Origin of the sequence: Alcanivorax sp. NBRC 102024 (genome assembly GCF_001602235.1) — a bacterium.
In the GTDB taxonomy this organism is placed as follows: Bacteria; Pseudomonadota; Gammaproteobacteria; order Pseudomonadales; family Alcanivoracaceae; genus Alcanivorax.
This window is the reverse complement of the sequence record NZ_BDAS01000002.1, coordinates 1-110897: the sequence shown is the minus strand read 5'-3', so window position 1 is coordinate 110897 and position 110897 is coordinate 1. Positions and strand designations below refer to the sequence as shown.

Below are 110897 nucleotides of genomic sequence, written 5' to 3'. Positions count from 1 at the left end.
GGCGGCGGCTGGCGATCCACGTCAGGGAGAAAAGGGAGAGGCGTCTCGCAACGTACCTGAGACAACGAGACACTACCGCCCGACACGCACTGGGCGCCTCATTGCCCAAGGCATGATGCGTGCCTGATCACTTGGTAAGAATAAGCCGGTTATTGGACGTGCGGCGAAGCAGGTAACGCTCGCCGGCATGCTCGATCCAGAGTTTGCCCTGGTGGTTGAGCAGCAGACTGCTGGCAACACTGCTTTCTGCATTGATAGAAACCCGGCGGGTGGTGGCGGTGACGTTCTTCTTGAGCTGAGTCATGCTGGCCTCCTTGTCTGTATATGAGAATCATTATCATTATTGATTGGACAGCCGTCAATCCTCATTTTCGTTTTTCTGACCGGGGTCACAAACCCGGTCAGACATCCCCGATCTATCCACGCCAAAACGCTTTTGACATGCCAAGCCCCCTTGCTGTTTTCCTCGCCGGGCAGGTTTTTACGTTCCCCTATCGAAAGCCCTGCACAACCGCGCTAGACTGAAATCATGAATACCGCGATGGCACACCCCATGACCGAATCCCCCCAGGAACGTCTGGCCGCTATCCTGGATAGCCACCAGCCTTCCTCCGTTGTTACCGTCAGCCTCAACCCCATCCCCGTCGTCAGCCAATGGTGCAAGGACCACGACTGCACGCTGGTGGAAATCCAGGAGCAGGACCCCTTTGCGGCACTGGAAGAGATCGAACGGGTGGATATGGCCATCGTGGCCGACCAGCTGGAATACATGAGTCAGCGTGATGGCGAAGCCCTGATGGGCTTGCTGCGCAACCTGCACACGGACTCCATGGTGGCGGTATATCAGCCCAACCTGGCGCCACAGAAATTGCGCTGGCCCAGCAACGGGTTTCTGGCACTGGGTTGCCGGGAGCAGGGACACTTTGCCCAGGAAGGTCGTGAGCTGAATATCTACAGCTACGATCTGGACAACTACAACTTTGAGCGCAAATGGAACAACCCGCGCTTCTGGGCCAACCCGGAAAACTGGGGCAAGTACTGGTGGTAAACACCCCACCGGTTATTCCGTAGGGTGCACTGAGCCTAAGGCGAACTGCACCCTACCTGCGGCCAACCCCATTACACGACCTTCCCATCGCAAGCCCGCAACGCCTATTCGCCCGCTTTCTCTGTGAACTGCGCGCCCGCTGTGGTGAAATAACGCCTTTCCCGCTGAACTTTCCAGCCCCAACTTTGCAACCGACATGATCAGCCAACGTTTTCGCGAAATTCTCTATTTCTGGTGGCGCAATCTCGGGCCCATTTTTCTGGTGACGGCCCCCTTTGCCCTGCTCACTGAAGCCAGCCAGTGGCTGTTTGGACCCAGCTTTGTGTTCCCGGAAGAGGCTGGCGGGGCGCTGCAGTTCAGCGGCATCAGCCTGGCCATCGTGCTGCTCAGTCGTCCGCTGGCAGAAGGGACACTGATTGCCCAGCTGGCTGCGGCGCGCTCGGGCAAACCGGCCGGCCTGCTTCATTGTCTGGCCGCTGCCGTGCTGGTCTACCCCATGTTGCTGGCCACCTATGCCATCATGGCTGTTGGCGTCTCGCTGGGCTGGCTGGCGTTTTTCTTCCCGGCCCTGTGGGTCTACACCCGCCTGTGTTTTGCCCCGTTTCTGGTGGTTCTGAAACGCCGCAATCCCATCGATGCCCTGCGCCAATCCTTCGCCATGACACAAGACCAGCAGTGGCCTCTGCTGCTGATTCTGGTGCTGGTTTTCCTTGCCTTTGTGTTGATGAGCAGCATCCTGGCATCGCTGGTCACTGCCGTCGTCAGTCAACCCCAGGCGGCGGCGCTGCTGGTGGGCCTGCCGGTGAGTCTGATCAGCGCTCTGGTCAATGTGGCGGTGTTCCGCTACTGGGAAATGGCCCAGGACAACGTGACCCATTAAAACCGCATCGGGTGGCGGTCCCGGTTTCAGGTTACCGCCACCCCTCCCGCACCCGCCGCAACAACTCCCGCAACCCTCGACACCCGCCACTGACGTTTTGTCACCGACTTCGACCAAAGCCCCCATGGCATGCGGGCGTTTTGATGGCATACTGCCCTGAAGAATAAACCAACCGGGGATATGTCGTGCCACAACACACTATGCATCTGAGCTGGAACGCCCATGGCGAGGATCACTACCTCTGGCACCTGGCCGATGGCAACGAAGTCCGTGTGGTGGATGGCCATCATGGCCAGCAGGAATTCATGGAGCCGGAGGAGGCCTTTATCGCCGCCCTGGCCAGCTGTCACCTGCTGTCATTTCTCACCGAAGCGGCCCGCGACGGCCTGTCCGTAACCAGCTACGACGATGATCCCCAGGCGACCCTGGGCCAGAACGACCAGGCAATGATCTACGTGCGGCAGGTATTGCTGCAGCCGCTGGTCACTTTCAGTGGAGAACAACCGGACGCCGCCAAGATCCAGGCCCTCCACCAGCGCGCCCACGAGAAATGCTTTATTGCCCAGTCAGTGAAGAGTGAAGTGTTGATCGAGCCGAGAGGATGAATTTGTAGGAGCACCGCTTGAGGTGCGAACCGAGCGCAGCGAGGCGGCAAAACTCAACGTCTGTCCGCCGTTCTTTCTTGAGGCGGCAGGGTTCTGAAATTCCTGATCGCCCTGCGGGCGATTTCCGCGCAACCGCGGTTCGTACCTCAAGAGGTGTTATTCGCTTCGCTCACCTTTCGGGCCGCACGGAACTACGTGCGTTACTCCGCTGCGCTACGTTCCTACAGAGGCTTCGTAGAAATGACGGGGCCCAGGAAATTTTTAGCCTTTCCCTATCCAGCCGAGCGTAGCTCGTCCCTATTTCCGCTCGTAAACCACGAAGGAATAATCGTAGGGATTCGGCCCTTCTGCGGGAAAATCTTCCCGGCCGATCTCTTTCCATTCGGAGGTGTCGTACTCCGGAAACCAGGTATCACCATCCACCTCGGCATGCACTTCGGTGAGATAGAGCCGGTCCGCTTGCGGCAGGGCCAGGGCATAGATCTCCGCCCCGCCCATCACCACGGCTTCGTCCTGCCCTTCGATGAAGGCCACGTTCTCCGCCAGGGTAACCGCCTCGTCCAGGGTCGCCACCACCTTGGCTCCCTCCGCCTGAAAATCCGCTTGGCGAGTAATCACGATATTGGTACGACCCGGGAGCGGCTTGCCCAGGGAATCCCAGGTCTTGCGGCCCATGATCACTGGCTTGCCAAAGGTGACCTGCTTGAAGTACTTGAGGTCGTTGGGCAGATACCAGGGCAGCTTGTTGTTACGCCCGATGACACGGTTACTGGCCTTGGCCACCATCAGGGAAAGTCGGATGGACATGAAAAAACTCTATAGTCTGACGCCGGACGTCTGAAGTCGGACGCAAGGATTTTAGTCGTCTGACGCCGGCCCTCCGACGTCAGACTCGTCTCAAATTGCCACCGGCGCCTTGATATGGGCGTGGGGCTCATAATCGCTCAGGGTGAAATCCTCGAAGGTGAAGGCAAACAGGTCCTTCACCGCCGGATTCAGGGTCATGGTGGGCAGCGAGCGCGGCTCCCGGGACAGCTGGGTATCCGCCTGCTCCAGGTGATTGGAATACAGATGCGCATCCCCCAGGGTGTGCACGAAATCACCGGGCTGCAGATCGCACACCTGCGCCATCATCAATGTCAGCAATGCATAGGAGGCAATGTTGAACGGCACGCCCAGGAAAATATCGCCGCTGCGCTGATACAGCTGACAGCTCAACTTGCCATCCGCCACATAGAACTGGAACAGACAGTGGCACGGCGGCAGTGCCTGCTTGCCGGCAGCCGCATTGTCCTTCGGGGAGGTGGACGGATCCGGCAGCACCGCCGGGTTCCAGGCACTGACCACCAGACGACGGGAATCCGGATTGCGTTTGATCTCCGCCAGCACCTCGCTGATCTGATCAATGACACGGCCATCCTGGGTTTTCCAGCTGCGCCATTGTTCGCCATACACCGGGCCCAGCTCGCCGTCAGGCGTCGCCCACTCATCCCAGATGGACACCCCGTTTTCCTTCAGATAACGGATATTGGTGTCGCCGGACAGAAACCACAGCAGCTCGTGAATGATCGAGCGCAGATGCAGCTTCTTGGTAGTGACCATGGGAAACCCTTCACCCAGATCAAACCGCATCTGATGCCCGAACACCGCATAGGTGCCGGTGCCGGTACGGTCTTCCTTGAAGGTGCCATGCTCACGCACATGGCGCAGCAGATCGAGATATTGCTTCATGAACGACTCCGGGAAGGGGTAACGGCGCGATCATCATGACGGTAGGCCCAGACCATCATGGCGGCACCGAGAAGTATCATCGGGATGCTCAGCAGCATTCCCATGGTCAGCCAGCCGCCGGCCAGATAACCCAGGTGGGCGTCCGGCTCACGGAAGAATTCCACGAAGGTACGGCCCAGGCCATAACCCACACCGAACAACCCGGTCACTGCCCCGGCGGGCCTTGGCTTGGCCGAATAGAACCACAGCACGATAAACAGCAGCACCCCTTCCAGCGCAAACTCATAGAGCTGGGAAGGATGGCGCGGCAGGCGGTCCGGATCCGTGGGGAACACCATGGCCCAGGGGGCATCGCTGGCGCGACCCCACAGCTCCGCATTGATAAAATTGCCCAGACGACCGGTGGCCAGACCGATCGGCACCATGGGTACCATGAAATCCGCCACCTGGAAAAACCGCTTGTTGGTCTTGCGGCCGAACAGCCAGAACGCTACCAGTACGCCGATGGCGCCACCGTGGAAGCTCATGCCGCCGTCCCACAGCTTGAACAGCCAGATCGGATCATCCAGGAACTTGCCGAAGTTATAGAACAGCACATAGCCCAGACGGCCACCCAGGATCACCCCCATGGCGCCGTAGAAGACCAGGTCTCCCACCTGGTCCTTGGTCCAGCCCGAGTTCGGCTGTTTGGCGCGATACACCCCCAGCAGCCAGGCGGCGGCAAAGCCGATCATGTACATCAGGCCGTACCAGTGCACCTTGAGGGGACCAATGGCAATCGCCACCGGATCAATCTGCGGAAATTCCATAATGCCTATCCCAAAACCAGCCTGAGGCCGATGATAAACAACACCACCGCGAACACCTTTTTCAGCATGGCTGAAGGCAGCCGGTGGCTGAGTCGCGCCGCCAGTCGGGCGAACGGAAAACTGGTGAGCACTATACCGGCTGTTGCCGGCAAAAACACATAGCCCAGCGCCCCTTCAGGGAGGCGGGTTTCCTGCCAGCCGGCCACCGCAAAACCCAGGGTGCCAGCGACGGCAATGGGCAGGCCACAGGCGGACGCGATGGCCACCGCTTCCTGCATTCTCAGACGGCACCAGCTCAGAAACGGCACCGTCAACGAGCCGCCGCCAATACCGAAAATGGCAGAGCCGGTACCAATCAGCACCCCGGCCACACCCAGCCCCGCAGCGCCGGGCACCCGCTCCGGCAGGTTGGCCTCCGGCACCTTGCGGCCCGTCAGCGCCATCTGCAAGGCAATTACCATGGCAAAGAGACCGAACAACCGGGTCAGCAGTTCCCCTTTCATGGCATCGGCGATAAAGGCCCCGGCGAAGGCCCCCAGCACAATCCCCACGCCCAGCCGCAACACCACCGGCCAGCGCACAAAGCCCGCCTTGTGATGGGTGCGCACCGCGCTGATGGAGGTAATCATGATGGTGCTCAGGGAGGTGGCCACCGCCATCTTCGCCACCAGATCAGCAGGAAAACCAAGCCCGTGAAACAGGAAAATCAGCGCCGGCACGATGACCACGCCACCGCCCAGACCCAGCGCCCCGGCCAGCAGACCGGCGCCCACACCGACTCCCAGACAAATCAGAAACAGTTCCCACATTGGCCAGCCCTTAGCGCCGGTTCATAATCTCTACGCAAGGCAGGTATGCTAGCACGCTACATGTGTCACACGCTGGCGGGATTACCCTTCCCGTTGGAGCCTGGCTCGCAAGGCGAAGGCACCAACCCATCCCCCTGATTGACGGGCAAGTTTCATGTGCATTGTGCTTTTCGACTGGCAACCGGATTCCCCGACTCCCCTGCGGATGGCCGCCAACCGTGACGAATTCCACGCCCGCCCCGCCGAACCCGCCCGCTGGCGCGGCGATATCTTCTGCGGCCTGGATCTGACCGCCGGCGGCACCTGGCTGGGCATCCACCGCAATGGTCGTATCGCCGTGGTCACCAACTACCGGGAACCCATTGCCGAACGGCAAACCGGCGAACGCTCACGGGGTCTGTTGCCGCTGACCTTCCTGGAAGGCAACGACTCCCCGGAACGGTTCTGTCAGGCGCTGGCCGAAGAGCAACATCACTACGGCGCCTTCAACCTGCTGGTGGGCACCCCGGAGAGCCTCTGGTACATCGGCAACCGGGGAGCCCCACCCCAGGCGGTCACACCGGGCGTTCACGGCCTGTGCAACGGTCTGCTGGACGACCCCTGGCCCAAGGTGCAGCGGGCCAAACAACGTCTGGCCAATGCTCTCACCGTCGATAGCAGCCCGGAACAGCTGATGGAGGTGGTCAACGATCACTACCAGCCACCGGACAGCGAACTGCCCGATACCGGCGTCGGCATGGAACTGGAACGTCTGGTGGCCCCGGTCTTTATCCAGTCCCCCGGCTACGGCACCCGAGCCAGCAGCGTCGTCGAACTGTCCCGCCACAGCGACCCGATCATGCTGGAACAGGGCTGGTTGCCGGACGGGACGGCGGACGGGTCGCTACGGCGCAGCCACCCCTGACCGGACCGGTTATCGACCCAGCATCAGCCCCGCATAAAACCGCACCATGTGCGGGTATTGCTCACGGGGAAGACGTTCGTTGTGGCCGTGAAAGCGGGCCAGATCGTCCTGCCCCAGGGACACCGGCATAAACCGGAACACCTGATCGGAGAGAGACTGATAGTGACGGGCATCGGTGCCGGCAATCAGCAGGTAGGGCGCGACCACCGGCTGTTCCGGTAACGCCCGCGCCAGCGCCGCCAGGCGATCAAAGGTGGCAGAGGGAATCCCGGTGACCGGGGAAGGGTCGGACAGGAAGGCCCCCCTGGACGTGACGCTGATACTGTCCGGTAATGCTTTTTCCAAATAGGCCCGCAGACTGTCCCGGGTTTCTCCCGGCGCCAGCCGGAAATTCAGGGTGGCGCTGGCGGTGGCCGGCAGCACATTTTCCTTTACCCCGGCACTCAGCAAGGTGGGTGCCATGGTGGTACGCAGCAACGCATTGGTTTCCGGCTTGCCTTCCAGCTGACGCACAATCAGCGGCTCGAACAACCACAGATTGGCCAGCACCAGTCGTTTGGCAAAGGGCTGGTGCGGCGCGACCTGCTCCAGCATTTTGCGCGTCGGGCCACTCAGAGACGCCGGACGGGGATGGGTCTGCAGGTGGTCGATGGCCGCCGCCAGGTCACCGATGGCGGTTGTCTGCGGGGGGCGTGACGAATGCCCGGGCTCGGCCTCTGCCTGCAATTCCACCGTCATGTAGCCCTTCTCGGCAATGCCCATCAGCGCCACCGGACGATCCAGGCCCAGGGTGCTGCCCGGCAGCATCATGCCCCCCTCATCCAGAATCAGGGCAAAGCGCAGGCCCTGCTGTTCCAGCCAGGCGGCCATCTTCATCGCCCCCTCGCGCCCGCCGATTTCCTCATCGTGACCAAACGCCAGATAAACATCGCAGGCGGGCGTCTGGCCAGTTTTCAGCAAGGCCTCCGTGGCTTCCAGAATCGCCATCAGGCTGCCCTTGTCATCCAGGGCGCCGCGACCCCAGACAAAGTCGTCATCCACCACACCGGCGAACGGCGGATGCTGCCATTTTTCCGGGGATGACACCGGCACCACATCCTGATGGGCCAGCAACAACTGGGGTGGACAGTCATTCTGGCTGTCCCAGTGATACAGCAGGCTATGGCCAAAGGGCTTCACAGAGAGGGTCTGGTGGGTCAACGGAAAACGGTCGCGGAGAAATCCATGGAACCCCACAAAGGCATCGGGCTGATCCGGCAGAGTCGGAAACCGCAGGGCCATTGCCAGCCGCTCCACCATGGCGTCCTCGTCCACGGCTTGCGTCAAATCGGGCAGTTCAGCAACCCGGCTGTCTGCCTGCGGCAATGTCAGGGTGTGATAGAGCAATACCGCGAGCAGGATAAGCACGGCCAGCGCCAGCAATTGCAGCAAGCGTTTCATGTACAGCCCTCATGTCTTGTTGTTATGGCTGGCGCGCTGTGTGGTCAGACCAGCGCCTTGCGATTACGCAGCAATTCGCCCAGCCCAGCCTTGTCCAGTTGCAGATCCACGTAGGCAGCGATGACCTCGCCGTTATCCATGGCCAGCACTTCGTTGAGCAGCTGACGGGTAAAGCTGGCTTTCACCTGGCGCACGGCGGCTTTCACCTTCAGCAGGTTGGAGGCATTCATGGACAACGCATTGACCCCCATGGCCATGAGCAACAATGCCGAGCCCACTTCCCCGGCCATTTCCCCGCAGACGGACACCGGCACTCCTTCCTCATGGGCCTGCTCAACCACATGCAAGATGGCGTGCAGCACCGCCGGGTGATAGGAGTTGTAAAGGGACGCCACCTGTCGGTTGTTGCGGTCCACCGCCAACAGGTACTGGGTCAGGTCGTTGGTGCCAATGGACAGGAAGTCCACCCGCTGGGCCAGCGCGCGGGCCTGGTAGACGGCAGCGGGCACTTCGATCATCACCCCCACCTGGGGCATGGGAATGTCCAGCCCTTCATCACGGACTTCCAGCCAGGCCCGGTGAATCAGGTGCTGCGCCTCTTCCGCTTCAATCACGCTGGTGACCATGGGCAGCATGATGCGCAGGTTGTCCAGGCCATCACTGGCCTTGAGCATGGCGCGCACCTGCACCATGAAAATTTCCGGATGATCCAGGGTGACACGGATCCCCCGCCAGCCCAGGAAGGGGTTTTCTTCCTCGATGGGGAAGTAGCTCAGTGACTTGTCGCCACCGATATCCAGGGTCCGCATGGTTACCGGATGCGGCGCGAAGGCAGCCAACTGCTCCCGGTAGATGACTCGCTGCTCTTCCTCGGAGGGAAAGCGATCGCGAACCATGAAGGGAATTTCCGTGCGGTACAGCCCGACGCCCTCAGCACCGCGCTCGATGGAGCGGTTGATGTCGGTCATCAGGCCGGTGTTCACCTGCAGGGGGATACGGACACCGTCCAGGGTTTCCGCCGGTTCATCGCGCAGCTTTTCCAGGCCCGCCTGAAGATTGGCTTCCTCGGCAATGATCTCTTCGAACTGTTCCTTGAGCTCCGGCGAGGCATTGGCCACCACCCGGCCACGGAAACCATCAACGATGATTTCCTTGTCGTCCATTTGTTTCAGCGGCAGGTTCTGGGCGCCCACCACGGTGGGGATGCCCATGGCCCGGGCGACGATGGCCATGTGCGAGTTGCGCGAGCCCCGGGTCGTCACGATGCCGCGAATTCGCTCACGGGGGACTTCCATCAGCATGGGCGCGGAAATATCTTCACCCAGCAAAATGCAGTCATCCGGAAACACGATATGCCGGCGATTCTGGCTCTGCAGCTGCGCCAGCACCCGCCGCCCCAGATCGCGCACATCCGCCGCCCGTTCGCGCAGATAGGGGTCATCCATCATCTCGAAGTTGCGCACATGGGCATCCACCACAGTACGCAAGGCCCCCTGGGCCCACTGGCCCTCACGAATATGCACGATCACTTCGGCGGGCAACGCATGCCGGTCCAGCATGCGCAGGTAGACATCAAACAGCGCCTGCTCTTCTGCACCCAGGCTTTTCGAGGCGCGCTCGGCCAGGTCCCGCACTTCCTGACGCACCCGCACCAGCGCATCATCCAGGCGAGCGATTTCCGCGCTGACATCCTCCACCTGACGATCCGGCACAGCCGACAGATCCGCCGCCGGGAACAGCAGAACCCCGAAACCGATGGCCGCACCCGGGCAGCCCGGTAGACCATCATAAAAACTGGGCAGGTCCACCCCGCCCGCATCCAGCTGATCGAACAGCACCCCGGAGGCATGGGCGTGGGCAATCACCGCCGACAGCTGGGCGGAGATGGTAACCAGAAAGGCTTCTTCACTCTGGTCGAAACGGCGCACATCCCGCTGCTGCACCACCATCACCCCCAGCACCTTGCCATGGTGCATCACCGGCACACCGAGAAAAGCATGGAACGGATCTTCGCCGGTTTCCGCCAGGTAATGGAATTTGGGATGACTGAAAGCGTCTTCCAGGTTCACCGGCTCTTCGCGCAGGCCAACCTGGCCCACCAGCCCCTCCGACAACCCCAGGCTCACGTGACCCACCGCTTCCTGCTTGAGCCCCTCGGAAGCCATCAAGACATAACGCTGCTCTTCTTCGTTACGCAGATAAATGGAGCACACTTCGGTGCCCATGGCATCGCGGACCCGCTTTGCCATCAGGTTGAGCGCGGAGGGAATATCCGCCGCATTGTTCACTTCCTGGACGATGCGGCGCAGGGTATCAAGCATTGGGGTTGTCTCCCGGTGACATCGGCTTTCTGTCCTGCTCCGCCCGCTCGCCCTTCAGCGCCGGGGCCAGTTCACGCAGGGCACGGGCATAAACGCCCCGTTTGAAATGCACCACCTTGCGAATCGGGTACCAGTAATTTACCCAACGCCAGGCCTTGAATTCCGGGCTCTCGCTGGCAAACAGATCAATCGCCTCATCTTCCGCCGTCAGGCGCAGCAAAAACCATTTCTGTCGCTGACCAATACAATGGGGGCGATTTCTCGGCCGACGCAGAAAGCGGCGCGGCAGACGATAGGTCAACCAGCCCTCCGTGCTGGCCACAATCTCAACGTGTTCAGGGCGGAGTCCGACCTCTTCTTCCAGCTCACGGAAAAGCGTTTCCTCCGGTGTTTCGCCGGGCATCATGCCCCCCTGGGGAAATTGCCAGGCATCGCGGTTACCCACCCGGCGACCCCAGAATACACGGCCATCCTGGCCGGCAATGATGATCCCGACGTTCAGCCGGAATCCCTTTTCATCAATAATGCCTGTCATGGTGTCTCTACGAGCCGACACACCATTGTCGACTCTGGCTCCTTGTTGACCCATTAAACCTTGCCGGGCAACCCGCAATCAATGCACAACCGTGCAACATCCGGTCCACAATCCACGATCCCCCTGCCGGCAAGGCCCCGAGCCATCCTGTCGCTCCCTATAACTTGTCATTCGCTTCGCATAAACTGTGCCGTTCACGTAAGGAGAGGCCATGACGCTCGCAATTTTCGACCTGGACAACACCCTGATCGCTGGCGATTCCGACCACCTGTGGGGGGACTGGCTGGTGGAAAAAGGCATTGTCGACCAGCAGCACTACAAGGAAACCAACGACCAGTTCTATGTGGATTACCAGAATGGTCGGCTGGACATCATGGCGTACCTGCGCTTTTCCCTGAAAGTGCTGGCCGAGCATGACATGGCCCAGCTTCACTTCTGGCGCGAGCAGTTTCTGGCGGAAACCCTGGATGCCATGTGGCTGCCCAAGGCAGAGGCCCTGCTGCAGAAGCACCGGGACCAGGGGCACACCCTGATGATCATTACCGCCACCAATGATTTCGTCACCGCACCGCTGGCGGACCGGCTGGGCGTGGACCACCTGATTGCCACCGTGGCGGAATGCAAGCGCGAACGCTACACCGGCAATGTGGCCGGCACTCCCAGCTATCGGGATGGCAAGGTGGAACGACTGGCGGAGTGGCTGCGCGCCAACGACGAAACGCTGACTGACAGCTGGTTCTATAGCGATTCCCACAACGACCTGCCGCTACTCAGAAAAGTCGACAACCCGGTGGCCGTGGATCCGGATGCCACCCTGGATCGGGAAGCACGTGAGCAGGGTTGGCCAATCATCAGCCTGCGCTGAGACTGATACCAAGGGGAAGGGGAACCATGCGTTATTTTTTCGCCGTATTACTGGCACTGGTGTTGGCCGCTTGCGACAGCAACACACCGGAACCGGCACCGAGCGAAGAGAGGGATACGTCCATCACCGAGGCGGAGATCCCAGCCAGTGACTGGCAGCAGAACGCCGATAAGGCCTTTCAGGACAGCGCCGCCGCGTGGCAGCAAGCCCTGCTTGATTTCACTGAGACCCGTGAACAGGCCCAGCTCGACGCGTTGCGCGATCGGCTTGAGGACTGGTATGCCGCCTTTGTGGATCACTACCTGCTTGCCGCCAGTCGCGCCTGCCAACTCAAGCAACAGGAATTGCTCAACCGCATGGACACCTGGCCCCTTTACCCCGGCTACCTGGATGCCCTGCCGGAATGGCCCGAGTCCGGCCTGATCAGTGATCCCTATCTGGAGATGACCCGAAAATCCCTGCGTGTCCAGCACGGCGCCACGGATGCCAGTGAAGCCAGCCTGGGCTTTGCGGCCCTGTTTGTGGCGCTCAATGGCACGGGAGAGACCGCCAAGGCATTACCCCTGCTGGCTGGCGATGACGAGATCGCCCTGCGCCGCCGCCAGTATCTGCAGCTGGCTGGCGAGCAACTACAGGCCGATGCCAAACTGCTGTCCGTGGACGCCCCCCTGGATTCACCCTCCCTGAAATGCGGGCTGGAACATACCCTGGCCCGTACCGCCCACAGAGACAGCACCGATCTGGAAGCGGAAGGCCTGTTTATTCCGGCAACCGTGCGCGAAGTGAATGCAAAACGGTTGATGGAGGGTGTGCGCAATATGGATCAGACCACTCTGGAAGCCTGGGCAGAAAAAGCACCGGGGATTGAAGAAGCCATCGCCGCATCGAAGAAAGCCGGCAGCGAGGCGCTGCAGGAGTGGCTGGATCAGCCCTGAGCGAATAAAGCCTTTGCAGGAGCGGCGCTCGAGCCGCGAAGAAAAACGTTTCGAGAAACGAGTCACGAGGAGCGAAAACCCGGTCTCTCCGTCTTTCAGGTTTTGGTTTTCGAAACTCGCTTCTCGCAACTCGATACCGTGATAATCGCGCCGCCAGCGACGCTCCTACAGCCAATCACAGCAATAGGCGGAGAGATTCTCACGTCGGCAAGAATCACTACCCACAAAAAAAGCCCGCCGGACTTTCACCCGGCGGGCTTTTTTTGTGCTGAACGCTACTTAGAAATTGTAGCGGCCAAACACACCGTAGGTATCACGGTCGCCACCCACAATAACGCGGGCGCCCAGATCCACCACCGGAGTCAGCTTGAACAGACCCTGGCCGTAAACCCCCAGATCATCATCGTACAGGTCCATATAGGTCAGGCCACCGGAGAGCTCCAACTGCTCGGTCGTCGCGTGACGCAGACCACCGCGCAATTCGAAACCGATTTCATCATCGGAATTGCCCGGATCAAAATCCCGGTCATCGTAAAGGATGTCGGCAGTGGTCACGAAGTCCAGACCCCGCTGCAGGGGGGTATGGAAACCGGCACCGGCGGAAAGGCGAGTGCCATCCACGTCGCCGTCAGGGAACGGGCCACGGTCATAATCACCGTCAAAGAAACCCAGGCTACCGCGCAGGAAAATATGCTCATCCAGAGCGAATGAACCCTCAGCGGTCAGCGCGTCCACATCCACATCGTTATCCAGATCCCAGCGATCATAGGCCAGCTGGCCGTAGGTGTAGGAAAAGCCGTTATCGCGAACCATGGACGTCCGCTGCTCCGCCATGGCCGGTGCAGCAACAGCCAGGGCAATCCCTGACACAAGCAAAGTTTTCTTAAACATAGAAAAGGTCCTCTCAATATTGATAAACGGCATCAATGTGCTCGCACTGTAGTGGCAATATGGAGTCTCAGGCGCGCGAGCAGTTCCGCCTTTTTGACAGTTTTATAAAAATTTTCAATGCCGGCACCGGGTTATAGCACGGGCTTGACCTTGGGGTTACCCTGAAGTTTGACAATCTGTGACAGCAGGCATGGTTCCATCCCCATCGCCCACGGAGACCCGGATGCAGACACAGAGGTTCGCGATTCAGGGCGCCAGCTGCCAGGGCTGCGTCCGCAAGATTCGCCAGTCGCTTGGCGCCCTCCCCGGCGTCGACGATGTGCAGGTGGATCTGGACACCCAGCTGGTGACCGTCACTGGCAACGCCGACAGCGCCGCCGTGCAGGCAGCCCTGTCCAGGGCCGGCTATGCTTCTGATACGCCGCCGCAGGAGGCTCCGCACTCCCCCGCCAGCCGCGACCATGAGCAGCAGCTGGCCATCACCGGCGCCACCTGTGCGGCCTGTGTACGCACCATCGAAAACGCCCTGCGCCACACACCCGGCGTCACCCGGGCCCAAATGAATTTTGCCGATCGCACTGCCAGAGTCAGCGGCACTGCGGATACCCAATCCCTGATTGATGCTGTGGAGCGGGCGGGCTATGGCGCCAGTCCCGTGAACGACAACGATGAGGATGGCGCCCGCGAGCAGCAGGAACAGCAGCACTATCGTCAGTTACTCCGCCATATGTGGCTGGGCCTGGGGCTGGGTGTCCCGTTAATGGCCTGGGGGCTGCTGGGTGGCGACATGATGGTTCGCCCCGGCCAGACCAGCCAGTGGGCCTGGCTGGGGATCGGCCTGATGACCCTGGCGGTGCTGGCGACCGCAGGCCGCCATTTCTTTGTCGGTGCCTGGAAAGCGTTTCGCAATCACAACGCCAACATGGATACCCTGATCACCCTGGGGACCGGCGCCGCCTGGGTCTATTCCATGGCCGTGGTATTGATCCCCACCGCCCTGCCGGAAGCCGCCCGCCACGTGTACTTCGAAGCCAGCGCCATGATCATCGGCCTGATCAACCTGGGCCAGGCACTGGAAGTCCGTGCCCGGGGCAAAACCAGCGCGGCGGTAAAACGCCTGCTGGATCTGGGCGCCAAAACCGCCCGGGTGGTCCGCGATGGCCCGAATCAGGAAAAACGGGAAGAGGATATTCCCGTGGAGCAAGTGCAGACCGACGACATCCTGCGCGTGCGCCCCGGAGAGAAAATTGCCGTGGACGGTATCGTCGAGGAAGGGGAAAGCCGGCTGGATGAATCCATGCTCACCGGCGAACCCATGCCGGTGCGCAAGGCCATCGGTGATACGGTCAGCGCCGGTACCCTCAATGAAGGCGGCACCCTGCTCTACCGGGCCACCGCCGTGGGCAAGGACACCGCCCTGTCGCGGATCGTGGCGCTGGTAAAGAAAGCCCAGGGCAGCAAGCCGCCTATTGGTCGTCTGGCCGACCACGTCTCCGCCGTCTTCGTGCCCGCCATCATGCTGATCGCCGTGGTCGCTGCCCTGGCCTGGTTCAACCTGGGGCCGGAACCGCGCATCACCCACATGCTGATCAGTGCCACCACGGTGCTGATCATTGCCTGCCCCTGCGCCCTGGGGCTGGCCACCCCCATGTCGGTCATGGTCGGCGTCGGCAAGGCCGCGGAACACGGCATTCTGATTCGTGAGGGGGACGCCCTGCAGACCAGCAGCAAGCTGGACACCATTGTGCTGGACAAGACCGGCACCATCACCGAAGGCAAACCGGCGCTCACCGAGATTCTCTGTGCCGAGGGCCAGCAGGAAGACACCCTGCTGCAACTGGCCGCCAGCCTGGAAAGCGGCTCCGAGCATCCATTGGCACGCGCCATCGCGGAAGCGGCAGCGCAGCGTGAAATCAGCCCGGACCGTGTCGACAATTTCCAGGCCCTCAACGGCAAGGGAGTCAGCGCCACCCTTAACGGCAAACACTACCGGCTCGGCAACCGCCGCTGGCTGGAACGCGAAGGCATCACCGTCAGCCTGAACAGCGACTCGCTCACCGAGCGTGGCGCCACCCCCCTGTTCCTGGCCGAAGACAACACCCTGCTCGGCATCCTCGGCGTGGCCGACCGTATCAAGGAAGATTCCCGGGAGGCCATTGCCCGTCTGAAAGATCAGGGGCTCACCGTGGTGATGATGACCGGTGACATCCAGGCCAGCGCCGACGCCATCGCCAAACAGGTGGGCGTGGATCAGGTGATGGCGGAAGTGCTGCCTGAGGACAAGGCGAAAAAAGTGCAGTCTCTGCAGGAAGAGGGACGCATCGTGGCCATGGTGGGCGACGGCATCAACGATGCCCCGGCGCTGGCCCAGGCGGATGTGGGCTTTGCCATCGGCACCGGCACCGACGTGGCCATCGAATCCGCCGCCATCACCCTGATGGGCGGCTCCCTGCACGGCGTCGCCGATGCCATGGCAATCTCCGCCGCCACAGTACGCAACATCAAGCAGAACCTGTTCGGCGCCTTTATCTACAACAGCCTGGGCGTGCCCGTTGCCGCCGGGGCGCTCTACCCGCTCACCGGCAGCCTGCTCAGCCCGGTGATTGCCGGCGCCGCCATGTCGCTCAGCTCGGTGACCGTGGTCAGCAATGCCAACCGGTTGCGGCTGTTCAACCCTCAGCGAGGCAAGTCATGACACTGCTGATCAATCTTGCCGGCCTGTTGCTGATGGCGGGGATCGTCTGGTGGTTCTGGCTGTCCAATTCCACTGGAAAAAGCCAGGCTGTCAGTGATCAAGACACCACCATTGTAGTCGCGGATGGCGTCTACAAGCCGGCCACCCTGCATGCCAGGGCCGGGGAGACACTGACCCTGCACTTCGACCGACGGGATCCTTCCCCCTGCGCCGAGCAGGTGGTGTTCCACGGGCTCGACGTGAGCGAATTTCTGGAAACGGGTAGCATCACCACCGTGATCCTGAACAACCCGCCCGCCGGCGAGTACCGTTTTACCTGTCAGATGCAGATGTATCAGGGCAGATTGATTGTCAGCCCCGCAACTGCCCCACGCATGAAAGAGGAAACATGATGAAAGTTTTTTCGGCTCTCCTGTTGGCTTTTCTGGTCACCGCCTGCGGTGATGACGGTCCGCCCGAGCCCCAGGCCACCGAAGCGGCTCCCGCCGCCGCTGAAGCAACAAAAACCGCCAGCACCGAGAAGGTCCTGGAAGTCTACAAATCTCCTACCTGTGGCTGCTGTGGTGCCTGGGTGGATCATATGAAAGACAATGGCTACCAGGTGGTGGTCCACGAACAGCAGAACCTGCAGTCCATCAAGGAAAAGGCCGGCATCCTCCCCGGACAGGGCTCCTGTCATACCGCCTTTATCGACGGCTATGCCATTGAAGGACATGTGCCGGCTGCCGATGTGGACCGGCTACTGGCCGAGCGCCCGGACGCCAGGGGACTCACCGTGCCCGGCATGCCAGTGGGTTCCCCGGGCATGGAAATGGGCGACCGCGTGGATGCCTATGACGTGCTGCTGTTCGATGAAAACAGCACCGAAGTCTTCAGCCACTATCCTGGGAACTGACCCTCCCCTGTAGGAGCACCTCTCGAGGTGCGAACCCGAGCTCAGGCGAGGGAAATCTATCCGGTAACGTCAAACCTGCTAACCGGTTCGCACCTCGAGAGGTGCTCCTACAGCGGCTTCGTGGACACGGCTGCAAATCCCTTGCCTGTCCTTCAACCTGTCACCGAAACCCGCTACAGTTTCCCCTTTTGCGTGTAACGAGACCCTGAATGCTTCCTCTCCATGACTGGCTGCTGCTGGCCAGCGTCTGCGCCCTGGGTGCCATGGCACCGGGCATCAGCCTGGCGGTGATCACCCGCCACACCCTGCATGGGGGAGCCCGGGCGGGCGCCCTTGCCGGCGCCACCCATGCCCTGGGAGTCGGCATCTGGGCTACCGCCACCGTCACCGGGTTGGCGGTGCTGTTCCACCGCTACCCGTCCCTGGAACTGGCGTTCAGTCTCACCGGCGCCCTGTTTCTGTTATGGATGGCCTGGAAAAGCTGGCAGGCGGGCAAACAGCCGTTGCCGGCTGCCGATGCCGACAGCCAGTTCAATGTCCTGCACGGGGCCGCCCGGGACGGTTTCCTGGTGGCCTTTCTGAACCCGAAGGTGGCACTGTTTTTCCTGGCCCTGTTCAGCCAGTTCCTGCAGGCAGACATGGCCCAGGCCGCCCGCATCCAGATGGTGCTCACGTCCATGTTCATTGATGGCGGCTGGTATGTGCTGGTGGCGGTATTGCTTGGCCGCAGCCGTTTCCTGCCCTGGCTGCGGGCCCATCATCACTGGGTGGAAAAAGGCACCGCCCTGTTACTGGTAGTGATTGCCGCCAGCGTGGTGTGGCAGGCGGCGTGACGCCAGGAAGCCAGATTCACCGCTCCGAAAGCGTCAAAAGGCTCCCGAAATCAATGCCCCCTTGCCCGCTTCTGCGAGGTACGAGGTACGAGTTTCGAAAGAAAAACCAAACCCGGCTTTCGCGACTCGTACCTCGCTTCTCGTCACTCGTCACACTCTGTCCGTCATCCCTTCCATCCCCCTTTGACCTTGGGGTAGCCCCGAGGTTAATAATGGTTTCATGAACCGATACCTGCGCCCCCATCACCGGCCCTTGCTGGCCGGCCTGCTTGCCATCCTGATGCTGGTGGTGACAAGCAGTTTGTCTGCGCAGGTTTCTGTCGGTCATCGGGATACCGCCCCCCAGACCCACTGCCATCACCATGCAGAGATGGCACAGCCAGATCCTGGCGACAGTCAGCACTGCCCCCAGGATGACGCCTGCCAGTGTCTGACCGTCTGCCAGATCAGTGCCACCACCGTGGCCCTGTTCAGCGGCCAGGCGGAGGTTCCCGATCGCCCGTGGCACCCCGGTCTGGAGAGCAGCCTGCACGACGGCATCCACCACCTGCCGTTACGGCCACCCTCCCTGATTGTTTGAGTTCGTTTTCACACTCAAACAATCAGGAGATACATCATGAAAACCGCAGATCCGTTTTCCCTGCCACGACGTCGTTTCGTGCAGGGTCTGGCGCTGGGCGCCACCGGCCTGGGACTGGGGCTGACACCCGGCCAGCTGCTGGCCCGCCAGGGTCATACCGGCGCCCCCACCCTCAGTGGTGACACCTTCCACCTGACCCTGGGCGGCGCCGACGTGAACATCACCGGCAAGACCCGACCGGCCACCACCATCAACGGCATCGTCCCCGGCCCCACCCTGCGCTGGCGCGAAGGCGACACCGTCACCCTCAAGGTCACCAACATGCTGCCGGAAACCAGCTCCATCCACTGGCATGGCCTGCTGCTGCCGTTTGAAATGGATGGCGTGCCCGGCCTGTCATTCGATGGCATCAAACCCGGTGAAACCTTCACCTACCGTTTTCCGGTCAAGCAGAGCGGTACTTACTGGTATCACAGCCATTCCGGTTTTCAGGAACAGACCGGCCTGTACGGTTCCATCATCATTGATCCGAAAAACCCTGAGCCGCATGCCGTGGACCGGGACCAGGTCATCGTGCTGTCAGACTGGAGTGACGAGGACCCGAAGCACATCTTCGCCACCCTGAAAAAACTCAGCCACTACTACAATTTCAATGAGCGCACCGTGTTCGACACCCTGCGCGATTTCCGCGACAAGGGCGTAATCCAGACCCTCAAGGATCGCCATATGTGGAACACCATGCGCATGAACGACCGGGACCTGGCCGACGTGACCGGTTACACCTACACCTACCTGATGAATGGCCAGAGCCCCAACGGCAACTGGACCTGCCAGTTCAATCCGGGTGAACGCCTCCGCCTGCGCTTTATCAACGCCAGCGCCATGACCTTCTTCGACATCCGCATTCCCGGCCTGGACATGACGGTGATTGAAATGGATGGTCAGCCGGTCAAACCGGTGCCTTTCCACGAGGTGCGCCTGGGTGTGGCAGAAACCCTGGATGTGATCGTGGAACCCAAAGCGGACCAGGCCTACACCCTGTTTGCCCAGAGTATCGACCGCAGTGGCTTTGCCCGTGGCACCCTGACCCCGAACCCGGCCATGTCAGCGCCAGTGCCGGAGATGGATCCGCCACCGTTGCTGGGCCATACCGAAATGGGCATGGGCGCCATGCAGCACGGCGACGGTCATGAAGGCATGGACCATGGGCAGATGAACCACAACATGGCAGGCATGAAGCACAGCGATCACGGCAACGCCGTCCCCTTTGCCATCGATCCCAACAACCCGGACCTGCCGCCCAGAAACAACGCCACCGACCATGCCGCCACGGAATATGGACCCGGTGTGGACATGCGCGCCATGGCCCCGGGTGAGATGCTTGCCGACCCGGGTATCGGCCTGCGCGACCGGGACTGGAAAGTGCTCACCTATGCGGACCTGGAAACCGCTGGCGGGCCACCGGACAGCCTGCACCCGGAACGGGAAATCGTGTTGCACCTGACCGGCAACATGAGCCGCTACATGTGGAGCTTCAACGGCATTCCCTTTGCGGATGCCGTTCCCCTGGAGCTTTACCACAACGAGCGGGTTCGCATTACCCTGGTCAACGACACCATGATGACCCACCCCATCCATCTGCATGGCCTGTGGAGCGATCTGGAAGTAGGCGGTGGCAAACTGCTTCGCAAGCACACCGTCACCGTGAAACCCGGCGAAAAACTCAGCTACCTGGTGCGCGCCGATACCCTTGGCCGCTGGGCCTATCACTGCCACCTGCTTTACCACATGGACGCGGGCATGTTCCGGGAAGTGCGTGTGGTCGAAGCGCCAGCGGATGGCAGCCACGCACACCATGGCGCTCACGGGGAGGACGCATGATGAAAACACCGCCCCTTCTGCTCAGCGCCCTGACCGCCATGACCGTCGCCATGCCGGCCTGGTCCATGAGCGAACACCCGCCCCGCTTCAGCAAAGTACTGGTCGACCAGCTTGAGCTGCGTGACAGCGACGAAGGGACGGTGCTGGGCTGGGATGCCAACGCCTGGTACGGCAGCGACCTGAACAAGCTGTACCTGTCCACGGAAGGCGAACGGCTCATGGCCCCGGAACACGGCGACGAAGACGCCGGCACGGAAAGCGCACAAACCCGCCTGGCCTGGAGTCACGCCTTCGCCCCCTACTGGGACTGGCAGCTGGGCTGGCGCCGCGACTGGCAACCCGACCATCCCAACCGGGACTGGGCCAGCCTGGGTATCCAGGGCCTGGCACCCTACTGGTTCGAGGTTGATGCCCAGCTGTTTCTGGGCGAAGACAGCCTCAGTGAACTGCGTCTGGAAGCGGAATACGAGCTGATGCTGACCCAGCGCCTGGCGCTGGTGCCGGAGGTGGAAGCCCGCTTTTACGGCAAGGACGATGACGACCTGGGGGTTGGCGATGGTCTGGTGGCCATCGAATCCGGCCTGCGACTACGCTACGAAATCCGCCGGGAGCTGGCGCCCTACATCGGCGTGCACTGGGAAAAGCAGTACGGCGACACCGCCGACAGCACGCGGGCGGCAGGCGGTGGTCCGGAGGAGGCATCGTTGGTGGCCGGGGTCTACTTCTGGTTCTGACGAACCCAATGAAATCTTGCGTAGGGTGCCACTGAGCCTGAGGCGAACTGCACCGTTGACCGAAGGTGGTTGGTGCAGTTCGCCTTAGGCTCAGTGCACCCTACGGGGATCCCTTCAGGGCCCTTATGCTGAGGAATTATCGTATTCCTCGTTTTCCAGCGTCCGCAGTTCCCGGTTGTTCTGAATCTGGATATCCAGATCCCGCAGGCGACCGTCGCCGATACCGTAAATCCAGCCATGGATGGTCAGTGGCTGATCCCGGCGCCAGGCTTCCTGAACCACCGTGGTGTTGGCCACATTGATGACCTGACGGGCCACGTTCAGTTCACACATGCGGTCCAGTTGGGCCTTTTCATCGGGCAGCTTGATCAGGTGTTTGCGGTTACGCAGATACAGCTCACGCACCTGCCGCAGCCAGTTGTCGATCAGACCATGGGGCACATCTTCCATGGAGGCTTTGACCCCGCCGCAACCATAGTGCCCCACCACCATGATGTGCTTCACCTTCAGCACATCCACGGCGAACTGCAGCACCGACAGCAGGTTCAGGTCGGTGTGATTCACCAGATTGGCCACGTTGCGGTGCACAAACAGCTCGCCGGGCATCAGCCCCACCACCTCGTTGGCCGGTACGCGAGAGTCCGCACAGCCAATCCACAGATACTGCGGACTCTGCTGTTCGCCCAGCGCCTTGAAGAAGCCCGGGTGCTCCTGCTCGATGTCGTGACGCCATTGCTCGTTGTTGCTGAAGAGTTCGGGAAGGGATTTCATGGTCTCTCGCTACATTCATGGACTGGACGCCAGGCAGGTCACCCGGGCGTTAACCACCGGTCATATTCATGAACCGTACCAGTTGCTCGCCCGGGGCCAGGTTAAAGTCGTGCCGTTCCGGTTTGATTGCCATGGCATCAATGATTGCCTGACGCAGGGGGGCATCATCCGTGGGGTGAGCCCGCAGTACCGCGCGCAGGTCCACACTGTGTTCGTGCCCCAGGCAAAGAAGCATACGGCCCTCGGCGGTAATCCGCACCCGATTACACAAATAGCAAAAATTTTGTGAGTGGGGAGAGATAAAGCCGATACGGCTGTCACTGCCCGGTACCTGCCAATAGCGGGACGGCCCGCCGGTCTTTTCCGCCATGGGCACCAGGGTCAGGCGCTCGCAGAGCTGATCCCGGAGTTCTTCGGAGGAGACAAACGCCTGCCCCCGGTCATGCTCACTGATCTCCCCCAGGGGCATTTCCTCGATAAAAGAGATATCCAGTCCTCTATCGAGGGCGAAATCCACCAGCGCTGGCACCTCGTCCTGGTTTCGACCACGCAGGATCACGCTATTGAGCTTGATACGGCGGAAGCCGGCCCGGCGGGCCGCCTCAATGCCCGCCAACACCTTGCCCAGGTCGCCAGTGCGCGTCAGGGCGCGGAAACGTTGCGGGTCCAGGGAATCCAGGCTGATATTGAGCCGATCCAGACCGCCAGCCTTCAGATCCCCCGCAAAACGGCCCAACCCGGCGCCGTTGGTGGTCATATTCAGTTCATCCAGCCCCGGAATCGCACCAAGATAGCGCACCAGATTTGTCACATCACGGCGCACCAGCGGCTCCCCCCCGGTCAACCGGATCCGCCGCACCCCCAGCGCCACCAGCACCCGGCCCAGCCGCCCCATCTCCTCCAGAGTCAGCACCTGGGCCCGGGGCACAAAGGTCATATCCTCCGCCATGCAGTACACACAGCGAAAATCGCAACGGTCCGTCACCGACAACCGCACATAGTCGATAGTGCGACCAAAGCGGTCCTGCAGTAGCGGATTGTCAGTGAAAGTATCAGCGGCCATGGCAGTACTGTAGCAAATGCGGGGCCAAGCCGGGGAACCGGCGCTTACTCGGGCAATAACCTCCCGGTTCCGCCCTCCTGTGGAGCCCTTCGTGGCTCCCCAGCCCCTGTTGGCTACCCCACGCCCGTCGGCCGGTACTGGCTCCGGTTGGTCAGGCCCTTGCCGGTCTTGTTAGAATGTTCGCCGACCTGAATGCGGGGCGCAGCCGGACCATGAAACGCCATGTCCGCCATACCCCTTATTCCGAATTCATCCACCCCAAAAGGGTTTCCATGCAAATTTCTGAAAACACCGTAGTGTCCATCCACTACACCCTCACCAACAACGCCGGCGAGACCATCGATTCCTCCATCCAGCGTGGCGAGCCCCTGGCCTACCTGCACGGCGCAGGCAATATCATTCCCGGTCTGGAAAAAGCCCTGGTGGGCAAGGCCGCCGGCGACAAGCTGGACGTGACCGTTAACCCGGAAGAAGGCTATGGCGAGCGTCACGAGCAGCTGATCCAGCAAGTGCCGAAAACCGCTTTCGAAGGCAACGAAGAGAACCTGCAGCCGGGCATGCAGTTCCAGGCCCAGACCGAAGCCGGTCCGCGTATCTTCACCATCACCGCTGTGGAAGGTGATGAAGTGACCGTTGATGGCAACCACCCGCTGGCAGGCGAAACCCTGAACTTCGCCGTGGAAGTCACCGAAGTGCGTGAAGCCTCCGACGAAGAGAAAGAGCACGGCCACGTACACGGCCCGGAAGGCCACGACCACTAAGGTCTGACCCTCCAGAAAAAAGGCGCCATTGGCGCCTTTTTTATTTACTCCCTTAACCCCCCACAAACCTGTACCACAGTGAATGCAGGGTGAATTCGGCACCGTTTTCTGCCTCCTTTCTTATCAAAATGACAGCGCTCCCCGGCTTGCTCCACTTTCTTGTTGTCGATTATGCAGACTTTTGTAAAGCCATATTGAATGTATCCTCAGCGGCCAAATAGGATCGATGCTCTTTGATTTTTCTGTTTTTACGGGAGAGCTTCATGCGCTACATAACGATATTAATTCTTTCCGCTTTGCTTTCGAGTATTTCCCTGTCTGCTCACGCACTGGAAAAACGAAAATTCTGTGTTTTCGACATCATTGGCGCTAACGGTGATATCTATAACATCATGAAGGATTACAAAACCGCCGCCGTTGCCTGGGGCGTGGATGTGGAACTCAAGCCCTTCACCGATGAAAAGATCGCCGCAGAAGATCTGAAAGCCGGCCAATGTGACGCCGCCGTCCTCACCGGTATTCGTGGCCGTCAATTCAACAGCTTCACCGGCAGCATGGATTCCATTGGCGCCATTCCCAGCTATGAAGCCATGAGAACCGTGATTTCTGTTATTGCCAGTGACACCCCCTCCATCAACAAGCAACTGGTATCCGGCCCCTACGAAGTTGGCGGCGTGGTTCCCATGGGCGCGGCATTTCTTTTCCTGAAGGATCAGGAACTGGATACCGTAGAAGAGTTGTCCGGGAAATCCATCGCCGTGCTTGAATACGACAGCGCCCAGGCGAACATGGCTTCCCGTGTTGGCATGTCACCGGTCATGTCCGACATCACCAACTTCTCTACCCGCTTCAACAACGGTTCCGTGGATATCTGCTTCGCTCCCATCATGGGCTTTTCTGCCCTGGAACTGTACAAGGGCATGGCACCGGATGGCGGCATCCTCGACTATGTACTGGGTCAGCTCAGCGCCCAGATCATTCTCAAGAAAGACCGCTTCCCCGCGGGCTATGCCCAGCAGTCCCGGGAATTCATGTATGGCCAGTTTGACCGTGCCATGCGCGTCATTGATAACGCCAGCAACGAAGTGGAAGACAAGTGGTGGATCCGTATCCCCGATAACGACAAGCTGCGTTACGACGAGATGATGCGCGAAGCGCGCGTGTCCCTGACCCAGGACGGGGTCTACGACAAATCCATGATGAGTCTTCTCAGAAAGGTCCGTTGCAAGCTGGAGCCGTCACGGGCGGAATGCGTTAACCCCATGGAATAATCTTTCGGGGCCGGGAATTTCCCGGCCCTTTTTTATTCTGCCCCCAAAGAAGATAACAGCCTCTCCGTATCAAGGTGCTCTTCGAGCATATCCGCCAGCCGGTCCAGATCCCGCTGCCGATGGTCATCGTAATCCACTGCCCGGTCACCGCGAAGCCCCGCCCACTGCAGTAGCGCGTTGCAGGCTACGGCATTATCGAACAGACCGTGCAGATAACATCCCATGATCTGACCATCGTCACTGATGGCGCCCTCGTCACGGTCACCCAGCCGCAGCATGGGCTTTAACAAAGCCGGCCCTTCGCTGATGCCATTGTGAATTTCGTAACCGTGGATGGCAGCTCCCGCTGGCAAGAAAACGCCCTGCACAGTGCGCAACTGCTTGCCGGAAATCAGTCGGGTGGTCATGGCCAGCCAGCCAAGCCCCGGGCTGCTGCCCGCATCGCTTTCCAGCCCGTCAGGATCCTCAATCCGCTCACCCAGCATCTGGAAGCCCCCGCAAATACCCAGCACCTTGCCACCATAACGCAGGTGTTTTTCGATCTGTTTGTCCCAAGCCTGCTCGCGCAGGAATGCCAGGTCAGCGCGGGTTGCCTTACTACCAGGGAGGATGACCAGATCCGCCGCCGGCCAGACCTCACCCATTTTCACAAAACGCAGCTCCACCTGAGGGTGCAGGCGCAGAGGATCAAAATCATTGTGGTTACTCATGCGCGGCAACACCGGTACCACCACCTTGAGGGCATCGTGCTCATGGTCACCGGGATCGGCCACCGCGTCCTCCGCATCCAGCGTCAGGCCATGCAGGTAGGGCAGCACACCGAACACCGGTTTGCCGGTGCGATCTTCCAGCCAGTCCAACCCGCCCTGCAACAGGGACAGGTCCCCACGAAACCGGTTGATGACAAAGCCCAGGGTGCGTTGCTGCTCGCTCTCTGAAAGCAGATCCAGCGTGCCGGTGAGATGGGCAAAGACCCCACCGCGATCAATGTCCGCCACCAGAATCACCGGGCAATCCACCATTTCGGCAAAGCCCATATTGGCAATATCGTTGTCACGCAGGTTGATTTCCGCCGGACTGCCTGCGCCTTCGGCGATAATCACATCATAACGGGAAGAGAGACCCTGCCAGGCCGCCAGCACTGCCTCACGGGCGGTGTTCTTATAGGCGTGATAATCCAGTGCCTGCATGTTGCCCAGCACCTGGCCACGGAGTATCACCTGGGCCCCCATATCGGTCTGCGGCTTGAGCAACACCGGATTCATGTCACTGTGCGGTTCAATCCCGCAGGCCAGGGCCTGTAGCGCCGTCGACCGTCCAATCTCCCCACCGTCCACGGTCACTGCACTGTTCAACGCCATATTCTGCGGCTTGAACGGCGCCACCGAATACCCCCGCTGAGCAAACCATCGACACAACGCCGCCACCACCGTGCTTTTCCCGGCATCCGACGTACAGCCCTGGACCATCAGAGTAGCCATCAGCAGCAAGCCTCAAGCTTCAAGCTGCAACACGGCGAAAGGCATGGTGTAAACGGCACCATTATCGCCGCGACGCAGAAACCAGGGTTTATTCGCGTCTTATAATTCTTACGCCCGTAATCGTTTTTCCGCGTTGTAGCTTGAAGCTTGTAGCTTGTAGCTTTCTTCAAAGTTCCACGCCCTTCTGCGCCCGCACCCCCTGATCCTTGAACGCATGCTTTACCACTTTCATTTCGGTGACAGTGTCGGCAAGTTCGATCAGCTGCTTTGGCGCATAGCGACCCGTGACAACGGCATGCTGCATGGCGGGACGGTTCTGCAGGTCATCGAGCACGGTATCCAGGTCCAGATACTCATAACGCAGCGCAATGTTCAGTTCGTCCAGCAACACCATGTGGTAGCTGTCGTCCTGAAGCATTTTTTTTGCGATATCCCAGGCAGCACTGGCAGCAGCCACATCCTTTTCCCGGTCCTGGGTATCCCAGGTATAACCCTCGCCCATGACGTGGTAATCCACATTGGGCAGATCGCGAAAAAAGGCTTCTTCACCGGTACTGAATGCGCCCTTGATAAACTGCACCACGCCCACCTTCATGCCATGCCCCAGGGCCCGGGCCAGCATGCCGAACCCGGAACTGCTCTTGCCTTTGCCGGGTCCGGTGAGCACCAGCAGGATGCCCTGATCCTTGTCCGCATTGGCAATCCGCTCACGCATGATTTGCTGTTTCTTTTCCATCCGCCAGGCATGGCGCTCAGGACTCTTCGGATCGGGTTTCATACTGTTTTCCATTTTTTGGTTCTTTTCTCAACGCTGTGGTTCACTCCGTAGGAGCTATGCTTGCATGGCGAACTGACGGGCGATCTGAGCAAGCCGGTTCGCCATGCAAGCATAGCTCCTACGGCCCATTAACCGTTTTCATGCCGGCACAAAAACCGGCGCACCATTGATGTTCCCCACACTGAGTTTCTGGTCATACAACCGCTCCAGCGCTGCCGGCACCAGCATGGTCTCGGCAGGGCCGAAGCACAGCTCGCCATCGGGATAGAGCAGCAACAGGTGATCACACCAACGGGCGGCCAGGTTGAGATCATGCAGACACATGAATACCGCCGCGCCCTCTTCCGCCTGGCGATGCAGCAGCTCCATCACCGCCACCTGATGATGCAGATCCAGATGATTGGTGGGCTCATCCGCCAGCCAGATGGCCGGCTGCTGGGTCAGTGCCGTGGCAATGGCCACCCGCTGGCGCTCCCCGCCGGAGAGGGTGTTGACCAGCCGATCACCGAGCAACCCCAGCGACAGGGCCTCCATGGCCTGATTGGCCAGACGCAGATCCCTGGCGGTTTCCCGCTGCCAGGGCGACAGAAAAGGGTGACGGCCAATCAGCACCGTTTCCCGGACCGTGGCCGGGAAACTGTCCTGACGTTCCTGAAAAACCACCGCCAGTTTTTGCGCCAATTGCCGACGGCGCAGTTGAGTCAGACAGTCACCGTCCAGCGACACCTGACCACTGCGTGGCGGCCTTAATCCGGCCAGGGTATGCAGCAGGGCGGACTTGCCCGCACCATTGGGGCCCAGCACCCCCCAGCGCTGTCCCGGCAAAATCCGCGCGGAAAATGGCTGCCCTGCCGCACGGCCGGGAATATCCACTACCAGATTGCTGGCTTCGAGGATCGCCATCACCGACTCCGGTACAACAGAAACAGAAAAGTGGGCACCCCGAGCAGCGCCGTAATCACCCCCACCGGCAACTGCTCCGGGGCCATCATGGTCCGCGCCAGGGTATCGGCGATGGTGAGCAAGGCACCACCCGCCATGACACTGGCCGGCAGAATCAGGCGCTGATCATTGCCCAGAACCAGTCGCAGCATGTGCGGCACTATCAGGCCAACAAAACCCACACTACCGGCCGTGGTCACGGCCACCGCCGTGAGCAGACTGGCCAACCCATAGACCAGCCAGGCAAGTGGCTTCACCGCCACCCCCAGGGCCGCGGCCTGCAATGGCCCCCGGGCCAACACATTGAGGCTGCGCCCCAGCGGCAGGGTCACGATCAGCACCGGGATCAACACCAGCCAGGCCAGCCACGGCGAGCGGGCATAACTCAGATCGCCCATCAGCCAGTAGAGCATGCCGGGCAAACGGTCCGCGGGACTCAGCGACAACATGAAGGTAATCACTGCCCCCCAGCCGGCCGCGATCACCACACCGGTGAGCAACAGGCGCGTCGGCGTCCAGCTGCCTCGTCCCTGGGCCAGACCGAACACCAGCAGGGTGGAAAGCAGTGCACCGGCAAAGGCGGAGCCGGACACCATGGCGGTACCCAGCCCCAACAACATGGACGCCAGCGCCCCCACCGCCGCACCACCGGAAATACCGAGCACGTAAGGATCCGCCAGCGGGTTACGCAACAACACCTGCATCAGGGCGCCGGCCAGGGCCAGCAAACCACCGGTGGCAAAGGCCGCCAGGGCACGGGGCAAGCGCAGGGAAAACACCAATTCACCGAACAGCGGATCTCCCCGACCAGCCACCGCCATCGACAACTCCGAGAGGCTCATGGACACACTGCCAACGGTCACCGCCAGCAATAGCGACAGCACACCCAGTGCCGCCAGCATCAGCAGGGAATAGATGGCTCGGCGACTAATCACGGGCGCGCACGGTGTCGAGATGGCTGCACAGGGTACGGGTGCCCGCCAGCATCTGTGGGGTGGGCCGCTGCAGGGTGGACGGAGCCACAAAGAACAGGTTGCCGGACTGCACCGCACGCAAGGAAGCAAACTGCTTCCAGGGCTCCAGCCAGGATGGATCATCCTCGCCCATGCCTCCAGCGATGATCACTTCCGGGTCCTTGGCCAGTACCGCCTCACGGCTGATTTTGGGTGCCAGCGCGGCCAGCTCACCGAACACATTGACGCCACCGCAAATCTCAATCGCCTCGCTGATCAGGTGCGCGTTATTCACGGTCATCAGGGGCTCTTCCCAGACCTGGTAGAACACTGTCACCGGTGCCGCCTCCGCATAGCGTTGGCGCAGGGAATCCATACCACTGCGCAGGGAATCTGCCGCCCCCTGCCCCACCGCTTCGGTCCCGGCCAGCACAGCCAGGCGTTCCAGAGTGGTGCTGATATCGTCAAAGCGACGCGGCTCGCTGTGGTACACCGGCACGCCCATGATCTGCAGGCGCTCCACCTGCTCCATGGGGTTCCCACTCTGCCAGGCAACGATCAGATCCGGCTTCAGGGCCAGTATCGCCTCCAGGTCCAGCCGATTGTAGCTACCCACCCGCGGCAGTTTTTTTGCCGCCGGCGGATAGTCACTGAAACTCACCGCCCCGACCAGTTGTTCACCGGCACCGGCGGCGAACACCAGTTCGGTGGCACCGGGAGACAGGGCAATAATGCGAGTGGCCGGCTGGTCCAGGCAGACCTGCCGATCCGTATCATCGGTGACACAGACCTGTGCCCGGGCCAGCCCGCTCCCCAGCCACAGCATGACGGCCAACAGGGGAAGACAACGGCATAACAGACGGGCTGGGGGCATGGCGGACTCCGGGTTTCAGTTACTGCACATCGTAACGCAGGCTTACCATTACGGAACGCCCGGCGTTCAGATAGTTCCAGCCGCTGAAGTTCCTGGCAGTGGCATACTCTTTATCGAGCACGTTTTTCAGCGTCAGGCGGGTGGACCAGTTCGGCGCGAACTGCCAGCCGGCACGCAGGTCCAGCAGACCGAATCCGGACAGACGCTGGGTGTTGGCGGCATCGTTGTAGCGATGCCCCTGAAAACTGGCAGTGCCCCCCAGGGTCACGGTGCCGATGCGTCGATCCACATCCACCCGACCCAACCGCTGGGCACGACGGGGAATGACGGTATCGGTATCCCGGTCTTCCGGCTTCAGGGCAGAGAACGCCACCCGTACCTGCCACTGTTGCCAGTCCATCCCCAGGGCCAGTTCCGCGCCTTCGATACGGGCCTTGTTCACATTGAACGAGGAGCCTCTGCTGCCGTCATAAACAATCAGATCATCAATGTTGGTACGGTACACTGCCGCATCCCAGAACCAGTGTTCATACTGGCCCCGCACACCCAGCTCACCGGTTTCCGAGGACTCCGGCTTCAGATTCGGGTTACTGAAAAAGAACGGCGGCGAATCCGGGAAATACAGATCGTTGAAGGTTGGCGCCTTGAACGCCGTGCCGTAACTGAGCCGCACCCGATGCGCAGTGTCCAGCTTGTAGCCCAGTGCTGCAGCCCCGGTCACTTTGCTGCCGTAGGCATCGTTGTCGTCGTGCCGCAGGCTGCCCTGCACATCCAGCGGGCCGAAGTGCAACAGCGCCTGGCCAAACGCCGCCTTGTTGTCCCGGTCGGTCACGTCATACTCGTTGCTGCTGGTGATCTCGTCACGCAGATACTCGCCGCCCAGCACAAACTGATGGGCACCGACCGCGAAAATATTCTGCCAATTGACAGTGCGGGTGCGGGTATCGAAGACACCATTGCTGACGTCATTGGCAAAGTCTTCGCTTTCGTCCTTGGCCTGGCTGATCAGCACCTTGGTCTGCCAGCTACCGGTGAGCATCACCTCGCCTTTCAGGCCAGCCACTTCCAGTGCGTAGTCGATATTTCTGTCGTCCGCCGGGGTGCTGCCTTCGAATTCGGTATTCCCCTGGGTATGAAAACCGAACACCCCGATTTCACCACGATCGCCAAAGCGATGGCTGATTTTGGCAATGCCGGCAGTGTTGTCGTAGCCGCGCTCCTCGCTGTTTTCGCGCAGCTCGATGCCATTGGTGCGGAAGCGATTGATGCCCAGGGTATATCGGGTACCGCCCTGTTCGCCGGACACCCCGGCACCCGCATTCATGGTGCCAAAACTGCCGGTGCCGAAATCCAGCCAGCTACCGTCGTCCCGGGTAAAGAGCTGCACCACGCCACCCACCGCATCGGCACCGTACAGGGAGCCCCGCGGCCCACGAACCACCTCGACCCGCTCCAGCATGGCCGGCGGTAGATATTGCCAGGCCGGACTGCCGACAGTGGCGGACCGCAAGCGCACCCCGTCCACCAACAGCAGGGTCGCATTACTGGACGTGCCCCGCATGAAGACACTGGCACTCTTGCCGAAAGAGCCATTACCGGTGGTATCCACACCGGGCTGGCCACGAAGAATATCGGCCATGTCCACCGGTTGCTGGTCGCGGAGTTGCTGCTCATCAATCACCGTGACCGAAGACAGTGACGCCTCGGTAGTACGGCTGACCAGCACGGGGGTGACCACCACCGGATTCAGCATGGCGATCTGTTGTGATGAGGCCGTATTCGCCTGCACCGCCGACGGCAAGACAGACAAGGACAGGGCGGCAGGTGCCACCAGTAAACGCAAAGACATGAAGGAGATCCCCTGTTGCCGTGCCCACCCGCACGGCCTGGATTCAGCCGCGGAGACACAACAGGGATAACCGGCACCGGACAGTACCGTGACACCCCGCCATCGCCCACCGCGACGCCAAGTTTCACCTTCTGGCCGGTCTCCGGGCTGATGAGCGAGAGGGAATCCCTCGGCGCGTTCGCCTTCCCATGCACCCTCTCGGGCTTTGGCACAGTGGCACTACGAAACGCGGTTAACTCAATCACCGTTGCGGGGGCAGCGTCGGACTGGCATTGCTGGGGCAGCAAAGCGCACCGACTTCCCGTTTAACCCGGCTGTGTGTGAACAGGCGGGCACCGGAAGGTGGCGCGAAATTACCAACGGCGGCAGCAATAAGCAAATGGATATGCCCTGCTTGAGGAAAATTCAGGGCCCGTTGAGATCTGCTAATACTCCCCCCTCCTCTGTTGGAGCCTTGCTCGCAAGGCGAAGGGCCGACGTCTACGATCATCGTTTTCAAGCACTTCGCCTTGCGAGCAAGGCTCCAACGGAAAGTCGGGAAGATCGTGGAAGGCCGTTACTTGACAGCGCTGGACCAGGGGCAGAGGATTTGCCGCTTTCCGGCCCCTGGCCTTTTCGGGAGTGTTCCGTGACCCACTCTGCCCATTGGCAAAAAGCGATTCCCTCGCCCAGTCAGCAACACCGTGAAACCGCCCTGGCCCGCCAGGGGCAGCTCACCAAACCCGCCGGCTCACTGGGTCGCCTGGAAACATTGGCCATTACCCTGGCAGCACTGCAACACACCGACACCCCCGCCGCCGACCGTATCAGCATCGCCGTCTTTGCCGCCGATCACGGCGTCTGTGCCGAAGGCATCTCCGCCTTTCCCCAGGCGGTCACCGGTCAGATGATTGCCAACTTCGTGGCCGGCGGGGCTGCCATCAGTGTTATGGCCCGGCACCTGCAGGCCGGGCTGGAAGTGATCAACCTGGGCACCGCCACGCCGCCCCCTGTCAGCGATGGCGTGATTAATGACAGCATCGCCGCCGGCACCGCCAATCTGGCCCGCCAGTCAGCCATGTCGACGATGCAGCTGGAGCAGGCCCTGGCCGCCGGTGACCGTGCCGCCCAGCGTGCCGCAGACCAGCAGGCCCAGCTGTTTATCGGTGGCGAAATGGGCATCGGTAACACCACCAGCGCCAGCGCCGTGGCCTGTGCTCTGCTGGCCGAACCGGCGGCGGCCCTGGCCGGGCCCGGTACCGGCCTGGATGCGGAGGGCGTCAGCCACAAGATCACCGTGATCGAGCGGGCCCTGGCCCGTCACGGCAACAACCGGGAACCGCTGGCGGTTCTCGCGTCGTTAGGCGGATTTGAAATAGCGGCGCTGGCCGGAGCCATGATCGGCTGTGCCGTCCGGGGCATTCCCGTGCTGGTGGATGGCTTTATTGTTACCGTGGCCGCCCTGGCCGCCGTGCGGCTGCGACCGGAACTGCGTGACTGGCTGTTGTTCGCGCACCATTCCCGGGAACCCGGCCACACCAGGCTGCTCAATGCCCTGGACGCGGAGCCGGTTCTCAACCTGTCCATGCGCCTGGGCGAAGGCAGCGGCGCGGCGGTGGCCGTGCCGGTGATTCGCAGCGCCTGCGCCCTGCATAACGGCATGGCCACCTTTGTCGATGCCGGCGTGGCCAGCTCGCAATAGACAGTAACTCGCTACTGAACCCAGCGACAAAAGAGCAAACAGTCAGTCGCCAAGTTTGGTAACAAGGATAACTATGACCACCACCCTGTTTGATCTGATTCGCCACGGCGAACCCGCCGGCGGTCACATGTATCGCGGCCACAAGGACGATCCGCTCAGCGAGCTGGGCTGGCAACAAATGCGCGATGCCATCCAGACGGACGATCAATGGGATCACATCCTCACCTCCCCGTTACTGCGCTGCCGGGAATTCGCCGCCGAATTGTCAGCACAGCAACATATACCCTTCACCGTGGCCCACGATTTCAAGGAAATCAGCTTCGGTGACTGGGAAGGAAAAACCCGGGAGCAGGTGGCAACGGAATACGGCGATCACCAGACCAACTTCTGGCGCGATGCGGAAAATCATCCCCCGGTGAATGGCGAAACCATCCAGGCGTTTCACCAGCGCATCGGCGATGCCTGGGCACTGTGGCAACAGGCCATGAAAGGGCAGCGGGTATTACTGGTCTGCCACGGCGGCGTGATCCGCATGGTATTGAGTCATGTCCTGGGCATGAGGCCGAGCCAGGCCATGGCAGGATTCCAGGTCCCCTTCGCCTGCCGCTCCCAGGTGCGCATTGATGACACCGAGCACGGCATCTTGCGGTGTCTGGTGAGGCACGGGTAGATAGCGAGCTCCACCGTAGGAGCGTCGCTCGCGGCGCGATTACCAACCTTGGATAAAAACATTTTCACCACAGAGGACACCGAGCACACAGAGAAAAAATATTCTTTTCCTCAGTGATCTCTGTGTCCTCTGTGGTAAATCGATCTTTAAAAGAGGGTCGGAATCGCGCCGCCAGCGACGCTCCTACGGCCAGGCCTACCCCTTCAACGTCAGCGCAATCCCCGCCACCGACATCACCACCCGATCACAGCGTTTTGCCAGTGCCTGATTCAACCAGCCCAGTTCATCGGCAAAGCGGCGGGTGAGCGGGTCCATGCCGATCGTACCGAGCCCGACTTCATTGCTGACGATCACCACCGAGCCCGGATAACCGGCCAAGGCCGTCAGGAAACTTTCCTTTTCCCGCACAAACAGGGCATCGCCGGCATGCAGCAGATTACTTACCCACAGGCTCATGCAATCAATCAATACACAGGGCGGTGGTGACAAGGTGGCCTGGCGGTTCAGGAGGCTGCCCAATTCCACCGGTTCTTCCACCAGCCCCCAGCTGGCAGGACGGCGACGCTGATGCCGACGGATGCGCTCGCTCATTTCGCCATCTCCGGCGGTGGCCGTGGCCACATACACCACCGGGTCAGGTTGCTCCGACACCAACCGTTCTGCCAGGGAACTCTTGCCGGAGCGGATACCACCGAGGATCAGGGAATGTGCCATCAATTCTTTTTCACAAACTGGGTGAGGATAACGATGCGCTGACCTTCCACACGACCTTCGATCTGTTCCGGGTTGTCCTGCACCAGCGAAATATTCCGCACCGGAGTACCGCGCTTGGCGGTGAAGTTGGCGCCCTTCACATTGAGATCCTTGATCAGGGTGACACTGTCACCGGCTTCCAGTACCGCACCATTACTGTCGCGGTGCTCGACCTGGTCTTCCTCGCTCTGCCCTTCCCCGGTGGACTGGGCCCAGGCCAGCGTCTCGTCATCCAGATAGAGCATGTCCAGCAAGTCCTGAGGCCAACCTTCCGCCCGCAGCCGGGTCAGCATCCGCCAGGCCAGCACCTGCACCGCCGGCTCCTGACTCCACATGCTGTCGTTCAGGCAACGCCAGTGGTTGATATCTTCATGGCCGGGATGGTCGATCTGAAAGCTGCAGGTTTCGCACAACAAGGCACTCTGGGCTGCCGTGCCATCCCCTTCCGGCGGCACCGCATACACCGCCAGCGCCTCACCGGCACCGCACAGTTCACAGGTCGAATCGGCTCGCGCCAGCAGGGTGGATTCCAGGGTCATTGCCTTTCTCCTTTACGGGGGCGGCAGTATACACGCCCGGAAGACGTTGGAGCTTTGCTCGCAAAGCGAAGACTTCAGAACACACTCACGTCAATTGAATCGCTTCGCCTTGCGAGCAAGGCTCCAACGGCAGTTTGTTGTCGCTCATCGTGAATCAGCGAGGAAGTTTTTATTGGCGTTCGCGGGCGTCGCATTACAAAAGCATCGCGAACGGCCAGTAGGCGAGCACACTGCCTTGGGAGACGGTTTCCCCCACCGGCACCACCGCCAACCCATCCGCCCACACCGCAGAACTCAACATGCCGGAACTCTGATTGGGGTGTTTTTCCAGCATCGGATTGCCGTTCTTCTGCACACACCGCACCCGTAAATATTCCTGTCGCTTGCCTGCTTTGTTGACTGAAAAATCCACGGGCAGACGGAACGGTTCCGGCAACACCGTTTCGGCACCACAACGGCGTCGCAGGGCGGGCAAGACCAGCATCAGATAGCAAACCAGTACGGCCGACGGATTGCCGGGCAGGCCAAAAAACGGAATGCCGTCCACGCTGCCGCAGGTGAACGGTTTGCCCGGCTTGATCGCCAACCGCCAGAAATCCAGTTGCCCCTGCTGTTCCAGCACCGCACGCAGATGATCTTCTTCCCCCACGGATACGCCACCCGTGGAGATGATCACATCCGGGCGCTGCTGCGGATCCGTCAGCGCGCGGGTGAGGGTATTGCGAATAATGGCCGGGTCGTCAGGCAGATGTTCGCGCTGCACCTCGGCAAAGCCACTCTGTATCAGCAACTGGGTCAGTTGAGGACCATTGCTGTCATAAATTTTTCCAGGCAATGGTGCTTCGTCCGGCGCTTGTAATTCATCGCCGCTGGTCAGTACCAATATCCGGGGGGCATACACCCGCACCCGGGACACCCCCACCGAGGCGATCAGCCCCACAGCCTGGGGAGTCAGGCGCTGGCCGGCATGCATCACCCTCTCATCCCGCCGGGCATCCTGACCCGCCGGGCGAATATTCTGCCCTTCGCTGACCGAAGCCCGGGCCGGCAGACGCACGCGCCCATCGGCGATTTCGCAGTCTTCCTGCATCAACACCGTATCCGCCCCGGCGGGTACCGGCGCACCGGTAAAGATGCGTGCCACCTGACCGGGCATCAGGGTACCCGGCGGATCACCGGCAGCAATGCGCAACGGCATGGGCAGGGTCAGGCCCGGCTCATCCAGATCCGCATAGCGCAGGGCCACGCCATCCACGGCGGCATTATCGAAGGCGGGCACATCCACGCGGGACACCACGTCCTGGGCCAGGTACTGGCCACGGGCATCACCGAGTGCGATCTCCTGCACCCGGGCAAAGGGCGAAGCGCTGTCCAGCAATCGGGCCAGGGCCTCCTCCACCGGCATCAAACTCATCGGCCTTCTCCCTCTGTCATCGTCATCCTCACCGGCGAATCTGGGCGACAAAATTGCAGGGCCGATGGCGGGCATCCAGCTGATCACGAATGATGCGGTCCCAGCCCGTGGCACAGGCATTGTTGGAACCCGGCAGACAGAAGATCACCGTGCGATTGGCCAACCCGGCCAGGCAACGGGACTGGATGGTGGACGAGCCGATATCCGCCACACTGACCTGGCGAAACAATTCACCAAAGCCTTCGATGTGCTTGTCGAACAGCACCCCCAGGGCTTCCGGGGTGGAGTCCCGTCCGGAAAAGCCGGTGCCGCCGGTGGTAATGATGCCTTGAATACGTTCATCGGCAATCCACTCGGACACCACCTTGCGTAACTGGTAGATGTCATCCTTGACGATCTGTCGGGCCTGCAAGTGATGGCCGGCCTCCTCGAGACGGTGGACCAACAGGTCCCCGGAGGTATCGTTTTCGGGGGTACGGGTATCGCTGACGGTCAATACCGCCAGGGCCAGGGGCTCGAAGGCTGCCGCGGGCTTGGACATAGATTTCTCCTTGCTGATGGCGCCAATGCTAGCACGAGCCATGCCACGGTGGCTGGACAGCACATCCCGCATTGACCGCTGCCAACAGCCCCCTGTTCGCCACAGTATGCTCACAGTACATTGACGCTATACAAAGTGTTTATCGGGAGAGCTGACAATGAGCAGCAGCATGGAAACCGCCCAGCAGGATGCCGCCCGCCTGCCGCGCCTGCCACAACGCAAACTGGACAATATCCCGGGAGATTACGGTACGCCCTTACTCGGCGATACCATTCTCTTCCTCAAGGACTACCACAAGCTGGTGACCCAGCGTGCGGAAAAATACGGCCTGGTGTCCAAGGGCTCGATACTGTTTCAACGCGGCGTAACCCTGCTGGGCCCGGAAGCCAATGAGTTTGTCTTCAAGGATCCGGAGCACGTGTTTTCCAGCCGCGCGGCCTGGAACCCCTTCCTGGAAAAGCTGTTCACCGACGGGCTGATCTTGCGTGACTTCGCCGACCACAAGTTCCATCGCCGCATCATGCAGCAGGCCTTCAAGAAGCCGGCACTGGCCAGCTACCTGGACCGCATGAACGCCCACATCAGCAGTCAGATTCAGCCCTGGCAGACCGGCGACACCCTGAGCTTCTTTGATCACATCAAGGCACTGCTGCTGGACGTGGGCGCACAGATTTTCTTCGGCCTGGACATGGGCCCGGAATCCGACAAGGTCAACCAATCCTTTATCGATGCCGCGGATGCGTCCCTGGCGGTGGTGCGTCTGCCCATCCCCGGCACCCTGTGGTACCGGGGCATGACAGGACGCCGCTACCTGGAAAAATTCGTCACCGGCCTGATCCCGCAGAAGCGGGCCAGCGAGACCCCGGATTTCTTCAGTGAACTGTGCAAGGCCGCCGACGAGGAAGGCGGCTTGAGCGATCAGGACGTGATGAATCACATGATCTTCCTGCTGTTCGCCGCCCACGACACCACCACCAGCACCCTGTGCTCCATCATCTATCTGCTGGCAAAACACCCCTACTGGCAGGACCAGCTGGCTGAAGAAATGGCCAGCATGAACAAGGACAGCCTGGACTACGACGAACTGGGCAAGCTGGAAAAAACCGGCTGGGTGTTCCGCGAGACCCTGCGCATGCGCCCGCCGCTCACCACCTTCCCGCGCCGTACCGTGAAAGACGTGACGTTCCAGGGCTACACCCTGCCGCGCAACACGCTGGTCAGCATCTCCCCCCTGTTCACCCATTACATGGAGGAGTACTGGAGCAATCCGCACACCTTCGACCCGGAACGCTTCAGTGACGAGCGCGCCGAACACAAAAAACATTTCTATCAGTGGGTCCCCTTCGGCGGCGGCCACCACAAGTGTCTGGGCCTGAACTTTGCCGAACTGCAGACCAAGACCTTCCTGTTCCACTTCCTGCAGCGCTACAAGGTGTCCCTGAAACCGGGCTACGAGATGCCGGTCCAGCAGGTGCCGCTGATCATGCCCAAGGATGGTTTGCCGGTGGTGTTGGAGAAACGCTGAAAAAACAGTGGCGAGACGCGAGTTTCGAAAATCAAAACCTGTGGAATCACCTTGGGTTTTCGAAACCCGCGTCTCGCCACTCGCTGCTATTTCAAACATGAATCCGGTTCCGGTTTGCGGCTATACTGCACGCACATTCTCAGCCCGATAGACAGCCATGAAGTACGCCATCCTGCCGGTGACTCCGTTCCAGCAAAACTGCTCCTTCCTCAAGTGCGAAACCACCGACAAGGTGGCTATCGTCGATCCCGGCGGGGATCTGGACAAGATTCTGGAAGCCCTGCAACAGGTGGGCGGCACGCCGGAAAAAATCCTTGTCACCCACGCGCATCTGGATCACATCGGTGCCGTGGCCGAGCTGGCAGGCAAACTGGATCTGCCCATCGAAGGGCCGCACCGGGACGACCAGTTCTGGATCGACATGCTGCCCCAGCAGGCGCAGATGATGGGCTTTCAGCCCTCACGGCCGTTCACCCCCAACCGCTGGCTGGAAGACGGTGACACGGTCACCGTGGGCGAGACGATATTCCAGGTACGCCACTGCCCCGGCCACACCCCCGGCCATGTGGTGTTCTACCAGCCGGACAGCAAACTGGTGGTGGTGGGCGATGTGCTGTTCAACGGCTCCATCGGCCGTACGGATTTCCCCAAGGGCGATTTCGACACCCTGATCCAGGCCATCAAGGAAAAGCTGCTCACCCTGGATGATGATGTGTCCTTCATCCCCGGCCACGGCCCCATGTCCACCATCGGCCATGAGCGCGCCAACAATCCTTTCGTTTCCGGCAAGCACGGTTGAGGCAGTCATGGAATCCAGCGCAATGAAATGGGGTTTGACGATGGCCGTCATTCTGTTGGCCTGGCTGCTGTCCGTGTTGCTGCGCAGCGCCACCCGACGGCTGGGCCGCCGCCGTGATTTCAGCCGGGCCCGCATCTTCCAGACCGCCGTGGTAATCAACACTGCCTGCGTGGTGCTGTCACTGCTTACCATCGGGATTCTCTGGGGGCTTAACGGCAGCGGCCTGATGGTGTTCGCCACCTCGCTGATGGCCCTGCTCGGCGTGGCCCTGTTTGCCAGCTGGTCCATGCTCAGCAACACCACCGCCGCCATCATCCTGTTCTTCAGTGCTCCCTACCGGGTGGGGGATCGCATCCGCCTGCTGGATGGCGACAACACGGTCACCGGCCAGATCCGTTACATGGGGCTCATCTTCATCACCGTGCAGGATGAGCTGGGCCACCGTTACACCCTGCCCAACAACCTGCTGCTGCAGAAAACCGTGATTCGTCTGCGCGGCGACACCCTGCCCCGGGATCACAAACACTGCCGGGCTGACTAGGGCACCCCTACAGAGTAAAGTGACGGTCTGGAACGCCTTGCCGGATTGGCAAGGCCGTGCGTAGATCAACGACAAGGACGACACCATGCGACTGCTCTTTCCCCTGATCGTCACCGCCCTGCTGGCCGGATGCCTGAGCGGTACCGAGGCCGACAATACGCTGCCGGATGCCTGTTACCAGCCGCCGGAAACCGGCATGTGCAGGGCTGCTTTCCAGCGCTACTACTACGATCAGGAAAGCGACAGCTGCAAGAGCTTTACCTGGGGTGGCTGCAAGGGCAGCGTCCCCTTCGAAACCCAGGATGCCTGCGTGCAGACCTGTAATGCCGGCAACAGCGAACCTGCCAGCCCGGCGAGAACCTATCGCAGCAAGGGAGACCCGCAATGAGTCAGATATCGTCTCTGGGCATGGCCCGGGCGGTTTATGTATTGCATCTGGTAGGCCTGATCACCGGCGGCCTGACCGCCATTGCCGGGGTCATCATTGCCCACCTCCACGCCGGGGATGCCCCGCCGCCCCTGCGTGAGCACTTCCGCTTCCAGTACCGCACCTTCTGGATCGGTCTGCTCTACAGCATCATTGCCGGCATCACCACCCTGGCCTTTATCGGTTGGCTGTTGATGGTGATCATCACCATCTGGTGGATCGTGCGCTGTGCCCGCGGCCTGAGCACCCTGAATCGCAATGTGGCACCCGCCCGGGTGGATACCTGGGGCTTCTGATTTTGCCACTGTCACAAAGCTGTCATTATGGCCGGCCAGACTGGCTGGCCCGCGCCTACCTAGGAGAGATCATGCTGTCCCTGCGCCTTATCCCCCTCATTCTCTGCACCCTGATTCTGTCCGCCTGCGCCCGCAGCCCCGTGGTCCAGCTCTACGACGGTGCCGCCAAACCTGACAGCCAGGTACTGACCGTGCGCGTGCCCAGCGAAATCGAAGTGTTCACCATCAACGGCAAGGAAGTGGATGGCGCCAACACCTTTTTCGCCACCGACTTCAAGGAACTGAAGTTCGCCCCCGGCCGCTACGAGATCCTCGCCTACTACAAGGAACTGTGGCAGCTGGACGCGGACAACCATGAAATCGTGAAAACCAACCCGGCCAACTTTATCGTCGACGGCAAGGCCGGCGAGAAATGGCAACTGGATTACGAAAAACCCGCCAACGTGGAGGAAGCCCGCGCCCTGGAAGACACCTTTACCGGCTGGGCCCTGAACACCGCCACCGGCGAAAAAGTGGCTGCCCAGGAATCCAACCTGATCCTCAAGCGCGGTTTCCTGGCACCCATCACCGGCGAAGAGGTGAGCACCGCGGCCTCCGCAAGCGTGGCACCCCAACAAGCGGTCGCCCCGGCACCTGCCAGCAGCGCTCCGGCTCCAGCTCCGGCCACTCAGGCAGCCCCTGCCCCGGCCCCCGCCGGCAGCTACCTGGATACCCTGAAAGCCCAGTGGAAGCAGGCCACCCCGGAAGAGCGCCGGGAATTTTTGCAGTGGATAGCTGAATAGGATTACGAGTCACGAGAAGCGAGTCGCGAAAGGCCCCTGAAATATGGGGTTCGCTTCTCGCAACTCGGTACTGACACACTTCTCCCCGAAGCCGCTGTAGGAACGGAGCGTAGCGGAGTAACGACCGTAGGTCGGCCCGAAGGGTGAGCGTAGCGAATAACGCCTCTTGAGGCGCGAACCTTGCGAAGCAAGGAATCGCCCATAGGGCGATCAGGACTTGCCGAAACTGACAGGTTTCTCCAGGTAGACCTGACATTCTCTGAAAGCTTTGTCGCCTCGCTGCGCTCGGTTCGTGCCTCAAGAAGCGCTCCTACAGCGGCCTTGTAGATCACGTGGCGGCAACGCCCGCCATTCACTCCCCCTGAATCGTCGCTACCAGCCGTCTCGCCCCACCATGATCCCGGTGCTCGCACAGGTAAATTCCCTGCCAGGTGCCCAGCGCCAATCGGCCATTGCTGATCGGCAGGCTCAGCGACGGGCCGATCAGCACGCTCTTGATATGGGCGGGCATGTCGTCCGGGCCTTCCAGGGTATGTTCATAGTAAGGCGCGTTTTCCGGCACCATCACATTCAGATGCCGCTCCAGATCGCCGCGCACATCCGGGTCGGCATTTTCGTTGATGGTCAGCGAGGCAGAGGTGTGCTGGATAAAAAGATGCAGCAAGCCCACCTTCACCTCTGCCAGCTCCGGCAAGCCTTGCAGCACCTCACGGGTCACCAGGTGACAACCACGGCGTTGTGCCGCCAGCGTCAACGTTTTCTGAAACCACATCTTCGTCCCCTTTGGACCTTGGCCCCGGCTGCGGGAAGCGGCAGACTCGAAGGTCTGCGTTTTCATCGCACAGCATTCAAGGGGCATGCATGAAACTGAATGGCCAGACCATTGTACTCACCGGCGCTTCCAGTGGCATCGGCGCCGAGGCGGCAAAAATCATGGCGCGCCGGGGCGCCACCCTGTGCCTGGTGGCACGCCGGGAAGAACAGCTGCGGGAGGTTCAGGAAGTCATCGAAACAGAGGGTGGCTGCGCCTTTATCTACCCCTGCGACTTGAGCGACAACGCGGCCATCGAGGCCTGCGCCGCACGGATTCTCGCCGAGCAGCCGCGTATCGATGCGCTGGTGAACAATGCGGCCCATTCCATCCGCCGCCCCATCGAGAAGTCCCTGGATCGCCTGCACGATTACCAGCGCACCGTGCAGCTCAACTACATCGGCGCCGTAGCCATGACCCTGAAGCTGCTGCCGCGGTTTCTCGACCAGGGCCATGGTCATGTGGTGAATATTTCCAGCCTCTCCACCCAGGTGCCCATCCCCCTGTTTTCTGCCTACCTGGCCAGCAAGAGCGCCCTGGAATCCTTCACCCGTTCCCTGCAGGCGGAGATGGGCCATCAGGGCATCAGCACCACGGTGGTGTACTTCCCCATGGTACGCACGCCCATGTCATCACGTACCGCCATCTACAAATACATGCCAATGATGCACGTGAAAAAAGCCGCCGGCTGGATCGTGGAAGCCTGCGAAAAGCGCCCGGCGCGCATCGCCCGCCCCATGGGCAAACTGGGCAGCGTGCTACTCGCCGCCCTCCCCGGCCCGGCCACCAAACTGCCGCAGCCGCTGTTCCGGGGCATGGACAAACTGCTGGCCAGCCAGCTGAAGAAGAAGGGTTAACCCAACCCCGGCCGTAGGAGCGTCGCTCGCGGCGCGATTCCAGGCCAGGACAAAAACACGCTCAACACAGAGCCCCTTCTTGCCCTCTGTAGCCTTTTGGAAAATCGATTTTTCTGGGGTTGGGTTATCGCGCCGCGAGCGACGCTCCTACGGAGAGGCGTTAACCACATTGATCGCACTGCCCGCCTGCCACTGGCGGATATTTTCCACCACCCCATTCAGCAAGCGTTGTCGGCACTCTCTCGTGCCCCAGGCGTTGTGCGGGGTGATAATAAGATTGGGAATATCCTCCGCCAGCAACGGATGATCCGCCGGTGGCGGTTCGCTGCTGAGCACGTCCAGGCCGGCGCCGCCCAGGTGGCCAGAACGCAGGGCATCGGCCAGCGCCGGTTCATCAATCAGGCCACCCCGGGCGGTGTTGATCAGAAAGGCGCCGGGCTTCATTTGCGCGATAAAGGACGCATTCACCAGCTTGTCGGTCTGCGTCGTCAACGGACAATGCAGGCTGAGCACATCCGCCTGCGGCAGCAACTCCGCCAACGTCACCCGCCCGGACTGGCCACCATGGCGCTGGAAGGATTCCGCCACCAATACCTGCATGCCCAGCGCCTCGGCCAGCCGGGCCACTTCCCGGCCCAGATCCCCGTGGCCGATCAGCCCCAGGGTCTTGCCGGCCAGCTCCATGATCGGGTGATTCAGCAGACAGAACTGGGCCGCCCGGCTCCAGGCACCGGCCTTCACATCCCGGTCGTACTGATGCCAGCGGGTGGCCAGTGACAACATCAACGTCAGGGTGTGCTGGGCCACCGAGGCCCGCGCATAACCGCTCACATTGCACACGGTAATGCCCCGCTCCCGGGCTGCCTCCAGGTCCACATTATTGGTACCGGTGGCACAAATGCAGATAAGCTTGAGGGACGGGCAGGCTTTCAGGATCGCCGCATCCAGCACCACCTTGTTGGTGATGACCACCTGGGCATCCTGCAACCGAGCCACCCGCTCCTCCGGACGGGTCAGCGGATGGAAGGTCCAGGGCATCAACGCCTCCAGGGCGGCGAAGTCCATCTCGTCGGGGTTGAGGGTATCGGTGTCGAGAAAAACGCCCTGCATGTTCGGTCACCTTTATCGGGGAAGAAGGGAGGTGTTCCATGCTAACGGATTTGCTGGAAAAGATGGGCTTCACCCTGCCACAGCATGACTGGCAGAAACCGGTGGTGGGGGTCAGCGCCTGCCTGCTAGGCCAGAAGGTTCGCTACGACGGCGACCACAAGCACAACGCCATCCTGGTGCACCAGCTGGGCCCGCTTCTGCGCTTTCGCGATACCTGCCCGGAAGTGGCCATCGGCCTGCCGGTCCCGCGCCCACCCATTCAGGTGGTGCAGATGGATGACACCCTTCGCGTGAAGGGCGTGGACAATCCGCAGCAGGATGTCACCGACGCCCTGGAAGACGTGGCCTCCCGGCTCGGGGAACCGCTCAGCGGATTTGTCCTGAAAGCCCGCTCCCCCAGTTGCGGCCACCTGAGTACCCCGGTGCACAACACCACGGGCCAGCAGATCGGCATGGCTTCCGGCGCCTTCGCCCGCAAGCTCCACGAATTATTTCCGCGCATTCCCCTGGCCAACGACAGCGACCTGGAAAAGCCCGCGTTTCTGCAGAGTTTTCTGCTACAGGTGTATTGCTACCACCAGTGGCACCACAACGACCACCAGGGCCAGTGGCTCAATGCCATGCAGGCGCAAAGCGAACAACTGGACGAACCCCTGCACAGTGGGCTGCGCCACTATCTCGATAAACTCGGGCAGGCGATGCACTAAAAAGCAGTTAATAGTTAACAATGAATAGTTAATAGCGAAAACCCAAACCAAGTTCCGGGCTGCGAATTCAGGTTTTCGAAACTCGCGACTCTCAACTCGTCACTAAACCCCGGTTTCGTGGGGAATCAATGCGCGCTATGGTGGTCGGTAATGGACCCGACAGCGACCCGGCGAGGATGTCATGACACAGCAACAGGACCGGCTGCTCTGGATCGACGGCCAATTCACCCCCGGCAGCGCCAACCAGTTCTTCGACACCATCAACCCGGCCGCCAACAAGGTGATCTGCCGGGTGGCCCAGGCCACTCCCGACGACGTGGACCGTGCCGTGCAGGCAGCCAAACAGGCCCAGCCCGCCTGGCAGGCTCTTGGCGGCGTGGAGCGCGGTCGCATCCTGATGCGCACCGCCCAGCTGCTGCGCGAACACCGCGACGAAATCGCCCAGCTGGAAACCCTGGATGCGGGCAAGCCCATCGCTGAAACCCCGGAAGCGGATGTGGATTCCGCCATCAACTGCCTGGAATATTTCGCCGGTCAGGCCAGCTCCCTGCAGGGGGAATACCAGCAGGTGCCCGGCGGCTTCTTCTACACCCGCCCGGAAGCCCTCGGCGTGTGCGCCGGCATCGGCGCCTGGAACTACCCGGTGCAAATCGCCAGCTGGAAAGCCGCCCCGGCCCTGGCCGCCGGTAATGCGCTGGTCTACAAACCCTCGGAAGTCACCCCCCTGTCCGCCCTGCGTCTGGCAGAACTGTTCAAGGAAGCGGGCTTGCCCGACGGCATCTTCAATGTGGTGCAGGGTTTCCGGGAAACCGGCGAAGCCCTCACCGGCCACCCGGACGTGGCCAAGGTCTCCCTCACCGGCGGGGTCCCCACCGGCAAGGCGGTGATGCGCGCCGCCGCCGACACCCTCAAGGGCGTGACTCTGGAACTGGGCGGCAAGTCGCCACTGATCATCTTCGAGGATGCGGACCTGGATAACGCCGTGTCCGCCGCCATGCTCGCCAACTTCTACACCCAGGGACAGATCTGCACCAACGGCACCCGCGTTTTTGTGCATGAGAGCATCAAGGATGCCTTTGTGGAAAAACTGCTGGCCCGTGTCGGCACCCTGACCCTGGGCGACCCCATGGACCCGGCCACGGAAGTGGGCCCGCTGATCAGCCACCAGCACATGCAGCACGTGCTCAACTATATCGAGATCGGCAAGGAAGAAGGCGGCCAGGTGCTGATCGGTGGCGGCAAGGCCCAGGTCGACGGCCTGCCAGAGGGCAACTTCGTCTTGCCCACGGTGTTCGATGGCCTCAATGACGAGATGCGCATCGTCCGCGAGGAAATCTTCGGGCCGGTGCTGTCACTGCTCAGCTTCCGCGATGAAGACGAGGTCGTCGCCCGCGCCAACAACACCGACTTCGGTCTGGCCGGCGGTGTCTTCACCCGCGACATCAATCGCGGCCATCGCATGGCGGAACGGATCGATGCCGGCATCGTGTGGGTCAATCACTACAACCTGACGCCCATCGAAATGCCCTTCGGTGGCTTCAAGCAATCCGGCATCGGCAAGGAAAACAGCCGCCGCGCGTTTGCCCATTACACCCGACTGAAGACGGTGTACGTGGCGCAGGAAGATGTGGATTCACCCTACTGAGCAAGCCCCTGTAGGAGCTATGCTTGCATGGCGAACCACCGCAATCGCAAGCAGGTTCGCAGTCGCAGATCCCCTTGGGGGCAAGCATAGTTCCTGCATAAAAGGTTTTTCGCCGCAGAGGTCACGGAAGCACTCTTTGCGCTGCATCCTCTGTGGTGAAAACTTGACGGCCTCTTATACCTGCCGCTTCGGCATCCCGCCGCGCTGATGTTCCTGCCAGCCATCCGCATGGAAACTGGGTGCACTGGAAGGCGGCAGCGACTTGCCAAGAATATGATCCGCCCCTTTTTCGCCGATCATGATGGTCGGTGCGTTCAGGTTGCCGTTGGTCACCGTGGGCATGATCGATGAATCCACCACCCGCAGATTCTGCACCCCGTGGACCCGGCATTGCGGATCCACTACCGCCATGTCGTCGGTGCCCATGCGGCAACTGCCCGCCGGGTGATACGCCGTTTCTGCCGTGCGTGACATCCAGTCGTCCAGCTCGTCATCGCTGTTGATATCCGGCCCCGGGGACAGCTCGGCACCGCGGTAGGGATCCATGGCGGGCTGGGCAAAAATTTCCCGGGTGAAACGCACGCCGGCGCGGAAGGCCTCACGATCCTCCTCCCGGTCGAAGTAGTTGAAAAACATACTGGGCGGCGCCGCCGGGTCTTTCGATTTCAGCTTCACCCAGCCCCGACTGAGCGGCTTGTTGGCACCCAAATGCACCTGAAAGCCATGCCCCTTCACGGCACTGGAACCATCGTAGGCAATGGCACCAGCCAGGAAGTGATACTGGATATCCGGGTACTGCAATCCGGCACGGCTGCGAATATAGCCATTGGATTCAAAGTGGTTGGACGTCCCAAGCCCCCGGCGCAGAAACAGCCAGTTGGCGCCGATCCAGGCTTTCGCCAGCGGGCCCAGCCAGCCATTCAACGTAATCTTTTGGGTACATTCCTGCTGTACCCACACCTCCAGATGATCGTGCAGATTCTGCCCCACGCCGGGCAAATCATGAATCACTTCAATGCCGTTTTCCTTCAAGTGCTCCGCCGGCCCGATACCAGACAGCATCAACAGCTTCGGCGAATTGAAGGCGCTGGCAGAGAGGATCACTTCCTTGCGTGCCTTCACCCTGTAGGTGTTTCCGCCACGGCGATATTCCACCCCCACCGCTTTCTTGCCGTCCATGATCACGCGGGTGGTCAGGGCGTGCATCTTCACGTCCAGGTTTGGCCGGTTCATGGCCGGCTTCAGATACGCCATGGCGGTGGAACAACGCACGCCGTTGCGCACGGTCATATCCATGCGGCCGAAGCCTTCCTGACGAAAGCCGTTGTAGTCTTCCGTGTAGCCATACCCGGCTTCCTCGCCGGCCTGGATAAAGGCCCGGTACAGCGGGTTTTCCATGTTATTGCCGTTGCAGGTGGTCAGCGGCCCGTCGGCACCGCGATAGTCATCACCACCGTACACACAGCCTTCGGCACGCTTGAAGTAGGGCAGCACATCCGCGTAGCCCCAACCCTCGGCACCCAGTGATTCCCACTCGGCGAAATCACCGGCGCAACCGCGCACATACACCATGCCGTTGATGGAGGATGAGCCACCAATCACCTTGCCACGGGCCTGGTGAATGCTGCGCCCGTGCAGGCCCGGCTCTGGCTCGGTATGAAAACCCCAGTCGAACTTGTTCATGTTCAGGGGAATGGAAAAGGCGGTGGGCATCTTGATGAAGATGGAGTTGTCCTTGCCGCCGAATTCCAGCACCAGCACCTGGTTGCTGCCATCCTCGGTGAGACGGTTGGCCAGTACGGCACCGGCGGAGCCGGCACCGACGATCACGTAATCCATTTCCTGATCAAAGGGGGTCATGGTTCACCTCGTGGTCATGTGCCTTCAAGCCGGACCGGGCTCGCTGGCATCGTCCATGTTGTTGCCCATCTCCCGGCGCATATGCAGGTACTGCAGGTGCGCCTCGAAATGATCGATCAGATCCTCGATCACCTGCTCGCGGCTGTAGCCCATCAGGTCATAGCTCAGCCCCCCTTCACGCAGGTGTACCTCCAGACGGTAGTACACGGACCGGGATTGCTGGGTGCGCACCGTGAACGATGGCATCAGACAACGGCGCGGCCAGACCTGATAGCTGAAGTTCTGCTCGCCACCCAGATCCACATTCAATGACAGATGCAGCTGGTCGCCGTCATCGCCAGCAATGGCCACCGGATAGCCCTTCTCCGTGAGCTCTTCCTTCACCGCCTCGAACGCCGGACGGACCGTCTTGTCGATAAACTGGGCCACCTGTTTTTCGCCGGGGAAACTGACCGCCCGGGCCAGACGTTTGCTCCAGCTTTCATGCTCGGCCCGCGAGCCCGTGCGACCGGACAATTGCCCGGCCAGCACATCCTGCATGCTGGTGGACTTCATGCCTTCCAGCTTTAACGCCCGATGCAGGCCGATCATCATCAGGAACAACACGAAGGCAAACGGCAGCCCCATGATCACCACCGCGCTCTGCAGGGCCGACAGTCCATCCGTCATCAGCAACGCCAGCGTCACCACCCCGATGATGGCGGCCCAGACAATACGCATCCACGGTGCTGCATCGTTGTTCGGGTCCTTGATGCGGCAGGTCAGATTGGATAGCACCAGAGAACCGGAGTCCCCGGAGGTGACAAAGAACACGATGGCCAGCACCGTCACCACGATGGTGGTCACCGTGACCCAGGGCAATTGCTCCAGGAACAGATAGATGGCCGAGCCCGGATTGCCCACCGCTTCCTTGCCGAATTCGGTGGCACCATTCATCACCATGTCGATAGCGGAATTCCCCATTACGGACATCCACACCATCATGAAGGTCAGCGGCAGAATGAGCGTGCCGGCCACGAAGCTGCGAATGGTGCGGCCCCGGGAAATCCGCGCCAGGAACAGCCCCACGAATGGGCCCCAGGCGATCCACCAGGCCCAGAAGAATACCGTCCAGGCATTCAGCCAGTCCTGGGGCGGATCGAAGGCATAGGTATCAAAAGACATGGAAATAAAGTGGGTCAGGTAATCGCCCACGTTCATCACCAGCGCATCCAGCAGGAAGCGGGTATCACCTACCACCAGCACGAACAGCATCAGCACAATGGCCAGCAGCATGTTGAACTCGGAGAGACGGCGGATGCCCTTGTCCACGCCGGTGGCGGCGGAGATCGCCGAGAACAGCACAATGAAGACCGCCAACACCGCCTGGGTCAGTGTGCTCTCGGCAATGCCGAACATATAGTTCAGGCCGAAGTTGAGCTGGATGATGCCGATCCCCAGGCTGGTGGCCACCCCGAACACGGTGCCCAGCACCGCAGCGATGTCCACGGCATTACCGATGGAGCCGTGAATGCGTTTCCCGAAGATGGGATACAGCGCAGATCGAATGGTCAGCGGCAAGCCATGGCGATAACTGAAATAGGCCAGTGACATACCCACCAGGGAGTAGATCCCCCAACCGGACAGCCCCCAGTGCAGGAAGGTAATCTGCATAGCTTCACGGGCCGCTTCCACCGTACCGCCCTCGCCCACTGGCGGCGTCAGGTACTGGGTCACCGGCTCCACTACGCAATAGAAAATCAGGTCGATACCGATGCCGGCGGAAAACAACATGGCCGCCCAGGTAACGATATTGAATTCCGGCTCCGCGTGATCCGGTCCCAGCTTGATGCTGCCATAGCGAGAACAGGCGATGGCAATCACAAAAACCAGATACGCCACCACGGAAATAAAGTAGAACCAGCCGAAGCTGCCAGAAATCCAGGCCAGAGCACCGTAGATGGTTTCATTGGCCTGTTCGGTGAACAGCATGGCCCACAACGCAAACAGCACGATGCCGGTGGTGGAACCATAGAACACAAGGGGATTGATGCGGCCTTCCGGAATATCGGGCTCGGCCTGGGGTGACGGGTTGGCTGTATCCATTCAGCGTTCCTCCAGTCAGGATTGCGCGGTTTCGCAAACACCCCGGTACCGGACACGGACACGCCCTGACAGCTGTGCGCAAGCGCACACGGTCAACCGCCAGCGGTGAGTTGTCAGCACCCGATCCTCCCGAGGCATTTACACACGGCTTTCCTCATTCTGCCGAGGCTAGGGGCAAGATAAAAGTGAATTCTGGTTCACAGTCGGAATCGCATGAAGGAAACGTTGTTCGCAGAGAACGCGGAGATATTGCTGTTGGAGCCTTGCTCGCAAGGCGAAGGCCCGGTAACACCGACAACCTTTCGCCTTGCGGGCAAGGCTCCAACAACAAGAGGGAGCTCACGCTTCAGAAAATCAGCGTCAGCCCACCGGTGACAACGGCAAACAGGATGGACAACCCGATCAGGGTCTTCCAGGGGAATGGTGGCGGGGGCGGCTCCACTTCGAGCTGCTTTTCCAGGTAATTCTTCAGCAGCTTGGTGTTGCGGGTATTGGCCTTGTAGATGGCATCGAAGGCATCGCCCACCACCGGCAACAGCCCGCCAAGAAAGTCGATGCCGATATTGCGCAGCATACGCAACTTCACACTCTTGCTGGCCCCGGCCCGCTGCGCTTCAATCAGCACATAGCTGGATAACACCAAGCCGGCCGCATCACCCACCAGCGGCACCAGGCCGATAATGGCCTCGGCACCGATCTGAAATTTGGTAAAGGGAATGCCGATGCTGCTGTCGGTAAAACGGCTGAACTTTTCCAGCCGCTCCAGGGTTGCCCGTTGCTGGGCTTCTGTCCTTGCTGCCATTACATCTCCACAAACAGGTGGCCGTCTTCTTCCGTGACCGGCCAGGTCTCCAGGGCTTTCTCGCCCCGCACCACATTCAGCAACTGCACACCGGGGGGAAAGTTGGCCCACTCGGTGACTTCCCCGGTACGGATATCAAACCGCGCCCGGTGCAGCGGACACTGCACACACTTGTCCTCAACAATCTTGCCCTTGCCCAAGGACGCAAACATATGGGTACAACGGGCCTGGGTGGCATAAAAACCATCACTCAGGTGATACACCACCAGTTTTTTACCACCGGCTTCCATCGCACGGCTTTTCCCTTTCGGGAGGTCCTGGCTGGCACAGAGTTCATAACGCATGTTGCTCTCCTTGCTGGCTTGGAAAAATCAGTTGTGAGTTGCTGGCTACGAAGCCCCTGTAGGAGCACCTCTCGAGGTGCGAACCTTGCGCAGCAAGGCGACAGAGATTCAAGCTATCCGCCATTCTTTCTGAAACCTGTCGAGCGCTGGCATGCCTGATCGCCCTGCGGACGATTTCCGCGCAAGCGCGGTTCGCGGCTCAAGCGCCGCTCCTACAGCGGCTTCGTGGAAAACGCCTTTTAAGATTGGCGCCCATCACTCCAGATAGGTATACCCGGCCAGGCCCTCGCGTACCAGCCCGATAAAGGTTTCCTGCTCGCCGTCGCTCAAATGCGCCTGGCGACAATGTTGCTCCAGGGCTCCCAACAACTTGTCGGTATCGTAGTTCACGTAGCGCAGCACGGAGCTCACCGTGTCGCCCTGAATGGCGTGGCTCAGGGTGATGGCGCCATCGGCCTCCACGTCCACATCCACGGAATCCGTGTCGCCGAACAGGTTGTGCATGTCGCCGAGGATTTCCTGGTAGGCACCCACCATGAAAATCCCCAGGTGGCCATTGAGCTGTTCCGGCAGCGGCAAGGTGGCTTCCACGCCTTCGCCATCCACAAACTGGTCGATGCGGCCATCGGAGTCGCAAGTAATGTCCTGGATCACCGCCCGGCGGGTGGCCGGCTTGTCCAGGCCGGACAAGGGCAGCACCGGGAAGACCTGGTTGATCCCCCACACATCCGGCACCGACTGGAACACGGAAAAATTCACGAACAACTTGTCCGCCAGGGTTTCGTTGAGGCTGTCGAGCAGCTCACGCTGCTGCTTGCGCAGCGGGTTCAACCGACCGCGCAGGGCCAGCAGGCAGTTGATATACAGCTGCTCGCCCCGGGCGCGGGTGCCCAGGCCCAGGTCACCGGCGATATAACGCTGGTGAATGTCCTGCCAGGCGCCGGTCACTTCCGAGAAACGCTCGATCAGATTGCCCGGCTCGCCGGCCAGCAACCCTTGCAGCTCCCACAACTGGTGCAGTTCGGCCACGTCGTCGTCCGCCGGCGCCTCCACCGTCACCGGGGCCATCTGCTCCTGGTCGGTGATATTCACCAGCAGCACCGCGTGGTGAGCGGTCAGCGCCCGGCCGGATTCGGAGATGATGTTGGGCTCCGGCAGGCCATGCTGGGCGCACTGCTGCTGCAGGGTCTGCACGATATGGCGGGCATAGTCACCCACCCCGTAGTTCATGGAGCAATAGGACCGGGAGTGGGTGCCTTCATAATCCACCCCCAGGCCACCGCCCACATCCACGGTTTCCACCGCCGCGCCCAGGGCGCGCATCTCGGTGTAGTAACGGGCCGCTTCGCGCATGCCCGCCTTGATGTCCTGGATATTGGCCACCTGGGAACCCAGGTGGAAATGCAGCAGCTTCACGCAATCCAGCCGCCCGGCGGCACGGCAATGCTCGATGGCCGCCATCAGCTGCGGCGCACTCAGGCCGAACTTGGACTTCTCGCCCCCGGTGTTCTGCCAGTTGCCCTTGCTGATGCTCATCAGCCGCACCCGCAGGCCGATGCGCGGCGACACGCCCAGCTCGTCCGCCAGCGACAGCAGCGCCGGCAGCTCGGACATCTTCTCCACCACGATATGCACGTGAAAGCCCAGCTTCTCGCCCATCAGCGCCAGGCGCAGGTATTCCGCGTCCTTGTAGCCGTTGCAGACGATGGTATCGCCCGGGTTGGACAGGGCCAGCACGGCCAGCAGCTCCGGCTTGGAGCCTGCCTCCAGGCCGATACGCTCGCCGTCTTCACGGGCGCGCAGAATCTCGTGCACCACCCGGCGCTGCTGGTTCACCTTGATCGGATACACCGGCGTATAGCCGCCCTGATAGTCGTTGCCCTCGATGGCCTCCCGGAAGGCCCCGGCCAGCAGCTTGACCCGCTGGCGAAGAATCCCGGAAAAACGCGCCAGCACCGGCGCCCGCAACCCGGCCGCCCGGCAGCTTTCCAGCACCGCTTCCAGCGTGGCCTGGCCGCCCTGCTCGCCATTGGGCCGCACACACAGCTGGCCCTGGTCGTCGATTCGGAAGTAGCTGTCGCCCCAGCGATCCACGTTGTAGATGTCGCTGGCGGGCAAGGAAGATCTGTCGGTCATTACCTGTCCTGAAATAAGGGGGTTGTCTGGGGGCATTATGCCTGCCGGGGCGCCGCACTCGCACCCCTTTTTCCTGCTTTACATGAGGGGCGCAGGCCTTACAATCGCGAGTATTGTCCACCCCGGGGAGCCACCTTGCTCCCACACACTGGAAAGGCCCATGAGCAGCACCAAAGACAACTGGTTTTACGAGCACTTCGACACCGCCGGCACCGCTTTCGGCCTGCGCCTGAAACAAAAGCTGGAAGAAGTGCAGACCGAGTATCAGCACATCGAGATGTGGGAAACCGACACCTTCGGTTACCTGATGACCATCGATGGCGCCACCATGCTCACCACCCGCGACAACTTCCTCTACCACGAGATGATGTCGCACCCGGTGCTGTTCAGCCACGCCAACCCCAAGCGCGTCATCATCATCGGTGGCGGCGACTGCGGCACCCTGCGTGAAGTGCTGCGTCACTCCAGCGTGGAAAAAGCCACCCAGATCGACATCGACGAAATGGTCACCCGCTATTCCGAGAAATACTTCCCGGAACTGTGCGAGTCCAACGGCGACAGCCGCGCCGAGCTGCTGTTCGAAGACGGCGTGCAATACATGCGCAACTGTGAAGATGGCAGCGTGGACGTGATCATCGTGGATTCCACCGACCCGGTGGGCCCAGCGGAAGGCCTGTTCAAGGCCGACTTCTTCCGCGATTGCCACCGCGTCCTGGCCGATGGCGGCATCATCGTGCAGCAGTCCGAATCCCCGCTGCTGCACAGCGATACCATCATCAAGGATCTGCACGCCAACATGCGCGAAGCGGGCTTCACCACCACCCAGACCCTGCCCTTCCCGCAGCCGGTATACCCCAGCGGCTGGTGGAGCTGCACCATGGCCGGCAAGAACACCGACGTGAGCCAGTTCCGCGAAGCGGATGCGACCGGTAAAGGGTTTGAGACGAAGTACTACACTGCGGCCCAGCATAAAGGGGCGCTGGTGTTGCCGCCGTTTATGGAAAAGGCGATTAAGGGCTGAGAAGCTGTAAGCTGTAAGCTGTAAGCTGTAAGCTGTAAGCTGTAAGCTGTAAGCTGTAAGCTGTAAGCTGTAAGAAAAATGCCCTTGTCTTCGTTGAAAGCAAGGGCATTTTTAGATATATCGACCACCGGGCATCAGAAACGTACGTGGCAATACCTGACCCTAAGCTCCGGCTCCATACTATGCGGCTAAAACCATGCGACAATGGCAGACCACTGCTCCCATAAAACTGTTGCCAACAGCGAAGCTATGAGGCCGATAACAAACCCCACCAGTCGCTCTTTAGCAATCTGTCTTCTGCTGGGAACTCCCGCAATTTTCTGAAAAGCCCCAAGATCCGAAGACGCAATTTTTTGAATTTCGCGAAGTTCGAGGTCGGCTGTATCTTTCTCAGATGCTAAATACTCCAATCGAGATTTCAATTCCTCGACTTTTCGAGCGCTGGTTTCAGCCTCCTCTTTGAGCTCGTTAATAGCAGATAGACCGGAAACCAAATGCTCTCTCGCACTGTCGATTCTTTTAATACGCTCATCCAAGCCCTGCTCAGGCACCAGAGCGGGCAAAACCTGCGCGAAGAATTTCCCGTCTTTCACGCCATAGCGAAATACTGGCATGGTCCACAATTTAACTAACTGGACAAAGACTTTGTTCAGCTTTCCCGATTTCATTATTTTCCTTGGCTTAACACCCACTATCATGCGCCTTTCGAAGACATAGCATTGTTAATTTTCAACCTCGCCATTCTCTATTTTCGAACGGGACAAAATTGCCTTTTCAGTAATATTCAGATGTCGATTTTGAACATCCAAAACATTCCTAAAAAGCGAAAGAACCAATAAGGATGCGAATAAAAAAACATAAACAAAAATGCAAATTACCAGAAAAACAACACGGATAAGCAAACTCTTAGTTACCTCTTCATCACCCAATAAAAGGTCGCCTAGATAATATAGAGTCAATAAAAATGAAATAAAAACCCATACCCTGAATATAAAAATCGACGAGCTCTTCCCCAACCCCTTTAAAGACTCAATCGCATCAGCTTTATTTGCAGCATAATTTATATTCACTGCAATCAACGCCCCACCCACAAGGCTGATAATCGATAAAAATATGGATATAACTATTTCAGCCATCTCGCCCTCATTATAAAATTAAAGCCGCCAAGGAAGCGTGCGCCATAACGCCCCACTGCTTTATATTGCTAGCGATCAGAATCGTTTGTCGGCGGCGGCGGATTTGACGGAGGCTTAGGCCGCACATTTGCTGGCGGCGGATTAGTATTGGCCTGCTCGCGCCCCCTACCGCTTGACGGCGGCGGGGGATTCGAACCCTTTCTCCTATTCGACATTTTCAGCCTCTTCAAAATTCAAGAATTCCACCCATTTAACATCTTCAGCCCTTACGAGAACTCCGTCCAACTCAGGCAGATCCTGCTGCTTACCATCAGAAAGAATCCAAGCAGGTAGCATTATGTAGAACTGACCATTTCCTGGCTCCAACGGCCACTCTTTAGGCCAACCATAAAGTCGCCGGCCATCTTTCATATGCAGAATAACAAAGGTTACTTTTTCTGAGAAAATATAGAACCACTCTGATGGATGTGAAGTTCTAGACGTAAGCTTGAATCGGCGCAAATAACGATGCAGAACATCTGCATTTACCAAATATGCAAATAGCCCGCCCAGCAGAAGTGCGAAAAGCAGTGAAACAACCGTTTCAGACGAATCATCCCATTCCCCTATTGAAAACCAGTTATCCCCAAGCGCAATGAAAAGCCACTCTGTAGCTATTACTAGTCCACGAACCAAAAATGTATAGATAAGCGCCTGAACCAAGCGCTCAAATTGATGGGGCTTGGGATGAGATGTAAGACCATAAAATATCCATGCGCATACAAAGCCCGGCAAAAGGAATATGACCAAGTCAATAATATTTCCAGATAGGCCTTCTGCCATAAACCCTCGCTAACGCCCAGCTCAGCGCACGTGGCTGGGCGGGGGGGGGGGGCATACCCTGGCCCCCGTGCGCCAAGCCACCTTGGCTGGCTATTTGTGATCCAGTTCCGAATCTACACAATCTTGGCGTACAAGGAAACGCGCAGAGAAAGCAATTGATAATTGATAGTTGAGAATTGATAGCTAAAAGGCCAAACCCGGGGCGGGATTCAGCCTTCTAGCGTTCAGATATTACCGTGACTTCGGTTTTCGTTATCAATTATCCATTATCAACTCTCAATTGCCTTTTACCGCTTCTTCCACAAAATCCAGCCGGTCCTGGCCGAAGAACATTTCATTGCCCACGAACATTGTCGGCGCACCGAATACGCCCCGTTTTACCGCTGCTTCGGTGTTGGCCTTGAGCTGTTCTTTCACTTCGTCGCTGGCAGCTTTTTCCAGCCAGGCCTGTGCATCCAGGCCGGCGTCGGTGAGCACGCGGGTGATTTCGTCTACCTCGGACAGTTTGCAGGGCTCGCGCCACATGGCGTTGTAGAGGGCGGTGATCACCGCATCCTGTTCCGGGGTGCCGATGGCGGTGGTGGTGATGCGCATGGGGGTGATGGTGTTCACCGGGAAGTGCGGGTTCATGGTGAGCGGCACCTGGTAGCGCGCTGAGTAGCGGGCAAGGTCGCGCATCATGTACATGCCCTTGGCGGGCACGGCGCCGGGCGGGTTGTTGCCGGTGGCCTTGAAGATGCCGCCCAGCAGCACGGGCACGTACACCAGCTCGGCGCCGGTGCGCTCGCACAGGGCGGGCAGTTGGCTCCAGGCCAGGTAGGCAGTGGGGCTGCCCACATCGAAGAGGAATTCGATTTTTTGGGTCATGGGTTTGGTCCTTTCAGGAATTTCCGTAGGAGCGTCGCTGGCGGCGCGATAACCCAACGTCTGGAATCGCGCCGCGAGCGACGTTATTCGCTGTGATCACCCCTTCGGGGCCGCCCTGCGGGCGTTGCTTCGCTGCGCTACGTTCCTACGGCAGGGTTTTGGTGTCGCGTGTTGCGTGTTGCGTGTTGCGTGTTGCGTGTTGCGTGTTGCGTTGTTCAAAACGTCTCCATCCACGGGCGCAGGTCGATTTCGTGGGTCCAGGCGTCGCGGGGTTGTTGGTGGAGCATCCAGTAGGTGTCGGCGATATGTTCCGGGTTGAGGATGCCATCCTGATCCTTTTTGGCATACAGGGCCGGGAAGGTGTCGCGGATAAAGGCGGTGTCGATGGCGCCATCGATGATGGGATGCACCACGTGGATACCTTCCGGCCCCAATTCCCGGGCCATGCTCTGGGCCAGGGCGCGCAGGGCAAACTTGGCACCGGCGAAGGCAGAGAACCCCTTACCGCCCCGCACGGAGGCGGTGGCGCCGGTAAAGATGATGGTGCCCTTGTGGCGCGGCACCATCACACGGGCGGCTTCGCGACCGGCCAGGAAGCCGGCGAAGGCCCCCATTTCCCAGACCTTGCGATAGACCCGGGCGGTGGTATCGCGGATGGGAAAGAACACGTTGGCGCCGATGTTGAACACCACCACTTCCACCGGCCCCACTTCATTTTCGATGGTGTCGAACAGCGCGATCATCTGGTCTTCATCGCGGGCGTCGCAGCCGAACGGACGGGCCTTGCCGCCGGCCTGTTCGATCTCCTGCACCAGGGGCGCCAGGGCGTCTTCGGTACGGCGGGTGACGCAGACGGTGTAGCCTTCGCGAGCAAAACGTTTGGCGATGGCACCGCCGGTGGCATCACCGGCACCGATCACGACCACGGCGGATTCAGGCATATTGCCTCCTGATATTGACAGGGTGCATAGTTGGTTCCTATTTGGAACTTATAGTCGGTTCTTTTTGGGAACGGGTCAAGCCGGTATGATCAAAGCACGTTCCCGGAGGTTCATCATGCGCTGGCAAGACATCGATCAACAGCCCTGTTCCCTGGCCCGCACCCTGGCCATTATCGGCGACAACTGGACGCTGCTGGTGCTGCGCGACTGCTTTATGGGCGTGCGCCGCTTCGATGATTTCCAGCAACGGCTAGGCGTCACCCGTCATGTGCTGAGCGACCGCCTGCGCAAGCTCACCGAGGGCGGCGTGCTGGACAAGGTGGCCTACCAGGAGCGTCCCCTGCGCCATGAATACCGGCTCACCGCCATGGGCAAGGAACTCTACCCGGTGATCGTGCACCTGGCCCAATGGGGCGACAAACACCTGGCCGGCGAGCACGGCGCCCCCCTTATTCGCTACCACCGCCAGTGCGGCGAACCCCTGGAAGCGCAACTGCAATGCAGCCACTGCGGCGACACGGTGAAGCCCATGGATATTCGGGTGGAAGAAAACCCGTATTGGGCGGGGCAGATTTTAGTGAACAGTTAATAGTTAACAGTGAACAGCTCGCGGGGAAGGTTTTCTTTGCCTGCAACCATAGAGGCCGCGCCCATCGCTGGGACGCGGCCTCTATGCTTTGGGCAACACTGGCGCGATACCGCGCGCTGTTAACTATTCACTGTTAACTGTTAACTGCTCCTGCTGTTCTTTCAACAACCCCAACACCTTCTGCCGCAACCAGCTGTGAGCCGGGTCGGCGCTTTGGTCGCGGTGCCAGTAGAGGTGCATTTCCAGGCCGGGCAGGTCGGCGGGGAAGGCTTTGATCACCATGCCCTTGCGGGACAGGCGCCCGGCCAGGGTGGCCGGCAGGGTGAGCAGCAGGTCGGTGTGCTGCACGGTACTGATGGCCGCCTGGTAATGCTGGCAGCGCAGGCGGATATGGCGCCGGTAGCCCTGCCGGGCCAGGCCGAAATCTTCCAGGCCCGGGCCTTCGCGGCGGGACGATACCAGCACATGCTGGGCGGCCAGATAACCGGGCAGGTCCATCTCACCAGCCAGCTCATGCCCCTCGCGCATCATCACTACCAGCGGCCCGCTGAGTACCGGCAGATGCTCGATGGATTCCGGCAGGGCCAGCATCACGTCGCAGGCCAGATCCAGCCGGCCGCTGGCCAGCTCAGTGGCCATCTGCTTTCGGCTGATAGTGAGTGATTGCAGACGCACCCCCGGCGCGTCTTCCATCAGCTGCGCCATCAGCGACGGCAGCAGACAACCTTCCAGGCCATCGCGCAAGCCCAGCACGAAAGTGCGCTCCGCCTCGCTGGCATCGAAACCGCCCTCATCGCTCAGGCAACGCTGGAAGCCACCCAGGGCATGGCGCACCGGGCTGACCATGGCCCGGGCCCGGGCGGTGGGCACCATGCGGCTGCCCTGACGCACGAACAGGGGGTCGTCCAGGCGGTCTCGCAGGCGTCCCAGGGCGTGGCTCACCGCCGGCTGGGTCAGGTTGAGCACCTTGGCGGCGCGGGTCAGGGAGCCTTCGGTGTAGATGGCATCGAAGACCACGAACAGATTGAGATCGAAGCGCGACACATGCATGGCGTTTATCTTTGATCATTGCGAGGATTCATTGGATTAATTGAAACGCCGTCACTAGCATCGGTCAATGGATAAGACCCCCAATGCCGGCTAACGCACAATCCGCGACCGAAACCACCATGACCACAGGACACACCATGAGCCAGACCCCACAACGCATCCTGATCACCGGCGGCGCCTCCGGGCTGGGACGCGCCATGGCAGAGGCCTGGCTGCGCGATGGCGCCCGGGTACTGATCGGCGATGTGAACCAGGAGCGCGCTGCGGAAACCCTCGCGGCCCTGAAGGATCTGCCCGGCGAGCTGCAATTCCAGTATCTGGATGTGCGCGACGCGGCCAGTTTCAACAACGCCCGCGAGTGGCTGGAGCAGAACTGGGGCGGCCTGGATGTGCTGGTGAACAATGCCGGGGTGGCCGGTGCCGCCCGGATTGATCGCGGCGACATGGCCGACTGGGACTGGATTTTCGATATCAACGTGAAAGGTGTGGTGCGTGGCTGCAAGGTGTTCGTGCCGATGATGAAGCGCCAGGGCCATGGCCACATCGTCAATATCGCCTCCCTGGCCGGACTGCTGCACGCGCCGGTGATGGGCAGCTATAACGTGACCAAGGCCGGGGTGATTTCCCTGTCGGAAACCCTGCGCTTCGAGCTGGCGCCCTACGGCATTCATACCACGGTGGTGTGCCCGGGTTTCTTCCGCACCAATCTGCACGAGTCCATGCGTACCCCGGAACCGGGCATGATCGAAACCGTGGACAAGCTGCTTTCCAGTGACGAGCTCACCGCCGACCAGATTGCCGAGATGATCAAGAAAGCGGTGGCCAAACAGCAGTTCTTCCTGCTGCCCCACAAGAGCGGTCGTCGGGCTTACTGGATGAAGCGGTTCCTGCCGTTTGTGTTCAACCGGGTGATGCTCAAGGGCGCCGAACGACTGCAGGGCAAGCTGGAAAAAGCGGAGAAAGCCTGATGCCGGTGATCTACCTGATCCGCCACGGCCAGGCCAGTTTCGGCAAGGAAGATTACGATCAGTTGTCCGAGATGGGCTGGGAACAGAGCCGGATTCTTGGCCGCGCCCTGCAGAATCAGGATCTGGGGGTGCCCCGCTCCATCTGCGGCACCATGCGTCGCCATGTGGAAACCGCGGAAGCGACCCTGGGGGAACTGGGCCTGGCAAAGGAATGGCACACGGATACCGGCTTCAACGAATACAACCACAGCGAGCTGCTGGCCGTGGACTGGCCCCTGGCCTCCGATCGGGCGGCGCTGACCCAGTGGCTGGCGCAACAGGATCACCCGCGCAAGGTCTTCCAGGCCCGCTTCGAGCAGGCCCTGCGCCGCTGGCAGACCGGCGACGACGATTACAGTGAAAGCTGGCCCGCCTTCCGCGAGCGGGTGCTGGCCAGCACCTATAGCCTGGGCAACAGCCTGAGCAGCGGCGACAGCGCCCTGGTGTTCACCTCCGGCGGCGCCATCAGCGTGATTATCCAGCGACTGATGGGCCTCACTGACGAGGCCCTGATCACCTGGAACCGTACCCTGATCAACACCAGTGTGACCCGGGTGCTTGTGAATGCCGGCAAGCCAAGGCTAGTCTCGGTGAACGAACATCTGCATCTGCCGAGCGAGCAGGTGACGTATCGATAACCCTTCCTGTAGGAGCGTCGCTGGCGGCGCGATTCCATGCGTATGGTGATCGCGCCGCCAGCGACGCTCCTACACCGAATCATTGAGAACGGGGACAACCATGCCAACACGCAAGAATATTCTAATCACCGGTGCCAGCTCCGGGCTGGGCGAAGGGATGGCGCGATTGTTTGCGGCCATGGGACGCAACCTGGCGTTGTGTGCCCGGCGCATGGACCGGCTGGAAACCCTGAAGGCCGAGCTGGAAGAAAAGCATCCGGGCATCACCGTGCTGATCAAACCGCTGGATGTGAACGATTACGATCAGGTGTTTGCGGTGTTCGATGCCTTCCGCACCGAACTGGCGGGCATTGATCGCATCATCATCAACGCGGGCATGGGCAAGGGTCAGCCCCTGGGCACCGGCTACTTCTATGCCAACCGGCAAACCGCGGAAACCAACTTCGTGGCGGCGCTGGCCCAGACCGAAGCGGCCATGGAAATTTTCCGCGCCCAGAACAGCGGCCACCTGGTGATGATTTCTTCCATCAGCGCCATGCGCGGCATGAAGAAAAACCTGACCACTTATGCGGCCACCAAGGCCGGCGTGGCCATGCTGGCCGAAGGCCTGCAGGTGGAATTGCAGAATTCCCCGATCAAGGTGACCACCATTTTCCCGGGCTTTATCCGTTCCGAAATCAACGAGAAGGTAAAGAACACACCCTTCCTGGTGGACACGGAAACCGGCTGCAAGGCGCTGGTAAAAGCCATCGAAAAAGAACCGAAGAACGCATCGGTACCAGGCTGGCCCTGGGGGCCGCTGGGGTTTGCCATGCGGAATTTGCCGTTAAAAATGGTTGGGAAAATGATGTAGGACGGCGGGCTTCAACAAGGACTGGAAAAGTGATCCGGCCAATCATTAAACCTCGCCCTATCTATTAGGTCCCCTCTCCCTTGAGGGGAGAGGGACAGGGAGAGGGTGAAGCTACAAAGTGCAGGAAGCACAGAAGGTAGAATAATGGACTACCGTCACCGCTTCGCAAAGAATTTGCGAAGCCACATGACAGACGCCGAACGCTTGCTATGGAAACACCTGCGAGCCCATCGGCTAAATGGACAGAAATTCCGTCGCCAGCAGCCGATAGGCCCCTATATTGTTGACTTCGTTCACCTTGGAGAGCGGCTAATTATTGAAGCCGACGGAGGGCAGCACAATGATAATGCGGCAGATCAAGAACGTGATGACTGGTTAACCGCGGAAGGCTATCGCGTGATGCGATTCTGGAATAATGACATCCTGCAGAATACTGATGCGGTTCTGGAAGAGATCTTCAAGGCCGTTTCACCCTCTCCCTGTCCCTCTCCCCTCAAGGGAGAGGGGACTCTCCAGAGAGGTGGGGAAAAAGACGACTAGCCTTGCCGCATTTTCTGCCACCTCGACAAAGGGGTAGCGATAATTGCTAAAGGAGAGAATTCATAACTTAGCCTTCCTGCACCTCATACCTTCCCCTACTGCCACTTCATAATCGGCGCCCACTCCAGCCAATCCTCTTCCGGCTGTTTGTACAGATCGAATCGCTCCCCCGCTTGCGCCAGGGGGCCCGGTTCCGGTGGGGTGGCAAAGCTGATGCCGCCGCGCAGTAAATTTTCCAGGGAGCTGGCCTGCACTTCTGCCCCTTTGAACAGACCAATATCCACGGTAAGGCCGGAGCTGTTCCAGAAGCGGGTATTGCTGCGCACCAGTTTGGCGTATTTCGGTTCGATGATGACCTGGATTTCCACGAAGCGGCCGTCCTGGCTGAGTTCGCTGTCGCCGATGGTGCCCACCTGCAGGTCACGGTAGTAAATGTGCCGGCCCTTTTTCAGGGAGCCCAGATGATCTGCCACCAGGGTCACTTTCAGGCCCAGGTTGGGCTGCTGTTCCGGTGGCGTTTCCAGGCCTTCGAAGATTTTTTCCGGTTCCCCGTCGCCGGGCTCCACCGCGATGTATTTGCCCGACACCAGGGTATCCAGGTTGCGGGCACCGGCGATGCCCAGCTCCGGTTCCACAATCCAGAAACGGCTTTTTTCCCGGGCCAGTTTTTCCGCATCCCGGTTCAGGTTGGCGTGAACAGTCACGTGTTTCAGATCATCGCTGAGCACGATTTCATCCACGCTTCCCACCGGCACACCCCGGTAACGCAGGTCCACCCCGGGCTTGATGCCAGAACCATTCTCAAAGGTGATTTCGATTTGCACGTCACGCTGCAACAGCTGGTCGTACAGCAGCCAGCCGGCCACCAGCAGGCTGACCAGGGGCACCAGCCAGATGGGCGAAGGCCAGCGGGAATGTTTCACTTCAGGTGTATCCATGATCCGCTCCGTCAGTATCTTGCAACCAGAGTTGTTGGGGGGAAAAGGCATGGGCGGACAGCATGGTCAGTACCACCGCCAGGGCGAAGGCAAGCACACCGGGCCCCGGCTCCACCCGGGCCAGACTTCCGAATTCCACCACCGCCACCAGCAGCGCCACCACAAAGACATCCAGCATGGACCAGCGCCCAATCCAGTACACCAGTCGGTACGCCCGGGTGCTGAGCAAGGGATTGTTCTCCCGGGCCGCACGCCAGTAGATCACCGCCAGCACCAATACCTTGAACAGCGGCACCAGCAGGCTGGCCACGAACACGATGATGGCAATGCCCGGCATGCCCGCTTCAAACAGCTGCCAGATACCGTCGGCAATGGTGGTGGGCTTGCCGCGACCGGCTTCCGTGACCGCCATGATCGGCAGCAGATTGGCGGGCACCAGCCACACGGTGGCGGCCACCAGTAGTGACCAGGCCAGGGTTCGCTGCTGAGCCGCAGGGGCGTTAGGTTTCATGGCGAGCCTCCAGCAACCGTTGCAGCTGATCCGGCTGTGCAAGAGTTTCCACGATCAGGCGTAACAGCACCGCCACCACCAGACAAAACAGGCCGGGGCCGGGTGTGACACTGGCCATGTCGCCGAGCTTGGTCATGGCGATGAGAATGCCGAGCAGGAAAATATCCGTCATCGCCCACTCGCGACTGTGCCGGTACATTCTCATCCACAAGGGATCCGGCATTCCTCCCGGGCTCCCGGCTCGGGCCGCCCAAAGCAGCCGCCCTGCCGATAACAAATTCACCGCAGGCATGATCACCAGGGTCAGCAGAAGCAGAAGACCGACGGGCAGGTAGACGCCCTCCATAAGCCGCACCACACAGTCGAGCAGGCTCGCTTCACGATCCAGGCCAAGGTTTTCCAGACGCATCAGTGGCAGGATCAATGCCGGCAGCCACAGCACCGCCGTAGACACAGTCAAAGCCAGCAGGGAATCGGGACGCAACGACCAGGCCCCGCTTAACTGGCAGTCGCAGCGGGGGCAACGCCAGGCTCCCCGCGCCTGCCGGGAGGGCTCGGCAAGATGAGTGCCGCAATCCGGACACTGCAGCGCGGGTGCTGTCATGGTCTCCACGGCTTGGTTGTTCGGCACGGCCACCTCCTTGCGATTACCGTAACAGCATGACGACACGGGCCCCGGAAGACTGTGAAGGGGCACAGGAATTTTACCGGGTTTTATAAAGCCCGCTAAACGCAAAGAGGCCGCGCTCATTGCCAAGCGCGGCCTCGTTAATTATCCCGCCTCCCGTAACACCGGGATGCCATGGCTCAATCCAGCGGCCCGGGATTCTTGCGTTTTTTCACGGTGGCGAAACCGCTGTTGGTATCCGGCACCGGTTTGTTGGTCCGTGAGTTTTTCTTTGCCACGGCTTTTTTCCTGGCCGGTTTCTTGCCCTTTTTGGCATCGGCTTTTTTCTTCATTTTTTTCTTTTTGCTGCCGGCGGCCTTGCCGTTGGACTTGAGGTTTTTCGGTCCCAGGAAGTTGCCCTTCAAGGCTTCGATCAGACGGTATTCGAAGTTCTGCCGCAGGTAGCGCTGAATGCTCGCCATCAGGTTCCATTCGTGGGCCGCAATCAGGGAGATGGCGGTGCCTTCGCCGCCTACCCGGCCGGTGCGGCCGATGCGGTGGACGTATTCGTCGCCACTGCGCGGCATGTCGAAGTTGATCACCAGGTCAAGGCCGTCCACATGGATACCGCGGGCGGCCACGTCGGTGGCCACCAGCACTTTCACGCCGCCCGCCTTGAGGCGGTCCATGGCCAGCTTGCGGTCCTTCTGGTCTTTCTCGCCGTGCAGGACAAACACTTTCAGGTTGGAGGCCACCAGCACGCCGCCCAGGCGATCTGCCTGCTCGCGGGTATTGGTGAAGACCACCGCCTTGTCGTAGGTCTCGTTGGCCAGCAGCCACTGCACCAGACGTTCCTTGTGTTTCACGTCGTCGGCGGTGATCACCTGCTGTACCACGGATTCGTTCAGGTCGCGCACGGAATCCAGCATCAGGGACTTGGGATCGCGCAGGGTGGACGCGACCATTTTCTCCATGGCGTTGCCGCCGCTGGTGGCAGAGAACAGCAGGGTCTGACGCTCGGCGCGGCATTCAGCGGCCAGGCGCAGTACGTCGTCGCTGAAGCCCATGTCCAGCATGCGGTCGGATTCATCCAGCACCAGCATTTCCAGATCCTGCAGGCGCAGGTTGCCGGCTTCCAGGTGCTCGATCAGGCGCCCGGGAGTGCCGATAAGGATTTCCGGGTTTTTGCGCATCTTGGCGGCCTGCACCTTGAAGTCTTCGCCACCGGTGATCAGCTCGGCCTTGATAAAGGTATAACGGCCCAGGGCCTCCACTTGCTTGAGGGTCTGCTGGGCCAGCTCACGGGTGGGCAACAGGATCAGGGCACGGGTATCGGTACGCGGCCGGGAGTGCTGCAGCAGCTGGTGAAGCAGGGGCAGCATGAAGGCGGCGGTCTTGCCGCTACCGGTGCGGGCCACCACACGCAGGTCGTGGCCGGCCAGTGCCTCGGGGATGGCTGAGGCCTGAACCGGCGTGGGGGTGGTGATTTCCAGTTCGCCAAGGGCCTTGATCAGGCGCTCGTGCAAATTGAGGTCGGCAAAAGTGGTCATGCAATGGGCTCCGCTATCGAGGGGCCATTGTAACGACTATCTCGGCGAATGACTGCCTTATTGCGGTAGGAGCTATGCTTGCATGGCGAATAAGGTTTTGTTTCCTGCGAACGGAGGATGAACCTGACAGCCATTCGCCATGCGAGCATGGCTCCTACAGAGGCCGCGGACGCTAATCGCCGATGCGGGCGAAGCGTGGCTGGACCTTGCCGTCCCGCTCCACGGTTTCGGTGAACATGGCCAGGGGGCGCACCCACAGGGCCTGGTCGCCGTAGAGCGGACGATAGACCACCAGGGTGTCGCCGGTTTCGGAATGGGTGGCGGTGCCGATGACCTGGTATTCGTTGCCCTTGAAGTGCCGGTAACGGCCCGGCTGCAGCTCACTCATTGCCCTTCTCCGGGTTGCGGGCCAGACGCTCGGCGATGGCCGCCAGCACCTGGGGATTCCAGGGCAGGCCCACGTGGGTACCCTGCACTTCCACATTGTCGGTGAGCGGGCCGTCTTCTTCCTGGCTGCATTGCCAGGAAACAATGCCATCCTGCCTGGTGAAAATGGCGGTACAGGGCACCGGCGGCGCCGGAATCCGCGCTTCGAAGGCTTCCCGATCCGGTGGTGGCCGCTTGGGATTAAAGAGGTTGAACAGGGTGGTCACATTGTTGGCTTCCGGGTCGCCGTTGATGGGGCTGCCCAGGGTGAACACCTGGCTGACCCGGTCCGGGTAGGCCCGCGCCAGTTCCCGGGCAAACACCCCGCCCAGGCTCCAGCCAATCAGCGCCACGGGCTGGCCATGGCGAGTCTGGATGGCCTGCAGCTGGCTCACCAGCATGGCCTTGCGCTTGCTGTTCATGCCCAGGTTGGTGCCCTGGGCCCAGCCGTAAACGCTGTAGCCCAGCCGGGTCAGCGCCCGGCGCAGGGGGCGGGTGCTGGCATCGCTGGCGCCGAAGCCGGGCAGCACCAGCACCGGCTGGCCATTGCCGGCGGGCAGTTGGCGATGGCCCAGGCCACGCAGCAGGTAGCGTCCGTAGGCCAGCATGGCCCGGCTTTCTCCCAGTAACAGCCCCAGGGAGGGCGCGGATGGCTTCTCTGTCATCGCAAATTCCTCGTTGTTCTCTGCCCCCATCGTAACCGGCGTGGCGGAGACCACCTTGGTCATGACGCGGGCCGGGGCCGCGCCCGGGTCATGGCGCATCCGCTTTGTTTATCGTCGGTAACGGTGTGCTGGCAATGCGCAACAGCGGTGGCCGGGTCTGAGTCCTTACGCCATGATGGTGATAACCAGGGAGGTGCACAATGAGCAAAAACAACAAGGCGGCTCGTGCCGATCATCAGGTGATTGTGGTGGGTGCCGGGTTCTCCGGACTGTGTATGGCGATTCAGCTCAAGGAGGCGGGCTACGACGATTTCGTGGTGCTGGAAAAGGCCGGGGATATCGGCGGCACCTGGCGGGACAATATCTACCCGGGCTGCGCCTGCGATGTGCCCTCCCACCTGTATTCCTATTCCTTTGCCCCCAACCCGCGCTGGTCGCGGATGTTTGCTCCCCAGCAGGAAATCTGGGATTACCTGAAGCGCTGCGCCGACAAGTTCGGCGTCACCCCACATATGCGCTTCAACTGCGAGGTGGAGAAGGCCGAATACGACGAGCAGAAGCAGATCTGGCATGTGACCACCCATGACGGCACCGAGCTGACCACGCGCATTTTCGTGTCCGGCATCGGCGCGCTGAGCATCCCCGCCTATCCGAAACTGCCAGGGGTGGAGAACTTTCAGGGCGAGGCCTTTCACTCCGCCCGCTGGAACCATGATTACGATCTCTCCGGCAAGCGCGTGGCTGCCGTGGGTACCGGTGCCAGTGCCATCCAGTTTGTGCCGCGTATTGCCCCGCAGGTCGAGCAGCTGGATCTGTATCAGCGCACCCCGCCCTGGGTGCTGAGCAAACCGGACCGGCGCATGACCAAAATCGAAAAGCTGCTGTTCAAGACCCTGCCGATGACGCAGAAGTTGTTCCGGGGCGGCATCTACTGGTGGATGGAAAGCCGGGTGCTGGGCCTGGCGGTGGACCCGCGCGCCATGAAACTGGCGGAGCTGTATGGTCGCCACTTTATCCGCCGCAATATCAAGGACCCGGAACTGCGCAAGAAAGTCACCCCGGACTACACCATCGGCTGCAAACGCATTCTCATGTCCGATGAATATTATCCGTCGCTGAATCGGGACAATGTGGCGGTGCTGACCGACGGCATCCAGGAAGTGAAGGCCCACAGCATTGTCGATGGCAAAGGCGTTGAGCGGGAGGTGGACTGCATTATCTACGGCACCGGCTTCAAGGTCTCCGACCCCATCGGCCCCATGCAGATCATCGGCAAGGGCGGCGAGGAAATTCGCGACACCTGGAACGAGACCGGCATGGAAGCCTACCTGGGCATCTCGGTGAGCGGCTTCCCCAATTTCTTCATGCTGCTGGGCCCCAATACCGGGCTCGGCCATACCTCCATCGTGTTCATGATCGAGGCCCAGGTGAACTATGTGATGCAGGCGGTGAACAAACTGCTCCGTGAAGATGCCGGCTCCCTGGACGTGAAGCCGGAGGTGCAGGCGGGATTCAACCGGCGTCTGCAGGCGCAACTGGACGAGGCAGTATGGTCCTCCGGGGGCTGTGAGAGCTGGTATCTGGACGAATTCGGGAAAAACCGGACCCTGTGGCCCAGCTTCACGTTCCAGTACTGGATGCGCACCCGCAAGTTCGAACCGGACAAGTACCAGTTCGACCCCGGCCCGGTCTGATCGGGACAGCCGGGGAACCGGACCGTCCATTACCGGTCGTACTGTTCGACCTGAATCATCAAGGAGATGCCATGCCTCGCCTGACACTTGCCCTGTTCCCCGCCCTGTTGCTGCTGGCCGGACAAGCCCTGGCTGCCGACCGCCCGGTCTTTGGCTGGGTGGAAAAGACCACCATCGAACCCTGGGGTGTGGAGCTGAAAGCGAAGCTGGACAGTGGCGCACTGACCTCGTCACTGCATGCCACCGATGTGGAAATTTTTGAAAAAGACGGTGACGACTGGGTGCGCTTTACCGTGGATGTGCACGATGAGGCCAGCGGTAAAAAGGTGGAAAAGACCTTCGAAAAGCCCCGCTACCGCAAGGTGATCATTCGGGGGGCCGGTGGCGAAGAACGTCGTCCGGTGGTGCTGATGAATCTGTGCATGGGCAATACGATCTACGAAGAGCAGTTCACCCTGAACGACCGCTCGGACATGATCTATCCGGTACTGCTGGGTCGCCGCACCCTGTCCCATCTGGGGTACCTGGACGTGACACAGACCTTCACCCATTCCCCGGACTGTGATGAAGGCTCCATCGTCAAACTGGACAAGGACCAGGAAGACGACGAGGACATTGAGGACTGAACCGCACACCCTCTCGTAGGAGCGTCGCTCGCGGCGCGATTAAAGGCGTTTGCTATCGCGCCGCAAGCGACGCTCCTACGGCGGGGATTTCGGCTTCAGATCAGGCCGGGTTCACCTCGAAATACCCGAACAACCCATCCAGCGCCTCGCGCAGCACATTGCCCTGCAGGCTGATCCGCGCCTGCAGTTCGGCCACCGCATCGTCCGCGTCCATGGCGTCGATATTTTCCTGCAGCAGATCCAGCGCCTTGATGCGTTTGATTTCCAGCTTGTCGTTGATATCCAGCTCCAGGGAATCCTGCCAGGCCAGATTGATACGGGTGGCCACCATGCCGGTTTCCAGGTGGGCGAGGATTTCTTCCTGGCCCAGATCCACGGCGGTGAACTTCACCGCCGCGCCTTCGTCCTTGGTGCCTTTCAGCTCGCAACGATCACCCAGGGTGAAGCCTTCCGGCAGCAGCTTGGTGTCTTTCAGCCAGTTGCTGAAGCTGGTGTAGGGAGCGGAGTTGGGCGCCGGATAGGCCACCGGAAGGGTGCCGATGGCCTTGCGCAGGCAGGCCACCACTTCCTCCGCGCGGCTGGCGGACGAGGCATCCACCATCACCCGCTTACGTTCCGTGTCGATCAGCAGGGAGGTACGGCGGGAGCGGGTGAAGGCGCGGGGCATCAGTTCGAAGGTGATCTGCTCTTTCAGATCCGCCTTTTCCTTGCGCCCCACCTTGCGGCCTTCCTCGTCCTGGATGTGCTCCACTTTCTCGTCGAGCAGCTCCTTGATCACCGGCCCGGGCAGCAAGCGCGAGGTTTCCTGGTAGGTGCAGTAGATAAAGCCGTCCACCGCATAGACCATCGGGTCCTGCCCTTTCAGGGGAGGCACAAAGCCTTCCGTGCGCAGGGTCTGCGAGCCACAGGGCTGGCAGCGGTTCTGGTCCAGGGTTTCATCGAGCTCGGCCACGGAGAAAGGAAAGGCCTCTTCGCCCACAAACACAACCAGATTCTTGATCCACATAAAACAGGTTCCAAGCAAGGGGCGACGAGAAAAGGCGCCGCCATACAGAAAAGAAAGGCTGGCCACAGTAGCGAAATGGCTCAGGCGGCTCAAGCGCTCATTCCGGAGAATCGGACAAGGATCCGGCAGGAACTGCGGTGCCTGTTGGGGGTCTCTGTGGGTAGGGTATTTGTTTTCCCCTTTCCGGCTGCCAAAAGCGGCCGGGACGATCACACAGCATCTACAGGAGCAGGTGATGAAAACACTGACATTTGCCAACGGCGATACCATGCCGCAACTGGGACTGGGTACCTGGAAATCCCGGCCCGGCGAGGTCTACGAGGCCGTGAAGGCCGCCATCGAGATGGGTTACCGGCACATCGACTGTGCCCACATTTACGGCAACGAGGATGAAATCGGCCAGGCGCTGCAGGAGGTGTTCACCGCCGGCACCGTACAGCGCGAGGACCTGTGGATCACCTCCAAGCTGTGGAACAGCGACCATGCCCCGGAGGATGTGCAGCCGGCCCTGGAAACCACCCTGAACAACCTGAAGCTGGATTATCTGGACCTGTACCTGATGCATTGGCCGGTGGCCCTGAAGAAGGGCGTGCCCTTTCCCGAGTCCGGCGATGACATGGTGTCTTTGAATGATCTGCCCGTGGCAACGACCTGGACCGCCATGGAAGCACTGGTGGATAACAACCTGACCCGACAGATCGGCGTCTCCAACTTCAGCGTGAAAAAGCTGCAAGACCTGATCGGCAAGGCACGGTTGAAACCGGCCATGAACCAGATCGAGCTGCATCCTTATCTGCAGCAGAAAGAGATGCTGCGCTTCTGCCAGCAACAGGGCGTTCACCTGACCGCCTATTCCCCGCTGGGCTCCTCCGACCGCCCGGACGGCCTCAAGGCCGAGGATGAACCGGTGCTGCTGGAAGACCCGATCCTCCATGACATCGCCGACAACCACAACGCCAGCCCGGCACAGGTGCTGATTGCCTGGGCCCTGCAGCGGGGTACGGCGGTGATCCCGAAATCGGTGAACCCGCAACGGCTGCAACAGAACCTGGATGCCGCCGACCTGCGGCTCAGCGAGGACGACATGCAGGCCATCGCCGAGCTGGACCGTCACCGCCGCTACGTGGACGGCGGCTTCTGGGCCCAGCCGGGCAGCGATTACACCCTGGAAGGTCTCTGGGACGAATAACCGGCCAACGCCAATCCAAACCGTAGGATGCCACTGAGCCTGAGGCGAACTGCACCGCAACCGCCGTGGTCATGGTGTAGTTCGCCTCAGGCTCAGTGCCACCCTACGCAAACGTCGCCCCTCCTCATTTCTTCACGCCCTTTGGCCCGGGAAGACATGGTCACCAGCGGCCGGGAACGGCCATCCTTGGGTTTTCCTTTTTATCAGGATGACCCATGGATTTTCTGCGCACTCCGGATTCCCGTTTCGAACGACTGCTGGACTACCCCTTCGAGCCCCACTATGCGGACGTGGGCGGCCTGCGCATGCATTATCTGGACGAAGGCCAGGCGGATGCCAAGCCGGTGCTGATGATGCATGGCGAGCCGTCCTGGTCGTACCTGTACCGACACATGATTCCGATCTGCGCCGCCGCCGGCCATCGGGTGCTGGCTCCGGATCTAATCGGCTTCGGCAAGTCCGACAAGCCCACCGACCTCAACGCCTACAGCTACCAGAGCCATATGGACTGGATGCAGTCCTGGCTGGAGCAGCTGGACCTGACCGATATCACCCTGGTGTGCCAGGACTGGGGCTCGCTGCTGGGCCTGCGCCTGGCGGCGGAGAATCCGGAGCGCTTTCGGGCCATTGTGGTCGGCAACGGCATGCTGCCCACCGGCGACCAGAAGGTGCCGAAAGCCTTTCAACTGTGGAAGAATTTCGCGCTCTACAGCCCGGTGTTTCCCATCGCCCGGATCATCGACAGCGGCACCTTCAAAAAGCTGGGGCCGGATGAGCGACGCGCCTACGATGCGCCCTTCCCGAGCAAGAAGTACAAGGCCGGCGCCCGGGCCTTTCCGAAGCTGGTGCCGGTGACACCGGACGACCCGGCCAGCGACGCCAACCGTAACGCCTGGAAAGTATTGGAACAGTGGCAAAAGCCCTTCCTGACCACCTTCAGCAATGGCGACCCGATCACCCGGGGTGGCGACAAGTTCATGCAAGAGCGCATTCCCGGCGCCAAGGGTCAGCCCCACCAGACCCTGGTGGGCGGTCACTTTCTGCAGGAAGATTCACCGGTGCAGTTTGCCCGGGCGGTGAATGCGTTGATTGCCGGGCTTGAGTCGTAGCCGGCTGGCGTCTTGCGCACCAGGGCATAGGTGTTCAGCGTATTGCCTGGAGCTGGCTATTCGGGCCGGGGGAGAGTCATTAACAGGGCCGGCCCGTCCGGGGTCTTCACTACCTGTCGGGCAATAAAACCGGCGTTGCGAAAACAGTGAACCGCCCGCAGGTTATCCGGAGCCGGGTCGGCAATGATCTCGGTGACCTGGGGGTCTTCGAATAACCTGTCCACAAAGGCGGCCACCGCCGTGCTGCCAAGCCCATGGTCCAGGTGGCTTTCGCTGGCAAGAAACACATCCACCCCGCGTACGCCCGGATCATCAATGTCCAGCCACCAGCCTTCATGGTGATGCTCGATGGGCGCGTAGCGCTGGATAAAGCCCAGTGGCTCTGCATCCAGACGAATCAGGAAAAACATGACGCCGCCGAAACAGCGCTGGGCCGGATGGTAGTCTCTCACCACCTCGTCCAGACTGCGCTGCGGCCCCCACCAGCGGCTCACATGCTCGCGCCCCAGCCAGTCGTGCAGCACCGGCAAGTCCGCATCGGTGAGCGGGGTAAAGGTGAGCCTGTCCGTTGCCACTGAGACTTTCATCGCCTTGCGTCCACGCCGTCCCTGGTTCTGCAAAAGCTTACCCTGAAGGCGTCTTGTCGACTGCTACCGGTTTATCGTTTTGTCCTGATTTTTTCAGAAAACACTGTTATTTAAATAACGGATAGAAGGCTTTACATCAACCTGAGTTCAGGTTTTATGCTTGCCTCACTTTTTTCCAACGCGGACTCATACTATGACGCTGGATATTGAAGCCTACCTGCAACGGATCGGTTATCAGGGGGAGAAACAGCCCACTCTGACCACCCTCAAAGCCCTGCAACGATTACATCTTCAGAGCATCACCTTCGAGAACCTGAATCCATTACTGGGCCGTGCGGTGCCGCTGGATAGCCCGGCACTGATGGACAAGCTGGTTCACCAGCGTCGTGGTGGATACTGTTTCGAGAATAACCTGCTGTTTCTCGAGGTGCTTACCACGCTGGGCTTCCAGGCCCGAGGCATCACCGGGCGGGTATACTGGAACCAGCCGGAGGATGCCTGGCCACCGCGCTCCCATATGCTGCTATTGGTAACGATTGACGGTGAAGACTATCTCAGCGATGTGGGATTCGGCGGCATGACCCCCACCGCACCGTTGCAGCTCCACTGCCGTGATTCCCAACGCACCCCCCCTGGAACCGTTCCGGGTGGACGCGGATCAGCAGGGTTACAGCTTGTGGGTGAAGGTCGGTGGGCCCTGGCGCCTGCTCTATCGCTTCGATCTTATGCAACAGGGCCCCGTGGATTTCGAGATGGCCAACTGGTACGTGGCCTGCCATCCCCAGTCCAAATTCGTGAATAACCTGATTGCCGTGCGCACCGGCGAAGATCGCCGCCATACCTTGCTCAATGATCTTTATACGGTACGGTTCCCGGATGGCCGCAGTGAAAAGCACACGATCGCGTCGGTGGCAGAATTATGGGACTTACTGCAGGGCGTGTTTGCCATTGATATGGCGGGGATTGAGAGACAGAACCTGGAGAAAGTCCTTAAAGAGAAATCTCTGTTCCGGTAATGGAAATCGTTTGAAAAACTTCGCCTTGCGAGCAAGGCTCCAACGGTTGGGGAGCGGTACGGCACCCCCCGTTGGAGCCTTGTTCACAAGGCGAATCGCTACTCGTAACTCAGGTGCGTGGCCTTGCCGCGGAACACCCGGTAAATAAAGATCGTATAGGCCAGGATCATGGGCAAGGCGATGATCGCCCCCCAGAAGGTGAACAGCAGGGACTCCGTGGCCGAGGCCGCTTCCCAGATGGAGATCCGCCCCAGCACAATATCCGGGAACAGGCTGTAGGCCAGACCGATGCTGGCCAGCACACACATCACCATCAGCGCCACAAACGCCAGCCAGCCATAGCCGTTGTGCAGGATCTGTTTGCTGTTGAATACCCAGATCAGTCCCGCATAGGCCAGGGCGGTAGCGATGGGGATGGGCATCAACCCGATGGCATTGGGCAGGGTGAACCATTTGTCGGCAATGGCGCTGCTCACCAGCGGGGTGGCGATGGAGATCAGCAGCAGGAAGCCGCCCATGGGCAACACCGCCATACGGCCCCAGCGCACTGCTTTGTTGAACAGCTCGCCTTCGGTCTTGATCAGTAACCAGGCGGCGCCGAGCATGATGTACAGGGCCGGCAGGGCCAGTGCGATCAGCGCGGCAAAGAGCGTACTGGTGGCATCGCCGGTAAGCCCGGTGACAAAGGCACCGAGCATCCAGCCCTGACACAGGGACGCGACCAGCGAGCCGAAGGCAAACAGACGGTTCCACTTTGCCTTGTGCTTGTCGCCGGCCTTGACCCGGAAATCAAACGCCACCCCGCGCAGGATCAGCCCCATCAGCATCAACGTCACCGGCAGGTACAGGGAGGTGAGCACAATGGAGTGCGCCTGGGGAAAGGCAATCAGCAGGATCCCCACCCCCAGCACGATCCAGGTTTCGTTGGCATCCCAGAACGGGCCGATGGCCGCCACCATCACATCCTTTTCGTCATCGCTGGCGAAAGGCAGCAACATGCCGATGCCCAGATCGTAGCCATCGAGAATCACATAGATCAGCAGCGCCAGGCCCATGGCGCCGGCGAAGAACAACGGAAGCCAGTATCCCAGATCCATCATGCGCCTCCTTCGGCAGTTTCCGCATCGTTCATGGCCCGTTGCTGAGGGGTCAGCGTCAGGGAACGCGCCGGCTTGGTGGCCATGTATCGCAAGGTGGCGATGTAGGACACCAGCAGGAACAGGTACAGCAATACATAGCCGAACAGGGTGCCGGCAACGGTGGCACTACTGTGATCCGCTACCACCTCGGAGGTGCGCAGCAGACCATCCACAATCCAGGGCTGGCGACCGATTTCGGTCACGTACCAACCCGCCAGCACCGCGACCCAGCCGGAGAAGGTCATCACCGACAGGGCCCGCAGCAGCCAGGTCTGGGTGTCGCGGTTTTCATCCCGGTTGCGGAACAGCCGCCAGGCCGACCACCAGCCCACCAGCACCATCAACATGCCGATGCCCACCATCACCCGGAACGCCCAGAACACCGGCGCCACCGGCGGGGCTTCTCCCTCGAACTCATTGAGCCCGAGCACTTCACCGTCCCACTCATGGGTCAGAATGAAGCTGGCCAGTTTGGGCACCTTGATAGCCATGTGGGTGGTCTTCTCTTCCTCATCGGGAAAGCCGAACAGGGTTAATGGAGCACCCTTTTCCGTCTCCCAGATGCCCTCCATGGCGGCGATCTTGGCGGGTTGATGCTCCAGGGTGTTGAGGCCGTGCAAGTCACCGATAACCACCTGCAGTGGCGCCAGCACGGCGGCCATCAGCGCACCGGTGCGCATCACTTTCCAGGTGGCCGGGCCATCCACGCCGCGCATGGCCCGCCAGGCGCTGATTCCCATGATCAGGAAGGCCGCGGTCAGCAGGGACGCGGTGAACATATGGGCGAAGCGATAGGGGAAGGAGGGGTTGAAGATCACCTCCCACCAGCTTTCCACGAAGAACACGCCATCCTCGATCCGGTAGCCCGTCGGGGTCTGCATCCAGGAGTTGAGGCTGAGAATCCAGAAGGCGGAAAACGAGGTGCCCACGGCGACCAGGGCAGTGGCAATCAGGTGGGTACGGTTGGACACCCGGTCCTTGCCGAACAGCATGATGCCCAGGAAAGACGCTTCCAGGAAAAACGCGGTCAGCACTTCATACCCCAGCAGGGGGCCGGCAATATTCCCGGCGCGCTCCATAAAGCCTGGCCAGTTGGTACCGAACTGAAAGCTCATGGTGATGCCGGACACCACCCCCAGGGCGAAACTCAGGGCAAAGATCTTTACCCAGAAAAAGTAGGCGTATTCCCAGGCCTTGTCACCGGAAAAGGTGTATCGCAACCGGAAATAGAACAGCACCCAGCACAGGCCGATGGTGATGGTGGGAAACAGGATATGAAAACTGATATTGGCGGCAAACTGCAGCCGGGCCAGCAGGAACGGATCGAACTCCACGGGCATACCCTCCCTAATCAGGGGCTGTTGATGCTTTTCAGGCTAGCACATCCTTGCACAACGGCCAGATGACAAATTGCCCCAGGTCAACGCTCTGACAAATGGCACGGGTGAATGCGCGCCTCTCCTTACAATAAATCAACACAGGCACCTCCAGGCTTCTTCTGCAGAACCGCTACCCCATGTAAACCGGCGTTTGCAGGTAACCGTGGCCGGCAGGACGCCTTATTTACATACCGCAACGCCGCCGCAGCAACGCTTACCCCACAGCAATTGAACGCATCGGCAAAGCTGGGTAGCTTATTGTCTGTAACCTTGCATCGCTTTTTGCCGCGATGACGACAATAACCTGACTGCAGCGAGCCATGGCCCTGACTTCCGCGGATGTCCGCAACGCCGAACCCCTGAAAAAAGACTACAAGCTCCGGGACGACAAGGGGCTTTACCTGCTGGTAGAGGCCAACGGTAACCGTACCTGGAAATTCAGCTACCGGTTCGACGGCCGCAGCAAGGTCATCACCCTGGGCCCCTGCCCGGAGGTGACCCTGGCCTTCGCCCGCCAGCTTCGCGACGAGGCCCGGGAGCTGATCGCCGACGGCACCGATCCGCTCACCCGCTGCGAGAAACGGGAGGTCTTCAGCCCCTCGGTGGAAACCTTCGAGGCGGTGGCACGGGACTGGCTGGAACGGGTCTACCGGTTTGAAGTATCCGAAGAACAGTTCCGCCGCACCAAGCGGCAGATGGAAAACTATCTGATCTCCAGTATCGGCAAGCGAGTTGTCAGTGAAGTGACACCGGAAGATCTGAAGTCTCTGGCGGCAGCCCTGGGTGCCGAAGGCCATCTCGACAAGGGCAAGCGGGTACTGGGCATCGCCAAACGGGTCTATACCCATGCCCGCGACACCGGCGTGGCCGGCTACCAGCAGACCAGCGCCCTGCGCCGGCGGCTTACCGGCTCCGGCACCGAACCGGAATTCCTGGTCAGTACCCGCGAGCAGCTGTTCAATCTGGCCAGCGGTGTACTGGGACAATGGAGCCGTACCACCACCACGGCGGCGCTGAAACTCACCGTCTGGTTACTGGCCCGCCCCAGCGAAATCGTCAACGCCCGCTGGTCCGACATGGACCTGGATGCTGGCGAATGGCGCATCCGCCGTAAAAGCACCGACAGCCCGGACGGCAGCAAAATCATCACCGTTCCCCTGCCCCGTCAGGCGGTGGAATTGCTGCGCGAAATGGAACCGCTCACCGGCCGCCAGGAATACATCTTCCCCGGTACCCGTGACCGCAAGAAGCACCTGGGCGCCAGCACCCTCACCGGCGCCCTGAAGAAAGTGACCCGCACCACCCCGGTGTCCACCGACAACCTGCGTACCCTGGCCGCCACCGCGCTGGGCGAACTGGGCTACCAGGCCGAACAGATCCAGTCACAACTGCTCAACCAGACCGGCGATGAACAGAATGACCGCCAGGCCTACCTGGAAAAACGCCGGGAGATGCTACAGGCCTGGGCGGACTATCTGGACAACACGGTGATTGGCAAGGTCACTCGCCGGTAACGACAGCCTGGCAACAAGACCCCGGAGCTCCCACCATGGAACCGCGCCTGAGTCACCAGACCCTGATACAGACAGTGCTCTCCCTGTCGGAGGACAATGTTCGCCGGGGCCTGGGCGGGCCCTTTGCGGCACTGGTGGTCAAGGATGGCGTCATCATCGGCCAGGGCTGCAATCGGGTAACCGGCAAGCATGACCCGACGGCCCATGCGGAAATGGAGGCGATCCGCGCGGCCTGTCATCGGCTGGGCAGCCACCAGCTTGATGGCTGTGTGATCTACAGCAGTTGCGAACCCTGCCCCATGTGCCTGGGCGCCATCTACTGGGCACGGCCTGACAAGCTGTTTTATCTGAACCGTCAGGCCGACGCGGCCCATATCGGTTTTGATGATCAGTTTATCTACCAGGAGCTGGCTCTCCCTGCCGCACAGCGACAACTGGCCACTGAGCAGGTTGAGCATCCGCAACGGTTAACGGCGTTCCAGTTATGGCAGGCCAGTGAGGACCGGGAGGATTACTGACCCCTCACACCCAATGACCCCGCCCAGCCCGGCCTGTTAATCTGTAGCCCTCATGGTTAGCAGAGCGCCCACAATGACCCGCCCCTACGGTTTCCAGTTCGACAACAGTTACACCCATCTACCGGAAGACCTGTTTTCCCGCTGCCCCCTGCAGCCGGTGAAGGCACCGCAGATGGTGTTGTTCAACCGGGCCCTGGCCGGGGAGCTGGGACTGGACGGCGAGGCCCTGGACAGCCCGGCCGGGGCAGCGATTCTCGCCGGGAATGAACAGATCGACGGCAGCGACCCGATCGCCCAGGCCTACGCGGGCCACCAGTTCGGCAACCTGACCATGCTCGGCGATGGTCGCGCCATTCTGCTGGGCGAGCAGATAACACCGGACGGAGCCCGCCGGGATATCCAGCTCAAGGGCAGCGGCCGCACGGTCTTTTCCCGGGGCGGTGATGGCCGCGCGGCACTGGGTCCCATGCTGCGCGAATACATCATCAGCGAGGCCATGCATGGGCTGGGCATTCCTTCCACCCGCAGTCTGGCGGTGGTCCGCACCGGCGAATCCGTATTGCGGGAAACCGCCCTGCCCGGCGCCATTCTCACCCGGGTGGCGGCATCCCACCTGCGGGTAGGCACTTTCCAGTATGCCGCGGGCAGACAGAACCCGGCCCTGCTGGAAGCCTTGGTGGATTACACCCTGAACCGCCACTACCCGGACCAACAGGCCAGCGACAACAAGGCCCTGGCGTTGCTGGATGCGGTGATGGAGCGCCAGTTGGATCTGATCGTTCACTGGATGCGGGTGGGCTTTATCCACGGGGTGCTCAATACCGACAACGTGACACTCAGCGGCGAAGGCATCGACTTCGGCCCCTGCGCCTTTATGGACAGCTTCGATCCAGACACGGTGTTCAGTTCCATCGACCACCAGGGCCGCTACGCCTATGGCAATCAGCCCACCATCACCCAATGGAATCTGAGCCGTTTCGCCGAGACCCTGCTGCCACTGATTGACGAGGATGTGGACAGCGCCATCGAAAAAGCTACCGCGGTGATCAAATCCTTCAACCAACGTTACAGTGAAAAATGGCTGGCGATGATGAAGAAGAAGCTGGGCCTGTTCGGTGATGACCCGGTGGATGAAAAGCTGATTACCGATCTGCTGGAATGGATGAAAACCCAGCGGGCGGATTACACCAATACCTTCTGCGATATCACCCGCGAGACCTTCCCGGAACACCGCGACTACCAGGATGATGCCTTCATCAACTGGCACCAGCGCTGGCAGGTTCGCCTGGGTCGCAACCGCAAACCGCTCAAATCGTCCCTGTGCCTGATGCGCAATCACAACCCGGCGGTGATTCCCCGCAACCATCGTGTGGAAGACGCCTTGATCGCCGCTGAACAGGGTGACCTGGCTGTCACCACATCACTGTTGAGCGCGCTGGCCGACCCCTATGGGGACCGCGACCCGGACGACCACTATCGACAGCCGCCCGCACCGGAAGAGCGTGTTTGTCAGACTTTTTGCGGCACCTGATAACCGGCTGGCCCGACCCTGGCTTTGCCCGGCCCACAAAAGACGCCGTAGTCTGGATCGCGAATCTGGTCAGGGGTTCGATGAAAACGTGACGGAGAAGCCGCCGCGCTGCCATAGCCATGCCACCCACAAGGTATGCAGGTTGATCAGCACGGCCAGCACCCACTCGAACCCATCGTCCATGCTGTCGTAGTGTTCCGGCCAAATCATTCCCAGAATCAATGACGCGATCCCCACCAGCAGGGTAAACCCGCTCAGGGCGAACAGCCTGCGGCCCGCCCGGGATAGCGCCGTGGTACGCAGGGAGGCGCTCAATCCCAGTTGCGCCAGGTAGGTCAGCCCGAAGAACCCCACGACACCGATCCGACGCAGCAGGTAGGGCGTATCCCCCGCGTGGCCAAGCACCACCGTATAGAGAGCCAGAGGCAGGGCCGCCAGCATCCCCAACCCCCACCAGAGCCGGGGCTCCACCCCCAGCTGTCGCAGCCACTGGCGATTGCACCACCAGAACAACACCATGCAGACACAGGCAGGCAACATGCCCGCCTTGAAAACGAAGTAGGCCGTGCCGGAACGGGACGCGCGGGAAATGCTGGTACAACCCTCGAACCAGGGCAGACACCAAGGGACCAGCTGCTCACTGGCAGAGAGCAGATAGCAGACATGCATGGTCACCAGCGGCAACAGGGCAGTGGCCCAGGCCAGTGGTGCCAGGCGGGCAGCGGTTGGCGACGTGGTCATGGAGTGAGATTAACGCAAGACAACGGGCCATCACACCAGTGGAATCACGGCCAGCGCGCCAACGGGTTACCGGAAAACACCAACCGTAACGCCTTGCGTAGGGTGCACTGAGCCTAAGGCGAACTGCACCGTACGTTTTAGCAAGCCCTGGAGTTTGCTATTGCTCACCTTGCAGTTTGTCCAGGGTGCGCAGCTCGAAGTCGCTGGCGTCATGCCGCTCCCACAATTGACTGGACGGTTCCCCCCAGGCCCGGTTTACCTTACGGCCACGCTCCACCGCCGGACGTTGGCGGATTTGCTCCGTCCAGCGCAACACATTCTTGTAGGTGTGCGCTTCGATAAATTCCGCCGCCTCATAGACCTTGTTGGTCACCAGCGCCCCATACCAGGGCCAGATCGCCATGTCGGCAATGGTGTATTCATCGCCGGCAATGTAATCGTTTTCCGCCAGCTGACGATCCAGCACATCCAGTTGGCGCTTGATCTCCATGGTGTAACGATTGATCGGGTATTCGTACTTTTCCGGGGCATAGGCATAAAAATGGCCGAAGCCGCCTCCCAGCAAAGGCGCACTGCCCATTTGCCAGAACAGCCAGCTCAACGTTTCGGTACGCTTGCCCGGGTCCTCGGGCAGAAACTCGCCGAATTTTTCTGCCAGATACAGCAGGATATTGCCGGACTCGAACACCCGGCGCGGCGGATTGACGCTGTGATCCACCATGGCGGGAATCTTGGAGTTGGGATTCACCTCCACAAAGCCACTGCCGAACTGATCGCCATTCTGGATATTGATCAACCAGGCATCGTACTCCGCGTCCTTGTGGCCTTTTTCCAGCAGCTCTTCGAGCATCACGGTGACCTTTACGCCATTGGGGGTCGCCAGGGAGTAAAGCTGCAGGGGATGCTTGCCCACTTGCAGGGCCTTGTCATGGGTGGGCCCGGCGATGGGCCGATTGATATTGGCAAAGGCACCGCCGTTAGCCTGGTCCCATTTCCAGACGCGAGGTGGGGTGTAGGTGTCATCGGTCATAAAAAACAACTCCCGGTTCGAAGGGTCTCTGGTCAACAGGGTAACCGCCGACAGCATTCAGGTCTTGCCCTAAACTCCAAGATGCTTGGCTTTTCCCATGAATCACCTCCCAAGCCAAGCAAAACTCAAAGCCGCCTCCACTATACCCAACGCCGTACTGACTCGGCCGTATCATCCGGGCGACGGTTAAAGCAGAGCCGCGCCTGGGGCGCATAGCGGTGCACCACATTGATCACCTTCTCGAAAAGCAGGAAATTGCTTTCAACGACCCGTACCCCGGCACCGATCAACACACAGTCGTAGGGCTTCTGCTCCAAACGCTGCTGAAGAACCGCCTCTGCGGTTTCGCCAAAATCAATCAGGCACTGCTCGGCAGAATAACCCAGCCTTTCAAGCGTGCTTTGCGAGGCATCCAGCCCCGCTTTGACCTTATCTGCATTGATGCCCGGCACGAAACCGTAGGCGGGGTTTGAAAAATCAATCAGGGTTGGCTCCAACCCGACAATCAACACCTTTTTGCCTGCCACTGTTAGCGCTCCCTTTCTGGATTTTCCGCTGCTACATCCCACTTTCATGCTGCTGCACCTGCCACAGGTGGGCATACAACCCACCCCGGGCAAGCAATTCGCCATGGCTGCCCTGTTCGGCCACCTGCCCCCGGTCGAGCACAATGATGCGATCCGCATCCATGATGGTGGACAGTCGATGGGCGATCACCAGGGTGGTCTGCTGATGAGAAATCTCACCGATGGCCTTGAGAATGATCTTTTCGGAGTGACTGTCCAGCGACGACGTGGCTTCATCGAAAACCATGATGGGCGGATGCTTGAGCAGAGCACGGGCGATGGACACCCGCTGCTTTTCGCCGCCGGACAGTTTCAGGCCTCGCTCGCCCACCATGGTGTTTTCGCCCTTCGGCAGGGAGGCGATGAAGTCGGACAGGTAGGCCAGGCGAATGGCCTCTCGCACCTCATCATCACTGGCGTCAATGCGACCATAACGGACATTCTCGAAAATGCTGGTATTGAATAGCACGGTATCCTGGGGCACCACGCCGATCTGTCGACGCAAGGAACGCTGGCTGACCTGGCGAACGGACTGGCCATCGATGGTGATGTCTCCGCTGCTCACGTCATAAAAGCGAAACAGCAGTTTGAAGAGGGTGGATTTGCCCGCCCCGCTGCTGCCCACAATCGCCACCTTCTGTTTGGACGGCACGGTAAAACTGACGCCACGAATAATGTCCCGCGTATCGCCATAACCGAAGTGCACATCATGGAAACGGATCTCGCCGTCAGCCACGGTCAGTTCTGTGGCGTCATCGCGATCCACCACGCCCGGTTTCACGTCCAGCACCGCAAACATGTTTTCAATATTGGTCATGGCCCCTTTCATTTCCCGGTACACGAAACCGAGAAAATTCAGCGGCATGAACACCTGCATCATGAAGGCATTGATCAGCACGAAGTCACCCAGGGTCATCACCTTGTCGGTGACCTGCACTGCCGCCAGCACCATGGCGGCGGTCACCGCCACGGCAATAATCAGGGACTGCCCTGCATTGAGCGCGAACAGTGACAGGCGGTTCTTGCCCCGGGCCAGCTCCCAGCGCTCCAGGTTTTCGTCGTAGTGGCGCGCCTCAAAATCCTCGTTGGTGAAGTATTTCACCGTTTCATAGTTGAGCAGGCTGTCGATGGCGCGGGTGCTGCTGGAGGACTCCGCCTGGTTAGCCTCACGAATAAAGGCCAGCCGCCATTCCGTGGCGAACACGGAAAAGCCCACGTAGGCGGCCACCGACACCGCCACAATCAGGGCAAACCAGACATCGTAATTCCACAACAGCAGCCCGATGACCATGCCGATTTCCAGCAGAGTGGGCAGGATATTGAACACCATGAAGCGCAGCAGAAAACTGATGCCATTGGTGCCCCGCTCGATATCCCGGGACAGGCCGCCGGTGCGACGATTGAGATGAAAATCCAGATCCAGGGTGTGCAGGTGCCGGAACACCTGCAGGCCAATCCGGCGCATGGCGCGCTCGGTGACGCGGCCGAATAAGGTATCGCGCAGCTCACCAAACAACACATTGGAAAACCGCACCACGCCGTAGGCCAGCAACAGCCCCAGCGGCAGGGTAATCAGTTCACTGACATCCTTGGCGTCCAGCCCGTCGACGATATGCTTGAGAATAAACGGCAGCCCCACACTGGCCAGCTTGGCCAGCACCAGGCACAGCACCGCCAGGCCAATGCGGGCGCGAAATTCCAGCAGGTAGGGAAACAGGGTTTTCAGCACGGACCAGTCGATGGGCTTGGGGGTCACATCCTGGCTCATACCGCGCATAACAAGGCCTGCTTTGGAGAAAAGAGCCCGCAGTATAACAACATGGCGGGCAACAATCGGATGCCGGAACGCCCGGGAACCCTATTACCGTTAATGAAACATTTTCCGGCTTTCCGTAGGAGCGTCGCTCGCGGCGCGATTGCTAACGTCGGGTTATCCACTTCGTTCCGTTTCGCGCCGCCAGCGACGCTCCTACAAATAATGTCATTGCTAGGGCATGCCGGTTTTCATCGTCGGGCTAACGGGAACGGGACTGCAGCCACACCGCCAGGCCCTGGCTGTTGAGCTGGATATCCAGCCCCAGCACCGCGTCCAGCTGCTCGTCGGACATCTCGCAGCCATGTTCCCGGGCGCAGCGAAACAGATACTCCCTCATGGCCGTCATCAGCGCTTGTTCCTGCGCATCACCGTCGGACGTTGCCGCCACGGCTTCCGCCAGCGCCACATAGTCATCCACCATGGTCAGCAGCCGCTCGCCCAGGGGCTGCGGGTTTTCCACCATGCCGTAATGGGTGAGATAGATTCGCTCGGGTTTCAGGGCCAGCAAGGTGCGAATGGAGGCTTTCAGGGCCGGCGGATCGAATTGCACCGGGGTGGTGGTCGGGCAGATAAAGGGGCCGTTGGCGGTGGTCAGGGGCGGATAGGACAGGCCAAAGGTGTCACCGGTGAAAATCCCGCGGGACGTGGGGTCATACACACAGAAATGATGACGGGCATGCCCGGGGGTATCGATAAAGACCAGCCTGCGATCCCCCACGGTGGCTTCATCACCGTCATCCATGGTGCGCACCCGGCGCTCATCCACAGGAATGATATCGCCATAGATTTCGGCAAACTGTGCCTCACCGTACACCGCGGTGGCACCAGCCTTTAGCTTTGCCGGATTGATCATGTGGCGGGCGCCGCGGGGGTGTACCAGCAGGGTGGCTTCGGGTAACGCTGCCATCAAACCACCAACACCCCCGGCATGGTCCAGATGCACATGGGTGGGGATCACATACTTCACCTGTGAAAGCTCGATACCACGCGCCTCCAACAACGCCAGAATGACTGGCACTGTATTGTGGGTACCGGTTTCAATGATGGCGCATGCCTGATCCGCCTGAAGCAGATAACAGGCCGCCAGCCCTCCGTGCACCATGGCTGTATCGATGCGGGTGATGTGATGACCGATATCCAGGTAGGTGGGGACCGTCATGGAAACTCCTGAGATTGCAGCGTCCCCCGACTATAGGTGACGCCACCGCCATCAGCCACTCGACATTGGTGTGACGCCTGACAGGACCGGCCTTCAGATTTCCTGCGCAACGCCAGCCCGCGTAGCGGATCAGGAAATATGCCGAAACGCCCGCTTCTGCGGATCCGCAGGCAGATTCTTGTGCAACGCCCCCCGCAGCATGCGGAGATTCATTTTTTCGCTTAATCGGGCCACCCCGGGCACCTGATAGTGCGCCAGGGTGGAGAGCCGGTTGGCTGCCTTGTAGGCCAGCACCGCCCGATGCCAAAACGCACTGCGCGGCAACGCATACACATCTGCCAGTTCATCGCCCAGACAGATGCGGCTCAATTCAAACAACAACCCTTCCGACAACCGGAAGGGCGGCTGGCCGGCCAGGGCGGTGATCACCGTCTGGGCCAACAGGCGGCCCTCTTCGTTGGGGTTGTACTGGCGTTCGCGGATACGCTGGTACTGGTAGATCTCTTCATCCAGGGAGTCCGTGAGCATCTCGTCACAGACCCCGTTCTGACGCGCCATGAAACGCCACAGGTGATGACTTGCCGCCCTGTCATCATCACTGAGCGCTGCCCCCATACGTTCCATGCCGCGCAGGGCCAGGTAGTTGAACTCGATAATGGTGAAGGCCATGTCTTCCTGGTTGATTGGCGCGTCGTACTTTTCCGTTTCCCAGCCCCGCTCACGCAAGTACTTGCGCACCATGGCATGCAGTAATCGCACTTCCATCACCGTGCGATGCCCTTCTGCCCCGGGACGCAGTCCGCCGGGCACGTTCATATTGTGGGTCATCTGCGATGTCTCGTAGACCCGGCGCAATACGTCCTGGTGCAACCGCCCGGTGGCAATCAGCACATGGGTCGCCTTGCTCAGGGAATAACCCTCCACCAGGCTGCTCACCAACAGGGCAATGGAGCGCACATTGGCAAAGCCCAGGTTCACCCGGGCGGCATGCTCCACCTGCTGCCAGTCCACCCAGGACGGTATGGTGTGACAGTGGTCCAGATAATCGGAGAAAACCCCACCCTCATGCTTTGCCCGGGCAAAGACCTCATCCAGCATCTGTGCCGGGCGGGCCCGCTGGATACGAGCTGCCACGGCATCCGCCAGGGGGTCACAGGTACCACGCATGCGATCCATCACCCTGTCCGCGTATTTGGCCTCCCAGTGGCGATTGGCCTGGGGGGAAACCATGGCTGCCGGTACCGTCATGACGATTCCCTCTTGCAGTTTGCTGTCCCCGGACCATAATCCAAGTAACTACTTGGTTAATACTTGGTTTTATGGACCGACAGAATCTCCCTCTCAGCGCCCTGAAAAAACAACCCTCCCAGCCCCGTGCCCTGCGCACGGTGGAGCGCATCATTGCAGCCACCGATGAACTGGTGCTGACACAGGGACTGGACGCCCTGACCACCAACAAGGTGGCCGAGCAGGCCAACGTCAACATCGCCACCCTTTACCAGTATTTCCCCAACAAACAGGCCCTGCTCAGCGCGGTGGTACAACGCTATCTGAACGACCTGACCCGAGGCCTCAACGATATGCTGGATGGGCTGGGGGACACGTCGGTGGAGGAATCCACCCGACTGTGGGCCAGCCTGGGGATTCAGCATTTCCGGCAGCGCGGCGGCATTCTCCCGGAGTTACTGAAAAGCCAGCACATGATTACCAACCTGCCGGAAGGACGGGATGTTGAGCGGCGGCTGATGGAAGCCATGCACCGCTTTCTGATCAAGCAACGCCAACGGCTCCAGGTAAAAGACCTGGACCGGGCCATCTACATTGCATTCAACGCCTGCAGCGCCATTCTCACCAAACACTTGCTGGAGCCGGTACCGTTCTACACGGACGCGGAAATCGTGGAGGAAGTCACCCTCCTGATGACCCGCTATTTCTATGGGTCGGCGTAGTAGCCCCCGGCATTCACGCTCTCTTGCCCTCCCCGTCACCACGCTGCTTTTTTGTCTGCGAAAAGGGCCACCCCATGACGGGAATGACAGCACTGCTGATTTATATCGTCTGGACGCTGATTCTGGCGCTCAGCTACGCCACCTACCGACTGCCGCTGGTACTCACCGGCAAGAAAGCCGCCAATCACTGGGAGCGGGGCAACCCGGTTGATGACCCGGCCATCCTGATTCGCGCCAAGGCTGCCCACCTGAATTGCCTGGAAAACCTGCCCCTGTTTGCCGCCCTGGTACTGGTTGCCGCGGCCACGGGTCAGAGCGAGACCGTCAACGCGGTGGCAGGCTTCATTGTGGCGGCACGCATCGGGCAAAGCCTGGTGCACCTGATCGGCACCAGCTTTCCGCTTGTATTTGTCCGCGCCAGCCTGTTCCTCGCCCAGGTGGCCCTGATGCTGTATCTGGCCGTTGCCTTGATGTAATCCATTCCCGCTTCATCAAGGGAAGACCCGCAATCCTGCGCCGGGAGCCTGAATCAGCCATCATCCTGGCGCTTGCGCCATTCGCGGGGAGACAGGCCGGTCCAGGTCTTGAAGGCACGGGTGAAGTTGGCCGGGTCACCATAGCCAAGGGCCTCACCAATGCGGCGAATTTCCAGGTCCGGGTCCGCCAGCATCTGGCAGCTGTCCCGCCGGCGGGCGGCTTCCAGCAGCTGCTGGTAACTGTAGCCCTGTTCCTGCAGGCGCCGCCGCAGGGTGCGGGGCGTCAGGTGCAGACTATCGGCCAGGGCCTCTGGAGACGGGTACCCGTAGGCACCCGGGATCAGGGCAGCACGGGCACGGCGCAGGATGTCATCGTCGTCATCCACCAGCGCGCTTTCCCGTTCGCACTGGGCCAACGCCAGTGACAGGGCTTCCGGATTGGCGGTGGGTAGCGGTTGATCCAGCAGGGTGATATCCCCCGTCAGGGAAATGCCGGCCTGGGGCATGCCAAAACGGACCGTCGCCAGCAGCGACCGCCAGCGATCAAACCCCGCCGGCGCCGGCCCATACACCCAGATCTCCCGCTGCTCGGGCAGCTGTGGTATCAGAAATTCCATGCCCCGATACATGCTGGTCAGCATGGAGCTCATCAGCATGTCGCGCAGGGCGTCCGGCGCACGCAGCTCCATCACCAGTTCCATCAACAGGCGATTCTCGCTTTCACTTACCATCAACCGCGCCCCGCGCCCACGCAGATGCCAGAAGCGTTCCAGAATGGTGATGGCCTCACGGGGACTCCCGGCGCACATCAGGGCATAGCCCAGGTTGCCGTGGGCGGTGAGGGGCATGCGGTCGCCAGACGCAAACCCCAGGCTGCCATTGCCCGTGAGAGACAGTGCCGCCGCCCCCATCATCCAGGTTTCGTGCAAGGACAACCGCCCGGCAGGATCGTCAATCTGCTCGGAGGCAACACCGGCAATCTGCAATAGCTGCTCCCGGGAGGCGCCACTCTCCACTGCCGCTTCCATGAAGGCACGCGGGTAGGTGGCAGACTGATTGCGCTGACGCACCCAGGCCGGGAACGATGCCAGTTGTTCAGTCGTGGCTGTCAGGAGTTCGCGTTGCGGCATTTGGCCACCGATGACAAGTACAATGTCCGTGCAGAATCTCACGCCCCCTGCCCGGAAACCAGTACCGTATGGGCCATATTAAGACAGAAGGGCCGCCAACGGCCGCAAGGAGCACGACCATGAATGCCACTGTTCCCATCAATCAGGACAAGAAACGCAAAGGCCTCATCGGTACCGTACGCACCGTCGCCAGCAAGACACCCAAGAACATGATTCCCAAGGTGCGTCGCCCCCAGTTCGCCTTCAGCGAGGCGAACGATATGCCGCGCTACTGGTGGGACAACGACCCGGCGAAAACCCTGCTGCTGGCCGCCCTGTCCGCCAGCTTCCCGCCCGGTGAGCGTTTTTTCATTGATTCGGTGCGCCATTACCAGGACCAGATCACCGACCCGGAACTGAAGAAAGCCATCAAGGGCTTCATCGGCCAGGAAGCCCACCACTCCCGAGAGCACGAACTCATGAATGGTTTCCTGCAGGAACGCGGCGTGGATCTGGCCCGGCTGGAGCGGGAAATCCTGGGTTTCATGAATCTCATGCGCAAGTATCTGAGCCCGGAACGCCAGCTCGCCCACACCGTGGCCGTGGAGCATTTCACCGCGCTGATGGCCGAGGAGTTCCTGCTCAAGTATGACGCGCTGGAACAGATGGACCCGCGCATCGCGCCGATCTGGGCCTGGCATGCCATCGAGGAATCCGAGCACAAGGCGGTGGCTTTTGATGTCTACAAGGCCATTGGTGGCAGCGAGTTCACCCGCGTCACGGAAATGATGATCGTCAGCGTGTTGTTCCCGGTGTTCTCTGCCGTGCATCTGGTGCAACTGATGAAAGAAGACGGCCAGCTGGGCAACATGAAATCCTGGTTGGGTGCGGTGAATTACATGTGGGGCCGCCCCGGCGTATTCCGCAAGCTGCTGCCCTCCTACTTCAAGTTCTACAGCCCCAGGTTCCATCCGTGGAATCACGACGCCCGGGGACTGGTGGAGAAAGCGAAGAAGAAATGGCTGGGTGACTGGGGCTGAGTCTTCAACAAGTGATACCGACCGGGGCACCCATGGAATTTGGGTGCCCTCGTCCCGTCCTTGTTTTTACCGTTCCTGACCGCCGCGTTTTTTCTCCACTTTCATACGCGCCGAGGCGATATTCATCAAGCGCCGAAACTGGCCGCATTCCAGGTGACTGGGGGCCGGGCATTTTGCTGCATGGCGCAGGCCATCACGCATGGCTGACAGTTTGCGGATAGTGTCATCCAGCTCATCGGCCTTTGCCGACAGGGCATCCCGGTCAATGCTGGGCTCGCCCCCGGCATCGAACATTTCGCCGATTTCATCCAGTGAAAACCCTGCGGCCCGCCCCAGGGCAATCAGCGCCAATTGATCCAGTATGCCGGGAGCAAAGATTCGCTTTAGCCCCCGGCGCCCGGTGGAAAGGATCAGCCCTTTCTCTTCGTAATAGCGCAGCGTCGACGCCGGCACGCCGGACCGGCGCACCACTTCGGTAATATCCAACACGACCTTGACCTCAAGCCAGCTTCAAGTTGCAGAGTATCAGCAAAGTCATCTTGAGGAAGCCCCATGGATAACGTTATCGCGTTTTTACCCAGCCTGATCGTCATCGGTCTCTGCGCCACCCTGGTCATGGATGCCTGGAGCTGGCTACGCCAGCCCTTGCTGGGAGTCGCCCCACCCAACTACGCCATGGTGGGCCGCTGGTTGCTGCATATGCGCCACGGGCAATTCCGCCACACCGCCATTGCCGCATCGCCCGCCATGCCTGGTGAAAAGACCATCGGCTGGCTGGCCCATTATCTGACCGGCCTGGCCTTCGCGGGAATTCTGCTGGGTATAGCAGGACAAAACTGGATCGAGCAGCCCACCCTGGGGCCGGCCTTGCTGGTGGGTATTGGCACCGTTGCCGCGCCGTTTCTGTTGATGCAGCCGGGCATGGGAGCCGGCATGGCCGCCTCCCGTACGCCGGCCCCCAACGCCGCCCGCCTGCAGAGCCTGCTGACCCATGCGGTATTCGGCCTGGGCCTGTATCTGGGTGGCTGGGTGTCACACGGTTTGCTGAACTGATAGTGAGACCCGGGAGCAACGCTTCGCAATGGTAACCATTGGGGCCTGCGGCCATGTATCCTGTAGACATCTCTGCGCCATGCCGCTTCCGCCCGGGCAGGCCAGGACACATAACCAGGAGCACCATGACCACCTTACTGCTGAATCTGCGCCGGGTTCCCGATGACGAGGCCGATGAAGTGCGCGCCTTGCTGGAACAAAACCAGATCCTGTTCTATGAGACGGCCCCGAGCATGTGGGGGATTTCCTCCGGGGGCATCTGGCTGACCCAGCCTGAAGATCGCGAGCGCGCCAAGGCTTTGCTGGCCGACTATCAGCAGGACCGCGCCCGCCGCCAGCGAGAAGCCTATGAGCAAGCACAACGGGAAGGCACAGCGCCGACGCTGGGTGGGCGTTTGCGTGAACAGCCACTGCGCGTGGTGGGATTGTTGGTGGCCGTGCTGGCGCTATTGCTGGTAACGCTGCTGCCGTTCCTCACTCTGGGTTAGGGCGTTGCTTTTCGCCCTTTCTCGCCGTCGCTGTTCAGTGCTTGCGCGCACCCAACACTTTTCGCCACAGCGGACGCGGCTGGGCTTTTCGCGCTTCATCCATGCTCGACAGCATGCCGGTGATGGCATCCGAGACCTGTTCACGCAATTTCCAGAGCACGGCGGGATCGTTTTCCTGGCCTTGCAGGTGCGCCGTGGGAATGGGTTTGCCGATGGAAAAATGGAAAGGCTCCGCCTTGGGCAGCAGGGTGGGACCAATCCCTTTCACCAAGGGCATAAACAAGTCGCCGCCACGCATCAGCGAGTTGACCTTGTCGTTGCCCAGCAACCGTTTGCCGAGCCAGCCGTTGGCAAAATCGTCACCGTCATAAACGATGTCGTAGGCCTCGTCACAGCCCAGTGACGCAAAGGGGATGATGTCGAACCCCTGCTCGATGGCCATATAGACGAACCCGGTACGCTTCTTCCATACCAGCTTGTTGATCTCGTCCCGACGCTTGGCCACCTCCCGGGCGCCGCCCGGAAACACCAGCACATGCTGGCCACTCTCCATCAGCCGGCGGCAATTTTCACGGGTACCGGGCACGGCGCCGAAACGGGTCACCAGCTTGCCCCATACCGGCGTCGGAAAATGGAAATGATCGCCCAGGGAACGGGGAAACACCCCCGTCTGCCGATACAACTCGTAGACAAACAGCGGGGAGTCCAGCACACCCATCAGCGCGTGATTTCCCACAAACAGCCCCGGTCGTTGCGGATCCACATTTTCCGCCCCTTCCAGCGTTGCTGCGAAATAGCGGCGCTGCAGGGCGGTCACCCGGGCCATGGTTCGCAGGGACGGGGGACGGAAATCTTCAATGGGGATCTCAATATCGGACACGATTACCTCAGTGTGTGTTCGCTGGCCGCATCGCCAGGGTGCGCAAGCCTAGCATTATAACGGCGGGTTACCATGGCAGATCCGCCCTTTCCGGCCAGTCAGAACGGGCAATAGCGGCAGAACAGGGGAAGCGGGCAGGAAGCCCCGCGGGGGGACCGGCAATTACTCGGGGGTAGCCGCTGACGCCAGCTGCAGCAGATCGCGGGCGTAGGCGTTCACGTCAAAGGGGCGGTCTTCCTGCATGGAATGCGCAATCTGCGCCGCCAGCACATCGGCCATCTTCACCAGGGCATCGTCACGGTCGACGCCCTGACCAATCAGGTCCATGATCACCAGACCGGCCTCGCGGGGATGACCATCGGCGATCTGGTTTTCCACCGCTTCCACCAGCGCCTGCTGGGCGAAATCGTCTTCTGCCTGCTCAAGTTCCTTCATGGGTTGTCCCAAAAATCCGCCATCATCATTTCGCTTGGCGCCCATGATAACAGAGCCGGCCCGGGAGAGATTCAACCTGCTATCAGCCACTCCGACAACTTCCTGGCCAGGGTATCGAGGATCGCCTCATGATCCAGCCCGGCCGGCGCCATCAATACCAGATGCAATAGACTGCCTGCCGTGGAGGTTGCCATCAGATACAGGGTATGGGGGTGAACGGTCATCTGATAATGCTGGCGGGTTTTCTGCAAGCCGCTCTCCAGTACCTGCTGCAAGTCTTTCTGCAATTGCCGGGTGGCCGGTAACTGGTGCAGATAGGGCACCTGAAACACCAACACCCGTAACAGCTTGCGCTGCCGGCGCATCAGCGAATACAGCGCGCCCAGAAAATGGCGCATGGCCACAGGCAGGTCATTGCGGCTACTGGTCAGGTCCAGGCGGTCATGCAGCAGGGACGTGGTTTCCGCCAGCAGCGCCTCGGACAGGCGCGCCACCACGGCTTCCTTGCCCGGGAAATACTCATACACCGATCCAATGCTGACTCCGGCCACCTGGGCGATGGCATTGGTGCTCAGCCCCGCATACCCATGGCGCTCCAGAATCCGAGCGCAGGCCTCCACCATGGCGGCGACGGAGGCTTTTGACCGCGCCTGCTTTGGCTCTTTTTTCATCGAAAAATCAGTGGCTTGCCAATTTCCTGTGCGCATATCCCCGCCCCCCGCTCCGGTCAGCAAATCCGAGTTTTTCCGAGTATATGCTCAGATTAGAATGGCTGCACGATGACCGTCACCACAAACCGCGAGTCCCCCATGGCCAACGATATCCAGTTCAGACGCCCCAAAATCGGCCCCTACTTCAGCCGTCTCCGCCACCACTGGGCCTGGAACGCCAAGAGCCTGCTGACACCCGGACAGGCCCTTCGCGACCGGGTGCAGGGGAAAGTGGTTCTGCTCACCGGCGCCAGTTCCGGCATTGGCGAAGGCGTGGCCGACAAACTGGCTGATGCCGGCGCCACCCTGTTACTGGTGGCCCGAAATGCGGACAAGCTGGAGGCCATTGCCACCGGGATCCGCAAACGGGGCGGCCGGGCGTTTATCTACCCGGGCGATCTCACCGACCTGGATGAGTGCGACCGCATCTGCCAGCAGGCCCTGGCCGACCACGGTCATGTGGATATCCTGATCAATAACGCGGGCCGTTCCATCCGTCGCTCGATCAAATTTACCGTGAACCGTTTCCACGATTACGAGCGCACCATGCAGCTCAATTATTTTGCCGCCTTGCGTCTGGCCATGAACCTGCTGCCCGTCATGGAAGCCCGTGATGAGGGCCATATCATCAATGTGTCCACCGTGGGCGTGCAGGCCAACCCGGCCCGCTTTTCCGCCTATCTGGGTTCCAAGTGGGCACTGGAAGGCTGGACCTGGGTGGCCGCCAATGAATATGCCCATACCAACCTGCGGTTTTCTTCCATCAACTATCCGCTGGTGCGCACGCCCATGATTGCGCCCACCAAAATCTATGATTACCTGCCGGTCATGTCACCGGACACGGCGGTGAACTGGCTGCTGGATGTGGTCATCACCCAGAACAAACGCAAACTGGGCATCTTCGGCAAGGGCGCCCTGGCCATGTATTACCTGTTACCGAAAACCTCCGAGTCCATCGTCAACCTGAGCTACCAGAGCCTGTTTGAAACACCGCCGGCGGATTATGTGTCGCGCAAGGCGCGCGGCGAAAACCGCGTAATGGACACCGCAGAGAGTCACAACGACAGCAAGGTGGCACCGTTTCGTGCCAGAGACAGCCAGCACCGGGCCTAGGAATTCACTGACAGGCCCGGCCTGATCCGTGGACACCCCAGCGGGACGGCAGACGGCCCGAGCGCGAATAAAAGCTCAAGGCCGTCACCGCCACCAGAATCAGTGCCATACCGGCCCCCTGTGGCGCGGCCAGGCTTTCCTGCAAGATCACCACGCCGAACAACGACGCGGTCACCGGCTCCACCATGGCCACGATGGACGCCACCGCCGGCGGCACATCCCGGAGGCCGATCACATAAATGACAAACGACAATCCGGCCCCCAGCACACCGAGCCCGGCAAACAGCGGCCAATCGGGAGAACGGATCGCTGCCACAATCTGCCCGGCATTGGCCGGCGCCATCAGCAGCATCACCAACACCGCAAAAGCAATGGAGAGAATCGCCTGGGGACTGCCATGGGGCGCGGCATACTTGAATCCGAAAATGAAGACTGCATAGCTGAGCCCGGCCAGTAAACCGGCAACCACACCCATCATGGTCAGCCCCTCTCCGCCCATGTCGTAGACCCGGGTCAACAGCACGATACCCAGCATCACCACGGCCATGGCAGCCAGCTTCAACCGTGAAGGCTGCTCCAGGCGAAAAACAAACGACACCAGATACACAAACACCGGGGCGCAATACATCAAGGTCGCGGCCACGGCCACACTGCCCCGGGAAATACTGAGAAAATAGAACGCGAAATTACCCGCCACCCCCAGGCCGGCAATGGTGGACCAGAGCCATAATCGGCGGCTCCTCAGGCCATGGCCGGCGGGCTGCAGAGCCAGCCAGACCAGCACAAACAGCAGTCCGATGGCGCCCCGGTAGAAAGACACCAGCAAGGCGCCCCAGCCTTCGGCCATGAGCACACCACCGAGGCCGCCGGACAGCCCCCAGCACAGGGCTGCCACAATCACCAGGGCTGTGCTCACGCGCGCCATTTGCCCTCCTGTCGCCCGGCAACAGGTGACCCGGGCGACCATCAACGCACCAACACGCAAGCCTCATTTGCCATGGGCTCTCAGCAACCACTGAAACGCAGAATATTTCGCGATGCAACCGGCAGGAGGCATCGTTAATGGGCAGGGAGAGAGAGAGAAGGGGAAGAGGCTGACATCAGGGTTACTCCGTGATGCCAGCCGATGATGCAACGGCGGGAAACGTCAGGCGGAGGCGGCCGCTTCCTGCTCCGCCAAAAAGCTGTCGATCTGCAGCAGCAACTCACGGTTGTCGTGATCCCAGGGATGGAACCCCGGGCGGAAGTAATCCAGGTAGTTACCAATCTGCTTACGCAGCATGCCGATATCACCGAAGGTGTAGTGGAAAAACTTCTGCCAGCCCTTCCAGTCCGTCAGCTTGCCCTGCTCACGCAGCACTTCCAGGAAGACCGGAATCACCAGCCCCCAGAACACCACCGTGGCCAGGCCCAACCCGAAACAGCGCAGCCCGTAGGCACCAACCCCTTTGCCCATAACCGCCGTCCAGACATCAAACGCCACGGCCTTGTGCTCGGTTTCTTCCAGGGCGTGCCAGCGCCACAAGGCGGCATAGGCGGGATCAGCACCATCCACCACCCGAGGATCACTCAACACGCTATCCGCCAGCAGGCCGGTAAAGTGTTCCAGGGCGATGGTGCCACTCAGGGACACCGGCGCACTGTATTTGTTGAACCTCTTCAGGACACCTTCCACCAGGCGCTCGAACTTCGGCGCCACTGACGACACGGCAAAGAGGGCATCGTTATATTCTTCATGCTCGCGCCCGTGCATGGCTTCCTGGCCGATGAAGGCGGTCACCGCCTTCTTGAGCTCAGGATCGGTAATCTGGTCCCGGTAGGCCCGCACACTGTCGATAAAAAAGCGCTCGCCCACCGGCAGAACGGTGGAAAAGGTATTCAGGAAGGCCGTCAGCACCGGCCCACCGGCAGTGTGCCAGTCGGAAATCCGCCTGGGGTCCAGATTGAATCGCAGGCTCCTGCGCGTCGGTACCAACATGGGCGTTGCCCGGGTGTTATCGGTTACCAGACGTAGCGCTGCAGACAGTTTTTTCATTGTTATCTCCGTTGATCATCACGCCCGAGGCATACACACACAGCCCGTGCCCGGGAAAAGAATAGCTCTCATCTAAACATACGCAGGAACACTTGGCACGATGACAAAACTTGCATCTGAAAGCGCCATTCCGCGGGCTCTTGCGACGCTCCCTTGTCCGGCAGCCGCTTACCTGGCAACGCGTTTTCGGGGTACCCTCTATTTTCCCCGGATACCGTTTACTGCCATGCACCTTCCGTTCCTGCCACTCGCCCTGCTCTCACTTGCCGCCTTGCCCGCTGTCGCCGACGAGCAGGACTGCAGGCTGGACATCCTGCACAGCGCCATCGAGACCACCCACACCTTCAATCTGACTGTCAGCTGCCGGGGTAACTACACACCCCTGACTTACCTGCTCCGAGCCAAACGCCGCGTGAACGGGGTAACGCTTACTGACAGCCAGAGTGGAACCCTGAACATTCATGGTGACAGCAAAACCGTGGGGGACATCCAGATTGATCTGAAGCCCGGCGACCATATCGAACTGGAAGGCAGAATCCTTCAGGCCTGTGAAGTCCTGGGCGAAACACGCCTGGAATTTACCCGCTGATAACAGCGGCTATCCGCCATCGTGACCTGCTACAGCCGTCACACAAACAATACTTACTGACGGAAAACCCCGGTGCTAATCTGTCTGTCGAGCGCAGGGATCCATGCTGATACCGCTGACGCAAACCGCTGAGCAACACCGCCGCGACCCTCGAACGGCAACCACCGCGAATAACAGACAATAAAAGGAAGCCCGCATGGACAACGAGTTCGATTACCTCATCATCGGTGGTGGCTCCGCCGGCTGCGCCCTGGCCGGACGGCTCAGTGAAGACCCGGACACCCGCGTCTGTCTGCTGGAAGCCGGTGGCAAGGGGGACGGTCTGCTGGTCAATGTGCCCTCCGGTGCGGTAGCCATGCTCTCCAGGCCCATCAACAACTGGGTGCTGGAAACGGTTCCGCAAAAAGGCCTCAATGGTCGCCAGGGCTTCCAGCCCCGGGGCAAATGCCTGGGCGGCTCCTCCGCCATCAATGCCATGGTCTATATTCGTGGCCATCGCGAGGACTACGATCACTGGGCGGCCCTGGGCAATGACGGCTGGTCCTACAAGGATGTGCTGCCCTATTTCCGCCTCAATGAACACAACGAACGTATCGATAACGACTACCACGGCAACGACGGTCCGCTCTGGGTCAGCGACAGCCGTACCGGCAACCCGTTCCAGGACTACTTTCTGGACGCTGCCCGGGAATGCGATATCCCCATTACCGATGACTTCAACGGCGCCGAGCAGGAAGGCGCCGGGGTCTATCAGGTCACCCAAAAAGACGGCGAACGCTGGAGCAGTGCCCGGGCTTACCTGTTCCCGCATATGGATCGCAGCAACCTGACCGTGGAAACCAACGCCCAGGTTCAGCGCATTGTCTTCGACGGCAAACGTGCTGTGGGTGTGGAATTCAAGCAAGGCAAGCAGCTGCGCACCGCCTCGGCCCGCAAGGAAGTGCTGCTGTCCGCCGGGGCCTTTCAGTCCCCGCAACTGCTGATGCTATCCGGGGTGGGCGATAGCGAGGAACTGAAAAAGCACAACATCCCCGTGGTGCATCATCTTCCCGGCGTGGGCAAGAACCTGCAGGATCATCCGGATTTTATTTTCGGCTACACCACCGACAGCCCGGCCACTTTTGGTCTGTCACCGGCGGGCATGTGGCGGGCGCTAATGGCCATGGGCACCTATCGCAAGGAACGGCGCGGGCTGTGGACCTCCAACTTCGCCGAAGCCGGCGCCTTCCTGAAAACCCGGCCGGATCTGTCGGCCCCGGATATTCAACTGCACATGGTCACCGCCCTGGTGGATGATCACGGCCGCAAGATGCACTTCACCCAAGGCTACTCCTGTCATGTCTGTCTGCTACGGCCGCGCAGCCGCGGCAGCGTGCAACTGGCCAGCGCCAACCCGGACGATCTTCCTCTTATCGACCCGGCCTTCCTAAACGATCCTCAGGACCTGGAAGACATGGTGCAAGGCTACAAAATCACGCAGAAAATCATGGAAGCCCCATCACTCAAGCGCTGGATGAAGAAAGACATGTTCACTGAGAACGTGAAAAGCGACGACGACATCCGCGAAGTCATCCGACAGCGTTCCGACACCGTCTACCACCCGGTGGGCTCCTGCAAGATGGGCACCGATGAGCAGGCGGTGGTCGACCCGCAATTGCGCGTTCATGGCATTGAAGGCCTGCGCGTCATCGATGCTTCCATCATGCCCACCTTGATCGGCGGCAACACCAATGCGCCGGCAATGATGATTGCGGAGAAAGCAGTGGATATGATTCGGGGGAAGAGCCGGATCCGCCAGGAATAAAAAAACCTGAGCGCCCCGCCGCCGGGGCGCTCATCCCGCGCCTACATAAATGCTGCAAATGGCTCACGAACACCCCCCCTCTTTCTGTGAAATTTCCCCCAGCCAGAATCGCTCGGGGCTTTAGTCCAACCCCGCCTGTAACGAACGCTGCTGACTGACATCAAAGGGCTAACGGATGACATAGGACATCTCTTATGCGAGCGCCGCTTAGCCTGTTTCTTTTTCTCGTGCCTGCCATGCTAAACGCCGGCAGCATGCCCCTGACATTCAGCAGTGGCGAACAACAAGTCTCACTGATTGAGCTTTATACCTCCGAGGGCTGCAGCAGCTGTCCGCCGGCCGACCGGTTTGTCCGATCCCTGGGAAAAAAGGATGGCCTTTTTTCCACGTTTATCCCGCTGGCGTTTCACGTGGATTACTGGGATTACATCGGCTGGGCTGATCCTTATGCCAGCCCGGCCTTCAGTGAGCGACAACGTCGCTACGCTCAGCTTCAAGATGTCAGTCGCGTCTACACACCCGGCTTTTTTATCAACGGCAATGAGTGGCGCGGATTTTTCCAGCGCCATCGAAACTGGCAGGATTCCCTGTCACAGAAAAAGGTGGGCTCTCTATCTGTTACCTACCAGCACCCGACCTTGCAGGCCACATTCAACGGCACCCTTCCCGATGACGCACGCTTGAATACGGCGTGGATCGGCCTCGGCCTGATATCCTCGATACAACGCGGAGAGAATCGGGGCAAAACCTTGCAACACGACTTCGTTGTTTTGCAGTGGCATCACCACCCCATGTCATCTTCCATGATGAAAGTCACACTGCCGTCGCCACCCGACCATGGCCAACAACGCATCGGATTGGTGGCCTGGATCAGCCAGAGCAGCGACCCTCGGCCCGTGCAAGCCGTCGGCGGCCTACTGCCGTCAACAACCACCATCAATTAACGTCCACGGAGCCTCCATGTTTGCCAACACATATCCTTCGGCATGTATTCGTAACATCGCCGCCAGCCTGCTGTGTCTTTCCGCTTCGTTGGCCGCAGCAGCCCCGACCACCATCAACACGCCGCTTTCCCGGGCTCCACTGGATGACACCAGCCACTTTGGCATCGGCGCCACAACGTCAATCACCGAACGGCCTTTTGTCGGTGTCGATGAACAACACGAAGGGCTCCCCTATTTCTCCCTTCGTTATAAACGCTTCAGCGTGGAAGGGCTTGATGCAGGCCTGGATCTCTTCAAAAAAGACAATAGCGTACTGGGGCTGCTCGTCACGCCACGCTTCTATGAAGTCACCGCAGGCTTTGCGGACAATGGCGAACTTAACGGCATCGATACGACACAGCGCACCGTCTTCGCCGGGTTGTCTTATGACTATCAGCATGCCATGTATCAACTCTCTGCCAACGTGCTGAAAGATATCGGCAATGAGAGCGATGGCCTGGAAGCGAGTGTCACTGTCAGCCGCGGGATCAACTGGGGAGATGTCACCATCGCGCCCTCACTGGGACTGGTTTGGCAAGACGGTCAATTGGTGGAGCATTTTTACGGGGTTGACGACGATGAAACCGCTCCCGGCCGGCCCGTCTATGGCGAACATAGCTCACTGAACTATCAGGCCGCCTTGACCGCTATCTGGACACCGGGAAAACACTGGCATTTTCTTGCTGTGGTAAAAGAGGATTATCTTGGCGAGGGAATTTCCGACAGCCCCATCATTGATGATCGATCACTCACTTCGATCGCCATAGGCGGAATATTTTATTTCTGGTGATACGCCAGCAACGGTCACTGCCTGTAAATAAACCATCCCGCTTCAACGCCCTGAAAAAGAGAGTCGACGCGGGATTGTCTTATCCATGGCCGTGGGCAGGTCGAACCCGCTCCATCCGCGCATTCATTTCAGCAGCGTGGCGACTCACTCTCTCCTCAGGCTTTGCCCGGATCAATCAGGATCTTGGCATGCTGCTCCGGATTACCCAACGCGGTAAAGGCGTCATCCACGCCGAACAACCCCACCGTACCGGTAATCATTGGCCCCACATTCACCTTGCCTTCGGCAATCATGTGCAACGCATCGCGAAATTCGATGGGCATGTAGCCCAGGGTAAAACGCAGATCGATTTCCTTGTTGATGGCATTCACCGGGAAGAAGTGGTCCTGTTTCATGCAGACGCCCACCACCACGATGCAGGAGCGTAACGGCGCATCCGCGACGATACTTTCGATCATCCCCGGAATGCCCACGCACTCGAAAATCACCGGCCGCTTCGGGTTAGTCACGCCGGCCACTTCCGCCGCCCGCCACAGGGGCTCCCAGGGCAACGGCGTCATGCGCAGCATGGCCATGCCATCCAGGGCCATATCGAACAGCTGCGGCGCATTCACAATAAAGCCGCGCTTTTCCATACCCTCATAGGGGCTGCCCTGGGACGGGTCCACCACCACATGGGCGCCCATGGCCCTGGCCAGCTTGCGGCGCGTGGGGGAAAGATCACTGGCGACGATATGACGCACCCCCCTGGCCTTGAGCATGGCAATCACCCCGAGACCAATGGGCCCGCACCCAATCACGATGGCCGTGTCACGACGGCCTATCCCGGAGCGGTTCACCGCATGCAGGGACACCGCCATGGGCTCGGTCAGCGCCGCATGGTCATCGGAAATACCGTTGGTGACAGGAAAGGCCAGGGATTCCTCCACCAGCACCCGTTCGGCATAGGCGCCGGGGGCCTGGGTGGACAGGCCAGTCAGATGCGCCATTCCGTTATTGCGCCGCATGGGCATGGCCACAACGCGCTTGCCCGACTTCCAGCGGCGATGGGTCTTCGGGCCGTAGTCCGCGATCTCGCCCACAAACTCGTGCCCCAACACCACATGCTCATGGCTGCGCATGATGTGCGGGTAACCGACCCGCTCGGTGGCCTCCGCCAGTTCATCCGCGTGATGACGGGCATGCAGATCCGACCCGCAGATGCCGCAACGCAACACATTCAAAAGTATCTGTCCCTTTCCCGGTTCCGGCTCGGGCACATCCTGGACCGCAAAGTCACCGTGGTGGCAAACAACCGCTTTCATGGCTTTTCCTTATGGCAGGCTGACTTGATTGGCATGCTCATAGTGTCGCGCAACAGGCACGGGGAAACAGGTCGTATGGAGCCAAATGGGGCCGCCTTCATTGAGGCATCAGCGTGGAAGGTGGCGTAGCGGTAATGGGTCTGCTGTTCAAACCTTTGGCAGTATCAGCATTGCGATAAAAATTATATTTTGCTGTTAATCATTTGCGCTCTACTGCCAGTGTGTGGGTACTGTCAATTAGTGTTTATCGTTTGGCATTCTACTCTGGACGACCCAAGCAGCGGGAACGCATTGACCTAGTCGCCACGTAAAATCCGGCTAATGCCTACTAGCGGCGACGGCGCCCGGTAATCATGGACAAGGGGAGGTTTTCCTTGAGGCGATAGCTTTCATACAACGCCCCCAGGATGTGAAGAACAACCAAACCCAGCAATGTCGTAGCGAAGCCCCAGTGCAGGTCTTTCACCCATTCCACCCCCCAGAAAATGTCGGTTTCTTCCATCATATATCCGGTAGTGACGAGTCCTGCCAGACACGACATCATCAGGATCATCACCACGGCACCAAGTGGCGTATGGCCTAGCCGACGATAACCCTCACCCCGCAGAAGACTGCGCCAGTGTGAAACCAGCAGTGACGGTGTAGGGAAAAAATCAGACCAGCGTGCGGCACCACGGCTCACAAACCCCCAGACAAACCGCAACGCCAACATACCCGCTGCGGTATAACCCAAAGTCACGTGGAGATCGCCACCTTTTTCATTGAAAAAATAGTTGGCGACAAAGACAACAGCAACCGTCCAGTGAAAAATCCGGATCAGCGGATCCCAAACCTGAACAGTAGCCATTTGAATCAGTCCTCAATCTCGGTCTTCAGTGTATCGCCGGTGACCGGATCATAGTAAATCTCGACTTTCTTGCCTTCCTCATTCCAGCCATACAGTTCGTAACAATCGCCATCAGTGATCTTGAACACCTTGACCTTGTAGCCATCGTCAACCAGTTTCTTCTCGAAAGCATCCTTATCCATCCATTTTGTACGATCTTTCTCCTGGCACTCAGGACCCGCAACGGCAGCGGCACTCAGGGCAAGCAATGATGAAACGAGAACGATACGCATAATTTCTTTCCTCTTAAGGGGTTGAAAACAAGGAAACTGTAACGACCGTCATCCAACGGCACGGCCACCAAGTTTGCCATATTTTTTCAGGCAAGCAACAAGCCGCAAAGTTCCCTGGCAGGGCCCATACGGGCCGAAGCATGCCTTCCTTGGCCTGCACTGTGCGACACATTAACAAACCCTTCACAAGGCAACTGGCTGCACAGCCCTAGCTTGATTCGGCATGCGCCGTTTACGAAAGAGGACGGATGTTGATTTATGTGAAGGAGGGGCATTTTAAATGCCCATTGCTGGGTTCTCTTTATTTTTTACTTATTTCTATAGATGTAGCCATCTACTGGCTCGCAATAATTCTCCCTTCACTACGAATAAACATGGTAAATTGTCAGTCTACTGACAACAAACAAACACCCCAATGCGTACAATCTGTCTATGGTTCCTCCTCTCTTCACTGCTGTATTCCGGCTTACTTTCTGCAGATACTGCCTTCACCCGCATTACCCAGGGTCAGTATCTCTATTCGGAAAAACCCACAAGCCAACTCCCTGACGGAGACTGGAAAGACACCACACTGCCATTTGCGGGCTCTTATTCCCAGATTCATGGCACATTCTGGTTTCGCTTTAATCTGGATTCCTTGCCCGATGCTCAGCGTGATAGCTTGCTTGTCAGTAACCATGTCTTTGATATAAGTATCTTTCTGAACGGACACATGGTCGCCGGCACGCAGCGTCTGGATGGCAGGGAATCAACCGGCTGGAACCATCCTTTCTATACCCGACTTCCTGCTGCCTACTGGCTGGACTCCGGCAATCAGCTCATCATTCGTATTCGTAGCGGTGAACCCAACGCCGTTCTGTCTCCACTGATCATCGGCGATCAGACCGTATTGCAAAGTCATTACCAACAATCTGTATTCCAGAAAATTCGTATCGCAGAGTGGAGCATGGTCACCTGCATTGTGATGGGCAGCCTCACCCTGTTCATCTGGTTGCTTCGCCGAAGTGATCGGCTTTACCTTTACTTTTCTCTGCTCTGCTTTAGCTGGTCAGCAGTAATGTTCTATATGGCGGTTCCTTTTGCCCCAATAAATCATGGGACCTGGTTACGCTTCGTCTTCTACTGTGTGGACCTGTCCGGCTTCTTCCTGTTTATGTTTCTTTACCGGCTGATGCAACTAGACAGGCCGCGCTTGAAAATTCTCGCCATCGCTGCCTTGATTCTTTCCGGTATTGTCTTGTTCATCATGCCCATGCGCTTGCACACCCTGGTGATCACCTTTGTTCATGGCATGCACCTGGCTCTGGTGATCTACCTTCTCGTCATCGGAACCCATCTCGCAATCCGCAAACGCAGCAAGGAGTTACTTCTACTGATTCCCGGCTTCCTAGTGATCTCCCTGCTAGTGCTACATGACATCTATGCCTTTCAGGCAGCAGCACAGCAGCCAGGTAGATTACCGGAGGGCACCTTCATGCAATACGGCTTTGCCGTCCTCCTTATCCTGATATTCGCCCATCTGGTTCGGACTTTCGTGCGCGCCCTGAATCACAGTGAAACCCTTAACAGTCAGCTGGAAACCCGCGTGGCGGAAATCTCCGCTTCACTGGAAAAGAGCTATGCAGAAAACCATGCACTTGCCCTCTACAACCATGCACAACAGGAGCGCCAGAAGGTCTACCGAGATCTGCACGATGACGTGGGTGCAAAACTGCTCTCTATCCTCCATTCCCGAGCCGAACATGAAAAATCTTCACTTGCCAGGGAAGCGCTATCGTCGCTTCGGGAAACCGTGAATCAGAGCAGACAGGATATCATTCCACTCAATGAATTAATCGCCAACGCCATCACTGAAAGCGAAAACCGGCTGAGCCACGCCGGCATTCAGTTTCATTACAACGGCCTCGGCGATATACCCGACACCCCTGCAGACCCGACCAAGGCCTACCACCTCAGTCGCATCCTGCGCGAGCTAACATCCAATATCATCAAGCATGCAGACACTGGCACAGCGCACCTTGATTGCAGAATTCATCATGCTAACGACAGCAGCATACTCATCCTGACAATCCGTGATGAAGGTCCGGGGCTATCAGAGGAAATGCAACAACGCGGTATGGGCCTTGCCAACATCCGTCACCGAGCTCAGGAAATTGGCGCCACGGTAGGATGGGAAAGCGACAATAACACAGGATGCCTCTGCCGACTGGAGGTACCTCTGCGCGCGATGACACTGGTAGCGTAAACAGAGGCGCAAGATTTTTCAGTCAGGCACACGCATAAACTTAATTCGGAAGCACCGCCAATTCACAGGAGCCCCTTATCCCATCCTTTCACGCATTTGAAACAGAGAACACGCTTTACTGCGCTAGGGTAAACGGCAGGTTTTATACTGGCAGACACGGGCACCCGCCATTTTTAAAGAGCGCATCATGACTACCTTACTCAATGCAGATTTCGAACAACGCGTCGTCATTCGGCCCACGGACTACCAGTGGGTGGCGTCACCCATGCCCGGCGTTGAGCGCATGATGCTGGATCGGATCGGCGACGAAGTAGCACGGGCCACCTCAATCGTGCGCTATGCCCCGCACAGTGCGTTCTCCTCCCACACCCATGATGGCGGCGAAGAGTTTCTGGTGTTGGAGGGGGTGTTCTCGGATGAACATCAGGACTACCCGGCAGGCACCTACGTGCGTAACCCCATTGGCACCTCTCACACCCCGCGCATCGGCAAGGAAGGCGCAACGATTCTGGTCAAGCTGCATCAGTTTGATCAGGACGACACCGAGCCAACAGTGATCGACACCCTGAACACGCCCTGGCGACCGGGGCTCGTGGAGGGGCTGACGGTGATGCCCCTGCACGATTTCAAAAGCGAGCATGTAGCGCTAGTAAAATGGGCGCCCCATACCCAGTTCCAGCCACACCAGCATTGGGGCGGAGAAGAAATCTTTGTCCTGGACGGCACCTTCTATGACGAGCATGGCAGCTACCCCAAAGGCAGCTGGCTGCGCAGCCCTCACCTGAGTCGGCATACGCCGTTTACGAAAGAAGACGGGGCGTTGATTTATGTGAAGGTGGGGCATTTGTAAATGCCAATTGGGGGGCACCTAATTTCTTTTGTTCACGCGGACCGTCTCAATCTTCCAGTCAACCTAAGGCCATCTCTCATATTCATTCCCATCAAAATGAGATTGATGGCACCGGCAATCAATTCGACGCCTTGCACCACATAGAAACCAGTATCAAAAGCCCCCAGGGATGCCCAATGATCAAGCACTACCGCGCAGGGAATCAGCACCAATATTCCATTGGCGCCAATAAACGGCATTCTCTTCTGCTTTTGTCGTACCAGCTTTCCGCCTCTGCCTTTAGCCAGAGCGAACCCGCTCGCGCCAGTGAATGCAATGGAAGGAACAAGAATCAACAAGCCTGGCCAGACAATGAGGCTTTTCAGGGTTGCGATGGCTTCTCCGTTACCGAAAAGCTCAACGAGAATGGTTGCCGAAAAGAACGTGGCAATGCACAAGAAGGCAATAATTGCGGCAAGGCGATGAAGCAGAGACGCCATGGTTTCCTCCGGCAGGGAAATTGGTAACATGTTGTCATTGTGCTAAAGAGCCACTCAGCTTGTCAACATGTTGTCAATTTACAGAAGGGACGCCTATGAACGACCCACAGAAAGGCCCGGTGTTCACCGAAATCGTACTTGAAGTCTTCAAGCTGGGCGGGCTGCTTGTCAGTGAAGGTGACGATATGGGCTCGGAGTATGGCATTACGAGTGCCCGATGGAAGATTCTGGGGGCGCTTTCCCTCGCGGGTGAACCGCAAACCGTGCCGCAAATAGCCAGAAGCATGGGACTGACACGACAAGCCGTACAACGACTGGTTGATGCCATGCAGCAGGATGAACTTCTGGTTTTCCAGGACAATCCAGGCCACAAGCGCGCAAAACTGATAAGCCTGTCGGAGCGTGGGAAAACGGTATATTTAAAGCTGGATGAAAAGCAGTCGGGTTGGGCAACCATATGCTCAAAGGACATGAGTAAGGAAGAACTAGAAACAACACTGTCTGTGCTTAAACGAATCGCTGTCTCTATGGACCGATAACGGTCTGACCCGCAGCCAAAACAGGAAAGCCAACATTGAGACCAGGTCTTGCCTTTTGCCACCTGAAGCACGGGGCAAGACCTCGGATCCCGACCCCGGATCCTCTAGTGTTCCTAGTACTACAACAGCGCGTTGTTAAAGCGTGGCAGTTTTTCCGTACGCCTCATGCAACAACTCCCGGAGAAACGATGAAGTTGCCTCTTTGGGATCGTCCGATTCCGCAACAATGGGAGTGACCCCCCTCGCCCTCAACAACTCTTCCTGGACGACATTTGGCCTTGTGAGAAAAATGTAAGATTTCGGACGCCCTTTACCATTTGTTGATTGTGACCACTGCTTTTGCAGCTTATGCAATAAGTACCGGATGTTTATGTCAGATAGACTGTATCCGAGAAATAACACTGTTTTCCCGAGTACGTCGCTGCGTAGCTTGATGTCCAAAGGTGATTCAAAATCCAGTCGGTCAAAGTAACTAGATTCAGTCAGCACGATAGATTCGTCATTGTCGAAATCGCCATGGAATTTCACTATCTGTGGCAAGGAATCATGTGCTGCAGCGAGATCCGCAACGCTTGCAACCTTGCAATAGTTTTTACCCCACAGCTCGAATGACTTCTCAATCCAGCGGTCATAGTTCGTTGTATAAATCGTTGGAAAATCCAGCCCGACAATGGTCTTGTGTATTTCAGATCCTTCGAGATCGACATCATTTGAGTGCCAAGTGGTATCCATCCAACTTCTTAGCGGCCCCAAGCTTCCCTTCTTCTGATAGTAGAATTCAGCTAATGCCAGATAATCTCCACAACTATGGAAAACTTCAGCATCGAACCCCATCTCACTAGCAAGTTTGTCGATCAGACTTCCAAATGAAGGCAAACCAAGATTCATTGAGAGACCGGCACCCGCAAACAAAACGGCTTTCTTTGACCTGATAGCAGCCGCTAATTCCTGCATCTAAACCATACCTCGCTTTTTCAAAAACTCAGAAAATTGGTCCAAAGCCCGCCTTCTCATTGAGATTTCGTGCTTCTGATCGCCCATTTCCGCGAAGGTCGATGAATAGCCATCTGGAACAAACACACAATCCCACTGAAACGATCTATCACCACGCGGTTTAGGAGCCACAGTCCCTCGAATCGAGCCTTCAAAGAAAAAAAACTGTTGGCCATCAATAAATCCAATAACCGTTTTGGCTTCCAGCGTGTTTTTTGAGTCTACTCCAAAGATTTCACAAAATTTTTCCGCCTGGAGGTTATCCCAGAAAATTTGAGTCAAACCACCTGGTAAGCCGTTCATATAATTGATGTATAGACCCGTATGCTCGACAAAAAGCGGGCGACCAACTTGCTTGAAGGCCTTAATCGCCTTGTCCTTGACCAAACGCTTGGAGTCTTCGGTCTGCAATTCCTCAACTTTACTAGATATTGGAACAACGGATACTCCAGCATCTTTGAGGATTACTCTAGCCTCGGCGACTTTGAATTGGTTCTGTGAGAGAAAGCGAATTTCAAGCATAGTTTGCTCTGTTATCTGTGGGGAGCACTTTAATGCCCAAAGCAGCGCGCAGCATTAGCTGTCCGCTGCCTCTGCCTCTGCCTCTGCCTCTGCCTGTTTATTTTGTACATTCGCAATACCAAACGGTATATGCACCATTGGTATATCACCAG

At 59.8% G+C, this 110897-nt stretch carries 116 protein-coding genes, 1 pseudogene and 1 riboswitch; of the genes and pseudogenes, 54 read left to right on the top strand and 63 right to left on the bottom strand.

Features of this window, described 5'->3' with window-relative positions; translation table 11 throughout:
* Positions 1-127: 127 nt before the first annotated feature.
* Positions 128-304 carry a hemin uptake protein HemP gene (gene hemP / locus A0251_RS04285; protein WP_062815611.1) on the bottom strand — a complete coding sequence of 59 codons (177 nt, stop codon included), beginning with the start codon at positions 302-304 and terminating at the stop codon, positions 128-130.
* A gap of 225 nt (positions 305-529) precedes the next feature.
* On the opposite strand from hemP, the gene A0251_RS04280 reads away from it, so the two are divergent.
* The 3 genes from A0251_RS04280 (at position 530) to A0251_RS04270 (ending at position 2533) form a co-directional block, all read left to right on the top strand.
* Positions 530-1048: a DUF6231 family protein gene (locus tag A0251_RS04280; RefSeq protein ID WP_062815610.1), complete on the top strand. Its 519-nt coding sequence runs from the start codon at positions 530-532 to the stop codon at positions 1046-1048.
* A 196-nt stretch (positions 1049-1244) separates the two neighbouring features.
* Positions 1245-1928, top strand: a complete 684-nt coding sequence (locus tag A0251_RS04275) for a hypothetical protein (RefSeq protein WP_062815609.1) — start codon at positions 1245-1247, stop codon at positions 1926-1928.
* A gap of 185 nt (positions 1929-2113) precedes the next feature.
* A complete protein-coding gene (locus A0251_RS04270) occupies positions 2114-2533 on the top strand; it encodes an OsmC family protein (RefSeq protein WP_231866028.1) in 420 nt (139 codons plus the stop codon).
* Between the two features lie 297 nt (positions 2534-2830).
* On the opposite strand, the gene A0251_RS04265 is transcribed toward A0251_RS04270, so the two are convergent.
* The 4 genes from A0251_RS04265 to A0251_RS04250 all read right to left on the bottom strand — a co-directional run bounded on the left by A0251_RS04265 (position 2831) and on the right by A0251_RS04250 (position 5882).
* Entirely contained in the window at positions 2831-3340 is a 510-nt protein-coding gene (locus tag A0251_RS04265) for a dihydrofolate reductase (protein WP_062815607.1), read from the bottom strand.
* Between the two features lie 90 nt (positions 3341-3430).
* A complete protein-coding gene (locus A0251_RS04260) occupies positions 3431-4264 on the bottom strand; it encodes a thymidylate synthase (RefSeq protein WP_062815606.1) in 834 nt (277 codons plus the stop codon).
* Positions 4261-5073: a prolipoprotein diacylglyceryl transferase gene (gene lgt / locus A0251_RS04255; protein WP_062815605.1), complete on the bottom strand. Its 813-nt coding sequence runs from the start codon at positions 5071-5073 to the stop codon at positions 4261-4263. Before lgt ends, A0251_RS04260 begins: the two co-directional genes overlap by 4 nt.
* A gap of 5 nt (positions 5074-5078) precedes the next feature.
* A complete protein-coding gene (locus A0251_RS04250) occupies positions 5079-5882 on the bottom strand; it encodes a sulfite exporter TauE/SafE family protein (RefSeq protein ID WP_062815604.1) in 804 nt (267 codons plus the stop codon).
* A 154-nt stretch (positions 5883-6036) separates the two neighbouring features.
* On the opposite strand from A0251_RS04250, the gene A0251_RS04245 reads away from it, so the two are divergent.
* Positions 6037-6786 (top strand): NRDE family protein, encoded by a 750-nt coding sequence (locus tag A0251_RS04245; protein WP_062815603.1) that lies wholly within the window; start codon positions 6037-6039, stop codon positions 6784-6786.
* A 9-nt stretch (positions 6787-6795) separates the two neighbouring features.
* Here the strand turns inward: A0251_RS04245 and A0251_RS04240 are convergent, their stop codons facing one another.
* From A0251_RS04240 to A0251_RS04230, 3 genes are read right to left on the bottom strand one after another with little or no spacing between them, the layout of a single operon-like run.
* Positions 6796-8226: a M20/M25/M40 family metallo-hydrolase gene (locus tag A0251_RS04240; RefSeq protein ID WP_062815602.1), complete on the bottom strand. Its 1431-nt coding sequence runs from the start codon at positions 8224-8226 to the stop codon at positions 6796-6798.
* A gap of 44 nt (positions 8227-8270) precedes the next feature.
* On the bottom strand, positions 8271-10547 hold the full coding sequence (gene ptsP, locus A0251_RS04235; protein WP_062815601.1) for a phosphoenolpyruvate--protein phosphotransferase: 2277 nt from the start codon (positions 10545-10547) through the stop codon (positions 8271-8273).
* A complete protein-coding gene (locus tag A0251_RS04230) occupies positions 10540-11082 on the bottom strand; it encodes an RNA pyrophosphohydrolase (RefSeq protein ID WP_062815600.1) in 543 nt (180 codons plus the stop codon). The genes ptsP and A0251_RS04230 overlap by 8 nt, the downstream gene beginning before the upstream one ends.
* A 211-nt stretch (positions 11083-11293) precedes the next feature.
* Here A0251_RS04230 and A0251_RS04225 point away from each other — a divergent pair, with 211 nt between their 5' ends.
* Positions 11294-11947 (top strand): HAD family phosphatase, encoded by a 654-nt coding sequence (locus A0251_RS04225; protein WP_062815599.1) that lies wholly within the window; start codon positions 11294-11296, stop codon positions 11945-11947.
* Between the two features lie 26 nt (positions 11948-11973).
* Positions 11974-12882, top strand: coding sequence for a hypothetical protein (locus tag A0251_RS04220; RefSeq protein WP_062815598.1), 909 nt, complete (start codon positions 11974-11976; stop codon positions 12880-12882).
* Positions 12883-13161: 279 nt separating this feature from the next.
* Here A0251_RS04220 and A0251_RS04215 read toward each other — a convergent pair whose 3' ends face one another.
* The gene (locus A0251_RS04215; RefSeq protein ID WP_062815597.1) at positions 13162-13773 is read right to left on the bottom strand and encodes an outer membrane beta-barrel protein; all 612 of its coding nucleotides are present in this window, start codon (positions 13771-13773) and stop codon (positions 13162-13164) included.
* Between the two features lie 223 nt (positions 13774-13996).
* Between A0251_RS04215 and A0251_RS04210 the strand changes: the two genes are divergently transcribed.
* The 7 genes from A0251_RS04210 (at position 13997) to A0251_RS04180 (ending at position 21391) form a co-directional block, all read left to right on the top strand.
* Positions 13997-16468 (top strand): heavy metal translocating P-type ATPase, encoded by a 2472-nt coding sequence (locus tag A0251_RS04210; RefSeq protein ID WP_062815596.1) that lies wholly within the window; start codon positions 13997-13999, stop codon positions 16466-16468.
* On the top strand, positions 16465-16860 hold the full coding sequence (locus A0251_RS04205) for a cupredoxin domain-containing protein (protein WP_062815595.1): 396 nt from the start codon (positions 16465-16467) through the stop codon (positions 16858-16860). Before A0251_RS04210 ends, A0251_RS04205 begins: the two co-directional genes overlap by 4 nt.
* Positions 16857-17363, top strand: a complete 507-nt coding sequence (locus A0251_RS04200; protein WP_082810753.1) for a DUF411 domain-containing protein — start codon at positions 16857-16859, stop codon at positions 17361-17363. The genes A0251_RS04205 and A0251_RS04200 overlap by 4 nt, the downstream gene beginning before the upstream one ends.
* Positions 17364-17572: 209 nt before the next feature.
* The gene (locus tag A0251_RS04195) at positions 17573-18196 is read left to right on the top strand and encodes a LysE family translocator (RefSeq protein WP_062815594.1); all 624 of its coding nucleotides are present in this window, start codon (positions 17573-17575) and stop codon (positions 18194-18196) included.
* Between the two features lie 220 nt (positions 18197-18416).
* Positions 18417-18776, top strand: coding sequence for a hypothetical protein (locus tag A0251_RS04190; RefSeq protein WP_062815593.1), 360 nt, complete (start codon positions 18417-18419; stop codon positions 18774-18776).
* 36 nt (positions 18777-18812) lie between these two features.
* Positions 18813-20657: a copper resistance system multicopper oxidase gene (locus tag A0251_RS04185; protein WP_062815592.1), complete on the top strand. Its 1845-nt coding sequence runs from the start codon at positions 18813-18815 to the stop codon at positions 20655-20657.
* Complete coding sequence (locus A0251_RS04180) at positions 20654-21391, top strand: copper resistance protein B (protein ID WP_231874155.1); 738 nt, start codon at positions 20654-20656, stop codon at positions 21389-21391. The genes A0251_RS04185 and A0251_RS04180 overlap by 4 nt, the downstream gene beginning before the upstream one ends.
* Positions 21392-21514: 123 nt before the next feature.
* On the opposite strand, the gene can is transcribed toward A0251_RS04180, so the two are convergent.
* Complete coding sequence (can, locus tag A0251_RS04175) at positions 21515-22162, bottom strand: carbonate dehydratase (protein ID WP_062815591.1); 648 nt, start codon at positions 22160-22162, stop codon at positions 21515-21517.
* Positions 22163-22211: 49 nt separating this feature from the next.
* Complete coding sequence (gene moaA / locus A0251_RS04170; protein WP_062815590.1) at positions 22212-23225, bottom strand: GTP 3',8-cyclase MoaA; 1014 nt, start codon at positions 23223-23225, stop codon at positions 22212-22214.
* 272 nt (positions 23226-23497) lie between these two features.
* Here moaA and A0251_RS04165 point away from each other — a divergent pair, with 272 nt between their 5' ends.
* Together A0251_RS04165 and A0251_RS04160 are read left to right on the top strand one after the other, a co-directional pair.
* A complete protein-coding gene (locus tag A0251_RS04165) occupies positions 23498-23986 on the top strand; it encodes a peptidylprolyl isomerase (RefSeq protein ID WP_062815988.1) in 489 nt (162 codons plus the stop codon).
* Positions 23987-24249: 263 nt separating this feature from the next.
* Positions 24250-25257 carry a putative solute-binding protein gene (locus A0251_RS04160; RefSeq protein ID WP_062815589.1) on the top strand — a complete coding sequence of 336 codons (1008 nt, stop codon included), beginning with the start codon at positions 24250-24252 and terminating at the stop codon, positions 25255-25257.
* Positions 25258-25289: 32 nt separating this feature from the next.
* On the opposite strand, the gene A0251_RS04155 is transcribed toward A0251_RS04160, so the two are convergent.
* From A0251_RS04155 to A0251_RS04130, 6 genes are all read right to left on the bottom strand, one after another.
* Positions 25290-26738, bottom strand: coding sequence for a cobyric acid synthase (locus tag A0251_RS04155; RefSeq protein ID WP_062815588.1), 1449 nt, complete (start codon positions 26736-26738; stop codon positions 25290-25292).
* Positions 26739-26904: 166 nt separating this feature from the next.
* Complete coding sequence (cobO, locus tag A0251_RS04150; protein WP_062815587.1) at positions 26905-27516, bottom strand: cob(I)yrinic acid a,c-diamide adenosyltransferase; 612 nt, start codon at positions 27514-27516, stop codon at positions 26905-26907.
* Between the two features lie 138 nt (positions 27517-27654).
* Positions 27655-28419 carry an ABC transporter ATP-binding protein gene (locus A0251_RS04145; protein ID WP_062815586.1) on the bottom strand — a complete coding sequence of 255 codons (765 nt, stop codon included), beginning with the start codon at positions 28417-28419 and terminating at the stop codon, positions 27655-27657.
* Entirely contained in the window at positions 28419-29360 is a 942-nt protein-coding gene (locus tag A0251_RS04140) for an iron ABC transporter permease (protein ID WP_062815986.1), read from the bottom strand. The genes A0251_RS04145 and A0251_RS04140 overlap by 1 nt, the downstream gene beginning before the upstream one ends.
* Before the next feature lie 25 nt (positions 29361-29385).
* Positions 29386-30285 carry a cobalamin-binding protein gene (locus A0251_RS04135; protein WP_082810752.1) on the bottom strand — a complete coding sequence of 300 codons (900 nt, stop codon included), beginning with the start codon at positions 30283-30285 and terminating at the stop codon, positions 29386-29388.
* Positions 30286-30304: 19 nt separating this feature from the next.
* Positions 30305-32134, bottom strand: coding sequence for a TonB-dependent receptor domain-containing protein (locus A0251_RS04130; protein ID WP_062815585.1), 1830 nt, complete (start codon positions 32132-32134; stop codon positions 30305-30307).
* Positions 32135-32249: 115 nt separating this feature from the next.
* A riboswitch (cobalamin riboswitch) is annotated at positions 32250-32489 on the bottom strand.
* A gap of 273 nt (positions 32490-32762) precedes the next feature.
* On the opposite strand from A0251_RS04130, the gene cobT reads away from it, so the two are divergent.
* Positions 32763-33815 carry a nicotinate-nucleotide--dimethylbenzimidazole phosphoribosyltransferase gene (cobT, locus tag A0251_RS04125; RefSeq protein WP_062815584.1) on the top strand — a complete coding sequence of 351 codons (1053 nt, stop codon included), beginning with the start codon at positions 32763-32765 and terminating at the stop codon, positions 33813-33815.
* 73 nt (positions 33816-33888) lie between these two features.
* Entirely contained in the window at positions 33889-34485 is a 597-nt protein-coding gene (locus A0251_RS04120; RefSeq protein WP_062815583.1) for a histidine phosphatase family protein, read from the top strand.
* A gap of 195 nt (positions 34486-34680) precedes the next feature.
* Here A0251_RS04120 and cobU read toward each other — a convergent pair whose 3' ends face one another.
* From cobU to moaB, 4 genes are all read right to left on the bottom strand, one after another.
* Positions 34681-35199: a bifunctional adenosylcobinamide kinase/adenosylcobinamide-phosphate guanylyltransferase gene (gene cobU / locus A0251_RS04115; RefSeq protein ID WP_062815582.1), complete on the bottom strand. Its 519-nt coding sequence runs from the start codon at positions 35197-35199 to the stop codon at positions 34681-34683.
* On the bottom strand, positions 35199-35777 hold the full coding sequence (locus tag A0251_RS04110; protein WP_062815581.1) for an alkylphosphonate utilization protein: 579 nt from the start codon (positions 35775-35777) through the stop codon (positions 35199-35201). The genes cobU and A0251_RS04110 overlap by 1 nt, the downstream gene beginning before the upstream one ends.
* A 193-nt stretch (positions 35778-35970) precedes the next feature.
* On the bottom strand, positions 35971-37191 hold the full coding sequence (gene glp, locus A0251_RS04105; protein ID WP_062815580.1) for a gephyrin-like molybdotransferase Glp: 1221 nt from the start codon (positions 37189-37191) through the stop codon (positions 35971-35973).
* Between the two features lie 28 nt (positions 37192-37219).
* Positions 37220-37732: a molybdenum cofactor biosynthesis protein B gene (gene moaB, locus A0251_RS04100; protein WP_062815985.1), complete on the bottom strand. Its 513-nt coding sequence runs from the start codon at positions 37730-37732 to the stop codon at positions 37220-37222.
* 157 nt (positions 37733-37889) lie between these two features.
* Here moaB and A0251_RS04095 point away from each other — a divergent pair, with 157 nt between their 5' ends.
* The 6 genes from A0251_RS04095 to A0251_RS04070 all read left to right on the top strand — a co-directional run bounded on the left by A0251_RS04095 (position 37890) and on the right by A0251_RS04070 (position 42102).
* Positions 37890-39257 (top strand): cytochrome P450, encoded by a 1368-nt coding sequence (locus tag A0251_RS04095; RefSeq protein ID WP_231874154.1) that lies wholly within the window; start codon positions 37890-37892, stop codon positions 39255-39257.
* A gap of 157 nt (positions 39258-39414) precedes the next feature.
* Positions 39415-40056 carry an MBL fold metallo-hydrolase gene (locus tag A0251_RS04090; protein ID WP_062815579.1) on the top strand — a complete coding sequence of 214 codons (642 nt, stop codon included), beginning with the start codon at positions 39415-39417 and terminating at the stop codon, positions 40054-40056.
* A 40-nt stretch (positions 40057-40096) separates the two neighbouring features.
* The gene (locus A0251_RS04085) at positions 40097-40597 is read left to right on the top strand and encodes a mechanosensitive ion channel domain-containing protein (protein WP_231874153.1); all 501 of its coding nucleotides are present in this window, start codon (positions 40097-40099) and stop codon (positions 40595-40597) included.
* An 85-nt stretch (positions 40598-40682) separates the two neighbouring features.
* A complete protein-coding gene (locus A0251_RS04080) occupies positions 40683-40985 on the top strand; it encodes a BPTI/Kunitz domain-containing protein (RefSeq protein ID WP_062815577.1) in 303 nt (100 codons plus the stop codon).
* Positions 40982-41320: a hypothetical protein gene (locus A0251_RS04075; RefSeq protein ID WP_062815576.1), complete on the top strand. Its 339-nt coding sequence runs from the start codon at positions 40982-40984 to the stop codon at positions 41318-41320. Before A0251_RS04080 ends, A0251_RS04075 begins: the two co-directional genes overlap by 4 nt.
* A 71-nt stretch (positions 41321-41391) precedes the next feature.
* A complete protein-coding gene (locus A0251_RS04070) occupies positions 41392-42102 on the top strand; it encodes a DUF2057 domain-containing protein (RefSeq protein WP_062815575.1) in 711 nt (236 codons plus the stop codon).
* A 352-nt stretch (positions 42103-42454) separates the two neighbouring features.
* Here the strand turns inward: A0251_RS04070 and A0251_RS04065 are convergent, their stop codons facing one another.
* On the bottom strand, positions 42455-42874 hold the full coding sequence (locus A0251_RS04065; protein ID WP_062815574.1) for a secondary thiamine-phosphate synthase enzyme YjbQ: 420 nt from the start codon (positions 42872-42874) through the stop codon (positions 42455-42457).
* Between the two features lie 89 nt (positions 42875-42963).
* On the opposite strand from A0251_RS04065, the gene A0251_RS04060 reads away from it, so the two are divergent.
* A complete protein-coding gene (locus tag A0251_RS04060; protein ID WP_062815573.1) occupies positions 42964-43770 on the top strand; it encodes an SDR family NAD(P)-dependent oxidoreductase in 807 nt (268 codons plus the stop codon).
* A 147-nt stretch (positions 43771-43917) separates the two neighbouring features.
* Here the strand turns inward: A0251_RS04060 and A0251_RS04055 are convergent, their stop codons facing one another.
* Positions 43918-44880 (bottom strand): 2-hydroxyacid dehydrogenase, encoded by a 963-nt coding sequence (locus tag A0251_RS04055; RefSeq protein WP_062815572.1) that lies wholly within the window; start codon positions 44878-44880, stop codon positions 43918-43920.
* A gap of 38 nt (positions 44881-44918) precedes the next feature.
* On the opposite strand from A0251_RS04055, the gene A0251_RS04050 reads away from it, so the two are divergent.
* Together A0251_RS04050 and betB are read left to right on the top strand one after the other, a co-directional pair.
* Positions 44919-45587 (top strand): DUF523 domain-containing protein, encoded by a 669-nt coding sequence (locus tag A0251_RS04050; RefSeq protein WP_062815571.1) that lies wholly within the window; start codon positions 44919-44921, stop codon positions 45585-45587.
* A gap of 181 nt (positions 45588-45768) precedes the next feature.
* Complete coding sequence (gene betB, locus A0251_RS04045; RefSeq protein WP_062815570.1) at positions 45769-47232, top strand: betaine-aldehyde dehydrogenase; 1464 nt, start codon at positions 45769-45771, stop codon at positions 47230-47232.
* Between the two features lie 174 nt (positions 47233-47406).
* Here betB and betA read toward each other — a convergent pair whose 3' ends face one another.
* From betA to speA, 5 genes are all read right to left on the bottom strand, one after another.
* Positions 47407-49092 carry a choline dehydrogenase gene (betA, locus tag A0251_RS04040; RefSeq protein ID WP_062815569.1) on the bottom strand — a complete coding sequence of 562 codons (1686 nt, stop codon included), beginning with the start codon at positions 49090-49092 and terminating at the stop codon, positions 47407-47409.
* Between the two features lie 24 nt (positions 49093-49116).
* A complete protein-coding gene (betT, locus tag A0251_RS04035; protein WP_062815568.1) occupies positions 49117-51177 on the bottom strand; it encodes a choline BCCT transporter BetT in 2061 nt (686 codons plus the stop codon).
* A gap of 346 nt (positions 51178-51523) precedes the next feature.
* Positions 51524-51979 carry a DUF4112 domain-containing protein gene (locus tag A0251_RS04030; protein ID WP_062815567.1) on the bottom strand — a complete coding sequence of 152 codons (456 nt, stop codon included), beginning with the start codon at positions 51977-51979 and terminating at the stop codon, positions 51524-51526.
* The gene (locus A0251_RS04025) at positions 51979-52323 is read right to left on the bottom strand and encodes a Rieske 2Fe-2S domain-containing protein (RefSeq protein ID WP_062815566.1); all 345 of its coding nucleotides are present in this window, start codon (positions 52321-52323) and stop codon (positions 51979-51981) included. The genes A0251_RS04030 and A0251_RS04025 overlap by 1 nt, the downstream gene beginning before the upstream one ends.
* Before the next feature lie 255 nt (positions 52324-52578).
* Positions 52579-54459, bottom strand: a complete 1881-nt coding sequence (gene speA, locus A0251_RS04020) for a biosynthetic arginine decarboxylase (RefSeq protein WP_062815565.1) — start codon at positions 54457-54459, stop codon at positions 52579-52581.
* Positions 54460-54619: 160 nt separating this feature from the next.
* On the opposite strand from speA, the gene speE reads away from it, so the two are divergent.
* Positions 54620-55480 (top strand): polyamine aminopropyltransferase, encoded by an 861-nt coding sequence (gene speE, locus A0251_RS04015; protein ID WP_062815564.1) that lies wholly within the window; start codon positions 54620-54622, stop codon positions 55478-55480.
* A gap of 188 nt (positions 55481-55668) precedes the next feature.
* On the opposite strand, the gene A0251_RS04010 is transcribed toward speE, so the two are convergent.
* The 5 genes from A0251_RS04010 to A0251_RS03990 all read right to left on the bottom strand — a co-directional run bounded on the left by A0251_RS04010 (position 55669) and on the right by A0251_RS03990 (position 59246).
* The gene (locus A0251_RS04010; protein WP_062815563.1) at positions 55669-56148 is read right to left on the bottom strand and encodes a hypothetical protein; all 480 of its coding nucleotides are present in this window, start codon (positions 56146-56148) and stop codon (positions 55669-55671) included.
* 54 nt (positions 56149-56202) lie between these two features.
* A complete protein-coding gene (locus A0251_RS04005; RefSeq protein WP_062815562.1) occupies positions 56203-56616 on the bottom strand; it encodes a hypothetical protein in 414 nt (137 codons plus the stop codon).
* A gap of 204 nt (positions 56617-56820) precedes the next feature.
* A complete protein-coding gene (locus A0251_RS04000; protein WP_062815561.1) occupies positions 56821-57438 on the bottom strand; it encodes a DUF6338 family protein in 618 nt (205 codons plus the stop codon).
* A gap of 276 nt (positions 57439-57714) precedes the next feature.
* Positions 57715-58305 (bottom strand): 2-hydroxychromene-2-carboxylate isomerase, encoded by a 591-nt coding sequence (locus tag A0251_RS03995; protein WP_062815560.1) that lies wholly within the window; start codon positions 58303-58305, stop codon positions 57715-57717.
* A 215-nt stretch (positions 58306-58520) separates the two neighbouring features.
* Entirely contained in the window at positions 58521-59246 is a 726-nt protein-coding gene (locus A0251_RS03990) for an SDR family oxidoreductase (protein ID WP_062815559.1), read from the bottom strand.
* Between the two features lie 115 nt (positions 59247-59361).
* Between A0251_RS03990 and A0251_RS03985 the strand changes: the two genes are divergently transcribed.
* Positions 59362-59835, top strand: coding sequence for a helix-turn-helix domain-containing protein (locus A0251_RS03985; RefSeq protein WP_062815558.1), 474 nt, complete (start codon positions 59362-59364; stop codon positions 59833-59835).
* Between the two features lie 123 nt (positions 59836-59958).
* On the opposite strand, the gene A0251_RS03980 is transcribed toward A0251_RS03985, so the two are convergent.
* Entirely contained in the window at positions 59959-60885 is a 927-nt protein-coding gene (locus A0251_RS03980) for a LysR family transcriptional regulator (protein WP_062815557.1), read from the bottom strand.
* 137 nt (positions 60886-61022) lie between these two features.
* On the opposite strand from A0251_RS03980, the gene A0251_RS03975 reads away from it, so the two are divergent.
* The 4 genes from A0251_RS03975 to A0251_RS03960 all read left to right on the top strand — a co-directional run bounded on the left by A0251_RS03975 (position 61023) and on the right by A0251_RS03960 (position 63923).
* Positions 61023-61853, top strand: coding sequence for an SDR family oxidoreductase (locus tag A0251_RS03975; protein ID WP_062815556.1), 831 nt, complete (start codon positions 61023-61025; stop codon positions 61851-61853).
* On the top strand, positions 61853-62530 hold the full coding sequence (locus A0251_RS03970) for a histidine phosphatase family protein (protein ID WP_062815555.1): 678 nt from the start codon (positions 61853-61855) through the stop codon (positions 62528-62530). The genes A0251_RS03975 and A0251_RS03970 overlap by 1 nt, the downstream gene beginning before the upstream one ends.
* Before the next feature lie 100 nt (positions 62531-62630).
* Positions 62631-63383, top strand: coding sequence for an SDR family oxidoreductase (locus A0251_RS03965; protein WP_062815554.1), 753 nt, complete (start codon positions 62631-62633; stop codon positions 63381-63383).
* Positions 63384-63527: 144 nt separating this feature from the next.
* Complete coding sequence (locus A0251_RS03960) at positions 63528-63923, top strand: endonuclease domain-containing protein (protein WP_062815553.1); 396 nt, start codon at positions 63528-63530, stop codon at positions 63921-63923.
* A gap of 95 nt (positions 63924-64018) precedes the next feature.
* Here A0251_RS03960 and A0251_RS03955 read toward each other — a convergent pair whose 3' ends face one another.
* The 6 genes from A0251_RS03955 to A0251_RS03930 all read right to left on the bottom strand — a co-directional run bounded on the left by A0251_RS03955 (position 64019) and on the right by A0251_RS03930 (position 68719).
* Positions 64019-64861 (bottom strand): intermembrane transport protein PqiB, encoded by an 843-nt coding sequence (locus A0251_RS03955; protein ID WP_062815552.1) that lies wholly within the window; start codon positions 64859-64861, stop codon positions 64019-64021.
* Complete coding sequence (locus A0251_RS03950; protein ID WP_062815551.1) at positions 64848-65372, bottom strand: paraquat-inducible protein A; 525 nt, start codon at positions 65370-65372, stop codon at positions 64848-64850. Before A0251_RS03950 ends, A0251_RS03955 begins: the two co-directional genes overlap by 14 nt.
* Positions 65362-66003, bottom strand: a complete 642-nt coding sequence (locus tag A0251_RS03945; protein ID WP_231874151.1) for a paraquat-inducible protein A — start codon at positions 66001-66003, stop codon at positions 65362-65364. Before A0251_RS03945 ends, A0251_RS03950 begins: the two co-directional genes overlap by 11 nt.
* Before the next feature lie 176 nt (positions 66004-66179).
* Entirely contained in the window at positions 66180-67529 is a 1350-nt protein-coding gene (locus tag A0251_RS03940; RefSeq protein ID WP_062815550.1) for a DEAD/DEAH box helicase, read from the bottom strand.
* A 172-nt stretch (positions 67530-67701) separates the two neighbouring features.
* Positions 67702-67917, bottom strand: coding sequence for a DUF1653 domain-containing protein (locus tag A0251_RS03935; protein ID WP_062815549.1), 216 nt, complete (start codon positions 67915-67917; stop codon positions 67702-67704).
* Positions 67910-68719 (bottom strand): triacylglycerol lipase, encoded by an 810-nt coding sequence (locus tag A0251_RS03930; protein WP_082810751.1) that lies wholly within the window; start codon positions 68717-68719, stop codon positions 67910-67912. Before A0251_RS03930 ends, A0251_RS03935 begins: the two co-directional genes overlap by 8 nt.
* 101 nt (positions 68720-68820) lie before the next feature.
* On the opposite strand from A0251_RS03930, the gene A0251_RS03925 reads away from it, so the two are divergent.
* Both A0251_RS03925 and A0251_RS03920 read left to right on the top strand, forming a co-directional pair.
* Complete coding sequence (locus A0251_RS03925; protein WP_062815548.1) at positions 68821-70314, top strand: NAD(P)/FAD-dependent oxidoreductase; 1494 nt, start codon at positions 68821-68823, stop codon at positions 70312-70314.
* Positions 70315-70385: 71 nt separating this feature from the next.
* The gene (locus A0251_RS03920) at positions 70386-70940 is read left to right on the top strand and encodes an ATP-dependent zinc protease (RefSeq protein ID WP_062815547.1); all 555 of its coding nucleotides are present in this window, start codon (positions 70386-70388) and stop codon (positions 70938-70940) included.
* Positions 70941-71040: 100 nt separating this feature from the next.
* Here A0251_RS03920 and A0251_RS03915 read toward each other — a convergent pair whose 3' ends face one another.
* Complete coding sequence (locus A0251_RS03915) at positions 71041-71946, bottom strand: recombination-associated protein RdgC (protein WP_062815546.1); 906 nt, start codon at positions 71944-71946, stop codon at positions 71041-71043.
* 235 nt (positions 71947-72181) lie between these two features.
* Between A0251_RS03915 and A0251_RS03910 the strand changes: the two genes are divergently transcribed.
* Positions 72182-73135: an aldo/keto reductase gene (locus A0251_RS03910; RefSeq protein ID WP_062815545.1), complete on the top strand. Its 954-nt coding sequence runs from the start codon at positions 72182-72184 to the stop codon at positions 73133-73135.
* 215 nt (positions 73136-73350) lie between these two features.
* Entirely contained in the window at positions 73351-74244 is an 894-nt protein-coding gene (locus A0251_RS03905) for a haloalkane dehalogenase (protein ID WP_062815544.1), read from the top strand.
* 56 nt (positions 74245-74300) lie between these two features.
* On the opposite strand, the gene A0251_RS03900 is transcribed toward A0251_RS03905, so the two are convergent.
* A complete protein-coding gene (locus A0251_RS03900; RefSeq protein WP_062815543.1) occupies positions 74301-74831 on the bottom strand; it encodes a GNAT family N-acetyltransferase in 531 nt (176 codons plus the stop codon).
* 193 nt (positions 74832-75024) lie between these two features.
* On the opposite strand from A0251_RS03900, the pseudogene A0251_RS17590 reads away from it, so the two are divergent.
* Positions 75025-75411, top strand: a pseudogene (locus A0251_RS17590) (arylamine N-acetyltransferase); the annotation flags it as partial.
* A gap of 31 nt (positions 75412-75442) precedes the next feature.
* Positions 75443-75847, top strand: coding sequence for an arylamine N-acetyltransferase (locus A0251_RS17585; RefSeq protein ID WP_307188430.1), 405 nt, complete (start codon positions 75443-75445; stop codon positions 75845-75847).
* Between the two features lie 98 nt (positions 75848-75945).
* On the opposite strand, the gene A0251_RS03885 is transcribed toward A0251_RS17585, so the two are convergent.
* Both A0251_RS03885 and A0251_RS03880 read right to left on the bottom strand, forming a co-directional pair.
* Complete coding sequence (locus A0251_RS03885; RefSeq protein ID WP_231866149.1) at positions 75946-76947, bottom strand: cytochrome d ubiquinol oxidase subunit II; 1002 nt, start codon at positions 76945-76947, stop codon at positions 75946-75948.
* A complete protein-coding gene (locus tag A0251_RS03880; RefSeq protein WP_231866148.1) occupies positions 76944-78326 on the bottom strand; it encodes a cytochrome ubiquinol oxidase subunit I in 1383 nt (460 codons plus the stop codon). Before A0251_RS03880 ends, A0251_RS03885 begins: the two co-directional genes overlap by 4 nt.
* A 359-nt stretch (positions 78327-78685) precedes the next feature.
* On the opposite strand from A0251_RS03880, the gene A0251_RS03875 reads away from it, so the two are divergent.
* The 3 genes from A0251_RS03875 (at position 78686) to A0251_RS03865 (ending at position 81928) form a co-directional block, all read left to right on the top strand.
* Positions 78686-79879, top strand: coding sequence for an integrase arm-type DNA-binding domain-containing protein (locus tag A0251_RS03875; protein ID WP_062815539.1), 1194 nt, complete (start codon positions 78686-78688; stop codon positions 79877-79879).
* 35 nt (positions 79880-79914) lie between these two features.
* Positions 79915-80397 carry a nucleoside deaminase gene (locus A0251_RS03870; protein ID WP_082810750.1) on the top strand — a complete coding sequence of 161 codons (483 nt, stop codon included), beginning with the start codon at positions 79915-79917 and terminating at the stop codon, positions 80395-80397.
* Positions 80398-80470: 73 nt separating this feature from the next.
* The gene (locus A0251_RS03865; protein WP_062815538.1) at positions 80471-81928 is read left to right on the top strand and encodes a YdiU family protein; all 1458 of its coding nucleotides are present in this window, start codon (positions 80471-80473) and stop codon (positions 81926-81928) included.
* A gap of 69 nt (positions 81929-81997) precedes the next feature.
* On the opposite strand, the gene A0251_RS03860 is transcribed toward A0251_RS03865, so the two are convergent.
* The 6 genes from A0251_RS03860 to A0251_RS03835 all read right to left on the bottom strand — a co-directional run bounded on the left by A0251_RS03860 (position 81998) and on the right by A0251_RS03835 (position 88488).
* Entirely contained in the window at positions 81998-82669 is a 672-nt protein-coding gene (locus A0251_RS03860) for a hypothetical protein (protein ID WP_062815537.1), read from the bottom strand.
* Positions 82670-82826: 157 nt separating this feature from the next.
* Complete coding sequence (gene yghU / locus A0251_RS03855) at positions 82827-83699, bottom strand: glutathione-dependent disulfide-bond oxidoreductase (RefSeq protein WP_062815979.1); 873 nt, start codon at positions 83697-83699, stop codon at positions 82827-82829.
* Between the two features lie 140 nt (positions 83700-83839).
* Entirely contained in the window at positions 83840-84226 is a 387-nt protein-coding gene (locus tag A0251_RS03850) for a hypothetical protein (protein ID WP_062815536.1), read from the bottom strand.
* Between the two features lie 31 nt (positions 84227-84257).
* Positions 84258-86042 carry an ABC transporter ATP-binding protein/permease gene (locus A0251_RS03845; protein WP_062815535.1) on the bottom strand — a complete coding sequence of 595 codons (1785 nt, stop codon included), beginning with the start codon at positions 86040-86042 and terminating at the stop codon, positions 84258-84260.
* Between the two features lie 238 nt (positions 86043-86280).
* A complete protein-coding gene (locus tag A0251_RS03840; RefSeq protein WP_062815534.1) occupies positions 86281-87240 on the bottom strand; it encodes an MBL fold metallo-hydrolase in 960 nt (319 codons plus the stop codon).
* 129 nt (positions 87241-87369) lie between these two features.
* Entirely contained in the window at positions 87370-88488 is a 1119-nt protein-coding gene (locus A0251_RS03835) for an oxygenase MpaB family protein (protein ID WP_062815533.1), read from the bottom strand.
* Between the two features lie 71 nt (positions 88489-88559).
* On the opposite strand from A0251_RS03835, the gene A0251_RS03830 reads away from it, so the two are divergent.
* Together A0251_RS03830 and A0251_RS03825 are read left to right on the top strand one after the other, a co-directional pair.
* Complete coding sequence (locus tag A0251_RS03830; RefSeq protein WP_062815532.1) at positions 88560-89189, top strand: TetR/AcrR family transcriptional regulator; 630 nt, start codon at positions 88560-88562, stop codon at positions 89187-89189.
* Positions 89190-89263: 74 nt separating this feature from the next.
* Entirely contained in the window at positions 89264-89665 is a 402-nt protein-coding gene (locus A0251_RS03825) for an MAPEG family protein (RefSeq protein ID WP_062815531.1), read from the top strand.
* Between the two features lie 53 nt (positions 89666-89718).
* On the opposite strand, the gene A0251_RS03820 is transcribed toward A0251_RS03825, so the two are convergent.
* Complete coding sequence (locus A0251_RS03820) at positions 89719-90795, bottom strand: AraC family transcriptional regulator (RefSeq protein WP_062815530.1); 1077 nt, start codon at positions 90793-90795, stop codon at positions 89719-89721.
* 119 nt (positions 90796-90914) lie between these two features.
* Here A0251_RS03820 and A0251_RS03815 point away from each other — a divergent pair, with 119 nt between their 5' ends.
* Positions 90915-91814 carry a metal-dependent hydrolase gene (locus A0251_RS03815; protein ID WP_062815529.1) on the top strand — a complete coding sequence of 300 codons (900 nt, stop codon included), beginning with the start codon at positions 90915-90917 and terminating at the stop codon, positions 91812-91814.
* 66 nt (positions 91815-91880) lie between these two features.
* Here A0251_RS03815 and A0251_RS03810 read toward each other — a convergent pair whose 3' ends face one another.
* Positions 91881-92303 carry a helix-turn-helix domain-containing protein gene (locus A0251_RS03810; protein WP_062815528.1) on the bottom strand — a complete coding sequence of 141 codons (423 nt, stop codon included), beginning with the start codon at positions 92301-92303 and terminating at the stop codon, positions 91881-91883.
* 63 nt (positions 92304-92366) lie between these two features.
* On the opposite strand from A0251_RS03810, the gene A0251_RS03805 reads away from it, so the two are divergent.
* Together A0251_RS03805 and A0251_RS03800 are read left to right on the top strand one after the other, a co-directional pair.
* On the top strand, positions 92367-92867 hold the full coding sequence (locus A0251_RS03805) for a DUF2938 domain-containing protein (protein ID WP_062815527.1): 501 nt from the start codon (positions 92367-92369) through the stop codon (positions 92865-92867).
* Positions 92868-92992: 125 nt separating this feature from the next.
* On the top strand, positions 92993-93355 hold the full coding sequence (locus A0251_RS03800) for a DUF6164 family protein (RefSeq protein WP_062815526.1): 363 nt from the start codon (positions 92993-92995) through the stop codon (positions 93353-93355).
* Positions 93356-93389: 34 nt separating this feature from the next.
* Here the strand turns inward: A0251_RS03800 and A0251_RS03795 are convergent, their stop codons facing one another.
* The 3 genes from A0251_RS03795 to A0251_RS03785 form a co-directional block, all read right to left on the bottom strand.
* Positions 93390-94235: a lysophospholipid acyltransferase family protein gene (locus A0251_RS03795; protein WP_231874150.1), complete on the bottom strand. Its 846-nt coding sequence runs from the start codon at positions 94233-94235 to the stop codon at positions 93390-93392.
* A gap of 162 nt (positions 94236-94397) precedes the next feature.
* The gene (locus A0251_RS03790) at positions 94398-94670 is read right to left on the bottom strand and encodes a hypothetical protein (protein WP_062815977.1); all 273 of its coding nucleotides are present in this window, start codon (positions 94668-94670) and stop codon (positions 94398-94400) included.
* A 71-nt stretch (positions 94671-94741) separates the two neighbouring features.
* Positions 94742-95341 carry a TetR/AcrR family transcriptional regulator gene (locus A0251_RS03785; protein WP_231874149.1) on the bottom strand — a complete coding sequence of 200 codons (600 nt, stop codon included), beginning with the start codon at positions 95339-95341 and terminating at the stop codon, positions 94742-94744.
* Positions 95342-95449: 108 nt separating this feature from the next.
* On the opposite strand from A0251_RS03785, the gene A0251_RS03780 reads away from it, so the two are divergent.
* Positions 95450-96493 carry an SDR family NAD(P)-dependent oxidoreductase gene (locus A0251_RS03780; RefSeq protein ID WP_231874148.1) on the top strand — a complete coding sequence of 348 codons (1044 nt, stop codon included), beginning with the start codon at positions 95450-95452 and terminating at the stop codon, positions 96491-96493.
* 4 nt (positions 96494-96497) lie between these two features.
* On the opposite strand, the gene A0251_RS03775 is transcribed toward A0251_RS03780, so the two are convergent.
* Positions 96498-97418 carry a DMT family transporter gene (locus A0251_RS03775; protein WP_062815524.1) on the bottom strand — a complete coding sequence of 307 codons (921 nt, stop codon included), beginning with the start codon at positions 97416-97418 and terminating at the stop codon, positions 96498-96500.
* Positions 97419-97640: 222 nt separating this feature from the next.
* Positions 97641-98528: a metal-dependent hydrolase gene (locus A0251_RS03770; protein ID WP_062815523.1), complete on the bottom strand. Its 888-nt coding sequence runs from the start codon at positions 98526-98528 to the stop codon at positions 97641-97643.
* A gap of 226 nt (positions 98529-98754) precedes the next feature.
* On the opposite strand from A0251_RS03770, the gene A0251_RS03765 reads away from it, so the two are divergent.
* The 4 genes from A0251_RS03765 to A0251_RS03750 all read left to right on the top strand — a co-directional run bounded on the left by A0251_RS03765 (position 98755) and on the right by A0251_RS03750 (position 102694).
* Positions 98755-99117 carry a hypothetical protein gene (locus tag A0251_RS03765; protein WP_062815522.1) on the top strand — a complete coding sequence of 121 codons (363 nt, stop codon included), beginning with the start codon at positions 98755-98757 and terminating at the stop codon, positions 99115-99117.
* 196 nt (positions 99118-99313) lie between these two features.
* Positions 99314-100921, top strand: a complete 1608-nt coding sequence (locus A0251_RS03760; protein WP_062815521.1) for a GMC family oxidoreductase — start codon at positions 99314-99316, stop codon at positions 100919-100921.
* Positions 100922-101115: 194 nt separating this feature from the next.
* The gene (locus A0251_RS03755; protein ID WP_062815520.1) at positions 101116-101865 is read left to right on the top strand and encodes a DUF1223 domain-containing protein; all 750 of its coding nucleotides are present in this window, start codon (positions 101116-101118) and stop codon (positions 101863-101865) included.
* A 16-nt stretch (positions 101866-101881) separates the two neighbouring features.
* A complete protein-coding gene (locus tag A0251_RS03750; protein WP_062815519.1) occupies positions 101882-102694 on the top strand; it encodes a MipA/OmpV family protein in 813 nt (270 codons plus the stop codon).
* Between the two features lie 155 nt (positions 102695-102849).
* On the opposite strand, the gene A0251_RS03745 is transcribed toward A0251_RS03750, so the two are convergent.
* The 3 genes from A0251_RS03745 to A0251_RS03735 form a co-directional block, all read right to left on the bottom strand.
* Positions 102850-103998 (bottom strand): zinc-binding dehydrogenase, encoded by a 1149-nt coding sequence (locus tag A0251_RS03745; protein ID WP_062815518.1) that lies wholly within the window; start codon positions 103996-103998, stop codon positions 102850-102852.
* Positions 103999-104326: 328 nt separating this feature from the next.
* On the bottom strand, positions 104327-104845 hold the full coding sequence (locus A0251_RS03740) for a cytochrome b/b6 domain-containing protein (protein ID WP_062815517.1): 519 nt from the start codon (positions 104843-104845) through the stop codon (positions 104327-104329).
* 5 nt (positions 104846-104850) lie between these two features.
* The gene (locus A0251_RS03735) at positions 104851-105117 is read right to left on the bottom strand and encodes a PepSY domain-containing protein (RefSeq protein WP_062815516.1); all 267 of its coding nucleotides are present in this window, start codon (positions 105115-105117) and stop codon (positions 104851-104853) included.
* Between the two features lie 415 nt (positions 105118-105532).
* On the opposite strand from A0251_RS03735, the gene A0251_RS03725 reads away from it, so the two are divergent.
* Positions 105533-107362, top strand: a complete 1830-nt coding sequence (locus A0251_RS03725) for an ATP-binding protein (protein ID WP_082810748.1) — start codon at positions 105533-105535, stop codon at positions 107360-107362.
* 187 nt (positions 107363-107549) lie between these two features.
* On the top strand, positions 107550-108212 hold the full coding sequence (locus tag A0251_RS03720) for a cupin domain-containing protein (RefSeq protein ID WP_062815513.1): 663 nt from the start codon (positions 107550-107552) through the stop codon (positions 108210-108212).
* A gap of 32 nt (positions 108213-108244) precedes the next feature.
* Here the strand turns inward: A0251_RS03720 and A0251_RS03715 are convergent, their stop codons facing one another.
* A complete protein-coding gene (locus tag A0251_RS03715; protein ID WP_062815512.1) occupies positions 108245-108691 on the bottom strand; it encodes a hypothetical protein in 447 nt (148 codons plus the stop codon).
* A gap of 95 nt (positions 108692-108786) precedes the next feature.
* On the opposite strand from A0251_RS03715, the gene A0251_RS03710 reads away from it, so the two are divergent.
* Entirely contained in the window at positions 108787-109230 is a 444-nt protein-coding gene (locus tag A0251_RS03710; RefSeq protein ID WP_062815511.1) for a MarR family winged helix-turn-helix transcriptional regulator, read from the top strand.
* A gap of 135 nt (positions 109231-109365) precedes the next feature.
* Here A0251_RS03710 and A0251_RS03705 read toward each other — a convergent pair whose 3' ends face one another.
* Together A0251_RS03705 and A0251_RS03700 are read right to left on the bottom strand one after the other, a co-directional pair.
* Positions 109366-110184 carry an SIR2 family protein gene (locus A0251_RS03705; protein WP_062815510.1) on the bottom strand — a complete coding sequence of 273 codons (819 nt, stop codon included), beginning with the start codon at positions 110182-110184 and terminating at the stop codon, positions 109366-109368.
* Entirely contained in the window at positions 110185-110745 is a 561-nt protein-coding gene (locus A0251_RS03700) for a non-canonical purine NTP pyrophosphatase (RefSeq protein ID WP_062815509.1), read from the bottom strand.
* Positions 110746-110897 lie beyond the last annotated feature (152 nt).

Excerpts from the sequence above, each read along its gene's own strand:
- hemP (WP_062815611.1), bottom strand. The coding sequence starts at position 304 with ATGACTCAGCTCAAGAAGAACGTCACCGCCACCACCCGCCGGGTTTCT.
- A0251_RS04280 (WP_062815610.1), top strand. The coding sequence starts at position 530 with ATGAATACCGCGATGGCACACCCCATGACCGAATCCCCCCAGGAACGT.
- A0251_RS04275 (WP_062815609.1), top strand. The coding sequence starts at position 1,245 with ATGATCAGCCAACGTTTTCGCGAAATTCTCTATTTCTGGTGGCGCAAT.
- A0251_RS04265 (WP_062815607.1), bottom strand. The coding sequence starts at position 3,340 with ATGTCCATCCGACTTTCCCTGATGGTGGCCAAGGCCAGTAACCGTGTC.
- A0251_RS04260 (WP_062815606.1), bottom strand. The coding sequence starts at position 4,264 with ATGAAGCAATATCTCGATCTGCTGCGCCATGTGCGTGAGCATGGCACC.
- lgt (WP_062815605.1), bottom strand. The coding sequence starts at position 5,073 with ATGGAATTTCCGCAGATTGATCCGGTGGCGATTGCCATTGGTCCCCTC.
- A0251_RS04250 (WP_062815604.1), bottom strand. The coding sequence starts at position 5,882 with ATGTGGGAACTGTTTCTGATTTGTCTGGGAGTCGGTGTGGGCGCCGGT.
- A0251_RS04245 (WP_062815603.1), top strand. The coding sequence starts at position 6,037 with ATGTGCATTGTGCTTTTCGACTGGCAACCGGATTCCCCGACTCCCCTG.
- A0251_RS04240 (WP_062815602.1), bottom strand. The coding sequence starts at position 8,226 with ATGAAACGCTTGCTGCAATTGCTGGCGCTGGCCGTGCTTATCCTGCTC.
- ptsP (WP_062815601.1), bottom strand. The coding sequence starts at position 10,547 with ATGCTTGATACCCTGCGCCGCATCGTCCAGGAAGTGAACAATGCGGCG.
- A0251_RS04230 (WP_062815600.1), bottom strand. The coding sequence starts at position 11,082 with ATGACAGGCATTATTGATGAAAAGGGATTCCGGCTGAACGTCGGGATC.
- A0251_RS04225 (WP_062815599.1), top strand. The coding sequence starts at position 11,294 with ATGACGCTCGCAATTTTCGACCTGGACAACACCCTGATCGCTGGCGAT.
- A0251_RS04220 (WP_062815598.1), top strand. The coding sequence starts at position 11,974 with ATGCGTTATTTTTTCGCCGTATTACTGGCACTGGTGTTGGCCGCTTGC.
- A0251_RS04215 (WP_062815597.1), bottom strand. The coding sequence starts at position 13,773 with ATGTTTAAGAAAACTTTGCTTGTGTCAGGGATTGCCCTGGCTGTTGCT.
- A0251_RS04210 (WP_062815596.1), top strand. The coding sequence starts at position 13,997 with ATGCAGACACAGAGGTTCGCGATTCAGGGCGCCAGCTGCCAGGGCTGC.
- A0251_RS04205 (WP_062815595.1), top strand. The coding sequence starts at position 16,465 with ATGACACTGCTGATCAATCTTGCCGGCCTGTTGCTGATGGCGGGGATC.
- A0251_RS04200 (WP_082810753.1), top strand. The coding sequence starts at position 16,857 with ATGATGAAAGTTTTTTCGGCTCTCCTGTTGGCTTTTCTGGTCACCGCC.
- A0251_RS04195 (WP_062815594.1), top strand. The coding sequence starts at position 17,573 with ATGCTTCCTCTCCATGACTGGCTGCTGCTGGCCAGCGTCTGCGCCCTG.
- A0251_RS04190 (WP_062815593.1), top strand. The coding sequence starts at position 18,417 with ATGAACCGATACCTGCGCCCCCATCACCGGCCCTTGCTGGCCGGCCTG.
- A0251_RS04185 (WP_062815592.1), top strand. The coding sequence starts at position 18,813 with ATGAAAACCGCAGATCCGTTTTCCCTGCCACGACGTCGTTTCGTGCAG.
- A0251_RS04180 (WP_231874155.1), top strand. The coding sequence starts at position 20,654 with ATGATGAAAACACCGCCCCTTCTGCTCAGCGCCCTGACCGCCATGACC.
- can (WP_062815591.1), bottom strand. The coding sequence starts at position 22,162 with ATGAAATCCCTTCCCGAACTCTTCAGCAACAACGAGCAATGGCGTCAC.
- moaA (WP_062815590.1), bottom strand. The coding sequence starts at position 23,225 with ATGGCCGCTGATACTTTCACTGACAATCCGCTACTGCAGGACCGCTTT.
- A0251_RS04165 (WP_062815988.1), top strand. The coding sequence starts at position 23,498 with ATGCAAATTTCTGAAAACACCGTAGTGTCCATCCACTACACCCTCACC.
- A0251_RS04160 (WP_062815589.1), top strand. The coding sequence starts at position 24,250 with ATGCGCTACATAACGATATTAATTCTTTCCGCTTTGCTTTCGAGTATT.
- A0251_RS04155 (WP_062815588.1), bottom strand. The coding sequence starts at position 26,738 with ATGGCTACTCTGATGGTCCAGGGCTGTACGTCGGATGCCGGGAAAAGC.
- cobO (WP_062815587.1), bottom strand. The coding sequence starts at position 27,516 with ATGAAACCCGATCCGAAGAGTCCTGAGCGCCATGCCTGGCGGATGGAA.
- A0251_RS04145 (WP_062815586.1), bottom strand. The coding sequence starts at position 28,419 with ATGGCGATCCTCGAAGCCAGCAATCTGGTAGTGGATATTCCCGGCCGT.
- A0251_RS04140 (WP_062815986.1), bottom strand. The coding sequence starts at position 29,360 with ATGCTGGCGGCACTGGGTGTGCTGTCGCTATTGCTGGCGGTGACCGTT.
- A0251_RS04135 (WP_082810752.1), bottom strand. The coding sequence starts at position 30,285 with ATGCCCCCAGCCCGTCTGTTATGCCGTTGTCTTCCCCTGTTGGCCGTC.
- A0251_RS04130 (WP_062815585.1), bottom strand. The coding sequence starts at position 32,134 with ATGTCTTTGCGTTTACTGGTGGCACCTGCCGCCCTGTCCTTGTCTGTC.
- A0251_RS04120 (WP_062815583.1), top strand. The coding sequence starts at position 33,889 with ATGACCACCACCCTGTTTGATCTGATTCGCCACGGCGAACCCGCCGGC.
- cobU (WP_062815582.1), bottom strand. The coding sequence starts at position 35,199 with ATGGCACATTCCCTGATCCTCGGTGGTATCCGCTCCGGCAAGAGTTCC.
- A0251_RS04110 (WP_062815581.1), bottom strand. The coding sequence starts at position 35,777 with ATGACCCTGGAATCCACCCTGCTGGCGCGAGCCGATTCGACCTGTGAA.
- glp (WP_062815580.1), bottom strand. The coding sequence starts at position 37,191 with ATGAGTTTGATGCCGGTGGAGGAGGCCCTGGCCCGATTGCTGGACAGC.
- moaB (WP_062815985.1), bottom strand. The coding sequence starts at position 37,732 with ATGTCCAAGCCCGCGGCAGCCTTCGAGCCCCTGGCCCTGGCGGTATTG.
- A0251_RS04095 (WP_231874154.1), top strand. The coding sequence starts at position 37,890 with ATGAGCAGCAGCATGGAAACCGCCCAGCAGGATGCCGCCCGCCTGCCG.
- A0251_RS04090 (WP_062815579.1), top strand. The coding sequence starts at position 39,415 with ATGAAGTACGCCATCCTGCCGGTGACTCCGTTCCAGCAAAACTGCTCC.
- A0251_RS04085 (WP_231874153.1), top strand. The coding sequence starts at position 40,097 with ATGGCCGTCATTCTGTTGGCCTGGCTGCTGTCCGTGTTGCTGCGCAGC.
- A0251_RS04080 (WP_062815577.1), top strand. The coding sequence starts at position 40,683 with ATGCGACTGCTCTTTCCCCTGATCGTCACCGCCCTGCTGGCCGGATGC.
- A0251_RS04075 (WP_062815576.1), top strand. The coding sequence starts at position 40,982 with ATGAGTCAGATATCGTCTCTGGGCATGGCCCGGGCGGTTTATGTATTG.
- A0251_RS04070 (WP_062815575.1), top strand. The coding sequence starts at position 41,392 with ATGCTGTCCCTGCGCCTTATCCCCCTCATTCTCTGCACCCTGATTCTG.
- A0251_RS04065 (WP_062815574.1), bottom strand. The coding sequence starts at position 42,874 with ATGTGGTTTCAGAAAACGTTGACGCTGGCGGCACAACGCCGTGGTTGT.
- A0251_RS04060 (WP_062815573.1), top strand. The coding sequence starts at position 42,964 with ATGAAACTGAATGGCCAGACCATTGTACTCACCGGCGCTTCCAGTGGC.
- A0251_RS04055 (WP_062815572.1), bottom strand. The coding sequence starts at position 44,880 with ATGCAGGGCGTTTTTCTCGACACCGATACCCTCAACCCCGACGAGATG.
- A0251_RS04050 (WP_062815571.1), top strand. The coding sequence starts at position 44,919 with ATGCTAACGGATTTGCTGGAAAAGATGGGCTTCACCCTGCCACAGCAT.
- betB (WP_062815570.1), top strand. The coding sequence starts at position 45,769 with ATGACACAGCAACAGGACCGGCTGCTCTGGATCGACGGCCAATTCACC.
- betA (WP_062815569.1), bottom strand. The coding sequence starts at position 49,092 with ATGACCCCCTTTGATCAGGAAATGGATTACGTGATCGTCGGTGCCGGC.
- betT (WP_062815568.1), bottom strand. The coding sequence starts at position 51,177 with ATGGATACAGCCAACCCGTCACCCCAGGCCGAGCCCGATATTCCGGAA.
- A0251_RS04030 (WP_062815567.1), bottom strand. The coding sequence starts at position 51,979 with ATGGCAGCAAGGACAGAAGCCCAGCAACGGGCAACCCTGGAGCGGCTG.
- A0251_RS04025 (WP_062815566.1), bottom strand. The coding sequence starts at position 52,323 with ATGCGTTATGAACTCTGTGCCAGCCAGGACCTCCCGAAAGGGAAAAGC.
- speA (WP_062815565.1), bottom strand. The coding sequence starts at position 54,459 with ATGACCGACAGATCTTCCTTGCCCGCCAGCGACATCTACAACGTGGAT.
- speE (WP_062815564.1), top strand. The coding sequence starts at position 54,620 with ATGAGCAGCACCAAAGACAACTGGTTTTACGAGCACTTCGACACCGCC.
- A0251_RS04010 (WP_062815563.1), bottom strand. The coding sequence starts at position 56,148 with ATGAAATCGGGAAAGCTGAACAAAGTCTTTGTCCAGTTAGTTAAATTG.
- A0251_RS04005 (WP_062815562.1), bottom strand. The coding sequence starts at position 56,616 with ATGGCTGAAATAGTTATATCCATATTTTTATCGATTATCAGCCTTGTG.
- A0251_RS04000 (WP_062815561.1), bottom strand. The coding sequence starts at position 57,438 with ATGGCAGAAGGCCTATCTGGAAATATTATTGACTTGGTCATATTCCTT.
- A0251_RS03995 (WP_062815560.1), bottom strand. The coding sequence starts at position 58,305 with ATGACCCAAAAAATCGAATTCCTCTTCGATGTGGGCAGCCCCACTGCC.
- A0251_RS03990 (WP_062815559.1), bottom strand. The coding sequence starts at position 59,246 with ATGCCTGAATCCGCCGTGGTCGTGATCGGTGCCGGTGATGCCACCGGC.
- A0251_RS03985 (WP_062815558.1), top strand. The coding sequence starts at position 59,362 with ATGCGCTGGCAAGACATCGATCAACAGCCCTGTTCCCTGGCCCGCACC.
- A0251_RS03980 (WP_062815557.1), bottom strand. The coding sequence starts at position 60,885 with ATGCATGTGTCGCGCTTCGATCTCAATCTGTTCGTGGTCTTCGATGCC.
- A0251_RS03975 (WP_062815556.1), top strand. The coding sequence starts at position 61,023 with ATGAGCCAGACCCCACAACGCATCCTGATCACCGGCGGCGCCTCCGGG.
- A0251_RS03970 (WP_062815555.1), top strand. The coding sequence starts at position 61,853 with ATGCCGGTGATCTACCTGATCCGCCACGGCCAGGCCAGTTTCGGCAAG.
- A0251_RS03965 (WP_062815554.1), top strand. The coding sequence starts at position 62,631 with ATGCCAACACGCAAGAATATTCTAATCACCGGTGCCAGCTCCGGGCTG.
- A0251_RS03960 (WP_062815553.1), top strand. The coding sequence starts at position 63,528 with ATGGACTACCGTCACCGCTTCGCAAAGAATTTGCGAAGCCACATGACA.
- A0251_RS03955 (WP_062815552.1), bottom strand. The coding sequence starts at position 64,861 with ATGGATACACCTGAAGTGAAACATTCCCGCTGGCCTTCGCCCATCTGG.
- A0251_RS03950 (WP_062815551.1), bottom strand. The coding sequence starts at position 65,372 with ATGAAACCTAACGCCCCTGCGGCTCAGCAGCGAACCCTGGCCTGGTCA.
- A0251_RS03940 (WP_062815550.1), bottom strand. The coding sequence starts at position 67,529 with ATGACCACTTTTGCCGACCTCAATTTGCACGAGCGCCTGATCAAGGCC.
- A0251_RS03935 (WP_062815549.1), bottom strand. The coding sequence starts at position 67,917 with ATGAGTGAGCTGCAGCCGGGCCGTTACCGGCACTTCAAGGGCAACGAA.
- A0251_RS03930 (WP_082810751.1), bottom strand. The coding sequence starts at position 68,719 with ATGCGCCATGACCCGGGCGCGGCCCCGGCCCGCGTCATGACCAAGGTG.
- A0251_RS03925 (WP_062815548.1), top strand. The coding sequence starts at position 68,821 with ATGAGCAAAAACAACAAGGCGGCTCGTGCCGATCATCAGGTGATTGTG.
- A0251_RS03920 (WP_062815547.1), top strand. The coding sequence starts at position 70,386 with ATGCCTCGCCTGACACTTGCCCTGTTCCCCGCCCTGTTGCTGCTGGCC.
- A0251_RS03915 (WP_062815546.1), bottom strand. The coding sequence starts at position 71,946 with ATGTGGATCAAGAATCTGGTTGTGTTTGTGGGCGAAGAGGCCTTTCCT.
- A0251_RS03910 (WP_062815545.1), top strand. The coding sequence starts at position 72,182 with ATGAAAACACTGACATTTGCCAACGGCGATACCATGCCGCAACTGGGA.
- A0251_RS03905 (WP_062815544.1), top strand. The coding sequence starts at position 73,351 with ATGGATTTTCTGCGCACTCCGGATTCCCGTTTCGAACGACTGCTGGAC.
- A0251_RS03900 (WP_062815543.1), bottom strand. The coding sequence starts at position 74,831 with ATGAAAGTCTCAGTGGCAACGGACAGGCTCACCTTTACCCCGCTCACC.
- A0251_RS03885 (WP_231866149.1), bottom strand. The coding sequence starts at position 76,947 with ATGATGGATCTGGGATACTGGCTTCCGTTGTTCTTCGCCGGCGCCATG.
- A0251_RS03880 (WP_231866148.1), bottom strand. The coding sequence starts at position 78,326 with ATGCCCGTGGAGTTCGATCCGTTCCTGCTGGCCCGGCTGCAGTTTGCC.
- A0251_RS03875 (WP_062815539.1), top strand. The coding sequence starts at position 78,686 with ATGGCCCTGACTTCCGCGGATGTCCGCAACGCCGAACCCCTGAAAAAA.
- A0251_RS03870 (WP_082810750.1), top strand. The coding sequence starts at position 79,915 with ATGGAACCGCGCCTGAGTCACCAGACCCTGATACAGACAGTGCTCTCC.
- A0251_RS03865 (WP_062815538.1), top strand. The coding sequence starts at position 80,471 with ATGACCCGCCCCTACGGTTTCCAGTTCGACAACAGTTACACCCATCTA.
- A0251_RS03860 (WP_062815537.1), bottom strand. The coding sequence starts at position 82,669 with ATGACCACGTCGCCAACCGCTGCCCGCCTGGCACCACTGGCCTGGGCC.
- yghU (WP_062815979.1), bottom strand. The coding sequence starts at position 83,699 with ATGACCGATGACACCTACACCCCACCTCGCGTCTGGAAATGGGACCAG.
- A0251_RS03845 (WP_062815535.1), bottom strand. The coding sequence starts at position 86,042 with ATGCGCGGTATGAGCCAGGATGTGACCCCCAAGCCCATCGACTGGTCC.
- A0251_RS03840 (WP_062815534.1), bottom strand. The coding sequence starts at position 87,240 with ATGACGGTCCCCACCTACCTGGATATCGGTCATCACATCACCCGCATC.
- A0251_RS03835 (WP_062815533.1), bottom strand. The coding sequence starts at position 88,488 with ATGACGGTACCGGCAGCCATGGTTTCCCCCCAGGCCAATCGCCACTGG.
- A0251_RS03830 (WP_062815532.1), top strand. The coding sequence starts at position 88,560 with ATGGACCGACAGAATCTCCCTCTCAGCGCCCTGAAAAAACAACCCTCC.
- A0251_RS03825 (WP_062815531.1), top strand. The coding sequence starts at position 89,264 with ATGACGGGAATGACAGCACTGCTGATTTATATCGTCTGGACGCTGATT.
- A0251_RS03820 (WP_062815530.1), bottom strand. The coding sequence starts at position 90,795 with ATGCCGCAACGCGAACTCCTGACAGCCACGACTGAACAACTGGCATCG.
- A0251_RS03815 (WP_062815529.1), top strand. The coding sequence starts at position 90,915 with ATGAATGCCACTGTTCCCATCAATCAGGACAAGAAACGCAAAGGCCTC.
- A0251_RS03805 (WP_062815527.1), top strand. The coding sequence starts at position 92,367 with ATGGATAACGTTATCGCGTTTTTACCCAGCCTGATCGTCATCGGTCTC.
- A0251_RS03800 (WP_062815526.1), top strand. The coding sequence starts at position 92,993 with ATGACCACCTTACTGCTGAATCTGCGCCGGGTTCCCGATGACGAGGCC.
- A0251_RS03790 (WP_062815977.1), bottom strand. The coding sequence starts at position 94,670 with ATGAAGGAACTTGAGCAGGCAGAAGACGATTTCGCCCAGCAGGCGCTG.
- A0251_RS03785 (WP_231874149.1), bottom strand. The coding sequence starts at position 95,341 with ATGAAAAAAGAGCCAAAGCAGGCGCGGTCAAAAGCCTCCGTCGCCGCC.
- A0251_RS03780 (WP_231874148.1), top strand. The coding sequence starts at position 95,450 with ATGACCGTCACCACAAACCGCGAGTCCCCCATGGCCAACGATATCCAG.
- A0251_RS03775 (WP_062815524.1), bottom strand. The coding sequence starts at position 97,418 with ATGGCGCGCGTGAGCACAGCCCTGGTGATTGTGGCAGCCCTGTGCTGG.
- A0251_RS03770 (WP_062815523.1), bottom strand. The coding sequence starts at position 98,528 with ATGAAAAAACTGTCTGCAGCGCTACGTCTGGTAACCGATAACACCCGG.
- A0251_RS03765 (WP_062815522.1), top strand. The coding sequence starts at position 98,755 with ATGCACCTTCCGTTCCTGCCACTCGCCCTGCTCTCACTTGCCGCCTTG.
- A0251_RS03760 (WP_062815521.1), top strand. The coding sequence starts at position 99,314 with ATGGACAACGAGTTCGATTACCTCATCATCGGTGGTGGCTCCGCCGGC.
- A0251_RS03755 (WP_062815520.1), top strand. The coding sequence starts at position 101,116 with ATGCGAGCGCCGCTTAGCCTGTTTCTTTTTCTCGTGCCTGCCATGCTA.
- A0251_RS03750 (WP_062815519.1), top strand. The coding sequence starts at position 101,882 with ATGTTTGCCAACACATATCCTTCGGCATGTATTCGTAACATCGCCGCC.
- A0251_RS03745 (WP_062815518.1), bottom strand. The coding sequence starts at position 103,998 with ATGAAAGCGGTTGTTTGCCACCACGGTGACTTTGCGGTCCAGGATGTG.
- A0251_RS03740 (WP_062815517.1), bottom strand. The coding sequence starts at position 104,845 with ATGGCTACTGTTCAGGTTTGGGATCCGCTGATCCGGATTTTTCACTGG.
- A0251_RS03735 (WP_062815516.1), bottom strand. The coding sequence starts at position 105,117 with ATGCGTATCGTTCTCGTTTCATCATTGCTTGCCCTGAGTGCCGCTGCC.
- A0251_RS03725 (WP_082810748.1), top strand. The coding sequence starts at position 105,533 with ATGCGTACAATCTGTCTATGGTTCCTCCTCTCTTCACTGCTGTATTCC.
- A0251_RS03720 (WP_062815513.1), top strand. The coding sequence starts at position 107,550 with ATGACTACCTTACTCAATGCAGATTTCGAACAACGCGTCGTCATTCGG.
- A0251_RS03715 (WP_062815512.1), bottom strand. The coding sequence starts at position 108,691 with ATGGCGTCTCTGCTTCATCGCCTTGCCGCAATTATTGCCTTCTTGTGC.
- A0251_RS03710 (WP_062815511.1), top strand. The coding sequence starts at position 108,787 with ATGAACGACCCACAGAAAGGCCCGGTGTTCACCGAAATCGTACTTGAA.
- A0251_RS03705 (WP_062815510.1), bottom strand. The coding sequence starts at position 110,184 with ATGCAGGAATTAGCGGCTGCTATCAGGTCAAAGAAAGCCGTTTTGTTT.
- A0251_RS03700 (WP_062815509.1), bottom strand. The coding sequence starts at position 110,745 with ATGCTTGAAATTCGCTTTCTCTCACAGAACCAATTCAAAGTCGCCGAG.